Origin of the sequence: Methylobacterium sp. J-078, from assembly GCF_022829285.1 — a bacterium.
Classification (GTDB): domain Bacteria; phylum Pseudomonadota; class Alphaproteobacteria; order Rhizobiales; family Beijerinckiaceae; genus Methylobacterium.
Genome location: NZ_JAKSYI010000049.1, coordinates 1 through 113,746, shown reverse-complemented (window position 1 = coordinate 113,746; position 113,746 = coordinate 1). Strand labels below are relative to the sequence as shown.

At 69.6% G+C, this 113,746-nt stretch carries 99 protein-coding genes, 3 tRNA genes and 2 pseudogenes (1 of these 104 cut by a window edge); 42 read left to right on the top strand and 62 right to left on the bottom strand.

The window, feature by feature from the left end; genetic code table 11:
* From MKK58_RS05340 to MKK58_RS05310, 7 genes are all read right to left on the bottom strand, one after another.
* Positions 1-930: the 5' end (the start) of an efflux RND transporter permease subunit gene (locus MKK58_RS05340; protein WP_243911115.1), read on the bottom strand. It extends 2,328 nt beyond the left edge of the window; the window shows 930 of its 3,258 coding nt (coding positions 1-930); it begins with the start codon at positions 928-930; its stop codon lies beyond the left edge, outside the window.
* An 11-nt stretch (positions 931-941) separates the two neighbouring features.
* A complete protein-coding gene (locus MKK58_RS05335; RefSeq protein WP_243911114.1) occupies positions 942-2,348 on the bottom strand; it encodes an efflux RND transporter periplasmic adaptor subunit in 1,407 nt (468 codons plus the stop codon).
* Between the two features lie 143 nt (positions 2,349-2,491).
* Positions 2,492-2,854, bottom strand: a complete 363-nt coding sequence (locus MKK58_RS05330; RefSeq protein ID WP_243911113.1) for a hypothetical protein — start codon at positions 2,852-2,854, stop codon at positions 2,492-2,494.
* A gap of 70 nt (positions 2,855-2,924) precedes the next feature.
* The gene (locus MKK58_RS05325) at positions 2,925-3,161 is read right to left on the bottom strand and encodes a hypothetical protein (RefSeq protein ID WP_243911112.1); all 237 of its coding nucleotides are present in this window, start codon (positions 3,159-3,161) and stop codon (positions 2,925-2,927) included.
* 116 nt (positions 3,162-3,277) lie between these two features.
* Positions 3,278-3,964 carry a ZIP family metal transporter gene (locus tag MKK58_RS05320; protein WP_243911111.1) on the bottom strand — a complete coding sequence of 229 codons (687 nt, stop codon included), beginning with the start codon at positions 3,962-3,964 and terminating at the stop codon, positions 3,278-3,280.
* 7 nt (positions 3,965-3,971) lie between these two features.
* A complete protein-coding gene (locus MKK58_RS05315) occupies positions 3,972-4,943 on the bottom strand; it encodes a cation diffusion facilitator family transporter (RefSeq protein ID WP_243911110.1) in 972 nt (323 codons plus the stop codon).
* A gap of 6 nt (positions 4,944-4,949) precedes the next feature.
* A complete protein-coding gene (locus MKK58_RS05310; RefSeq protein WP_243911109.1) occupies positions 4,950-7,136 on the bottom strand; it encodes a heavy metal translocating P-type ATPase in 2,187 nt (728 codons plus the stop codon).
* A gap of 65 nt (positions 7,137-7,201) precedes the next feature.
* Between MKK58_RS05310 and MKK58_RS05305 the strand changes: the two genes are divergently transcribed.
* From MKK58_RS05305 to MKK58_RS05295, 3 genes are all read left to right on the top strand, one after another.
* The gene (locus MKK58_RS05305) at positions 7,202-7,621 is read left to right on the top strand and encodes a MerR family transcriptional regulator (RefSeq protein ID WP_243911108.1); all 420 of its coding nucleotides are present in this window, start codon (positions 7,202-7,204) and stop codon (positions 7,619-7,621) included.
* A 335-nt stretch (positions 7,622-7,956) separates the two neighbouring features.
* Positions 7,957-8,385: a LexA family protein gene (locus MKK58_RS05300; RefSeq protein WP_243911107.1), complete on the top strand. Its 429-nt coding sequence runs from the start codon at positions 7,957-7,959 to the stop codon at positions 8,383-8,385.
* Positions 8,382-9,671, top strand: coding sequence for a Y-family DNA polymerase (locus tag MKK58_RS05295; protein ID WP_243911106.1), 1,290 nt, complete (start codon positions 8,382-8,384; stop codon positions 9,669-9,671). The genes MKK58_RS05300 and MKK58_RS05295 overlap by 4 nt, the downstream gene beginning before the upstream one ends.
* Positions 9,672-9,823: 152 nt before the next feature.
* On the opposite strand, the pseudogene MKK58_RS05290 reads toward MKK58_RS05295, so the two are convergent.
* Positions 9,824-10,693, bottom strand: a pseudogene (locus MKK58_RS05290) (ComEC/Rec2 family competence protein); the annotation flags it as partial.
* Positions 10,694-10,838: 145 nt separating this feature from the next.
* Between MKK58_RS05290 and gltX the strand changes: the two are divergent.
* Together gltX and gltA are read left to right on the top strand one after the other, a co-directional pair.
* A complete protein-coding gene (gene gltX, locus MKK58_RS05285; protein WP_243911105.1) occupies positions 10,839-12,263 on the top strand; it encodes a glutamate--tRNA ligase in 1,425 nt (474 codons plus the stop codon).
* 273 nt (positions 12,264-12,536) lie between these two features.
* Positions 12,537-13,826, top strand: coding sequence for a citrate synthase (gene gltA / locus MKK58_RS05280; protein WP_243911104.1), 1,290 nt, complete (start codon positions 12,537-12,539; stop codon positions 13,824-13,826).
* A gap of 81 nt (positions 13,827-13,907) precedes the next feature.
* Here the strand turns inward: gltA and cmk are convergent, their stop codons facing one another.
* Positions 13,908-14,540, bottom strand: coding sequence for a (d)CMP kinase (gene cmk / locus MKK58_RS05275; protein WP_243911103.1), 633 nt, complete (start codon positions 14,538-14,540; stop codon positions 13,908-13,910).
* A 4-nt stretch (positions 14,541-14,544) separates the two neighbouring features.
* Positions 14,545-15,894, bottom strand: coding sequence for a 3-phosphoshikimate 1-carboxyvinyltransferase (gene aroA, locus MKK58_RS05270; protein WP_243911102.1), 1,350 nt, complete (start codon positions 15,892-15,894; stop codon positions 14,545-14,547).
* A 260-nt stretch (positions 15,895-16,154) separates the two neighbouring features.
* Between aroA and MKK58_RS05265 the strand changes: the two genes are divergently transcribed.
* The 5 genes from MKK58_RS05265 to MKK58_RS05245 all read left to right on the top strand — a co-directional run bounded on the left by MKK58_RS05265 (position 16,155) and on the right by MKK58_RS05245 (position 18,334).
* On the top strand, positions 16,155-16,547 hold the full coding sequence (locus MKK58_RS05265) for a TIGR02300 family protein (protein ID WP_082503635.1): 393 nt from the start codon (positions 16,155-16,157) through the stop codon (positions 16,545-16,547).
* Positions 16,548-16,714: 167 nt separating this feature from the next.
* A tRNA-Ala gene (locus MKK58_RS05260) sits at positions 16,715-16,790 on the top strand.
* Positions 16,791-17,058: 268 nt separating this feature from the next.
* Positions 17,059-17,134: transfer RNA gene (locus tag MKK58_RS05255), tRNA-Ala, on the top strand.
* Positions 17,135-17,264: 130 nt separating this feature from the next.
* Positions 17,265-17,819, top strand: a complete 555-nt coding sequence (locus MKK58_RS05250; RefSeq protein ID WP_243911101.1) for a hypothetical protein — start codon at positions 17,265-17,267, stop codon at positions 17,817-17,819.
* Positions 17,820-17,905: 86 nt separating this feature from the next.
* A complete protein-coding gene (locus tag MKK58_RS05245) occupies positions 17,906-18,334 on the top strand; it encodes a DUF2147 domain-containing protein (protein ID WP_243911100.1) in 429 nt (142 codons plus the stop codon).
* A gap of 54 nt (positions 18,335-18,388) precedes the next feature.
* Here the strand turns inward: MKK58_RS05245 and alaS are convergent, their stop codons facing one another.
* The gene (gene alaS, locus MKK58_RS05240; RefSeq protein WP_243911099.1) at positions 18,389-21,052 is read right to left on the bottom strand and encodes an alanine--tRNA ligase; all 2,664 of its coding nucleotides are present in this window, start codon (positions 21,050-21,052) and stop codon (positions 18,389-18,391) included.
* Positions 21,053-21,409: 357 nt separating this feature from the next.
* Between alaS and MKK58_RS05235 the strand changes: the two genes are divergently transcribed.
* Both MKK58_RS05235 and MKK58_RS05230 read left to right on the top strand, forming a co-directional pair.
* Entirely contained in the window at positions 21,410-22,699 is a 1,290-nt protein-coding gene (locus tag MKK58_RS05235) for a PQQ-dependent sugar dehydrogenase (protein ID WP_243911098.1), read from the top strand.
* Between the two features lies 1 nt (position 22,700).
* Positions 22,701-23,036, top strand: a complete 336-nt coding sequence (locus MKK58_RS05230; protein WP_243911097.1) for a c-type cytochrome — start codon at positions 22,701-22,703, stop codon at positions 23,034-23,036.
* A gap of 125 nt (positions 23,037-23,161) precedes the next feature.
* Here the strand turns inward: MKK58_RS05230 and recA are convergent, their stop codons facing one another.
* From recA to MKK58_RS05180, 10 genes are all read right to left on the bottom strand, one after another.
* Positions 23,162-24,253 carry a recombinase RecA gene (gene recA / locus MKK58_RS05225; RefSeq protein ID WP_243911096.1) on the bottom strand — a complete coding sequence of 364 codons (1,092 nt, stop codon included), beginning with the start codon at positions 24,251-24,253 and terminating at the stop codon, positions 23,162-23,164.
* Between the two features lie 144 nt (positions 24,254-24,397).
* Positions 24,398-27,091 (bottom strand): cell cycle histidine kinase CckA, encoded by a 2,694-nt coding sequence (gene cckA / locus MKK58_RS05220; protein ID WP_243911095.1) that lies wholly within the window; start codon positions 27,089-27,091, stop codon positions 24,398-24,400.
* A gap of 135 nt (positions 27,092-27,226) precedes the next feature.
* Positions 27,227-28,294 carry a flagellar biosynthesis protein FlhB gene (gene flhB, locus MKK58_RS05215; RefSeq protein ID WP_243911094.1) on the bottom strand — a complete coding sequence of 356 codons (1,068 nt, stop codon included), beginning with the start codon at positions 28,292-28,294 and terminating at the stop codon, positions 27,227-27,229.
* Positions 28,295-28,318: 24 nt separating this feature from the next.
* Positions 28,319-29,083, bottom strand: a complete 765-nt coding sequence (gene fliR, locus MKK58_RS05210; protein WP_243911093.1) for a flagellar biosynthetic protein FliR — start codon at positions 29,081-29,083, stop codon at positions 28,319-28,321.
* Between the two features lie 18 nt (positions 29,084-29,101).
* On the bottom strand, positions 29,102-29,368 hold the full coding sequence (fliQ, locus tag MKK58_RS05205; protein ID WP_243911092.1) for a flagellar biosynthesis protein FliQ: 267 nt from the start codon (positions 29,366-29,368) through the stop codon (positions 29,102-29,104).
* Positions 29,369-29,454: 86 nt separating this feature from the next.
* Positions 29,455-29,769, bottom strand: a complete 315-nt coding sequence (fliE, locus tag MKK58_RS05200) for a flagellar hook-basal body complex protein FliE (RefSeq protein WP_243911091.1) — start codon at positions 29,767-29,769, stop codon at positions 29,455-29,457.
* 28 nt (positions 29,770-29,797) lie between these two features.
* Positions 29,798-30,208, bottom strand: a complete 411-nt coding sequence (flgC, locus tag MKK58_RS05195) for a flagellar basal body rod protein FlgC (protein WP_243911090.1) — start codon at positions 30,206-30,208, stop codon at positions 29,798-29,800.
* A gap of 35 nt (positions 30,209-30,243) precedes the next feature.
* Complete coding sequence (gene flgB, locus MKK58_RS05190; protein WP_243911089.1) at positions 30,244-30,666, bottom strand: flagellar basal body rod protein FlgB; 423 nt, start codon at positions 30,664-30,666, stop codon at positions 30,244-30,246.
* 112 nt (positions 30,667-30,778) lie between these two features.
* Entirely contained in the window at positions 30,779-30,994 is a 216-nt protein-coding gene (locus MKK58_RS05185) for a molecular chaperone-like protein (protein WP_243911088.1), read from the bottom strand.
* Positions 30,995-30,998: 4 nt separating this feature from the next.
* Entirely contained in the window at positions 30,999-31,484 is a 486-nt protein-coding gene (locus MKK58_RS05180; RefSeq protein WP_243911087.1) for a nucleoside deaminase, read from the bottom strand.
* Between the two features lie 361 nt (positions 31,485-31,845).
* Here MKK58_RS05180 and MKK58_RS05175 point away from each other — a divergent pair, with 361 nt between their 5' ends.
* The gene (locus MKK58_RS05175) at positions 31,846-33,270 is read left to right on the top strand and encodes a hypothetical protein (protein ID WP_243911086.1); all 1,425 of its coding nucleotides are present in this window, start codon (positions 31,846-31,848) and stop codon (positions 33,268-33,270) included.
* A gap of 86 nt (positions 33,271-33,356) precedes the next feature.
* A complete protein-coding gene (gene fliP / locus MKK58_RS05170; protein ID WP_243911085.1) occupies positions 33,357-34,124 on the top strand; it encodes a flagellar type III secretion system pore protein FliP in 768 nt (255 codons plus the stop codon).
* Positions 34,125-34,217: 93 nt separating this feature from the next.
* Here fliP and MKK58_RS05165 read toward each other — a convergent pair whose 3' ends face one another.
* The 8 genes from MKK58_RS05165 to fliL form a co-directional block, all read right to left on the bottom strand.
* A complete protein-coding gene (locus MKK58_RS05165) occupies positions 34,218-34,391 on the bottom strand; it encodes a DUF3606 domain-containing protein (RefSeq protein WP_243911084.1) in 174 nt (57 codons plus the stop codon).
* A 171-nt stretch (positions 34,392-34,562) separates the two neighbouring features.
* Complete coding sequence (locus tag MKK58_RS05160; RefSeq protein ID WP_243911083.1) at positions 34,563-37,946, bottom strand: hypothetical protein; 3,384 nt, start codon at positions 37,944-37,946, stop codon at positions 34,563-34,565.
* Between the two features lie 125 nt (positions 37,947-38,071).
* The gene (locus MKK58_RS05155) at positions 38,072-38,473 is read right to left on the bottom strand and encodes a hypothetical protein (protein WP_243911082.1); all 402 of its coding nucleotides are present in this window, start codon (positions 38,471-38,473) and stop codon (positions 38,072-38,074) included.
* Positions 38,474-38,574: 101 nt separating this feature from the next.
* Positions 38,575-39,243, bottom strand: a complete 669-nt coding sequence (locus MKK58_RS05150; protein WP_409565190.1) for an invasion associated locus B family protein — start codon at positions 39,241-39,243, stop codon at positions 38,575-38,577.
* A gap of 132 nt (positions 39,244-39,375) precedes the next feature.
* The gene (locus MKK58_RS05145; RefSeq protein ID WP_243911081.1) at positions 39,376-40,158 is read right to left on the bottom strand and encodes a MotE family protein; all 783 of its coding nucleotides are present in this window, start codon (positions 40,156-40,158) and stop codon (positions 39,376-39,378) included.
* A complete protein-coding gene (locus tag MKK58_RS05140; RefSeq protein WP_243911080.1) occupies positions 40,155-40,676 on the bottom strand; it encodes a DUF6468 domain-containing protein in 522 nt (173 codons plus the stop codon). The genes MKK58_RS05145 and MKK58_RS05140 overlap by 4 nt, the downstream gene beginning before the upstream one ends.
* A gap of 9 nt (positions 40,677-40,685) precedes the next feature.
* Entirely contained in the window at positions 40,686-41,903 is a 1,218-nt protein-coding gene (gene fliM / locus MKK58_RS05135; protein WP_243911079.1) for a flagellar motor switch protein FliM, read from the bottom strand.
* A 54-nt stretch (positions 41,904-41,957) separates the two neighbouring features.
* Positions 41,958-42,464, bottom strand: a complete 507-nt coding sequence (gene fliL / locus MKK58_RS05130; protein WP_243911078.1) for a flagellar basal body-associated protein FliL — start codon at positions 42,462-42,464, stop codon at positions 41,958-41,960.
* Positions 42,465-42,734: 270 nt separating this feature from the next.
* On the opposite strand from fliL, the gene flgF reads away from it, so the two are divergent.
* Genes flgF through flgH form a run of 4 tightly spaced genes read left to right on the top strand, consistent with a single transcriptional unit; the run spans position 42,735 to position 46,168 of the window.
* On the top strand, positions 42,735-43,475 hold the full coding sequence (flgF, locus tag MKK58_RS05125; protein ID WP_243911077.1) for a flagellar basal-body rod protein FlgF: 741 nt from the start codon (positions 42,735-42,737) through the stop codon (positions 43,473-43,475).
* A 12-nt stretch (positions 43,476-43,487) separates the two neighbouring features.
* A complete protein-coding gene (flgG, locus tag MKK58_RS05120; RefSeq protein ID WP_238279421.1) occupies positions 43,488-44,279 on the top strand; it encodes a flagellar basal-body rod protein FlgG in 792 nt (263 codons plus the stop codon).
* Positions 44,280-44,293: 14 nt separating this feature from the next.
* Entirely contained in the window at positions 44,294-45,358 is a 1,065-nt protein-coding gene (gene flgA / locus MKK58_RS05115) for a flagellar basal body P-ring formation chaperone FlgA (RefSeq protein WP_243911076.1), read from the top strand.
* 48 nt (positions 45,359-45,406) lie between these two features.
* Positions 45,407-46,168 (top strand): flagellar basal body L-ring protein FlgH, encoded by a 762-nt coding sequence (gene flgH / locus MKK58_RS05110; protein ID WP_373320884.1) that lies wholly within the window; start codon positions 45,407-45,409, stop codon positions 46,166-46,168.
* A gap of 44 nt (positions 46,169-46,212) precedes the next feature.
* On the opposite strand, the gene dksA is transcribed toward flgH, so the two are convergent.
* Entirely contained in the window at positions 46,213-46,632 is a 420-nt protein-coding gene (gene dksA / locus MKK58_RS05105) for an RNA polymerase-binding protein DksA (protein WP_243911075.1), read from the bottom strand.
* Between the two features lie 491 nt (positions 46,633-47,123).
* Here dksA and MKK58_RS05100 point away from each other — a divergent pair, with 491 nt between their 5' ends.
* Entirely contained in the window at positions 47,124-47,669 is a 546-nt protein-coding gene (locus MKK58_RS05100) for a ferritin-like domain-containing protein (RefSeq protein ID WP_243911074.1), read from the top strand.
* Positions 47,670-47,723: 54 nt separating this feature from the next.
* Here the strand turns inward: MKK58_RS05100 and MKK58_RS05095 are convergent, their stop codons facing one another.
* Entirely contained in the window at positions 47,724-48,146 is a 423-nt protein-coding gene (locus MKK58_RS05095; protein WP_243911073.1) for a flagellar assembly protein FliX, read from the bottom strand.
* A 306-nt stretch (positions 48,147-48,452) separates the two neighbouring features.
* On the opposite strand from MKK58_RS05095, the gene MKK58_RS05090 reads away from it, so the two are divergent.
* From MKK58_RS05090 to MKK58_RS05080, 3 genes are read left to right on the top strand one after another with little or no spacing between them, the layout of a single operon-like run.
* Entirely contained in the window at positions 48,453-49,526 is a 1,074-nt protein-coding gene (locus tag MKK58_RS05090; RefSeq protein WP_243911162.1) for a flagellar basal body P-ring protein FlgI, read from the top strand.
* Between the two features lie 40 nt (positions 49,527-49,566).
* Positions 49,567-49,944: a rod-binding protein gene (locus tag MKK58_RS05085; protein ID WP_243911072.1), complete on the top strand. Its 378-nt coding sequence runs from the start codon at positions 49,567-49,569 to the stop codon at positions 49,942-49,944.
* Entirely contained in the window at positions 49,928-50,416 is a 489-nt protein-coding gene (locus MKK58_RS05080; RefSeq protein ID WP_243911071.1) for a hypothetical protein, read from the top strand. The genes MKK58_RS05085 and MKK58_RS05080 overlap by 17 nt, the downstream gene beginning before the upstream one ends.
* A gap of 12 nt (positions 50,417-50,428) precedes the next feature.
* Here the strand turns inward: MKK58_RS05080 and MKK58_RS05075 are convergent, their stop codons facing one another.
* The 4 genes from MKK58_RS05075 to MKK58_RS05060 all read right to left on the bottom strand — a co-directional run bounded on the left by MKK58_RS05075 (position 50,429) and on the right by MKK58_RS05060 (position 55,959).
* Complete coding sequence (locus MKK58_RS05075) at positions 50,429-50,743, bottom strand: porin (protein ID WP_243911070.1); 315 nt, start codon at positions 50,741-50,743, stop codon at positions 50,429-50,431.
* A 76-nt stretch (positions 50,744-50,819) separates the two neighbouring features.
* Positions 50,820-52,607, bottom strand: a complete 1,788-nt coding sequence (locus MKK58_RS05070; protein ID WP_243911069.1) for a hypothetical protein — start codon at positions 52,605-52,607, stop codon at positions 50,820-50,822.
* A gap of 38 nt (positions 52,608-52,645) precedes the next feature.
* Positions 52,646-54,523: a flagellar hook-associated protein FlgK gene (flgK, locus tag MKK58_RS05065; RefSeq protein WP_243911068.1), complete on the bottom strand. Its 1,878-nt coding sequence runs from the start codon at positions 54,521-54,523 to the stop codon at positions 52,646-52,648.
* 44 nt (positions 54,524-54,567) lie between these two features.
* Positions 54,568-55,959, bottom strand: coding sequence for a flagellar hook protein FlgE (locus MKK58_RS05060; protein WP_243911067.1), 1,392 nt, complete (start codon positions 55,957-55,959; stop codon positions 54,568-54,570).
* A gap of 256 nt (positions 55,960-56,215) precedes the next feature.
* Here MKK58_RS05060 and MKK58_RS26960 point away from each other — a divergent pair, with 256 nt between their 5' ends.
* Positions 56,216-56,683 (top strand): BLUF domain-containing protein, encoded by a 468-nt coding sequence (locus MKK58_RS26960; RefSeq protein ID WP_313899269.1) that lies wholly within the window; start codon positions 56,216-56,218, stop codon positions 56,681-56,683.
* 55 nt (positions 56,684-56,738) lie between these two features.
* A complete protein-coding gene (locus MKK58_RS05050) occupies positions 56,739-57,191 on the top strand; it encodes a response regulator (RefSeq protein ID WP_238279409.1) in 453 nt (150 codons plus the stop codon).
* 62 nt (positions 57,192-57,253) lie between these two features.
* On the opposite strand, the gene MKK58_RS05045 is transcribed toward MKK58_RS05050, so the two are convergent.
* From MKK58_RS05045 to MKK58_RS05035, 3 genes are all read right to left on the bottom strand, one after another.
* Complete coding sequence (locus tag MKK58_RS05045; RefSeq protein ID WP_243911065.1) at positions 57,254-58,045, bottom strand: DUF2189 domain-containing protein; 792 nt, start codon at positions 58,043-58,045, stop codon at positions 57,254-57,256.
* A 189-nt stretch (positions 58,046-58,234) separates the two neighbouring features.
* Entirely contained in the window at positions 58,235-59,869 is a 1,635-nt protein-coding gene (locus tag MKK58_RS05040) for a peptide chain release factor 3 (RefSeq protein ID WP_243911064.1), read from the bottom strand.
* A 112-nt stretch (positions 59,870-59,981) separates the two neighbouring features.
* Entirely contained in the window at positions 59,982-60,734 is a 753-nt protein-coding gene (locus MKK58_RS05035) for an SDR family oxidoreductase (RefSeq protein WP_243911063.1), read from the bottom strand.
* Positions 60,735-60,831: 97 nt separating this feature from the next.
* Here MKK58_RS05035 and MKK58_RS05030 point away from each other — a divergent pair.
* Positions 60,832-60,906: transfer RNA gene (locus MKK58_RS05030), tRNA-Gln, on the top strand.
* A gap of 162 nt (positions 60,907-61,068) precedes the next feature.
* Here MKK58_RS05030 and MKK58_RS05025 read toward each other — a convergent pair.
* The gene (locus MKK58_RS05025; protein ID WP_243911062.1) at positions 61,069-62,523 is read right to left on the bottom strand and encodes a sensor histidine kinase; all 1,455 of its coding nucleotides are present in this window, start codon (positions 62,521-62,523) and stop codon (positions 61,069-61,071) included.
* A complete protein-coding gene (locus tag MKK58_RS05020) occupies positions 62,520-63,203 on the bottom strand; it encodes a response regulator transcription factor (protein WP_243911061.1) in 684 nt (227 codons plus the stop codon). Before MKK58_RS05020 ends, MKK58_RS05025 begins: the two co-directional genes overlap by 4 nt.
* Positions 63,204-63,354: 151 nt before the next feature.
* Between MKK58_RS05020 and MKK58_RS05015 the strand changes: the two genes are divergently transcribed.
* From MKK58_RS05015 to MKK58_RS05000, 4 genes are all read left to right on the top strand, one after another.
* Entirely contained in the window at positions 63,355-64,452 is a 1,098-nt protein-coding gene (locus MKK58_RS05015; RefSeq protein WP_243911060.1) for an ABC transporter substrate-binding protein, read from the top strand.
* Positions 64,453-64,456: 4 nt separating this feature from the next.
* On the top strand, positions 64,457-66,127 hold the full coding sequence (locus MKK58_RS05010; protein ID WP_243911059.1) for an ABC transporter permease: 1,671 nt from the start codon (positions 64,457-64,459) through the stop codon (positions 66,125-66,127).
* Positions 66,120-67,178 (top strand): ABC transporter ATP-binding protein, encoded by a 1,059-nt coding sequence (locus MKK58_RS05005; RefSeq protein WP_243911058.1) that lies wholly within the window; start codon positions 66,120-66,122, stop codon positions 67,176-67,178. Before MKK58_RS05010 ends, MKK58_RS05005 begins: the two co-directional genes overlap by 8 nt.
* Before the next feature lie 396 nt (positions 67,179-67,574).
* Positions 67,575-69,170, top strand: coding sequence for a porin (locus MKK58_RS05000; protein WP_243911057.1), 1,596 nt, complete (start codon positions 67,575-67,577; stop codon positions 69,168-69,170).
* 9 nt (positions 69,171-69,179) lie between these two features.
* Here MKK58_RS05000 and MKK58_RS04995 read toward each other — a convergent pair whose 3' ends face one another.
* The 4 genes from MKK58_RS04995 to MKK58_RS04980 all read right to left on the bottom strand — a co-directional run bounded on the left by MKK58_RS04995 (position 69,180) and on the right by MKK58_RS04980 (position 76,076).
* Complete coding sequence (locus MKK58_RS04995) at positions 69,180-72,329, bottom strand: efflux RND transporter permease subunit (RefSeq protein ID WP_243911056.1); 3,150 nt, start codon at positions 72,327-72,329, stop codon at positions 69,180-69,182.
* Entirely contained in the window at positions 72,329-73,246 is a 918-nt protein-coding gene (locus tag MKK58_RS04990; RefSeq protein ID WP_243911055.1) for an efflux RND transporter periplasmic adaptor subunit, read from the bottom strand. Before MKK58_RS04990 ends, MKK58_RS04995 begins: the two co-directional genes overlap by 1 nt.
* Positions 73,247-73,434: 188 nt before the next feature.
* Positions 73,435-74,058 carry an OmpA family protein gene (locus MKK58_RS04985; protein WP_243911054.1) on the bottom strand — a complete coding sequence of 208 codons (624 nt, stop codon included), beginning with the start codon at positions 74,056-74,058 and terminating at the stop codon, positions 73,435-73,437.
* A gap of 332 nt (positions 74,059-74,390) precedes the next feature.
* Entirely contained in the window at positions 74,391-76,076 is a 1,686-nt protein-coding gene (locus tag MKK58_RS04980; RefSeq protein ID WP_243911053.1) for a caspase family protein, read from the bottom strand.
* A 436-nt stretch (positions 76,077-76,512) separates the two neighbouring features.
* Here MKK58_RS04980 and MKK58_RS04975 point away from each other — a divergent pair, with 436 nt between their 5' ends.
* The 3 genes from MKK58_RS04975 (at position 76,513) to MKK58_RS04965 (ending at position 79,071) form a co-directional block, all read left to right on the top strand.
* Entirely contained in the window at positions 76,513-78,003 is a 1,491-nt protein-coding gene (locus tag MKK58_RS04975; RefSeq protein ID WP_243911052.1) for an efflux RND transporter periplasmic adaptor subunit, read from the top strand.
* A 237-nt stretch (positions 78,004-78,240) separates the two neighbouring features.
* Positions 78,241-78,594, top strand: coding sequence for a hypothetical protein (locus tag MKK58_RS27110; RefSeq protein WP_409565189.1), 354 nt, complete (start codon positions 78,241-78,243; stop codon positions 78,592-78,594).
* A 186-nt stretch (positions 78,595-78,780) separates the two neighbouring features.
* The gene (locus tag MKK58_RS04965) at positions 78,781-79,071 is read left to right on the top strand and encodes a hypothetical protein (protein ID WP_243911051.1); all 291 of its coding nucleotides are present in this window, start codon (positions 78,781-78,783) and stop codon (positions 79,069-79,071) included.
* 256 nt (positions 79,072-79,327) lie between these two features.
* On the opposite strand, the gene MKK58_RS04960 is transcribed toward MKK58_RS04965, so the two are convergent.
* Positions 79,328-82,906 carry an autotransporter outer membrane beta-barrel domain-containing protein gene (locus tag MKK58_RS04960; protein ID WP_243911050.1) on the bottom strand — a complete coding sequence of 1,193 codons (3,579 nt, stop codon included), beginning with the start codon at positions 82,904-82,906 and terminating at the stop codon, positions 79,328-79,330.
* Positions 82,907-83,455: 549 nt separating this feature from the next.
* Positions 83,456-86,368 carry a caspase family protein gene (locus MKK58_RS04955; RefSeq protein ID WP_243911049.1) on the bottom strand — a complete coding sequence of 971 codons (2,913 nt, stop codon included), beginning with the start codon at positions 86,366-86,368 and terminating at the stop codon, positions 83,456-83,458.
* Positions 86,369-86,699: 331 nt separating this feature from the next.
* Here MKK58_RS04955 and MKK58_RS04950 point away from each other — a divergent pair, with 331 nt between their 5' ends.
* Both MKK58_RS04950 and MKK58_RS04945 read left to right on the top strand, forming a co-directional pair.
* Positions 86,700-88,448, top strand: a complete 1,749-nt coding sequence (locus MKK58_RS04950) for an AsmA-like C-terminal region-containing protein (RefSeq protein WP_243911048.1) — start codon at positions 86,700-86,702, stop codon at positions 88,446-88,448.
* Between the two features lie 13 nt (positions 88,449-88,461).
* Positions 88,462-89,400: an efflux RND transporter periplasmic adaptor subunit gene (locus tag MKK58_RS04945; protein WP_243911047.1), complete on the top strand. Its 939-nt coding sequence runs from the start codon at positions 88,462-88,464 to the stop codon at positions 89,398-89,400.
* A 32-nt stretch (positions 89,401-89,432) separates the two neighbouring features.
* Here the strand turns inward: MKK58_RS04945 and MKK58_RS04940 are convergent, their stop codons facing one another.
* From MKK58_RS04940 to MKK58_RS04900, 9 genes are all read right to left on the bottom strand, one after another.
* Positions 89,433-90,791 (bottom strand): cytosine deaminase, encoded by a 1,359-nt coding sequence (locus MKK58_RS04940; protein WP_243911046.1) that lies wholly within the window; start codon positions 90,789-90,791, stop codon positions 89,433-89,435.
* 32 nt (positions 90,792-90,823) lie between these two features.
* Positions 90,824-91,729, bottom strand: coding sequence for a LysR family transcriptional regulator (locus tag MKK58_RS04935; protein WP_243911045.1), 906 nt, complete (start codon positions 91,727-91,729; stop codon positions 90,824-90,826).
* 365 nt (positions 91,730-92,094) lie between these two features.
* A complete protein-coding gene (locus MKK58_RS04930) occupies positions 92,095-93,030 on the bottom strand; it encodes an ABC transporter permease (protein WP_243911044.1) in 936 nt (311 codons plus the stop codon).
* A complete protein-coding gene (locus tag MKK58_RS04925) occupies positions 93,023-94,147 on the bottom strand; it encodes an ABC transporter permease (RefSeq protein WP_243911043.1) in 1,125 nt (374 codons plus the stop codon). Before MKK58_RS04925 ends, MKK58_RS04930 begins: the two co-directional genes overlap by 8 nt.
* On the bottom strand, positions 94,140-95,639 hold the full coding sequence (locus MKK58_RS04920; RefSeq protein WP_243911042.1) for an ABC transporter ATP-binding protein: 1,500 nt from the start codon (positions 95,637-95,639) through the stop codon (positions 94,140-94,142). Before MKK58_RS04920 ends, MKK58_RS04925 begins: the two co-directional genes overlap by 8 nt.
* 63 nt (positions 95,640-95,702) lie before the next feature.
* On the bottom strand, positions 95,703-96,788 hold the full coding sequence (locus MKK58_RS04915; protein WP_243911041.1) for a BMP family ABC transporter substrate-binding protein: 1,086 nt from the start codon (positions 96,786-96,788) through the stop codon (positions 95,703-95,705).
* An 89-nt stretch (positions 96,789-96,877) separates the two neighbouring features.
* Complete coding sequence (locus MKK58_RS04910) at positions 96,878-97,264, bottom strand: VOC family protein (RefSeq protein ID WP_243911161.1); 387 nt, start codon at positions 97,262-97,264, stop codon at positions 96,878-96,880.
* A gap of 5 nt (positions 97,265-97,269) precedes the next feature.
* Positions 97,270-98,283, bottom strand: coding sequence for an isopenicillin N synthase family dioxygenase (locus tag MKK58_RS04905; RefSeq protein WP_243911040.1), 1,014 nt, complete (start codon positions 98,281-98,283; stop codon positions 97,270-97,272).
* A gap of 84 nt (positions 98,284-98,367) precedes the next feature.
* Complete coding sequence (locus MKK58_RS04900) at positions 98,368-99,048, bottom strand: cysteine hydrolase family protein (protein WP_243911039.1); 681 nt, start codon at positions 99,046-99,048, stop codon at positions 98,368-98,370.
* A 563-nt stretch (positions 99,049-99,611) separates the two neighbouring features.
* Between MKK58_RS04900 and MKK58_RS04895 the strand changes: the two genes are divergently transcribed.
* A complete protein-coding gene (locus MKK58_RS04895; RefSeq protein ID WP_243911038.1) occupies positions 99,612-99,851 on the top strand; it encodes a hypothetical protein in 240 nt (79 codons plus the stop codon).
* Between the two features lie 4 nt (positions 99,852-99,855).
* On the opposite strand, the gene MKK58_RS04890 is transcribed toward MKK58_RS04895, so the two are convergent.
* Positions 99,856-100,722: a S49 family peptidase gene (locus tag MKK58_RS04890; protein WP_243911037.1), complete on the bottom strand. Its 867-nt coding sequence runs from the start codon at positions 100,720-100,722 to the stop codon at positions 99,856-99,858.
* Between the two features lie 186 nt (positions 100,723-100,908).
* Between MKK58_RS04890 and MKK58_RS04885 the strand changes: the two genes are divergently transcribed.
* Complete coding sequence (locus tag MKK58_RS04885; protein WP_243911036.1) at positions 100,909-101,232, top strand: hypothetical protein; 324 nt, start codon at positions 100,909-100,911, stop codon at positions 101,230-101,232.
* Positions 101,233-101,284: 52 nt separating this feature from the next.
* Here the strand turns inward: MKK58_RS04885 and MKK58_RS04880 are convergent, their stop codons facing one another.
* Together MKK58_RS04880 and MKK58_RS04875 are read right to left on the bottom strand one after the other, a co-directional pair.
* Positions 101,285-102,079: a tRNA1(Val) (adenine(37)-N6)-methyltransferase gene (locus MKK58_RS04880; protein WP_243911035.1), complete on the bottom strand. Its 795-nt coding sequence runs from the start codon at positions 102,077-102,079 to the stop codon at positions 101,285-101,287.
* On the bottom strand, positions 102,072-102,296 hold the full coding sequence (locus MKK58_RS04875; RefSeq protein ID WP_243911034.1) for a DUF2007 domain-containing protein: 225 nt from the start codon (positions 102,294-102,296) through the stop codon (positions 102,072-102,074). The genes MKK58_RS04880 and MKK58_RS04875 overlap by 8 nt, the downstream gene beginning before the upstream one ends.
* Before the next feature lie 179 nt (positions 102,297-102,475).
* Here MKK58_RS04875 and MKK58_RS04870 point away from each other — a divergent pair, with 179 nt between their 5' ends.
* Complete coding sequence (locus MKK58_RS04870) at positions 102,476-103,495, top strand: polyprenyl synthetase family protein (RefSeq protein WP_243911033.1); 1,020 nt, start codon at positions 102,476-102,478, stop codon at positions 103,493-103,495.
* Between the two features lie 61 nt (positions 103,496-103,556).
* On the opposite strand, the gene MKK58_RS04865 is transcribed toward MKK58_RS04870, so the two are convergent.
* From MKK58_RS04865 to MKK58_RS04855, 3 genes are all read right to left on the bottom strand, one after another.
* Positions 103,557-104,432: a 4-(cytidine 5'-diphospho)-2-C-methyl-D-erythritol kinase gene (locus MKK58_RS04865; protein ID WP_243911032.1), complete on the bottom strand. Its 876-nt coding sequence runs from the start codon at positions 104,430-104,432 to the stop codon at positions 103,557-103,559.
* Positions 104,433-104,531: 99 nt separating this feature from the next.
* Positions 104,532-106,403, bottom strand: a complete 1,872-nt coding sequence (locus MKK58_RS04860) for a tetratricopeptide repeat protein (protein ID WP_243911160.1) — start codon at positions 106,401-106,403, stop codon at positions 104,532-104,534.
* A gap of 140 nt (positions 106,404-106,543) precedes the next feature.
* Positions 106,544-108,205 carry an electron transfer flavoprotein-ubiquinone oxidoreductase gene (locus MKK58_RS04855; RefSeq protein WP_243911031.1) on the bottom strand — a complete coding sequence of 554 codons (1,662 nt, stop codon included), beginning with the start codon at positions 108,203-108,205 and terminating at the stop codon, positions 106,544-106,546.
* Between the two features lie 213 nt (positions 108,206-108,418).
* Here MKK58_RS04855 and MKK58_RS04850 point away from each other — a divergent pair, with 213 nt between their 5' ends.
* From MKK58_RS04850 to moaB, 3 genes are all read left to right on the top strand, one after another.
* Positions 108,419-109,300, top strand: a complete 882-nt coding sequence (locus MKK58_RS04850; protein ID WP_243911030.1) for a uracil-DNA glycosylase family protein — start codon at positions 108,419-108,421, stop codon at positions 109,298-109,300.
* A 124-nt stretch (positions 109,301-109,424) separates the two neighbouring features.
* Positions 109,425-110,330: a neutral zinc metallopeptidase gene (locus tag MKK58_RS04845; RefSeq protein ID WP_238282672.1), complete on the top strand. Its 906-nt coding sequence runs from the start codon at positions 109,425-109,427 to the stop codon at positions 110,328-110,330.
* A gap of 82 nt (positions 110,331-110,412) precedes the next feature.
* Entirely contained in the window at positions 110,413-110,970 is a 558-nt protein-coding gene (gene moaB, locus MKK58_RS04840; RefSeq protein WP_243911029.1) for a molybdenum cofactor biosynthesis protein B, read from the top strand.
* Between the two features lie 10 nt (positions 110,971-110,980).
* On the opposite strand, the gene MKK58_RS04835 is transcribed toward moaB, so the two are convergent.
* Positions 110,981-111,856 carry a LysR family transcriptional regulator gene (locus tag MKK58_RS04835; RefSeq protein WP_243911159.1) on the bottom strand — a complete coding sequence of 292 codons (876 nt, stop codon included), beginning with the start codon at positions 111,854-111,856 and terminating at the stop codon, positions 110,981-110,983.
* A 201-nt stretch (positions 111,857-112,057) separates the two neighbouring features.
* Between MKK58_RS04835 and MKK58_RS04830 the strand changes: the two genes are divergently transcribed.
* Both MKK58_RS04830 and MKK58_RS04825 read left to right on the top strand, forming a co-directional pair.
* Entirely contained in the window at positions 112,058-113,368 is a 1,311-nt protein-coding gene (locus tag MKK58_RS04830) for a dicarboxylate/amino acid:cation symporter (protein ID WP_243911028.1), read from the top strand.
* An 86-nt stretch (positions 113,369-113,454) separates the two neighbouring features.
* A pseudogene (locus MKK58_RS04825) lies at positions 113,455-113,746 on the top strand ((S)-ureidoglycine aminohydrolase); the annotation flags it as partial.

Below are 113,746 nucleotides of genomic sequence, written 5' to 3'. Positions count from 1 at the left end.
GCGTCCGTCCTCGCTGCCCGAGCCGGTGCGCAGGTCGCGCCCGATCCGGACCTCGGCGACGTCGGAGATGCGGACCGGCACACCGCCGCGAGTGGTCACCACGACGGAGCCGATGTCCTCCATGGTCTCCAGGCGGCCGGCGGCGCGCACGACGTAGCCCTCGCCGTTGTCCTCCAGGTAGCGGGCGCCCTGGTTGGCGTTGTTGGCCTCCAGCGCCCGGCCGATGTCGGCGAACGACAGGTCGAGGGCGGTCAGCTTCATCGGGTCCGGCTGGACGTGGTACTGCTTGTCGAAGCCGCCGATGCTGTCGACGCCGGCGACCCCCGGCACGGTCTTCACCTGGGGGCGGATGATCCAATCCTGGACCGTGCGGAGATACGCGGTTCGTTCGAGCTCCGTCGCGAGCCTCTGGCCCTCGGGGGTCAGGTAGCTTCCGTCCGATTGCCAGCCGGCCTTGCCGTCCGGCGAGACCTTGCGGTCCGTCAGTTGGGCGTAGTGGATGGACCACATGTAGATCTCGCCGAGGCCGGTCGAGATCGGGCCCATGTGGGGCTCGGCCCCCGGCGGCAGTGTCGACTTGGCCTCGCCGATGCGCTCCGCCACCTGCTGGCGGGCGAAGTAGATGTCGAGCTTTTCCGAGAAGACCGCGGTGATCTGGGAGAAGCCGTTTCGCGAGAGCGAGCGGGTGTATTCCAGGCCCTTGATGCCGGCGAGCGCGGTCTCGACCGGGTAGGTCACCTGTTTCTCGATATCGACCGGTGAGAGCGACGGCGCCGTGGTGTTGATCTGCACCTGGTTGTTGGTGATGTCCGGCACCGCGTCGATGGGGAGCTTGGTCAGCGAGAACACGCCGAAGCTTGCCGCGAGCAGCGACAGGAGCACCACGAGCCAGCGCTGGTGGACCGAAAAGTCGAGGATCTTCGAGATCATGACCGGCCCCCTCAGTGGTCGTGGTCGGCTTCGGCCTTGCCGAGTTCGGCCTTCAGGACGAAGGAGTTGGCCACCGCGACCTCGTCGCCGGGCTTGAGACCGGTGAGGATCTCGAAGGCGTCGTCGTCGGCCTTGCCGATCGTCACGTCGCGACGCTCGAACCCATCCTGGGTCCGTACGAACGCGACCTTCTCGCCCTTGATGGTCTGGATGGCGGCCTTCGGCAGCCGGACCCCGACCTTGTCCTGGGCGATCTCGACCTCGGTCGTGACGAAGGTGCCGGGCCGCCAGGCCATGTCCTTGTTCGGCAGGGCGACGATGACCCGGGCCGAGCGGGTCTCGGCGTTGAGGATCGGGCTGACGAACACGACCTTGCCCTCGCCGCGGGAGGCGTCGTCGCCCCCGACGATGGTCACCTTGGCGCCCTCCCGGACCTTCGACAGCTCGGTGGTCGGGATCGCGAGCTCGATCCACACGGAGGACAGGTCCGCGACGGTGTAGACGTCGGCCGGATCGCCCTCCTTGCCGACGGCGGTCCCGACGTCGACCTTGCGCTCGACCACCCGCCCGGAGAGGGGCGAGCGCAGTTCGTAGCGGCGCAGGCTGGACAGGTTCGGGGTGGTTTCGTCCTTCTTGGCCGAGGTCGCGACCTCGGCCGCGTTCAACCCCAGCGCCGAGAGTTTTTGGCGGGCGAGGTCCACGCGCAGGGTCGCCTCCGAGTAGGCGGCCTTCGCGTTCAGGAATGCCGATTCCGCGGAGATCCGCTTGTCCCACAGGGCCTGCTGGCGGTCGAAGTTGGTCTTCTCCAGGTCCGCCTTGACCGTCGCGGTGAGGAAGTCGCTCTTGGCCTCGGCGACCTCGCGGCTGTCGAGGACGGCCACGACCTCGCCCTTGGCGACCCCCTCGCCGAGGCGCTTGCGCATCTCTGAGACCGTGCCGACGACCCGCACGGGCACCCGGGCGATCCGGTCGGCGTCCTGGGCGATGGTGCCGGGCACGAGAAGGTGTCGCGAGAGGATACCGCCCGCGACCTTAGCCAGTGTGATGTCCTGCTCCGCGGCCTGCTCGGCCGTCATCTTGATCCTGCCCTCGCCCTCCTCGTCGTGGCCGTGGGCCTCGCCCTCCGCGTGCTTGTGGCCACCGGCCTCGGGCTTGGTTTCTCCCTCGGAGTGCCTGTGCTCGCCGGAAGGCTTGGGCTCGCCCTCGGCATGCTCATGGCCATGCTCGCCGTGACCGTGCCCATCGTCGGCTGCGGGTGTCGCCGGCTTGGTCATGGCAGCGTTCGTCGGGGGCGCCGTCCGGGGGCTCGCCAGGCCGGCGGCGGCAAGGGCGCCCTGCACGACCTCGGATACGCGGGGGAAGGCACCGCCGATCGCGATGCCGATGGCCAGGAAGGCCACGGAAAGGAATGCACGCATGGGAATGGGCCGTATCCGACCGGGACGTCGCCTATCCGCTCAAGCGGCCTCGGACTGTCCCGTACAAGGTGGTTCGCGAGGGTGAGGCGACCGGGACCCGCGAGGGGCCGGCCGAGACGCGCCACGGGCGTGGCGGCGTCGCCTCAGGCGCGAGGGGGCCTTGGGAGACGGTCCGGCGAAACGGACCCGATGGCGGTGGTCACGGTCGCGTAGGACGCGCGCCCGGTCCCGCGATGCGGCAGGGCCGGCGCCGCGTCGACGCCAAGCGCCTGGTGGCAGCCACAGTTGGCGTGGCAGGCCGGGCAGGCATCGGAATGGTCTGCAGCACCCGCCTCGGATGGGGCGGACACCGACAGTTCGTGGCTGGCCGGACGATGGGCCTCGGCGGAATGGATCGCGCCGGGGACAACGAGCGCCAGGACCAGGACGAGCGACAGCACGCGGACGGTGGCCGCCCACCAGCCGCGCATCGTCTCGTAGGCCCTGATCGGACGTCCGGGTTTCATCTCGGTCCTTATGGACGATTCACGCCCATCCGTACAACGCGGATGGTCTCGGCTTTTCGACGCCCTGGGACTAATCGTCGTCGTGATGGTGGTGGTGATGGTGGTGCCGCTCGCCGTAGAAGCCGCGCCCGTCGTAGTCCCGGCGTTCGCGATGGATCACCACGTCGTCGTGATCGCCATGCCGGTAGCGGTCGACGTGGACGTCCCGGCCCCGTTCCTCGTAACCGCCGCCGTAATACTGGGCGGACGCCGCCACGGGGGCCAGGACCAGGTTCGCCGCGACGAGGCCCATCAGACGCTTTCGCATGACACTTCCCTCGAACATCCAAGCCGTAAGAGTGGTCGTGCCGACGTGAACCGCATCTGACGCCCCCGTTCAGCAAGGGCGCCGGTGCCCCCCTCGACACGCGATACCCCCCCCGCTCATGCGATGGCTTGGTCGAGCAGGAGCAGCAGCAGGAAGCCCGCGAAGAACATGGCGGTCACCCACGGTCGGTCCTCGATCTCGTGCGCCTCGACGAGGAGCTCCTCGGTGACGAGGTACAGCAGCGCGATCAGCCCGAAGGCCAGGAACCCGGCCTGGATCGGTGCCGACAGGGTGGCGACGGGTCCGCCGAGGAGGGCCCCCACCGGCAGGAGGACGACCAGGGCCGCCGTCAGGCCGACGACCTTGCCCTTTGACGCGCCGGTGTCCCCGAATTGGGTAGCGACCGTCAGGCCGAGGAACAGGACCTCGATGGTCAGCGCGACGGTGAGCAGCATGCCGGCCTTGGCACCGGCGGCGAAGGCGATGCCGAGGACGAGCCCGTCGACGAGGATGTCGATGCCGGTGACCGCCATCAGTCCGGCGGGTCCCTTCGCCCGCTTGCCGAGGCTCTTGAACAGGAGCATCGCGAAAACGCCCAGCGCGCCGCCGATGAGGGTCGCCCAGGGCGATCCGGCGTGCTTGAGGTCTGGCAGGATCTCCCCCGCCGCAGCCGCGAAGACCACGCCGGCCGCGAAATGCTGGATCGCGCTGACCAGGACGGCGCCCGGCCGCAGGTTGACCGCGACCGCCGCGCCGACGATGGCGGCCGCGGCTGGGATCAGGGTGTAGAGCCAAGCCTGCATTTCGGGCTCAGACCACGTGGTCGGGAGCGAGGACGCAAGGGGTGTCCGCGCTCGTCTCGACCTGCAAGGTGGTGTGGCCGATGCCGAACCGTTCCTTGATCCCCGCCGCGGCTCTCATAAGGAAGGCGTCGTCGGGACGGCCTCCCGGCATGAGGAGGTGCGCCGTGAGGCAGGTCTCGGTGGTGCTCATCGCCCAGACATGGAGGTCGTGCAGGCCGGTGACCCCGGGCAGCCCTTCGAGGTGGCCGCGGACGGCGGCCGGGTCGATGCCGGGCGGTACGGCGGCGAGGGACAGCGTGAGGCTGTCGCGCAGGAGCCCCCAGGTGCTCCAGACGATGACCGCGACGATGGCGAGGCTGACCACGGGGTCGAGCCAGGTCCACCCGGTGTAGAGAATCACGAGGCCGGCGATGACCACGCCCGCCGAGACGGCGGCGTCGGCGGCCATGTGCAGGAAGGCGCCCTTGATGTTGATGTCGCCCTTGGCACCCGAGGCGAACAGCCAGGCGGTGATGCCGTTGACGAGGATGCCGACCGCCGCGACGATCATCACGGTCTTGCCGGCGACGGGTGCGGGCTCGCCGAAGCGCTGGACCGCCTCCCAGGCGATGGCGCCGACCGCGACCAGCAGGAACACCGCGTTGAAAAGGGCCGCCAGGATCGACGAGCCCTTCATCCCGTAGGTGTAGCGCGCGCTCGGGGCACGCTTGGCAAGGACCATGGCGATCCACGCCACGACGAGGCCGAGCACGTCCGAGAGGTTATGGCCGGCATCGGCCAGCAGGGCCATCGAGTTCGCCAGCACCCCGTAGGTCGCCTCGATGGCGACGAAGCCGACGTTCAGCGCGATGCCGATGGCGAACGCCTTGCCGAAGCTCGCCGGGGCGTGCGTGTGTCCCAGTCCGTGCGCATGCCCGCCATGGTCCCCGTGCCCGGTGGCGTCGTGGTCGTGGTCGTGGTCGTGGTGATCCTTTGCCATCGTGGTTCAGATCCTGGTCCGGAGAAGCCGCAGCGCGTTGGCCGTGACGAGCACGGTCGCGCCGGTGTCGGCGAGGATGGCGGGCCAGAGCCCGGTGATGCCGAGGACGGTCGTGCACAGGAGCACCGCCTTCAGGTCCAGCGCGACCACGACGTTGGCCCGGATGTTCGCCATGGTCCGCCGCGACAGGAGGATCATCCTGGAAACATCGGCGACCCGTCCGTGGAGGATGGCGGCGTCCGCCGTCTCAAGCGCGACGTCCGCGGCACCGCCCATGGCGATCCCGACGTCGGCCGCGGCCAGGGCGGGCGCATCGTTGATGCCGTCCCCGACCTTCGCCACGACCTTGCCGCCCGCCTGCATCTCGCGGACGATGCCCAGCTTGTCCTCGGGAAGGAGTTGGGCCCGGGGCGTCATGCCGAGCGTTTTCGCGATGGCACCGGCGGTCCGGCTGTTGTCCCCCGTCAGCATGACCACCTCGACGCCGAGCGAGCGGAGAGCGGCGATGCCGTCCACGGCATCGGGCCTTGGCTCGTCCCGCATCGCCACGAGCCCCGCCACGGCGGTGCCGGCGATGAGGACGGACACCGTCTTGCCCTCGTCGGTCAGGGCCGTGACGCGCGAGGCCTGCTCAGGGGTGAACGCGATGCGTTCGGCTGCCGCCTGCGCCGAACCGAGGAAGATCCCGACCCCGCCGACCACCGCGAAAATTCCCTTCCCGGCGAGGGCCTCGGCTTGGGCGGCCGGCGGGATCGGGGCAGCGACTTCCGCGGCCTTGGCCAGGATCGCGCGGGCGAGCGGATGGTTCGAGCCGCTTTCCAGGGCGGCCGCGAGGGAGAGGACCTCGCGTTCCGGTCGCCCGAAGGGGACCACGTCCGTGACCCGGGGCTTTCCCAGGGTCAGGGTCCCGGTCTTGTCGAAGGCGACCATCGTGACCGTGCCGAGGGTTTCCAGGACGGCGCCGCCCTTGATCAGGAGCCCGCGGCGGGCACCCGCCGACAGGCCTGCGGCGATGGCCGCCGGAGTGGAGATGACCAGGGCGCAGGGGCAGCCGATGAGGAGGATCGCCAGGCCCTTGTAGATCCAATCGTGCCACGGGCCGCCGAGGAGGAGCGGCGGCACCGTCGCGACCAGCACCGCGACCGCGACGACGGCCGGCGTGTAGTACCGGGAGAAGCGGTCGATGAACCGCTCGGTCGGTGCCTTGGCGTCCTGGGTTTCCTCGACGAGGCGGACGACCCGGGCGATGGTGTTGTCGCGCGCTGCCGCCGTGACCCGCACGCGCAGGACGGACCCGCCGTTGATGGTCCCCGCGAAGACCGGATCGTCCACGGACTTCCGCTTCGGCACGCTCTCGCCGGTCACGGGCGCCTCGTCGACCTCGCCGGTCCCCTCCGACACCGTTCCGTCCGCCGGGATGCGGTCGCCCGGGCGCACCATCACCGTCGATCCGACCACGAGGGTCTCCGCCGGAACCTCCTCGACGCGTCCGTCCCGCTCGACGAGGGCGGTTCGCGGAACGAGGTCGGTCAGGCCGCGGATCGAGGCGCGGGCGCGGCTTGCCGCGACGCCTTCGAGCACTTCGCCGACGAGGAACAGGAACACCACGCTCGCCGCCTCCTCGACGGCGCCGATGAAGACCGCGCCCACGGCCGCCATGGTCATGAGCATCTCGATGGAGAACGGCGTGCCGAGGCGGGCGGCCACGAGGGCCCGCCAGGCGATCGGCACGAGGCCGACCGCCATGGCCGCCAGGAAGGCGTAGGGGGCCATGGCGGGATAGGCCTGGCCGGCAAGGTACGCCGCCGCGAGCGAGCCGCCGCACGCGAGGGTGAGGCGTCCCCGCGGGCCGCGCCACCACGCCGGATCGTCCCCCTTGGATGCGGGTGCGTTCGGCTGTTCACCCGTCCCGGAAGCGGCATCGGCCACAGGGTCGGCCACGCCGAAGCCGAGTGAGGTCACGGTGGCGGCCAGCGTCGCCCGCGTGACGCCGGCGCGGTGCCGGATCGTCACCGTGCCGGCGGGGACCGAGACGGCGACGTCCTCGATCCCGTCCAGTCGGCGGACGGCGTTCTCGATCTTCGCGGCGCACGAGCCGCAATCCATTCCCGAGACGACCAGTCGGAGCGGCGGGATCGTGGGTCGGGTGGCGTCGTCCGGTGGGCCGGGGATCGCGACGTCTGGTCTGGCCATCGACGGTCTTCCTTCTGGGTCGACGACGGCTTAATTCCTCTAGTGGCTGGAGGAGCAAGCGATAAATGGAAATTACCATCGGCGAGCTATCGAAACGCACGGGCGTCCTCGCAACGACGGTGCGCTACTACGAGGATGTCGGCCTGATGCCCGCCCCGCCACGCACCGCCGGGGGGCGTCGGAGCTACGGAACGGCTCACGTGGCACGGCTGGCCTTCATCCGCCATGCGAGGCAGCTCGGCTTCGAGGTCGATGCCATCCGCGAGTTGCTCGCGCTCAACGCCCGGCCGGACCTTCCCTGCGCCGAGGTCGACGTCATCGCCCGGCGTCACCTCGCCGATGTCGACGGCCGTATCGAGCGCCTCAAAGCCCTGAGGTCCGAGCTTTCGCGCATGGTCGATGAATGCGGCCACGGCCGCGTCGGCGAGTGCCGCGTCATCGAGGTCCTATCCGACCATGGCGAATGCCTCGGGCACGACCATTAGGAGCCGCCTCGACCCCTACCCTTCCGATCCGCCCCGGGATCCGGATCATCCGAACCCGTCGTTCTCAAACCCGTGGCCTCGGTTGCCTCCTCCGCGATGGGGCGCCCACCTCCTGCGAAGCCCATGCGCCGACCGCCGCAGGGCCCCCTTGCATGGATGCGGTTCATCGTTCGACTGCCGTGCGGCCACGCACCTGGGCGACGTGGGGATGACGTTAGGGACTTATCCACAGCCGTCCACAGCGACCCGAAAAGAGCAACGGTCCGAAGCTCGGCCGCTGTACGGAACCCGTCAAATATGTTCTGCTTTTGTTCCCATATTCAAGGAGGAGCATCATGCAGGTCATCGACATCGTCATCGGTTTCCCGATGCCGGTCCCGATCCTCGCCAGGGCCGTCCGCGCCGGGTTCCCCAGCCCGGCCGACGACTTCGTCGAGGAGGAAATCGACCTTCAACGCCTGCTCGTCGTCAACCGCCCGGCCACCTTCCTGGTACGTGTCGCCGGCGACAGCATGCTGCTCGCCCACCTTCACGATGGGGATCTCGCGGTGGTGGACCGGTCGCTGACCCCGCGTACCGGCGACGTCGTCGTGGTCGACGTCGACGGCGAGCGCTCCTTCAAGGTCTGGAAGCGCCAGGGTCCCCGGGTCACGCTGCACTTCGCCAACCCGCGCTTCCCGGAGTTCCGCCTGGCGCCCGACGCCCTCGTCGAGGTCTGGGGCGTCGTCTCCGGCTCCGTGTGCGCCCGGCGCCGCTGCGAATGAACGCCCGGGCCTACGCCCTGTCCGACGGCAACTCGTTCTACTGCTCATGCGAGCGGGTCTTCGACGCACGGTTGGCGCGACTGCCCGTGATCGTGCTGTCCAACAACGATGGCTGCGCCATCGCCCGGACCAACGAGGCCAAGGCCCTCGGCATCCGGATGGGCGAGCCCTGGTTCAAGATCCGGGACATGTGCAGGGCCCGGGGCGTCCGGGTCTACTCCTCGAACTACGCCCTCTACGGAGACATGTCGGCCCGGGTGAACGCGGTCTACCGGGACTTCTCCCCACGCATCGAGATCTACTCCATCGACGAGAGTTTCCTGGACATTTCCGACGTGCGCCAGCGCGACCGCGAGACCCTCGCCCGCGACATGCGGGCGACCGTGCGGGCCTGGACGGGCATCCCTACCTGCGTCGGCATCGGCCCGACCAAGACCCTGGCCAAGCTTGCGAACCACGTGGCCAAGAAGAACCCCTTGCTCGGCGGGGTCTGCGACCTAACCGACCCCGAGCAGTACGACCACTGGATCATCCGCGTACCGGTAGCCGATATCTGGGGCGTGGGGCCGGCCAACGCCCGGCGTCTTGAGGCCTTGGGATGCGACAGCGCCGCCGACGTCCGCGACCTCGACACACGCATCGCCCGCAAGGCCATGACCGTGGTCGGCGAGCGCCTCGTCCACGAACTCCGCGGCGTGGCCTGCCTCGACCTTGAAACGCTGGCCGCGACGCGGAAGGGATGCGCCGTAACCCGGTCGTTCTCGGAGCGCGTCGAGGACCGCGCGACCATGGAGCAGGCTGTCGCGACCCACGCGGCCCGGCTCGGCGAGAAACTGCGTCGGGAGGGACTGGCGACCGATCACGTCACGGTCTTCTACCACACCTCCGAGCACGACCGCGGCAAGCCCCAGCGTTCGGTCTCGACGGTCGTCACCCTGCCCGAGGCGAGCAACGACACCCGCGTCCTGGTGAAGGCGGCGCTCCATGGCGTCGGCAGGACCTGGCGCGACGGCTTTCGCTATTCCAAGGCCGGCATCGTCACCACCGACCTCGTACCCCTCGCCGCGTCACAGCGCGCGATGCCGGGCCTGGGCCAACTCGACCGGGAGATGGGCGCCGCGCTGATGGAGGCCTTGGATGCGTGCAATCGTCGCTTCGGTCGAGGTGCCGTGGTTCCAGGGGCCGCCGGGTTCGCTCCGAAACGATCATGGTCGACCAAGTTCGAGATGCGGTCGCCTCGCTACACCACGCGGCTGGATGAGTTGCCGGTGGTTGCCGCGGCGTGACGACGATCGATGGCGGGAGGACCCGGCGCATCGCGACGATGCCTGGCGCCGGCAGGCGGGCCGAGCCCACAATGGTCTCCCGGCAAACGGACGTGGGCTGAATTTCTCGGCGAAGGTCTGGTACCGGAAGAAAGCCGGTCAGCTCGCATCTATGAGACCACGTGGTAGATTCCGGCCGCGCGCAGCACGTCGTTGGTCTCGGGACCGATCAGGCCGCGCTTGCCAGTGACCAGGGCCGCCGCCACGGCGCCCGCCTGACCGCCATTGGCATCGGTGATCCGTCGGGTGAGGGCGTTGCGCGCGTCGTCGATGGCCGCCGCGAACCGGGCGCTTCGATCAGGGGCCTGGGCCGGCGGTCGGACTTCGATCTTGCCGACGAGCGAGCCGACCGCGCCGATGCCACGGAAGTAGGCGTCGCGTCCGAAATCGTAGCCCCCGGGCCGGGCCGCCTCCGGGGGCGGCAACAGCCGGGCGGTGGCGGCGATGCGGTCCCCCGGCTTGAACGCCACCGCCTTGCGGTAGGAGACCCGGACCCGCGCCGGGCGCATCTCCGAGCCGAGGGTGCCGAAGCTTTCCACCCTTACGATCAGGCGCGCCCCTTCCTCGCGCTCATCGAGGGCTTCGATGGTCCCGACGAGGCTGGCGATGGTGGTGCGGGCCAGGATCGGGCCGGCCAAGCGCTCGACCCGGACGGTCGCGGCGGCAAAGCCCAGCAGGGCGGCGATGCCCACGAGTGTGAGTCCGAGCCCGAGGGGCCGCGCGCGCAGGAACGGCGTCGTGGCGGCGAGGAGGGCGGCGGCAACGAGGGGCGCGGCGAGCGCCGGCGCTCCGCGCGTGCCGGCGAAGTAAACGAGGATGCCAAGGCCGAAGGCGACGGCGAGCCAGGGGAACAGGCGGCGCTGCTCGACCTCCCGCGTCCATCCGGCCTGAAACCAGTCGCCGACGAGGCCGAGGGCGGGGCGACGCGCCGCGCTCGGGCGAAACGCCCGCGCCGCCGCCGCTGCCCCCTGCGCCCACGACATGACTGCGCCCTCGATGAGACCGGGCCGGTCAAATCGGCACGGTGCGAGACGATTTCTTAACGCCTCGGCTCGCGCATGCTACACGCGCGTCTCCGGGCCGGTCGATCCGCCTCCCGCCCGTTCCACCAGCCAGTTCAAGTCAAGATTGATGTCGTCAGTCGTCACGCGCTTTGCCCCCTCGCCCACGGGCTATCTGCACATCGGCGGGGCCCGCACGGCCCTGTTCAACTGGCTCTATGCCCGGCGCTTCGGCGGTCGCATGCTGCTGCGCATCGAGGATACCGACCGCGAGCGCTCCACCCAGGGCGCGATCGACGCCATCCTGGACGGCATGCGCTGGCTCGGCCTCGATTGGGACGGCGACGTGATCTACCAGTACGCCCGCGCGGAGCATCACCGGGAGGCGGCAATGAGCCTGCTGGCCTCTGGCAACGCCTATCGCTGCTACGCCACGCCGGAGGAACTGACGGCGATGCGCGAGGCCGCCCGGGCCGAGGGCCGCCCCTTGCGCTACGACGGGCGCTGGCGCGACCGCGACCCCGCCGATGCGCCGGACGGCGTGAAGCCGGTGATTCGGCTGCGCGCACCCACCGAGGGCGAAACGGTGGTGGAGGACGCCGTGCAGGGGCGCGTCGTCTGGCAGAACAAGGATCTCGACGACCTCGTCCTGCTGCGGTCGGACGGGAACCCGACCTACATGCTCGCGGTGGTGGTGGACGACCACGACATGGGCGTCACACAGGTGATCCGGGGCGACGACCATCTCACCAATGCCGCCCGCCAGCGGCAGATCTACGACGCCCTCGGCTGGGCCGCGCCCGCCATGGCGCATATCCCGCTGATCCACGGGGCCGACGGGGCGAAGCTCTCGAAGCGCCATGGGGCGCTCGGTGTCGACGCCTATCGCGACCTCGGCTACCTGCCGGCGGCCCTGCGCAACTACCTCGTGCGCCTCGGCTGGAGCCATGGCGACCAGGAGGTGTTTTCCACCGAAGAGATGATCGCCGCCTTCGACCTCAAGGCGATCGGCCGCTCGCCGGCCCGTTTCGACTTCGCCAAGCTGGAAAACCTGAACGGCCTCTACATCCGGGGCGCCGCCGACTCGGACCTCGTCCAGGCCATCGGGGACGTGCTGCCGGCCCTCGGGCCCTCGCGCGGCATCCCGGTGCCGATGCCGCCGGACCTGCGCGACCGGCTTATCGCCGCGATGCCGGGCCTGAAAGAGCGTGCCAAGACCTTGGTCGAACTCCTGGACAGCGCCTACTACCTCACCGCAGCCCGCCCCCTCGTTCCCGACGAGAAGGCCAAGGGCCTGCTCGGCGACGAGGCCCGCGCGCGCCTGGCCGCCCTCCTCCCGGCCCTGGAGGCCCTGCCCGACTGGGATGCCGCCGCCACGGAGGGCGCCGTCCGCCGCTTCACCGAGGCGAACGGCTTGAAGCTCGGGCAGATCGCGCAGCCCCTCCGCGCCGCGCTGACGGGGCGCGCGACCTCGCCTCCAGTCTTCGACGTGATGGCGGTTCTGGGACGGGCGGAATGCCTCGGCCGGCTCCACGACCAGATCCCCGCGTGATGGGCGCAGCCTCGGAAGCAAGGTCGCGCCGGGGCGATTTTCATCCTGCGAAAGCGATTTTCATCCTGCGAAAGAATGACAAATCGGCCTGGATTTCGCTTGGGTCCCCGCGTGAAGCGGAGCGTCGGTTGATGACGGTCCGCCGATCCGCTACCCCCATGCTCGTGTGAGCAAGTGCAGCATAAGCCGCACTTGCGCCCCGGAGCCGGGTGGCAGATTTCATCGCCACGCGGGCCGGCGCCGCCCCGCTGCCACGAAAGGGTCCAGGTCTCCATGAGCGCCTCCAGCACGATCACCGTGGGCGACAACCACGTCGAGCTCCCGATCAAGACCGGCACGATCGGTCCGGACGTCATCGACATCGGCAAGCTCTACGCCAAAACGGGCAAGTTCACCTTCGATCCCGGCTTCACGTCGACCGCCTCCTGCGAGTCGAAGATCACCTACATCGACGGCGATGCGGGCATTCTCCTCTATCGCGGCTACCCCATCGAGCAGATCGCCGAGAACGGCGACTTTCTCGAGACCTGCTATCTGATGTTGTTCGGCGAACTGCCGACCCCGGCCCAGAAGGCCGATTTCGACTACCGGATCACGCGCCACACCATGGTGCATGACCAGATGAACCGCTTCTTCCAGGGCTTCCGCCGCGACGCGCACCCCATGGCGATCATGGTCGCCTGCGTCGGCGCGCTCTCGGCCTTCTACCACGATTCCACCGACATCTCGGACGACCAGCAGCGCATGGTCGCCTCCATGCGCATGATCGCCAAGATGCCGACGCTGGCGGCGATGGCCTACAAGTACTCGATCGGCCAGCCGTTCGTGTATCCGAAGAACGATCTCGATTACACTTCGAACTTCCTGCGGATGTGTTTCGCGGTCCCCTGCGAGGAATTCAAGGTCAACCCGATCTTCGCGCGCGCGCTGGACCGGATCTTCATCCTCCATGCCGATCACGAGCAGAACGCCTCCACCTCCACGGTGCGTCTGGCGGGCTCCTCGGGCGCCAATCCCTTCGCCTGCATCGCCGCCGGCATCGCCTGCCTGTGGGGACCCGCCCATGGCGGCGCCAACGAGGCGGCCCTGAAGATGCTCGAGGAGATCGGCCACCCCGAGAACGTCGCGAAATACGTCGCCAAGGCCAAGGACAAGAACGATCCGTTCCGCCTGATGGGCTTCGGCCACCGCGTCTACAAGAACTACGATCCGCGCGCACGGATCATGCAGAAGACCACCCACGAGGTGCTCGGCCAGCTCGGCATCAAGGACGATCCGCTCCTCGAAGTCGCCGTGCAGCTTGAGCAGATCGCCCTGAAGGACGACTACTTCATCGAGAAGAAGCTCTATCCGAACATCGATTTCTACTCGGGCATCACCCTCAAGGCGATGGGCTTCCCGACTTCGATGTTCACGGTGCTGTTCGCGCTTGCCCGCACCACGGGCTGGATCGCCCAGTGGGCCGAGATGATCGAGGACCCGTCGCAGAAGATCGGTCGTCCGCGCCAGCTCTACATCGGCCCTGAGAAGCGCGAGTACACCCCGATCGATCAGCGCGGCTGACGTTCTCGGAAACGCCTCGCTGGAAGAGATCCGGCGGGGCGTCTCGATTCGAGTCCGATGCGATGACTAATGGCTGGCGGCTCAGTGCGGCCGGGCGCGGTCGACCACGGCGCGGGCGGCCGCGAAGGCCTCTTCCGCATCGAGTTCCGTGGTATCGAGAATCACCGCGTCGGCGGCCGCCTTGAGGGGCGCGGTGGAGCGCTGGGCGTCGCGGGCGTCCCGGGCGACGATGTCGGCCAGGATGGCACCGAGCGTCGCTGATTCGCCGCGCCGCAGCAATTCGAGGTACCGGCGCCGGGCGCGCTCCTCGGGGGCGGCCGTGATGAACAGCTTCACCTGTGCGCTGGGGCAGACCACCGTGCCGATGTCGCGCCCGTCGAGGACCGCACCGCTGGCCCCGCCCGCGAAACGCTGCTGCCACGCGAGGAGCGCGGCCCGCACGGCGGGCACCGCCGAAATGCGCGAGGCCGCCTCGCCCATCGCGCGCTCGCGCAGGCGCGGATCGGCGAGCCGATCGGCGATCAGGCTGGCGGCCGCGCGCGCCGCGGCCTGATGGTCGTCGAGATTGTGGCCCGCATCGATCACCGTCAGGGCGACGGCCCGGTACAGGAGCCCGGTATCGAGGTGGGGCAGGCCGTAATGCGCCGCGAGACGCTTGGCCAGGGTGCCCTTGCCGGAGGCCGCCGGCCCGTCGATCGCGATCACCATCGGCATCGCGTCAGCCCTCGATCCGGCCGCCGAGGCCCTGCATGGTCGGCAGGAAGCTCGGGAAGCTGGTGGCGATCATCGCACCGTCATCCACCGTGACGGGCTGCTGCGTGGCCAGGCCCATCACCAGGAATGCCATGGCGATGCGGTGGTCGAGATGGGTCGCCACCGTACCGCCACCGCGCGCAGGCTCGCCGGTGCCGTGCACGACGAGGTCGTCACCATCGACGAGGTGGGCGACGCCGTTGGCGCTGAGCCCGTCGGCGACGGCCGCGAGGCGATCGGATTCCTTCACCCGCAACTCGTGCAGGCCGCGCATCCGCGTGGTGCCCTCCGCGAAGGCGGCGGCGACGGCGAGCACGGGATACTCGTCGATCATCGACGGCGCCCGCTCAGGCGGCACGTCGACCCCCTTGAGCCGGCTTGCGCGCACGCGCAGGTCCGCCACGGTCTCGCCGCCCTCCTCCCGCTCGCGCAGGCGCTCGATGTCGGCGCCCATCTCGATGAGGGTGGTGATCAGCCCGATGCGCAGCGGGTTCATCATCACGCCCTCCAGGGTCACCTCAGAGTCCGGAACGATCAGGGCGGCCACCAGGGGGAAGGCGGCCGAGGACGGGTCGGCCGGCACGACGACCTTGGTGCCGCGCAGGGTCGGTTGACCGGTCAGGCTGATTGCCCGGCCGTATCCTTCGGGGCCGTGCGGAACCACGGTCACCTCGGCGCCGAACAGGCGCATCATCCGCTCGGTGTGGTCGCGGGTCGCGGCGGCCTCGATCACCGTCGTGGTCCCGGGGGCATTGAGGGCGGCGAGCAGCACCGCCGACTTGATCTGCGCCGAGGCGACGGGCGTCTCGTAGGTGATCGGAATCGCCTCGCGGGGGCCGCGCAGGGTCAGGGGCACGCGGCCGCCCGCCTCCTCGCTCACCACCTCGGTCCCCATCCGCACCAGGGGATCGAGGATGCGGCGCATCGGGCGCTTCCGGAGCGAGGCGTCGCCGTCGAAGGTCGCGGTGACCGGCTGGCCGCCGACCACGCCCATCATCAGGCGCGAGCCGGTGCCGGCATTGCCGAAATCGAGCACGTCCTCGGGGTCGGTCAGGCCGCCGATGCCGACGCCCCGGACGCGCCAGAGCCCGTCTCCCACTCGCTCGACGTCGGCGCCCAGCGCCTTGGCGGCAGCGGCGGTCCGCAGCACGTCGTCGCCCTCGAGCAGGCCCGTCACGTTCGTCTCGCCGATGCTGAGCAGGCCGAGGATCATCGCGCGATGCGAGATCGACTTGTCGCCGGGCGGCCGCAGTCTGCCTTGCAGGGCGAGGCCCGCATGGGCGGTCAAGGGTTGCGGGGCGGAATCATGGGACACGGGCAACGACTTTTCGGCTGGGCGCGCGGGGCGCTGGCATTCAGGGCGCGGGCGCGTCTTATCCGGCGCCGGTGCGATCAGGGCGGTTAACACGAGCGCGTGCCGCCGTCATCCGAAGCCCCCACACGTCGGCCGCCCGGCGCTTCGAAGGATCGAAGAATGACACCGCCGCGCCGTGGGACACCGCGAATTTGACAGGAGCGTTCCACGCGACTAACGGGGCGCCTCTCCCAAAAGATTGCACGTATAGAGGTTCGCCCGTGGCCAGACCGGAACTCGGCTTGAAGCGTCAATGCATGAGCTGCGGCGCCAAGTTCTACGACCTCGACAATGATCCGCCGACCTGCCCCAAATGCGGGACGATCTATCAGGTCGCCGCAGCCTCCGGCCGCGCCGCTCCGGCGCTCGCCGCGCGCGCGGCCGCCGTTCCCGCCGATGACGACGAGGACACGGATGCCGAGAAGGGCGGTCCGGAGATCGTTTCCCTCGACGAGGTCGAAGCGGCCGAGGACGACGCGGACACCACCACCGAGGACGTGGACGGCGACAGCAACGACGACGCCGACGACACCTTCCTCGAGGAGGAGGACACCGGCGACGACGACGTGGCCGACCTGATCGACAGCGACATCGAGAACGACGAGGAGAGCTGAGCGCTCGGGCCCTCCTTCAGCACCGCAGGCCAAAAAAGTTTGCCGGCGGGGCACAAAGGGGGTTGAGGCGGCGGGCAAGCCCCAGTACATCACCGCCATCGACGGCGGGCAGCGCCCGCCGCCGACGAAGACCGCCCCGGACCTCCAGTCTCCGGTGCGTCGAGAGTGGGGCCTTAGCTCAGCTGGGAGAGCGCTTCCATGGCATGGAAGAGGTCATCGGTTCGATCCCGTTAGGCTCCACCAAACTCGCCCTCCTTGACATCTCACTGATCCTCTAAAGATCGAAGCCACCCGACGCAGGTTCGTCGCGTGGTTTTTTGCGTTTCGGGGCATGGCTCGGCGGGCCATCGCGTCTCACCCGTCAAATCAGCACTGGGCGCGACGAAGACCGAAAATAGGGGTTGAGGCGGCGGGCAAGCCCCAGTATATCAGCGCCACCGCCGGCCGGGCCGATGCCCACGCCGATGCGGACGACCATCGCGAGCGCTCCAGACGCCGCGATGTGACAAGTGGGGCCTTAGCTCAGCTGGGAGAGCGCTTCCATGGCATGGAAGAGGTCATCGGTTCGATCCCGTTAGGCTCCACCAAATCTTCTCGCTGCCCTCCACATCGCCGTAGATCTTTCCGCCGACGCTTCGTATTGCGGTGCGCAATGCCGCTGGCTTGCGCAGCCGCGACGCTTCGTGATGGTGTTGGATGGGACGTGGTTCGGTGTTCATGGCGACGTCCCTCCCCAGCGATGCGATCCCGGCCGACGCGGCCGCCCAGAGCCTCCACGATCTCTGCGCTCGTCTGCTGGCCGGCCCCAGCGCCACGGCCGTTTTGGAGGCGTGGTGCCGGGAGCGTGGCTTGTCGACGAGGACAGACCTCGTCGCTGAGGTATTGCCCGGGCCCGACACGCCCCTGTCCCCGGTGCAGCGCGAGCGCCTGGAGTTGCCGCGCGGGGCGGTGGTGCGCTACCGCCGTGTCCGCCTGATCTGCGGCCGGCACGTGCTCTCCGAAGCCGAGAACTGGTACGTTCCCGGACGGCTCACGCCCGCGATGAATCATCTCCTGGAGACGAGCGACACGCCCTTCGGCCGCGTGGTGCATCCCCTCGGCCCCGCGCGCCGCAACCTCGACCTGCGCATGCTCGCCGGTGCCGAGGCGCCAGCGCACCGCGCACCGAACGATCCGCTCTTCACGGTCGCGGCGCTGCTCCTGCGCGCCGACGGGCTGCCCCTCTGCGAAGTGTCCGAGACCTACACGGCGGCCGTCCTCGCGCGCGGCTGAGGCCGGGTCGCCTGGGGGCTGGCACCCTGCGGGTTCACGGGCTATGCCCCTCGCCCCAGGGACCAGACAGGGCGAGGATCGTGGTGATGGCGTTCAACGGGCGGACAACGCGGCGCTTCGGGTACGCGGGACTGATCGGTCTCGCCCTGAACGGTACGGCGCTGGCGCAGAAGGGCGACGACGCCACCGGCCTTTGGCAGACGGAGACCGCCGGCTCGAAGGTGCGCATCACCCGCTGCGGCGCCGGCTATTGCGGCACCCTGGCGAGCACGGCCGGCCCCGGTCTCGACGCAAAGAATCCCGACGCGTCCCTGCGCTCGCGCAATCTGGTCGGCGTCCAGATCATGGATGCGCGCACCCCCAGTGGCGATGCCTTCGAGGGGACGCTCTACAACCCCAACGACGGCAAGACCTATTCGGGCAGCGTGACCATCAAGAGCCCGAACGTCGTCGAGGTCTCGGGCTGCGTGATGAGCGTCTTCTGCAAGCGCCAGACCTGGAAGCGCGTGAACTGAGCCTGTCGGACCGACATAGCGGCTTCCGCGATCGCGGAAGCCTTCGGGGTGCGATCAGGCCGACAGGGCCGCCTGGATCGCCTCGATGGCGGCCTTGGCACCTGCGCCCTCGGGACCGCCGGCCTGGGCCATGTCGCGGCGGCCGCCGCCCCCTTTGCCGCCGAGATGCCCGGCGCCAGCCCGCACCAGGGCCACGGCGTCGTAGCGCTCGGTGAGGTCGGGGGTAACGCCGACCACGAGGCCGGCCTTGCCGTCGGGTGCCACGCCCACGATGGCGACGATACCGGAGCCGAGGCGCGTCTTGCCCTCGTCGGCGAGGCTCTTGAGGTCGCGCATCTCGACGCCCTCCACCACCCGCGCCATCACCTTCACGCCGCCGATCTCGGCGATGCCGTCGTCGGCGCCGGAGCCGGCGCCGCCCATGGCGATCTTCTTGCGGGCGTCGGTGAGGTCGCGCTCCAGGCGGCGGCGATCCTCGATCAGGGCCGCGAGGCGGTCCGGCACGTCAGCCGGAGACGCCTTCAGCAGCCCGGCGATCTGCGAGAGCGTGCGGCTCTCCTCGGCGCGGTGGCGGCGCGCGGCATCCGCCGTCAGGGCCTCGATGCGGCGCACGCCCGCGCCGACCGCGCTCTCGGCGACCACCGAGACCTGCCCGATCTCGCCGGTGCGGCCGGCATGGGTGCCGCCGCAGAGCTCCACGGAGAAGGCCTTGGTGCGTCCCGTTTCACCGGCCACCGGCGCCCCCATGGAGACCACGCGAACCTCGTCGCCGTACTTCTCGCCGAACAGCGCGCGGGCGCCGGAGGCCACGGCCTCGTCCTGGGCCATCAGTTTGGTGACCACGGGGGTGTTCTGCAGGAGCACCGCGTTGGCGATGTCCTCGACGGCGCGGATCTCCGCCTCGTCCATGGGCTTCGGGTGGCTGAAATCGAACCGCAGCCGGTCGGGCGAGACCAGCGATCCCTTTTGAGCGACGTGGTCGCCGAGCACCTGGCGCAGAGCCTCGTGCAGCAGGTGGGTCGCCGAATGGTTGGCGCGGATCGCGGATCGCCGCTCATGGTCGACGGCGAGTTCCACCGCCTGGTTGAGCGACAGCGTACCCTCCTCCACCGTGACGTGGTGGGCGAAGAGATCGCCGAGCTTCTTCTCGGTGGCGGTGACGCGCGCCTTCAGGCCAGAGGCAGACAACGTACCGGTATCGCCGACCTGGCCGCCGGACTCGGCGTAGAACGGGGTCTGGTTGACGAGGACGAGGCCGGTCTCGCCCGCCTTCAGGCTCTCGGTCTCGGCCCCATCCCGCAGCAGCGCGGTGACGATGCCCTCGGCGCCCTCGGTCTCGTAGCCGAGGAACTCGGTGGCGCCGACGCGCTCCTTCAGGCTGTACCAGACCGTCTCGGTGGCGGCCTCGCCGGAGCCGGTCCAGGCGGCGCGCGCCGCCTTGCGCTGGCGCTCCATCGCCTGCCCGAACGCGTCCGTGTCGACGCCGATACCGCGCGCCTTGAGGGCGTCCTGCGTCAGATCGAGGGGGAAACCGTAGGTGTCGTAGAGGGTGAAGGCCGTCTCGCCAGAGAGGTTTTGGCCGGAAGAAAGGTCGCGGGTCTCCGCGTCGAGGATCGCGAGGCCGCGTTCCAGGGTGCGGCGGAACCGGGTCTCCTCCAGGCGCAGGGTCTCGGCGATGAGCCCCTCGGCCCGGGTCAGTTCCGGATAGGCCTGGCCCATCTCGCGTAAAAGCGTCGGGACGAGGCGGTACATCATGGGTTCGCGCGAGCCGAGGAGCTCGGCGTGGCGCATGGCGCGGCGCATGATGCGGCGCAGAACGTACCCGCGGCCTTCGTTGCCCGGCAGCACGCCGTCGGCCACGAGGAAGGATGCGGCGCGCAGATGGTCGGCGATGACCCGGTAGGAGGCTTGGGTGCCCGGCTCCGGCGGCCGGCCGACCGCGTGGGCGACGGCGTCGATCAGGGCACGGAACAGGTCGGTCTCGTAGTTGCTCTTCACCCCCTGGAGGATCGCCGCCATGCGCTCCAGGCCCATGCCGGTGTCGATGGAGGGGCACGGCAGGGCGAGACGGTTGCCCGGCTCGATCTGCTCGTACTGCATGAAGACGAGGTTCCAGAATTCGAGGAAGCGGTCGCCATCCTCGTCCGGCGAGCCGGGCGGGCCGCCCTGGAGGGAGGGGCCCTGGTCGATGAAGATCTCCGAGCAGGGGCCGCAGGGGCCGGTATCGCCCATCTGCCAGAAATTGTCGGAGGTGCCGATGCGGATGATGCGGTCGTCCGAGAAGCCCGCGATTCTGCGCCAGAGGTCGGCGGCCTCGTCGTCGTCGGCATAGACCGTCACCAGCAGCCGGTCCTTCGAGAGGCCAAACTCCTTGGTGATCAGGTTCCAGGCCAGCTCGATCGCCCGCGGCTTGAAATAGTCGCCGAAGGAGAAGTTGCCGAGCATCTCGAAGAAGGTGTGGTGCCGGGCAGTGTAGCCGACATTGTCGAGGTCGTTGTGCTTGCCGCCGGCCCGGACGCATTTCTGCGCAGTGGTCGCGCGGTCGTAAGGGCGCTTCTCGACGCCGGTGAAGACGTTCTTGAACTGCACCATGCCGGCGTTGGTGAACATCAGCGTCGGGTCGTTGCGCGGCACGAGCGAGGAGGACGGCACCACTTCGTGGCCGGCCTTGGCGAAGTAGTCGAGGAAGGTCGACCGGATCTCGTTGACGCCGCTCATCGCATCACAACTCTGTCGTAGGGTGCCGCCGGAGCACGGACGCACCGGACCCGTCCGATGCGCCGCGCGCCGCGCGGGGAAGCCTTCGCTCCGGGACCGTCCGGACAACCGAGACAGTCCTGGGATCAACGGGTTCCATCGCGCAGGTGCCCTCATAAGGAGCGTTCGGACGCAAGTCACGGCCGGTTTCGCTTTTGCGCACGGCGGAGGAAGCACCCGTCCCCCGCTGTCCGTCTCGCCGACCCCGTCGATCGCGCTTCGGCCCGGCGGATGTCGGACTTGCCGCCCCGACCGGGAGGCTCATATTCACCGGATCAAACCGCCCCGACCACGCGGGCGGACCCCCGGGAGACACCCATGCGATCGGTCCTCATTGCGGCGCTGCTGACCGGCTGTGCCGCCGTTGCGTCGTCGACCACCGCCCTCGCCCAAGGCGCGGCACCCGCCGAGACCAAGGCCAAGGCCGACGCCCTCGAGAAGCTCACCGGCATGCAGAGCACGGGCACCGCCGAGGCGCCGGAGATTCCCCAGACAGGCCGGCGCGCCGACGCCCTGCGCAAGACGCTCTCGAAGATCAAGCTCCCGGACGGCTTCAAGATCGACCTCTACGCCGTGGTGCCGGATGCCCGCTCGATCGCGGTGGGACCGAACGCCGGCGTGCTGTTCGTCGGCACCCGCAAGAGCAAGGTCTACACGGTCACCGACCGCGACAAGGATCGGGTCGCCGACGAGGTCCGCGCCTTCGCACCCGGCATCGACTTCAAGATTCCCAACGGCGTCTGCTTCTCGAAGGACGGCGTCCTGACCATCGTCGAGCAGAACCGGGTTCTGTCCTTCCCGGCCGCCGAGTTCTTCTACGAGAGCCCCGACGTCGCCGCCGGCGTGCTGGTCAAGCAGGGCAACCTGATCCCGGCAGCCGAAGAGAGCTACAACCACACGGCCCGGATGTGCCGGGTCGGCCCGGACGGCAAGACTTACATCTCGCTGGGTCAGCCCTACAACGTGCCTCCGGCCGCCAAGCGCGAGCTCTACGCGCAGACCGGCATCGGCGGCATCATCCGCATGGATGCCGACGGCAAGAACCGCGAGGTCTACGCCACCGGCATCCGCAACTCGGTGGGCATGGACTTCAACCCCGCCGACAAGGCCCTCTGGTTCACCGACAATCAGGTCGACGGCATGGGCGACGACACGCCCCCCGGTGAGCTCAATCGCATCGCCAAGGCGGGCGAGAATTTCGGCTTCCCGTGGTTCGGCGGCGGGCAGGTCCGCACCGTCGAGTACAAGGACGAGACGCCGCCGAAGGACGTGGTGTTCCCCCAGGCCGCGTTGCCGCCGCACGCGGCCGATCTCGGCATGACCTTCTACAACGGACGCATGTTCCCCGATTCCTACAAGGGCGGCATCTTCACGGCCGAGCACGGCTCCTGGAACCGGACCCAGCCGATCGGGGCGCGGATCATGTTCGTGGCCATCGACAAGGACGGCAAGGCCGGCACGCCTAAGCCCTTCGCGGAGGGCTGGCTCACGACCGACGGCGAATATCTCGGCCGCCCGACCGACGTCGCCGTGCTTCTCGACGGATCGCTCCTGGTCTCCGACGACACGGCCGGCGCGATCTACCGGATCTCGTACGAGGGCAAGTAGCGTGGCGCCCGCTCGTCTCATCGCGGGCCTGCTCTGCGGACTCGCCGTCGCCGTCGTGTCGACCGAAGCCGGGGCCGGGGACGCGAAGGCCGGCCGCAAGGCCGCCATTGCCTGCCAGACCTGCCATGGCCTGGATGGAGTCTCGAAGCTTCCGGAGGCGCCGAACCTCTCCGGACAAGTCGAGCCCTACCTGGTCAAGGCGCTGACGGAGTATCGGGACAGTGTCCGCCGCAACGAGATCATGAACGTGGTGGCCAAGCCTCTCAGCGACGCCGAGATCGCCGATCTGGCGGCCTATTATGCGGCGATCCAGGTCGACGTGCTCCCGCCGGGCTAGGTCCCTGCCGCATCCCGCATGGCGTCATGGAACGCGGGATGACCGAAACGAGAAAGGCCGCCGGGTACGCCCCGGCGGCCTTTCTTGCGATGGCCCCTCCCGCCTCATAGGCGGAGGGGATGATCTCAGGCCTCGCCCTCGTCGAGGTCGTCCTCGGTCGGCTTGGCGTTCTCGAGGATCTTGTCGGCGACGAGGCCGGAATTCTGGCGGATCGACGCCTCGATCTTGCCGGCGATCTCGGGATTGTCGCGCAGGAAGCCCTTCGAGTTCTCGCGGCCCTGGCCGAGGCGCTGGCTGGCGTAGGAGAACCAGGCGCCGGATTTCTCGACGATGCCGGCCTTGACCCCGAGGTCGATGAGCTCGCCGACCTTCGAGACGCCCTCGCCGAACATGATGTCGAACTCGACCTGCTTGAAGGGCGGCGCGACCTTGTTCTTCACGACCTTGACGCGGACCTGGTTGCCGATGGCCTCGTCGCGATCCTTCAAGGTCGAGACGCGGCGGATGTCGAGGCGCACCGAGGCGTAGAACTTCAGGGCGTTGCCGCCCGTGGTCGTCTCGGGGCTGCCGTACATCACGCCGATCTTCATGCGGATCTGGTTGATGAAGATGACCATGCACTTGGAGCGCGAGATCGAGCCCGTGAGCTTGCGCAAGGCCTGGCTCATCAGGCGCGCCTGAAGACCGGGCTGGCTATCGCCCATCTCGCCCTCGATCTCGGCCCGCGGCGTCAGCGCGGCCACCGAATCGACCACCAGCACGTCGATGGCGCCCGAGCGCACCAGGGTGTCGGTGATCTCCAGGGCCTGCTCGCCGGTGTCGGGCTGCGAGATCAAGAGGTCGTCGAGCTGCACGCCGAGCTTGCGCGCATAGATCGGGTCGAGGGCATGCTCGGCATCCACGAAGGCGCAGACGCCGCCCTTCTTCTGGGCCTCCGCGATGGTGTGCAGAGCGAGCGTGGTCTTACCGGACGATTCGGGTCCGTAGATCTCGATGACGCGGCCGCGCGGCAGGCCGCCGACGCCGAGCGCGATGTCGAGGCCGATCGAGCCGGTGGAGATCACCTCGACTTCCGCGACTTGGGCGTTCTTGCCCAGGCGCATGATCGAGCCTTTGCCGAAGGCCCGCTCGATCTGCGACAGCGCGGCGTCGATCGCCTTGGCCTTGTCCTTGTCCACCATCGGGGATTCCACAACTTTCAGCGCGGGCTGGGCCATTCGTCGGCATCCTTATGCATGGGGGCGAAGCAAGGCTCAATGCGCCTCGGATGCCGATTATGTACCTGTTTTGTTCTCACGGAACAAGGGCGGCGCACGAAGATTCCGGGGTCAGTCGGAGGAATCTTCGGGCGCCGCCGATCGTCAGCGCGCGATCGTTTCCTTCACGGTCTCGACAAGCTGCTTCAGGCTGAATGGTTTGGGCAGGAAGTTGAAGTCCTCGCCGTCCGGCAGGTTCTTGCGGAAGGCGTCCTCGGCATAGCCCGAGACGAAGATGACCTTGAGATCGGGGGATTGCTTGCGCAGTTCGCGCAGCAGTGTCGGCCCGTCCATCTCGGGCATCACCACGTCGGACACGACGAGGTCGATGGTCTCCTTGGTCTCGGCGATGATGCGCAGGGCGTCGAGCCCCGAGGCCGCTTCCAGCACCGTGTAGCCGCGGGCCGAGAGGGCCCGGCTGTTGACCGCGCGCACCGGATCCTCGTCCTCCACGAGCAGGATGACGCCCTGCCCGGTATGGTCGGCCGCGACCTTGCGGGGCGCGGGCTTGTCCGTCTCGGGCCGGCTCCGTTCCGGCGTGCCCTTCAGGCGGCTCGCCGCGATGGCGGCGCTGCCCTGCGCGGTGCCGGTCTGGGCGGGCGGCGGCAGCGCGATCTCGGGCTCCGGGGCCGGCTCGGCGCTGGGTTCGTGGCGCGGGAAGTAGATCCGGAAGGCGGTGCCCTCGCCCACCGTCGAGCGTACGTCGATGGTGCCGCCGCTCTGCTTGACGATGCCGAACACCGTCGAGAGCCCGAGGCCGGTGCCCTTGCCGATCTCCTTGGTGGTGAAGAACGGCTCGAAGATCTTCTCCATCACGTCGGGCGGAATGCCTTGGCCCGTGTCGAGCACCTCGATCAGCACGTGGTCGCCGGCCGGCATGCCGAGGCGGTTCTCCACCGGCACGGCGTCGTGGGTCACGTTGGCGGTGCGGATGAGTAGGCGCCCGCCCTCCGGCATCGCGTCGCGGGCGTTGACCGCCAGGTTCACGATGACCTGCTCGAACTGGTTCACGTCGGCCTTGATCGGCCAGATGTCGCGCCCGTGCTTGAGGTCGAGGTCGACGCGCTCGCCAAGGAGGCGCTTCAGGAGCAGCGTCAGGTCGGAGAGAGCCTCGCCGACATTCATCACCTCGGGGCGAAGGGTCTGGCGGCGGGAGAACGCGAGCAGCTGGCGCACCAGGCTCGCGGCCCGGTTCGCGTTCTGCTTGATCTGCATGATGTCCTGGAACGCCGGATCGGTCGGCCGGTGGCTGGCGAGCAGCAGGTCCGAGTACCCGATGATGGCCTGGAGGACGTTGTTGAAGTCGTGCGCGATTCCGCCGGCTAGCTGGCCCACCGTGTCCATCTTCTGAGCCTGGGCCACCTGCTGTTCGAGCTGGCGCTGCGCCGTGGTGTCGAGGGCGTAGAGGATGACGCGCTCGCGATCCTTCTTGCCGCCCTCCTCGTCGTCCCGCGGGATGCCGGCCGGCTCGCCGCCGGCCGGGCTGAGCCAGACCCGAGCCGAGCGCGTGCCCGGACCCGAGAGGGCGATCTCGATCGGCGCGACCTCGACGAGACCGGCCGCCGCCTTGGCGAGGGCGGCTTCCAGGCCGGCCCGGTCGCGCTCGGCCACCGCGTCCCACATGGTAGGCTCGCTGTGCAGCTCGTTGCGTCCGTCCGGCAGGGCCTGGCGCGGCAGGCCGCCGAACAACCGGGCGAAGGAGGTGTTGGCCCGGGCGATGTGTCCGGCCTGGTCCAGGGTCGCGATCGCGATGGGGCTGTTGTTGAGGAAGCGCGCGAGGCGCACCTCGGCCACGCGCTGCGGCTCGTCGGTCTCGGCCCCGGCCGAGCGGTTGAGCACGAAGGTGCGTGAGGGGCCTGGCCGGCCGTCCTGACCGAAGGCGACGCGGTGATAGAGGCGCGTCGGCAGCGGATGCCCGTTGCGGCGGCGCAGGTCGAGGTCGAAGCGGTCGGTGCGGACCTCGCCGGGCAGGCCCTCGGAAGCGGTGAGCATGTCGGCGCCCGGCGCGATCTCGGGCAGGCGCAGGCCGCCCGAGCCGACCGTGGCGAGGTCGTAGCCGAGCCAGGCGGCCAGCGTCGCGTTCATGTAGACGATCGACCCGGCCGGATCGATCGACAGGAAGCCCGCGGGCGCGTGGTCGAGGTAATCGATGGCGTGCTGGAGTTCCTGAAAGACGTTCTCCTGGCGCTCGCGCTCGTGCGTGATGTCGCTTACCGTCCACAGGGTGGCGGGCCGGCGCGGCCGCTCGATCGGCCGGACCCCGATCCGGAACCACGCGAAGGCGCGCTCGGGACCGCCGGGCGGCGGGGCCATGCGGATCTCTTCCGAATGGCCGAGCCCGTCGCGCGCGGCCTGGGCCAGGCGATAGACCGCCTCGGAGACCTCGGGGGAGCCGACGAAGACGCGTTCCACCGGCGGCAGGCTCGCGAACGTCTCGCCGCCGGCGATGCGCAGGTAGGATTCGTTGGCGTAGATGAGGCGTCCGCCCTCCTCCACCACGATGGCGCCATCGGGCGCGGCATCGATGATGGCCTTGGTGATGTCGTCGCGCGCGGTCTGCCCCCCGAGCTGGATCGCCCCGATGGCGAGGGCGAAGAGGCAGAACACGCCCGCCATCGCCAGGAGCGCCAATAGGCCGAGGATGAGCGGCTGCGCCTGCTCGTTGGCCACGAAGGACAGGCCCACCGCCGCGCCGACGAGGAGCCCCGCCAGCACGAGGAGCAGGCCCACCCGCCCCGGCCGCTCGGAACGATCGATCGCGTTCGACGCGGGCTTACCCGGTCCGCTGAACTCGCCCATCCGCCGCCGATCCACTCCTGAAGCCATTCCGGTTAGCGCCCCGCTCGGCGTCGCGACAAGGGCAAACCGGCGCAAGGTGCCGGGAAATCTCATGAAAGAAGGTGCATAAAGCGTGGCGGGTGCAAGCGCGACTCCTCACGCCACGCGGCGGCGCAGGCGCATCACGTAGCCGATGACCTCGGCCACCGCCCGGTAGTGCTCGGCGGGGATCTCCTCGTCGATTTCCACGGTCGCGTGCAGGGCGCGGGCGAGCGGCGGGTTCTCCAGGATGGGCACGTCGTGCTCCTTGGCCACAGCGCGGATCTTGAGGGCGAGGCTGTCGACGCCCTTGGCGACGCAGATCGGCGCGGCCATGCCGGCCTCATAGCGCAGGGCCACGGCGTAATGGGTCGGGTTCGTGACGATGACGGTGGCGTCGGGCACGGCGGCCATCATGCGCTTCTTCACGCGCTGGGCGCGCAACTGTTTCATGCGACCCTTCACCTCGGGGCTCCCCTCGCTCTCCTTGTGCTCCTGTTTCATCTCCTCCTTTGACATGCGTAGGCGGCTGCGCCAGCGGTGGCGCTGGTAGAGGGCGTCGCCCAGCGCGATGGCGACGAAGACGCAGAGCATGCCGGCCATCATCTTCAGGGCGAGGCCCAGGATCGCCGCCAGGGTGGCGGCGGGATCGAGGCGCGCGAACACCTCGAGCCGGTCGCGCTCGCCCCACAGTATGGTGCCCCCGACGATCCCCACCATGGCGAGCTTGGCCAGCCCCTTCAGGAACTGGAACAGCGCCTCCATGCCGAAGATGCGCTTGACCCCGGCCATGGGCGAGACCCGGTCCCACTTCGGACCCAGGGCCTCGGTGCTGAATACGGGCGGATGCTGCGCGAAGCCCGCCGCGAGCCCGGCCACCACGACCAGCGCGACGGGCACCACCAGTGCCTGCGCGCAGATGATGAGCATCCGGATGCCCATCTCCGTATAGGCGGTCGGGTCCGAGGGGACCTGGTGCGCGTTCATCAGAAAGCCGCGCAGGCTCGCCACAAGGCCTTGCGCGATGGAGCCGGAGGCCATCAGCAGCGCCATGGTGAAGGCGGCCAGGATGAAGAAGGTGTTGATCTCGGGGCTGTTGGGAACGTTGCCCTGCTCGATCGCCTTCTCGATCCGCCGTGGGGTCGGGTCTTCGGTCTTGTCCTCCGGATCGGCCTCGTCCGACATCGGATCAGCCTCCCCGGCTGGGGCTCAGCGCCCGGTGAGATCGGCGAGATAGCGCCCGATATCGTCCAGGAAGACGCCCATCATCACGCCGAGGCTGCCCAGAAGCAGCAGCATGCCGATGAGGACCGAGGCCGGCACGGCGACGAAGAACACCTGCATCTGGGGCATCAGGCGCGCCAGCACCCCCAGGCCCACGTTGAACAGGATGCCGAAGGCGATGAAGGGCGCGGCGATCTGCACGCCCAGCGCGAAGCCCCGCGTGATCGCCTTGAGGGCAAGACTCGCCGCCTCCCCGAGGCCCGGCACGCCGTCCGGCGGCAGCAGGACGTAGCTGCGCCCGATCGCCTCCAGGGCCACGTGGTGCAGGTCGCTCGCCATGATCAGCGTGACCCCGAGGAGCGCCAGGAAGTTGCCGATCGCCGCCTGCTGTCCGCCCTGCGTCGGGTCCACCGTCATGGCGTAGGACAGGCCGAGCTGCTGCGAGATGATCATGCCCCCCGTCTGCAGGGCGGCGAGCACCATGCGCACGGTCAGCCCGAGCATGAGCCCCACCAGCAACTCGCCGATGAGGAGCGCGATCAGGCCCGGCCCCGCGATGGCGCCGCCCTGCATCGGCAGGAGCGGGCGCACCGCCGGGAACAGGATCAGCGACAGCAGCAGCGCGAAGGCGAGGCGCAGGCGCGGCGAAACCAGCTGCTCGCCGATCCCCGGCATCAGCATCACCAGGGTGCCGATCCGCGCGAAGGTGAGGAGGTAGGCCGCCGCGATGCCCGGCAGGAGGAGGTTCATGGCCTCTCATAGCAGGCTCTAGCCGCCGGAGACGATGCGGGCGGCGATGCGCGTCATGTAGCTGCCGAGCGCGTCGCCCATGAAGGGCAGCATGAGGAGCAGGGTGGCGAAGACCGCCACGATCTTGGGCACGTAAATCAGGGTCTGCTCCTGGATCTGCGTGAGCGCCTGGACCAGGGAGACGGCGAGGCCGACCACCAGGGCCACGAGCATGATCGGCCCGGCCACTTTGAGGAAGACGAAGATGCCGTCGCGGGCGACGTCGATGATGGCGAGACCGGTCATGGGGGCGATGTCATCTCGCGGCTGGGCGAACGGGGGACGAAGGAAAAGGCCTGCGGTCGGACGGGATCTGCGGGCTAGATCCGGTGCTAGATCTGCATGCGCATGATTTCCTCGTAGGCCGAGATCACGCGGTCGCGCACGGCCACCAGGGTCTGCAGGGCGGTCTCGCTCTCGGCCACGGCGGTGACCACGTCGACGACGTTGGCCTTGCCGCCCGCCACCGCAATGGCCTGGCTGTCGGCCCGGCGCCCCGCCTCGCCCACGGAATCCAGGGTCGAGGACAGGAGGGACGTGAAATTCGAGCCCGTGGCCTGCCCTGCCGGCGCGATCTTGGGCGCGCCCTTGCCGCCGATGTTCTGGATCGCAGCGTAGGCGCCGGCGGCAAAGGCGTTGGTGGTCATGGCGGCGGGCTTTCAGGTGGAGCGAGGATCAGGCCTTGAGGATCTCGAGGGTCTTGGCGACCATCCGGCGGGTCGCCGTGATCATGTTGAGGTTGGCCTCGTAGGAGCGCTGGGCCTCGCGCATGTCCATGTTCTCGATCAGCCCGTTGACGTTGGGCATCGCGACCTCGCCCTTCGCGTTGGCATTCGGGTTGCCGGGGTCGTACTTCGTGCGGAAGGGTGCCGTGTCGCGGCGGACGCGGCCCGTCTCGATGAGGGCCGCGCCGGTCTCGCGGTCGACCTGGCTGCTGAAGGTCGGGATCTTGCGCCGGTACGGCTCGGCCCCGGGGGTGGCGGGGGCCGAATCGGCGTTGGCGATGTTCTCGGCGATGATCCGCATCCGGCTCGACTGGGCCTTGAGGCCCGAGGCGGCGGTGGTCAGGGATTTCAGGAAGTCCACGGGGCGCGCTCCCTCCGGTCAGCCGACATCATCGCTCAGCGCTTCCCGATGGCGATCTTCAGGGTTTCCAGGCTCTTCTGGTAGAGCGAGGCGGCCATCTGGTAGTCCGCCTGGTTGTCGCCGGCCTTCATCATCTCTTCCTCGAGATTGACGCCGTTGCCGCTCGGCCGGATCTCGAAGCCCTTCACCCGGCGCGGGTCGGCCCCCGGGCCCTCGGGCCCGCCGGCGGGTCCGATATGAGCGGTGTTGGTCACCGCGAGGCCTGCGCCCGTGGCCGCGCCCGCCGGCTGCGCGAGGCCGCCCCCTGGGCGCCCGAGCTCGGGGCTCGCGAGGTCGCGCGGCTTGAAACCCGGCAGGTCCGCGTTGGCCACGTTCTCGGCGAGGAGCTTCTGGCGGGTCTGGTGCCACTGCATGCGCGTGCGCAGCATGCCGAGGATGGGAAGGTCGGTGACGGACATGGTGGCGGACCCTCCCCACGCCCGGAAGAATCTGCCCGGTGGGACCGGCAAAATCTGCCGCCCTCATGGTTAACACCGCGTTAAGATGACGGCGGAGATCGGCGCTCCGAGGTCAGGGCGCGCGCTGCGTCGGGGAACGGGCCTGCGGGCAGTCCGGCGGCGGCGGGACGGTCGGGTTCAAGGGGGCGCAGGCGGCCGGTGCCCCGCTGCCCCGCGCGTCGTCGCGGGACGCGCGCATCGCGCCCCGGCTCCAGAGCAAGCCGACGGTGATCGCGGCCGCGAGGATCAGAGCGATTGCCAGGAAGGGAATCCAGCGCGGCACGGTCAAGGGTTCAGCCCTCCCGCGCGGCAGATTGGCGATCGCGCCAGAGCGCGTAGGGGTGCTCCGCCTCCGCGACCGGGCGGTGCGCCACCCGCATCGGCTGCTCGGACAGGGGACGGCACAATTCGGCGTAGATGCCGGCATCGAGGAGGCCATGCTCCGCCCCCTCCTCCGCACTGAAGGCGAAGTAGGCCTCGCGGATGCCGGACAGGCGCATGGCCGCGTGGCACATCGGGCAGGGACGTCCGCTCGCGTAGACGATGCAGCCCTCGAGCTTCGGCGTGCCGAGGCGGCGGCTGACCTCGCGCAGGGCCACCATCTCGGCGTGGTCGGTGGGGTCGTTCGTCAGCGTGATCGTGTTCACCGAGCGGGCCAGCACCGTTCCGTCGCGCACGATCACCGCCCCGTAGGGACGGCTGCCCGAGCGGGCATTCTCACGGGCCAGGGCGACGGCATCGCGCAGGTGGTCGTCGTGACGGGCATCTTCCTGGGGCACGGGTCCGGTCTCCCTCGACTCTTCGGGAAGCAAACGCGGCGGCATCCACACGGGGTCCCGATTCGAGAGCCGCTCCGGGCAGTGCCTTGAGGCGCGGCTAACCCGATCCCGCGAAGATCGTCGGGATGGAGTTCGCGTGTCGGCTTCGCCGTGTGGATAGCCCATGCCCTGCCGGCCCGTGACCGGATCGGGCGCCCCTCAGCGGTCGCGCAAGCCATTGCTGCGCCGGGGCGAGGTCGATCCCCGCAAAGGACCTGTTAACGAAGTCTTAACGTTATTGCCCCGCACCGGCGGCGCCATGATACTGAGACCACTAGTGTTGCGTCGGGCCACGAGCCCCTAAAAGCGAGAGACCCCGGTCTTGTCATCGTTCTTCAGCTCGGATGGTCCCTTCTCCCTGCAGTTCGCGATCATCTTTGCGATCATCTTCCTGGTTCTGGCGGCGGGCCTCCTCGTGCTGCGGCGCTTCACCGGACGGGGCACCGCCTTCGCGGGCAAGACCGCCGCGCGCGGGCGCCAGCCGCGCCTCGGGATCGTCGACATCTACGAACTGGACCGGCAGCGTCAGCTGATCCTCCTGCGGCGCGACAACGTCGAGCACCTGCTTCTGGTTGGCGGCCCCAACGACGTCGTGGTGGAACGCAACATCACACGGGGCATCAACGCACGGCTGGCGACCGAGGAGACCGCCTACGACGAACCCTCCGAGCCCGTTCAGGACATGGTCGCGCCGGGCGCGCAGCGCCCCGGCCCGCACGTGGATTTTCCTCAGGCCTCGCCGCCGCAGGCCCTGCCGACCCAGGCGCCGGCCGCGGCCTATCGCGAGCCGAGCTTCGAGATGCCCCTCGTGGTGCCGGCCCCCGTGCCCGGATCGGAGGCGATACCCGTCGTCAAGCGACCCCTCGACCTGCCGCCGCAGCCGGAGCCCGATGACCTGTTCCGCCCCGCCCCGCCGAGCGAAGCGCCGCCGCGCAAGGAATCGCAGCTCGCGCGGGTGATCCGCCGCGCGCCACCGTCCCTCGTCAATCTCGTGCCCGCCGCCCTCGCCGAGCGGGTCCGGATGCCCCTGAGCCAGCCGGAGCCGGCGCCGGCGCCGCTCCCCGATGCGCCCGCTCCGGTGGTCGCACCGCCGGCCACCCGGGCGATCGACGCCGCGATCCTGTCCGACATGGCGCGGCAATTGGAGGAGGCCCTGCGCCGGCCCTCGGCGGCCGTGCGTCCCGCCGCGCCCATGCCGTCCGAAGCCCGGCAGCAGCTGGACGCTTCGGCCCAGCCCGAGCCGGTTTCCACGCCGGCTCCGCACGACGCCGCTCAGGACGCGTTCGCACCGCCGCCCGAGCCCGACCTCGTTCCCACGGCGGATCATCCGGAGCCTGCGGAGCCGGTCGACCCGATCGCCGCCGCGATGGCCGCCACCGCCGCACAGCCCGACCCCACGCCGGAACAGGCATTGGACGAGAGCTTGTTCCGCGAGGCGGAGCCGTCGATGCACACCGCCGAGCCGGAGCCGGTTCCGTCGGAACCGGTCTTCGTCGAGCCCCCCGCGCCGGAGGCTTCCGTCGAAGTGACGCCCCACGAGGAGCCGGTGGTCCACGCCGTGGTCGCGGACGCTCCCCAGGTCGAGGAGCCGGTTGCCCCCCCGCCCGTGGCCGAGGCCCCTGCCCCCGCACCGCCCGAGCCGCCTGCTCCCGCTCCGGCGCCCGCCAGCCCGAACCCGTTCTCGGTGGAAGAGATCGAGGCCGAGTTCGCCCGCCTGCTCGGACGCCCCCTCGACCGCAAGCATTAGGCGCGCGGCGCGGCGGGGATGCGCGCCGGAGCCCGGATGATAAGAGGAGCGCGCGGCCGAGCCGCGTCGCACCCACCGGAACCGGCATGACACGCGCCCTGTACCGACCGAATCGCTCCCTGCGCAAATCCCTCGCTCCGGCGATCCTCGCGGGGGCGGGCCTGACCCTGGCGGAGGGTGCCGCGCACGCCCAGAGCCTGTCCGTCGATCTCGGCACCGGCGGCGTCACCGAGCGCGCGCTCCAGCTCGTCGCGCTCCTCACCGTCCTGGCGCTCGCCCCCTCCGTTCTCGTGATGGCGACGTCCTTCACGCGGATCATCGTGGTGCTGTCGATCCTGCGTTCGGCGCTCGGCACGCAGAGCGCACCGCCCAACGCGGTCATCACGAGTCTCGCCCTGTTCCTCACCGCCTTCGTGATGGCTCCGGTGGGGCGGGAGGCCTACCGCACCGGCATCGAGCCGCTGATCGCCGGGCAGATCACCCAGAGCGTCGCCTTCGAGCGCGCCTCGGCTCCGTTCAAGACCTTCATGCTGCGCAACGTCCGCGAGAAGGACCTCAAGCTTTTCCTCGACATGGCCAAAGCTCCGCTGCCGGCCGGGCCCGAGGCGGTCGGCCTCGAAGTCCTCACCCCCGCCTTCATGATCTCGGAACTGCGCCGGGCCTTCGAGATCGGCTTCCTGCTGTTCATCCCGTTCCTGATCATCGACCTCGTGGTGGCCTCGATCCTGATGGCGGTGGGCATGATGATGGTGCCGCCCGCCACCGTCGCGCTGCCCTTCAAGCTGATCTTCTTCGTTCTGGTGGACGGCTGGACCCTGGTGGCCGGGTCGCTGATCCAGAGCTACGGCGTCTGAGCACCGACCTGCGTCGGGCGAAGCACCCCTCCCAACGCAGAAGGGCGCCCACTGGGGGCGCCCTCACGTATTCATCCCGTATCGCGGCGCGGATCAGCGCTCGAGGTAGCTCTTCAGGGTGGTGATGCGGGTGCCCACGAGACGCACGGCCCGCTTCAGGCGGTCCTCAGAAACGCCGAGGCGCGAGGCCATCGTGCTGCGCTGCTGGCTGTCGTAAATGTCGAGATGAGTCTTGCCGGACTTCGAATCTAAGGGTTCCGTGAGCATGGCGAAGCCTTTGATGTGCGGGGCGCGTCGGGGTCGCCGCAAAGAGGGATGCGATTGGATTGAGAACGTCGCCTCCGCGCTTTTGTTGCCGCCACACGACGCGAATTTCACGAATCGCGAGAGGCTTTTACGCCGCAGCGCCGCAGCCCGGGCGAGACCGCGTCCGGTGCTTCAGCCGGGCGGCGTCGCCGGCCCTTGCGCGTCGGCGCGGGCATCCGGGTCGCGCTTGGCCGGCGCCGGCACGGCGCTCTCGGGGTAGCGCTTGCGATACTCCGCCAGGAAGGCCTGAAGGGTCTCGGCGCTGGTCGCCTTCTGGGCGATCTCGCGGAAGCCGGCGGTGCGCACGGCGTTGGCCTGGGTGAGGAGCGAGAAGGTGCGGGCATCGACGCTCTCGGCCATGGGGCCGGCGAACTTCGCCCGCAGGCGTTCGAGGCCGAGGCTCTCGCCCGCGAGCCCGTACGCGATGGCGGTGCGCAGGATGTCGGTGCGGGCGGTGTCGTCGAGGGGCGCGCGTCGGCGCCAGGCCTCGCCCACCAGGGCCTCGTGCGCCTCGCCGGCCTCCCGCCAGCGCCGCCCGGTCCAGAGGATGTCGGCGCGCAGGCGGGCTGCGTCCGGGCCGGGCTCGCCCTCGATGGTCTCGAGGGCGAGGTCGGTGCGCGACAGGTCCGAGAGGGCCCGGGCGCGCAGAAGGGAGCGCGCCCGGCGCAGGTCCTCGGGCAGTTCCGGCAGATAGGTCGCGTCGAGACTCTGGAGCGCCTGGAGCGGCTTGTCGTCCATCAGCCGGATCGCGGCGAGGCGCGCGGCCACGCTCGCCCGGCTCGCGCCCTGCAGGCGGTGGTCGACCTGATGCTGTAGGAGTTCACCCGCCGAATCGAGCAGGTCCAGCTCCACCAGCCGGTCCGCGAGACGCCGCACGATCTCGTCGCCGCGCCGGCCGATCGGGGCGAAATCCTTGAAGTCGAAGTACAGCGCCAGGGCCTCGATGCCGGTGAGCTTCGCGCTCCGCTCGCCGAGGAAGAGGTCGTCGAACAGGGCCTGCGCCATGTCGTGCACCTCCCGCACCAGGGCCGTGTCCCGGCCCATGGCGTCGGCCCGCCGCGCGGTCAGGAAGGCTTGGCGCCAGCGGCCGCCCTCGACATAGAGCTTGGCGAGGTTCGCGATGGTCCGCGGCTCGAGGTCGCCGCCGTGCCAGGACAGGGCCAGCACCTCGAGCCGTTCGATGGCCTCCGCCACCGGGATCTTGCCGGCGGCGTGACCCAGCATCGTCGCGCGCAGCCGGGCGGCCGCGGCGATGCCGGGTTCGGTGCTCCCACTCAGGCGCTCGTAGGCGTCGAGGGCGGCCACGGTCTGTCCGGTGACCTCGTCGATGCGGGCGCGCAGGAAGGCGAGGTGCTCCTGGATCGGCCGGTCGGCGCCACGGGTCGCGGCGATGATCTGCCGATTCGCCGCATCCCAGTCGCCGGTCTCGATCGCGGCCTCGGCCGCGGCACTCCGCAGCCGGGCCTGGAGGTCGTCGGGGTAGCGGTCGAGCACACCCGCCGTCGCCCGGAAGGCGCCGTCGGCGTTCGACCAGCGCCCCTCCTCGGCATCGAGATAGCCCTGCCACAGGCGCGCTTCCGGGTCGTTCCGGAGGAGCTCGGCGGCAAGGCCGCTGCGGGCATCCCCGATCCGGCCCATCAGCGCATTGCCGATGACGGTGAGCATCGCAACGTCGCGCTGTCCGGCCAGAACCGGATCCTCGCCGGCCGCGGCCTTCAACACGCCGAGACCCTCGATCGCCAGGCGGTTGGAGAGGAGGCTGCGCGCCAGCATCATCCGAAGCGGACCGCGCGCGGCGCGGGGCGCGTCGGCGGCGGCCTGAAGCTGATCGCGGAGCAATTCCCGCACGTCCCCGCGCTGGGCCGCCTCCCAGGGGGCCCGCTCGATCGCGAGATCGTTCAGGACGCCGAGGGGGCCTTCGGCGGCGCGGGCCACACCCGAGACGGCCATGCCGGCGTCCCGGCCGATGGCGACGCCGTCGATGTCCGGGCGCACGAGGAGGTCGTCGGCCTGGGCCAGCACGGCGACCCCCTGGCGACTCGGCAGCAGCTCGAAATCGACGAAGACCTGCCGCTTCGGGATGCCGGCCGGCTTCGGACCGTAGCCCGACACCACCGCGATGCGCTCCCCATCGAGGTCGAGCCAGGAGGCCGCTCCCGGGCGCGGAAGGTGGACGGAGACCGCGATGCGACCCGCCGCGTCCGTGGTGCGGATCGCCGCGAGGGATTCGCTCGCCGCGAGGTTCTCGCTCGCCACGAGTTCCCAGCCGGTGGGGGCGTCCGTCGGCCCGGCGGGGACGAGGTCGAACAGGCGGTCGCGGGGCACGGGGAAGCGCAGCACCGTGGCGCGCCCCTGCCGCAGCGGCGGGCCCAGCGGCGTGAGGAGCGCGTCCCCGACCGGCACGACGACCGTCTCGGCGGTCTCGAAGACGAGATTGGCGATGCCGGCCCGCTCGAACAGGGCGGCGGGGGGCATGCGCTGGAACGGGAATACCATGCCAGGACCCGCCGGGCGCTGGACGACCGGATCGGCGGGCGGCCTCGCACGCGTCTCGCCGCCGGCCGCGCCACGCGGGCGCGACGCCTCGCCTGCTTTTACTCCATCGGCCGCGGCCTTCTGCGACGCGGCGATCGCCTCGGCGCCCGCCTTGTCCGGAGCCGCGCCGTCCTGAGCGGTCTTGTCCTGTCCCGACTTGGCCTTGTCCGGCGCCGGCACGCGCGCGACATCGACCGTGACGCCGTCCTCGTCGCGGAAGGTGCGGATCTCGTAGCCGGGCGCCGGCGTCACGAGGAGGCGCGGGCCGGCGGGATCGGGCTCGACCTGCAGGGACTCGATGGCGGGCTTCAGCCGGCCGCGGGTGGCGGCCTCGTCGATCCGCCACGCGCCCGGTACGGTCACGCGGGTCGCCGGCCCCACGGTGTCGAAGGGCGACGTGGCACCGGGGGGCAGGCGCAAGCTGAGCCGGGTCAGGGTCGGAAGCTGGGCGAGTTCGAGGCGCAGCAGCGTCGGCTCGACCGGCGGGCGCGCCGCCTTCAGGGCGAGTTCCGCCGCGCGGGTGCGCTGGAACAGCTCGGCCACGATTTCGGGCGGCAGGGCCGGCGGCAGCCCGGCCCAGTCCTGGGGCAAGAGATCGACGAAGACGGTCTCGCCCGCCTCCTGCACGTTGACGCGGTAGGGCCTCTGGAGGGCGAGCCGCAGGCCGGTCCCGTCGGGATCGCGCCGGACCGCGGAGACGTAATCCGGCATCTCGATGGCGATGCGCTCGGCGGCGGCACCCGAGCGCTCCGAGAAGCTTAGCACCAATACGGAACCCGAAACCCGCGCCTTGACGGAGACCGCACTGTCGAAGCTGAGCACGATGCGTCCGTAGCGCTCGGCCTGGGCGCCCTTGATGCTGGTCAGGCGCGCCGCCTCGGCGACACCGCCGCACCACAGGCTTCCTGCGACCAGCGATGCCGCGAACAGGCCGGCCCAGGGCCGACGCCGTCGTATCGCGGGACCGGCACGCAGAACCATCGCAGGATACGCCAACCCCGATCGGCGGCCGGGTCCCTCCACGGGGCCTGCCACCGGACGCTACAAGTTCGGCTACTCTCCCCCGTCGCGGCTAACGCGCGCTTAATGCGCCTGGGCGGAGCGGGTCACCGCTTGGCGAAGAGGCGCGGAATGGTACGGCCGGTCTCGCCGAAATTCTCCGCCGCACGGGTGCAGTTCGTCGGGATGTCCCGGGCATAGACCTCGGCATAGGCCAGAGCCCGCAGATGCAGGTCGCCGGCCTCGAGGTCGTCGAAGGGCACGCCGAGCCCCGTCACCACCCCGCGGAAGCGCGCGTCGTCCGTGCGCAGATCCTGGCAGTGGATGCGCACGAAGGCCACGAGGCCGGCGAGCTTGGCAGCGTTGTTCTTCTGGCGGTCGGCCGGCGTCTCCGGGGCGGCCGGACCCGAGGGCGGCTCCGGGGGAGCGGGCGGGCGTGCCTCCTGGGCGGCCGCCTGTCCGAGCAGCAGCCCGGCGATGGTCGCGGCGGCCAGCATGGGGTGGATCATGGCGCGTCTCCTGAGGTGATGACGATCACGCCGCCGGGTCGAGCCGAAAGCGCCCTTCACAGGCCCAGCTGCGGGCCGAGGTTCCGGAATTGCCCGGGCGCTCAGTTCGCCAACGCGATGGCACGCGCCAGGGCCGGGGCGAACCCGGTCAGCGGAACGCTGATCACGGTCGGGTCCTTCGCCTCGGGCTTCATCGCCGAGACGAGGAGGTTCTTGGCCGTCTTCATGGTGTCGGTCGCCAGCGTCGGCAGGGCGATCGGCACCAGGCAGCCCTCCTGGCTGCAGGACAGGAAGGGCGCGCCCTTGCCGAGGACGGCGTCGTCGAGCTTGAAGGTCAGCCCGGGCTCGATCGCGAGGCCGAGGGGCATCAGGATGAACCCCGGCGCGCGTCCGTCCGACGGCGGGCGGATCTCGATGGCGAATTCGCGCCGGCCCTTGGCGCCCTGGGCCTGCATCACCGCGCATTCGGTCTTGGCGACGGCGACGTCGGCGCGCGCGCAGGTCACCGTCCAGTCCCCGTAGACCTCGCTGAGCGACGTCGCGCCGATGGGCCAGATGGCCGCCGGGGTCGAAGCGGCAGGCGTCGTGGCCGCCGGCGTGGCGGGCTTGGGAGCGGCTGGTTTCGCAGGGGCTGGCTTGCGGGGCTTCGGCTTGGCAGGGGCTTCCGCCGCGGGCTCGGGCGCCTCGGCGTCCTGCGCGCGGATCGGGCTCGCGGCGGCGAGCGTGATCGCCAGGACGGCGAGAGGTCTGATCAGGCTGGTGAACGGCACGATGATGGCTCCCCGGACCCGGAGGGCGCGTCCTGGCCTACCGGATGGCCTGCCCCTAATGGCCGAGGGCGCGCGGCGCAATGGAGGCGGGGCGCCGCCGGGCCGTTTCCCGGGGGGCCGCATCCGCGATCCTCAGCGTCGGCCGGTGGGCTCGATCGCCGGAAGCTCGTTGGGCCCGAGCCCTGCCGCCACCGTCGGCGCGGGGGACGCGCCCTGGCCCCGGGCGCGGTTGGCGAGAGCCACGGTCAGCTTCTCGGCCGGCTCCGATTGCATCAGAGCCAGCACCTCGGCCATCTTGCGCGGGTTCATCGCGAGCACGATGGGGACGAGGACCTCCAGGTTGAGCCGGTCGAACACCCGGGCGGCATCCTTCGGCTTCATGGTCTCGTACATCGTCACGATGTTCTTCAGGGCGGCCCGTTCGGCCTCGGCGCGCTGGGAGCCACCGCCCTCGCCCTTTTCCTCGCTCTGCTTGAGGGTGTCGACGCCCTCCTCGAGCTTGCGCTCGGCGGTGCCGAGAAGCTGCTCGCGCAGGTCCAGCGCATCGCTGCGCTGCTTCAGGCTGTCCCGGCGCGCGGCGAGACGCTCCAGCAACGCCCGCTCGGAGGCCGGCATCGCTTCGGGCGGGGGCGGAGGGCGCGGCGCCGGCTTTTCCGGCTCGGGCGCGGGCTTCTCGGGCTCCTTGGGGGTCACCGACCCCGTCGTTGCGGGGTCCGACGGCTCGTAGTTGGTGCGGGCCTTGGCCAGGACGCGGGCGAAATCCGGCAGGGGCGCGCCGGGCTTCGATTCCTCGACCGCGATGGCCGAGAGCTTGAGGACGAGCAAGCCGGCCGCCGCCAGGGTCACGGCATCGATCAGCCGCAGCCGGAAGGGGCGCGGCTGCGGCAGGCGGACGAGGCGGCCCGGTTTCTTCACGCGGCCTTGCTCCGCAGGCGCCCGAGCGCCCGCTCCGACATTGCCAGCGCGGCGGCGGCGGCGACCCCGAGGCGCTCGCCGTTGGGGCTCGCCGGGGCGGGGGCGGCGCGCAAGGGGGCCACCACGATCTCGCTGGGATCGCGCCGCTCCACGGCCTCGGGAGCCGTGGGGCGTGGGGGCGCGCGGCCGGGGGCGGCCTGGGACACGATCGAGGCGATGCGGGCGATCACCGTTTCACCGGCCTCCACATGGGCGGCGAGGTCCGTGGCATAGCGCTCGGCGGTGCCGAGGCGCTCGGTCAGGGTGCGGTCGCACTCGTCCAGGGTCGCGCGCAGGCCCACGATGGCGCGCTCGGCGGTGGAACTCGCCATGACGAGGTCGCCGATCGTCTGGCGCAGGGCCGCCTCGTCGGCCTTGAGCTTGGTGATGCGCCGGCTCAGCCGCACCGAGGACACGATGCTGGCGACGAGGAGGATCGCGACGAGGACGTCGGCCGCGAGGGTGACGAGGAGGCTCATGGCGATGCGTCACCCGTCCGTGCGGTTGTTCATGGAGGCCTCGAAGGCCTGGAGGGTGGTGCGGGACCGGCGCAGGGGCCGGGTGAGCTGAACCGAGATGTTGTCGTCGATCCGGCCGATGCGCCCCTGCGTCAGCGCCCAGTCGCCGCAGCGCACGGCGATGAGGTCCGAGGGCTTGGTGTCGAACATCAGGGTGTCGCCGACCTTGAGGGAGAGCACCTTCTTCAGGGGCAGCATCATCTCGTGCAGCACCGCCTCCATGGCGGCGTCGGCCTGCCAGATCTCGGTCGCGAGGTGGCTCTCCCAGACGTGGTCGCGCCCGAGCTTCTCGCCCATGAAGCTCTGCATGAGCAGTTCACGGATGGGCTCGATGGTGGCGTAGGGGAACAGGATCTGCAGCTGACCGCCGCGCCCGTCCATGTCGAGCTTGAGGCTGATCAGGATCGCGGCGTTGGCGGGCCGGGTGATGGTGGCGAAGCGCGGGTTGGTCTCGATCCGGTCGATGGCGAAGCGCACCGGCGAGAGCGGCTGGAACGAAAGTTCGAGGTCCGTGAGGATGATCTCCACGAGGCGCCGCACGAGCTGCATCTCGATGGTGGTGAAGGGCCGCCCGTCGAGGCGGGTCGACGAGCCGCCGCGCTTGCCGCCGAGCAGCAGATCGAGGGTCGAGTAGGCGAGATTCGACTCGACGGTGACGAGGCCGGAATTCTCCCAGGCATCGGCCCGGAACACGCCGAGCAGAGTCGGCAGCGGGATCGCGTTGAGGTAGTCGCCGAACCGCACCGAGGTGATGTTGTCCAACGTCACCTCGACGTTGTCCTGGAAGAAGTTGCGCAGGCTCGTCGACAACAACCGGATCATCCGGTCGAAGACGATTTCCAGCATCGGCAGGCGTTCGTACTGGACGACGCCCGAATCGACGATGGCGCGCACGCCGCCCGCGCCCGAGGCCGAGAGCTCGCGCAGGGAGAAGCCGAGGACGCCGTCGATCTCGTCCTGGTTCAGGATGCGGTCGTTGCCGGCGAGTTCGGGGAGATTGTCGGTCTCCCCGTCCTCGATCATCGTCGCCCACTCGGCGGCGACGTCGCTGGCATGGGTCGTGGTGCCCTGCTCGGCGAGCGCGGCGCCCCACTCGTCGGCGAGCGAGGATTCCCCGCCCTCGCCGTTCTGGGCGATGAGTGCGGCCGCCCAGTCGTCCTCGTCGATCGCGTCGTCCGGTCCGGCCATCAGACTCTCGTCACTCGCATGGTTCTCGTCGTCCCGCTCCGCCGGCCGCGCCGGCTACTGGACGACCACGTCCTTGAACAGGACCGCCTCGGCGCGGGCCGGATGGATCGCGACGTTCACCCGCCGCAGCAATTCCTCGCGCAGGCGGTAGATGCCGGCCGAGCCCGACAGGTCGCTGGCGCGCAGCTCGCGCAGGTAGACCTGGAAGGCGTCCTCGATGCGCGGCATCAGGGGCTTCACCTCGCCCTCGACCTTGGCGTCCTTCAGCTCGATCGCGACCTTGATCTTGGCGAAGCGCGTCTTGTCCTGGCCGGGCTCGCTGGCGAGGTTGATCATCATCTCGCGGACATCGAGGAACACGACCGGCTTCTTGACCTCGGCCACCGTATCGCCGTGCCCGTCGCCGCCGGCCTTCTTCTTCATGAAGAAGAACCCGCCGCCCCCCGCGAGCGCCAGCACCACCGCGCCGATGACGATGAGCTTCTTCTTCCCGGATTTCGGGGCCTCGCCCTCGGCGCCCTCCTCGCCCTCGGGCGCGGCCTTCTTCGGCTTCTTGGCCATGGCGGAACCTCGGGGATGGGACGGGATCTCCGGGCCGGCGCGGCTTACGCATCGGCCCTCATCGACGATATCGGACGAACAGGGTTAACGCGTCGTTAAGGCGGCAAAAGCTGCCGGGTCGGACTTGCCGCGCGGCGCGGCGCGTCCCCCGCCGCGGGTCACGCGGCCTCGGCATAAACCTCTCAGATTGAACGGAAAATCGGATCTCGGACGATTGGCACGCACCGTGCGGACACCCTGACGTCGTCGCTCGTCGGGGCTCAGGGTTTCATGCAGAACGCATTGTTCGTGGGGGTTTCGAGCCAGGTCGCGCTTCAGCGCGAGCTGGACGTCATCGCCAACAACATGGCCAACGTCTCGACCAACGGCTTCAAGGCCCGCAACAGCCGCTTCCAGGAATACCTGATGCCGGTGGCGAGCGCCGATTCGTTCCAGAAGCCGGACCGGCGCGTCTCCTACGTCATCGACCAGGGCACCGCCCTCGACCTCGCCCAGGGGCCGATCGAGCAGACCGGCAACCCGCTCCACGTCGCCGTGCGGGGCGACGCGTTCCTGGTGGTGCGCACGCCGAACGGCGACCGCTATACCCGCAACGGCGCCTTCGAGACCAACGCGCAGGGCACCCTCGTGACCAGCGACGGCTACCCCGTGCAGGGCGAGGGCGGCCCGATCCAGATCGGTCAGCAGGAGACCGGGATCGCCATCGGCCCGGACGGCACCGTCTCCACCAACCTGGGCATCCGGGGCCGCGTCCGCCTCGTCACCTTCGCCAACCCGCAGGCCCTCACCAACGAGGGAGCCAACCTCTACGGCTCCACCGCCCAGCCGCAGGCCGCGGGCCTCGCGGGCCGGGTGGAGGCGGGCGCCCTCGAGCGCTCCAACGTCAAGCCCGTGGTCGAGATGACCCGGCTGATGGACGTGAACCGCACCTACACCATGGTCTCGGGCGTGATCTCGCGCCTCGACGACCTGCGCGGGACGGCAATCCGCCGCCTCGCCGACGTCGCGTAAGGAACACCGCAGATGCGCGCCCTCTACGCCGCCGCCACGGGCATGGCGGCCCAGGAACTCAACGTCCAGGTCATCTCGAACAACATCGCGAACCTGCGCACCACCGGCTACAAGCGCCAGCAGGCGCATTTCCAGGATCTGCTCTACCAGAACCTGCGCCGGGCCGGCTCCTCGACCTCGGACCAGAACACCCAGCTGCCCGCCGGCCTCGCCATCGGCTCGGGCGTCAAGACCACCTCGACCGCGCGGGTGATGTCCCAGGGCACGCTCACGAGCACGGAGAAGGACTACGACGTCGCGATCCGCGGCGAGGGCCTGTTCCGCGTCACCCTGCCGGACGGCCGCACCGCCTACACCCGCGACGGCTCGTTCGACCTCTCGGCGCAGGGCCAGCTCGTCACCCGCGACGGCTACCTCGTCGATCCGGGCGTCACGGTGCCCAACAACGCCACTTCGGTGACGATCAGCGCGCAGGGCGCCGTGCAGGCGACCGTGCCGGGCCAGACGGCGCCGCAGGCGCTCGGGCAGTTCCAGCTCTCGCGCTTCGTCAACAAGGTCGGCCTCGAATCGATCGGCGACAACTTGTTCATCGAGACCGCCGCCTCTGGCCCGGCCATCAACGGCCTGCCCGGCGCCGAAGGCTTCGGCAACCTCCAGCAGAGCTACCTCGAAGAGGCCAACGTCAACGCCGTCACCGAGATCTCCTCCCTGATCGCCGCGCAGCGCGCCTACGAGATGAACTCGAAGGTGGTGACGGCCGCCGACCAGATGCTCTCCACCACCTCCCAGATGTTCCGCAGCTGACCGGGCTCCTCACCATGCACGCTCTGCGACAGATCACGCCCTATCGCCCCACCCGGGTCGCCACCCTCAGCGTCGGGATCGTCGGCCGCGCCCTGCTCGCCGTCCTGGCTCTCTGCCTGCTCGTCGTCCAGGTGCTGGCGCAGGACGACCGGGGGGACGGCCCCTTGCGCCTGCGGGGCGACGTCACCGCGCGCGGCGACGTCCTCACCCTCGGTGACCTCGTGGAAGGCGCCTCCGCGGAGGCCGCCCGTCGTCCGTTGTTCCGGGCGCCGGCGCTGGGCGCCACCGGCACGATCCAGGCCCGGCGCATCGCCGACGCGGTCGCGGGCCTCGGCCTCGGCGCGGTCGAGACGGGCGGTCGGGTCCAGGTCTCGGTGCTGCGCTCGGCGCGCCGGGTCACGGCGCCGGAGATCGAGGCCGCCCTCAAGCGCGCCCTCGAGGCGGGCCACGCCCTCGATGCCCGCAACCTCGCCGTGCGCCTCGACGGCGAGGCGCCGGTGCTGCTGGCCCCCGTCGACCTCGACGGGCCGGCCTCCGCCCTCGACGTGGCCTACGATCCGCGCTCGCGCCGCATCGCCGCCCTCATCACGCTCGGCGAGCGCCAGGCCTCCCTGCGCGTCACCGGCCAGGTCGTGGAGATCCGCGAGGTCGCCGTCCTCGGCCGCGCCCTCAACCGGGGCGAGGCCGTCACCGCCGCCGACATCACCCTGGAGCGGCGCCCGCGCGAGGCGACCCCGCCGGACGCTCAAGGCGCGTCCCAGGGCGGGCTTGTGGGTCAGGTGGCCCAGCGAGGCCTCAGCGCGGGTGCGATCCTGCGGGCCGGCGACCTCGCGCCGCCCGATCTCGTCGCGCGCGGCGAGGCGGTCACCATCGTGTTCGACGCGCCCGGTCTCAACCTCTCCCTGCGGGCCCTCGCCAACGAGAGCGGCCGCCTCGGCGCCACCATCACGGTCACCAACCCGATCTCGAAGAAGATCCTGTCGGCCACCGTGATCGGCCCCGGCCGCGTCTCGGTCGGCCCCGCCCCGGCGATCCGGCAGGCCAGCGCCGCCCTCGACGCGCCCGCCCTTCAGCGCTGACCCTTCGCGGTCGGCCCGTCCATCCGGTTTTCCAAAGGTTCGGTCCCGATGCTTCCCCGCCCGATGACCCACCATGCGTCCCGCCCCCTGGCCGTCGCGCTGCTTTGCACCGCGCTCGGCGCCTGCAACACGGTCGACCGGCTCTCGCAGATCGGGGCGACCCCGGCCCTCTCGGCGATCGAGGACCCGACGGCGCAGGCCGGGTACAAGCCGGTGCGCCTGCCCATGCCGGAGGTTCAGCCCGTCTCCTACGCGCCGAATTCGCTCTGGCGGACCGGCTCGCGCGCCTTCTTCAAGGACCAGCGGGCGGCGCGCATCGGCGATCTCGTGACCGTCAAGGTGAACGTCACCGACAAGGCGAACCTGAACAACGAGACCAAGCGCTCGCGCTCCAACGCCGAGGGCTTCGGCCTGCCCAACGCCTTCGGCCTCGAGAAGAACGCCGGGGTCGCGGCGGCGGGCATCGCGGCCGACAAGCTCCTGAACGCCACCTCGACCTCGTCGAGCGACGGCGCCGGTTCGGTTCAGCGCAACGAGACGGTCACCACCAGCGTCGCCGCCATCGTCACGCAGATCCTGCCGAACGGAAACCTCGTGGTGGAGGGCAAGCAGGAGATACGCATCAACTTCGAGGTGCGCGAACTCATCGTGGCCGGCGTGGTGCGTCCCGAAGACATCGAGTCCGACAACACCATCGAGTCGACGAAGATCGCTCAGGCCCGCATCGCCTATGGCGGCCGCGGTCAGATCAGCGACGTCCAGCAGCCGCGCTACGGCCAGCAACTGGTGGATGTGATCCTGCCGTTCTGAGCGGCGGGCGAGGCGGGGGCGGCGCCCCCCCGCGCTGCCGGTCCCTAATCGTCGCGGTAGACGCGCTCTCGCCGCTCGTGGCGTTCCTGCGCTTCCAGCGACAGGGTGGCGATGGGTCGGGCATCGAGGCGCTTCAGGGAGATCGGCTCGCCCGTCTCCTCGCAATAGCCGTAGGAACCGTCCTCCAGCCGGGCCAGCGCGGCGTCGATCTTGCCGTTGAGCTTGCGCTGGCGGTCGCGCGCCCGCAATTCGATGGACCGATCGGTCTCCGACGAGGCACGATCCGCCAGGTCGGGGTGATTTTCGTTCTCGGTCTGGAGTGCCACCAGCGTATCCTGCGCTTCGCGGAGGATGTCCGATTTCCAGCTCATAAGTTTTCGGCGGAAATATTCACGCTGCCGATCATTCATGAACGGCTCGTGCTCACTCGGTACGTACCCGTCCTCAATCGTGACCTTCGCCATTCGCGCCTCTTGCAGCCGGTTCGCGGCGATCATTTCGCGTGGCTATAATGCAGGGGCCAGGCCACGACAACGCATCGTGAACGCCGCCCACCGCAATCCTCACGGATGATTTCCGCGCTGCGGCAAACACGCAACGGCTGTAAGCACTTGGAGGCGAAGGCCGACACGCGACAGCGACGCCTGTTTGTCACGGCCACGCTGTCCTGCGTTAAAATGCAGGCGTCGCGTCCGGTCGATCCACAGGCGTCTCGGCCCGGAGCCGGACCGACCCGCCGATATCGCGGAACCGCTGCGAGAGGCTCACGTTGGGCTCGGCGCCGTCGAAACGCGCTGGCATCCGAGCATAACGCAGGCTGATCCGGACTTTTCAGTTCGCCTGACGTGAACACCGGCCGATTTGTACGATTGTAAGTCTGCCCCTCACCTGAGGAAGGTCTGGGGCCGGGCCCGATAACTCGTTTCCTCATCATCTATCATTCGGAGCAAGCGTCATGGCCACCAAGACGAAGACCCTTCACGATGCGTTCTACGAGACGCTGAAGGATGTCTACTATGCCGAGAAGCAGTCCGTCCGTGCCCTCAAGAAGTCCGCCAAGGCCGCCGAGCATGCGGAGTTGCGCAACGCTTTCGAGACCCATGCGGAGGAGAGCGCCGAGCAGGTCGAGCGCCTGAACCAGGTGTTCGAGATCATCGGCAAGCCGGCCCGGGCCAAGACCTGCGAGGCCATGCAGGGCATCACCTCCGAGATGGAGGAGGATCTGGAGGATTTCGCCGACAGCCCCGCCGCCGACGCGGTGCTCGCCGCCTGCGCCCAGGCCGTGGAGCATTACGAGATCGCCCGCTACGGCACCCTGAAGACCTGGGCGCGCCAGCTCGGCTACGAGGACGCCGCAAAGCTGCTGGAGCAGACCCTGGAGGAGGAGAAGAAGACCGACGCGCTTCTCAGCCAGATCGCCGAGCAGCTCAACGCAGAGGCCAGCGAAGCGGTCGAGGAGACCGAAGCGGCGCCGCGCGCGAAGGGCAAGTCCAAGGCCTGATCTGGCCTTTGCCGAAACGTTCTCCGGGATGCCACCGATGCGGCGTCCCGGAACTCAGGCGGCGCGGGTGGCCGAGAGCTTCGCGATCTCGACGGCCGCCCGCAATTCGATCTCGGCGACGAGCCCGTCGAGGCGGGGGTCGCCGCTGACGCCGGCCCGTTCGCCGAGGCGCGAAGCGATCGCCTGGAGGTCCCGCGTCGAGACGCGGCCCATGATGAGCGAGGCCTTGAGCCGGTCGAGCCCGTCGAGGAGATCGTTGCCACGCCTGGCCGAGCGGCGGCGGCGCTCCTCCGGCGTGTCCATGTTCGTCTGGAGCGTGAGGATCGCATCGAGGCCCGCCAGGGTAGCGGCGGGCGTCGCGGCGGCGCTGCTGGGGGCGGCGCCGGGATTCGACACCGCGAAGGCGGGGGCGCCCTCGGCCCGACGCGGTGTTCCGGCGGCGGCGGCTGTGGTGACGAAGCGGGTGTCGACGCGCATGGCTTGAGACCGATCGGGGCGATGGTCCGCCCAACGGGCTCAGAATCCGGCCGGCGTGGTTAACGAATTGCAAACGGCTCGGCAGAAGCTGCCGGGTCGGCAGGAAAGGCGGTTGCGACCGCCTTACCACCCCGCCGGGGCGTTTCCGAAAAATCTTTTTTTGACAATGACTTGAGGAATATTGGAGGCGTGGCACGCTCCTGGCAGATGGTTCCGGACCCGTCCGTCTCGAAGTGCGCCATGTCCGATCGGTTTGCCCGTTCCAGCCCGCTCCGCCGCCTCGCCCTCTGCCTGCTGGCACTGGCGATGGGGTTCGGCCATGTGGCGCCAGCCCGGGCGCTGTCGCGGGTGAAGGATCTCGCCAGCGTCGAGGGGGTGCGCCAGAACCAGCTCGTGGGCTACGGCATCGTGGTTGGCCTCAACGGCACCGGCGACACCCTCAACAACATTCCCTTCACCAAGCAGTCCCTGCAGGCGATGCTGGAGCGCCTCGGCGTCAACACGCGGGGCGCCACCATGCGCACGCAGAATCTCGCGGCGGTGATGGTCACCGCGAGCCTGCCGCCCTTCGCCACGCAGGGAAACCGCATCGACATCACCGTGTCGTCGCTGGGCGACGCCAAGTCCCTCCAGGGCGGCACCCTGCTGGTGACGCCTCTGCTCGGCGCCGACGGCGAGGTCTACGCCCTGGCCCAGGGCTCCGTCGCCATCGCGGGCTTCTCGGCGGAAGGCGACGCCGCCAAGATCACGCGGGGCGTTCCCACCAACGGACGCGTGCCCAACGGCGCCATGATCGAGCGCGAGATGGCGTTCAAGATGAACGACATGCGCTCCCTGCGCCTGTCGCTCCGCAATCCCGATTTCACGACCTCGAAGCGCATCGCCGCCGCCATCAACGACTTCATGGGGGCCGACACCGCCGAGCCCACCGACCCGGCGACCGTCACCCTGCAGATCCCGGCCCGCTACACGGGCAACATGATCCGCCTCGTCACCGAGGTCGAGCAGCTCAAGGTCGAGCCCGACCAGACCGCGCGGGTCATCGTCGACGAGCGCTCCGGCATCATCGTGATGGGCCGCGATGTCCGGGTTTCCACCGTGGCGATCGCGCAGGGCAACCTCACCGTGACCATCACCGAGCAGCCGCAGGTGAGCCAGCCCGCGCCCTTCTCGAACGGCACGACGACGGTGGTGCCGCGCACCGGCGTCAAGGTCGATACCGGCGACGGCAACAAGCTCGCCCTCGTGAAGGAGGGCGTGACCCTGCGCGAACTCGTCGACGGGCTCAACGCCCTCGGCATCGGCCCCCGTGACCTCATCTCGATCCTGCAGGCCATCAAGGCGGCGGGCGCCCTCCAGGCCGATATCGAGGTGATGTGATGCCGGCCCCCTTCCGTCTCAGCCAAGCGAGGTGACACCCATGCTGTTCGCACCACTCGCCGCCAGCGCCGCCCTCGGGGTCGGCAAGGCCATCGTCGGCGATATCGCCAAATCCGTGCAGGGCGCGGTCGGCTCCGCGACGGCCTCCACGGCCAAGACGGCCGCCGAGGCCAAGGCGCGCAAGGCTTCGACCGATTTCGAGTCGATGTTCCTCGAGCAGTCGCTCGATCGCCTCGCGCAGTCCGAGGGGACCGACGGCCCCCTGGGCGAGAACGGCACCGGCGGCGGCGTCTATCGCTCGATGCTCACCAAGGAATATGCCGCGCAGATCGTGAAAAGCGGCGGCGTCGGCATCGCCGACGGCGTCTTCCGCGAGATGATGAAGATGCAGGAGGGCACCGGTGCAGCGACCAACTGAGAACCAGCTTCCCCGCGTGACCGACCGGGCCGGCGCCGCCACCCTCGTCTCCGCCGTGATGGCGAGCCTGGACGCCCTCGAGGCGCTGCTCGCCCGCGAGAGCGGCCATGTCCGCGTCGGGCGCCTGCGCGAGGGCTTGGCCGAGACCGAGCGCAAGACCAGTCTCGCCTCCACCTACCTCCAGGGCCTGGAGGCGATCAAGGCCAACGCCATCGCGCTCGCGCGCTTCGCACCCGAGGGCATCGCTGCCCTGAAGGCCGCCCATGCGCGCTTCACGCAAAGCGTCGAGACGAACCAGGCGGTGTTGGCCACGGCACGGACCGTGTCGGAGGGCCTGGTCAAGACCCTGGCCGACGAGATGAACCGGGCGCGCACGCCGACGGTTTACGGCCGGCCCTCGCAAGGGCCCTCCCCCTATGGACGCAGCGGCGTCGCCCGCAGCCAGCCCCTGGTCCTGTCCCGCAGCCTCTGAGCGTCGTCGGACCTACGGCCGGCCGTGGCCCATGCGCACGAAGGCGCGCACGGGGCCGAGATCCGATTCGCTCCGGGTGTCGATGGACAGCTGGCCCGCCGTGACCGGGCCGGAATGCTGCGTGCCGATATCGACACCGGCCACCGCGCGGCCGCTCACCCGCACGCAGGTCGCCGACCCCGGAACCCGCACGAAGCCGGGTCCCAGCCGGGGACAGGGCAGCATCGCCTCCCGTTGCGGCTGCGGCACCGGTCGCTCCGCGGCGCGGGCGGGCCCGGCGCCGAGGAGCACGGCGCAGATCAAGCCGGCACGAATCGCATCGTTCATGGTGCGGGCCCCGTGGGTGACGTTGCCCCAGGGTTAGGCCATCTCGGCCGACGCGCAAAGCCGCCCGGATGCGGGCTCAGCCGAGATAGTTCACCAGGGTCAGCTTCGAGAGCATGGAGGTGACCTGGTAGCTCGCCTGGAGCTGCGTCTGCAGTTGCAGGAGCTGCGCGGTGACGGTCTCCGCCGATGCGTTCTCCACCCCGTCGAGGGAGCCTTCGAGCGCGACGCGGCTCGACCGGTTCGACGTCTTGGTGTTGGCGAGCGTGCTCGCGGCGAGGCCGAGATCGCTGGCGATGCCGGGCACACCGTCCTTGGCCGTGTCGGAAACCAGCAGGTCGCGAGCGCGGTCGGAGAGCGCGGTGAAGCGCTGGGCCTCCGGTGTTCCGGCGGCGCCGCTGGTGCCGGAATCGCCCGCGATCACGGCAAGCCCCGAGAGGACGGCGCGGATCGGCGCCTCGTTGGCCTGCACGCCGATGTTGAGCACCCGGTTGGCGCTGATCTGCGCCGTGGCGGTCGCACGCGGATCGGCGGCCGTGTCGTCGCCGGTATACCAGATCACCGTCTTGGCGCTGGCCTGCCCGGCATAGCCGTCGCCCTCGACCCGGCGCGGGGCGAGCCCGGGCGAGGCCGAGCCCGCGAAGAAGTCCTGCGCGGCGCGGGAGGCCGAACTCGCGCTCAGGGTCGTCGTGGCCGCGCCCCTCAGGGCGTTGTTGACCGCTTTCGACAGGTTCGCGGCGATATCGCCGGTGAGGGCGAAATCGGTCGTCGAGGTCGCGTCCGCGCTCGCGCGGGCAGTGAGCGTCAGGCTCTGGGTCGTGCCGTCGCGCAGGGCGACGTTGACCGTCACGGTGTCGCCCGCCTTCGGCGTGCCGGCGATGCCGAGGGTCAGCGAGGCCGGGGTCCCGGTGCCGAAATTCGCCTGGAGGTCGAGGGCGGCCGGCCCCTGGATGCTGGCGACGGGGACGGCCTTGAAGCGGTCGTTCAGGTAGGTCTGCGCCTCGGCGGCGGTCGCGAAGACCGGCATCGCGTCGGCATCTCCCGTCGCCGCTGAGGCCCGGGCCGTCAGGTCGACGAAGCTCTGGCTGCCGTCCGGCTGGTTGACGGCGACCCGGATGCGCTCCCCTTCGGCCGGTGCCGCCGCCATGGTGAAGGTCACGTCCGGGGTGGTGGCGTTCGTCGTCGTGCTGGCCGTGATCCCGGCGGTGTTGGAGCTCGTGGCCGAAATCAGCCGGAAGCCGAAATTGGCGCGGGCCTCGGTGCCGGCCGCGCCGGCGCCCTCCTCGCTGAGGGTCACCACCGTGCCGGCGGCGCTCGCACCGACGCGCCCGTTGCCGTTCGGGCCGAGATCGGCGGCCTTTTGCTCGGCGATCAGGGTCTTCAGCCCGTCGCGGCCCGCCGCCGGCTCCCCGTTCAGGATCGCGTCCGTGGAGGCCACCGGCGGGGAATCGGTGGCGCGCCCGCCGAAGATGTACTGTCCGCCCAGGTCGACGTTCAGGGCGTCGACGGCGGCATCGAGGCTGTCGCGCGCGATTTTGGGCGTGTTGGTGGCCGTCGAGGCGTTGCTCGCGGTGAGGGAACGCTGCAGCGTGGCGCCGAGGGTGTTGACCTGCGTCACGCTGGTGTTGGCGAGAGCCACCCGGGTGGTGGCCCCCGTGATGGCGGCATCGTAGCCGTCGAGGGCGGACAGGGCCGCGTGCGCGCTGAGGCTGGTGGTCCGCCCGACGCCGAGGCCGCCATAGGTCGTGGCCGTCTTGCCGCTGGCGAGCTGATTCGTCAGCGTATCGAGGCGCCCCTTCAACCCGACCAGATTGGCGGTGTTGCGGTCGCCCACGAAGGTGCTGGCATTGAAGGGCGCGATGCTCATCGGGACCTCGCAGGGTGTGGGCGCATGGCGGGCGGCACCTAGATCCGCAGCAGGGTGTCGAGGAGGTCGCGGGCGGCGGTGAGCACCCGCGCGTTGGCGCTGTAGGCGGTCTGGAGCTGCACGAGCTTCGACATCTCCTCGTCGATGCTCACGCCGGAGGTGGAGGCGACGCGCGACTGGGCCGTCGCCAGGGCGATGCCCTGGCCCTCGTCGAGGCTCCGGGCGGTGGCGGCACCGGCACCCTGCGCGTCGATGATGCGCTGGGCGAAGCTCTGCACGCTGGAACTGTAGGGCGCGTTCACGCCCCCGATCCCGCTCGCCGCCGCGAAGGTCCGGCTGGCCCCGGTCAGTGCCGTGTAGAGGAATTGCGGCCGGGTCGGGTCGGAGGCGAGCGTCTTCCCCGAGGTGTTGACGAGGTTGGCGGTGTTTCCGACCAGCGCCTGGTTCAGCCCGATGCGCTGGGCAAAGCCCGTGAGCTGCGAGCCGGTGTCGAACGATCCGGTGTAGAGCGTTCCCTTGGCCGTGCTGTCGACGAAGAGCGGCAGCTGTCCCTGCCCGCTCTGGAAGTCCGTCGTGCTCAGCGGCTGGGTCACGCTCGCGCCGACGCCGAGCAGGGTCGGCGCCCCGGTGGTGGGATCGGTGGTGATGCGCAGACCGCCGGCACCGGCGCCGGCCTGCGTGGTGACGCTGAAGGTGGTCCCGAGGGCGGCCTGGATCGCGTCGCGCAGGCCCGTCGCCGTGCCCGAGACCTTGAAGGGGACGACCATCGCGGTCGGGTCGTTGAGATCGGCGGCGTTGACGGTCGGCGCCGTGCTGCCGCCATAGGGCATCAGCACGAGGTTGCGCTGGACGCCCGCGGCATCGCGCAGGCTCACCGTGATGGCGTTGCCGGCCTTCAGGCCGTCGAGGTCGATGTCGAACCCGGTGCTGGTGCCGGCGGTGACGGCGGTTCCCGTCGCCTGCCGGTCGGACATGGAGCGCGCGAGACCGGCCGCCAACTCGTCGAGCTGGCGCTGTGCCTGCGGCAGGACCGTGTCGCGCAGTTCGATTCCCGCCGCGAGGGAGCCGGACCGGATCGCCTTGGCGGCGACGAGGTCGATGCGTGCCCCCCCGGGGGTGGTCGCCGTGATGGTGCCGACGCCGCGCGCCGCCGGGTCCTGGGCGTAGGCCGCATCGGGCGAAAGGGTGCCGCGCCCATCGAAGCTCAGGGTCGCGGCCGCGCCGCGATCGACCAGCGTCATCCCCGAATTGGTGATGACCGAGACGGTCCCGTCATGCTGGTCGACGGTCTGTACGTCGAGATAGGCCGACAGGCCCGTGATGGCCCCGTCGCGCTGGTCGAGGAGGGCATTGCGTGCGCCGTCCTCCGAGGTGGCGGCGATCTGCGTGTTCAGGGTGGCGATCGACTTCAGGTATTCGCTGGCCTTGGCGGTGTCACTGCCGAGCTGACTCTCCGTGGCGGTCCGCAGGTTCTGGACGCCGTCCGCGATGCCGCCGATGCTGTCGGCGAGATTGGCGGCCTTGGTGAGCACGGCCGAGCGCGCGGGGACCGAGGTCGGGTCGCTCGCGAGCGTCTGCAGCGAGAGCGCGAAATCGTTCATCACCCCGTCGAGAGCGGTGGCCGTGCCCGGCGTGCCGTAGAGCTGATCGAGCTGCGTCCGCACCGCCGAGAGCGAGCCGGTATAGGCCGCTCCCGAGGTCTCCATGCGCAGCTGCTTCAGGGAGGCCGCATCGAGGGCGCGTCCGATCGTGCCGAGCGAGACGCTGGAATTGCCGACGCCCTGCGCCACCGACGTGACGGTGCGCTTGGCGTAGCCGGCCGTGCCGACATTCGCGATGTTCTGCGAGACGACGCCGATCGCGGCCTGGGTGACCTTCAGCCCGGCGGAGGCGGTATTGACGGCGTTGAAGCTCACGAACCCCTCCCCCCGAATCTACGTCCCGATCGGATCTCTCGACCTCAGCGGATGATGTTGATCAGGGCGGACATCATGTCCTGCGAGGTCGAGATGACCTTCGTGTTGGCCGAGTAGGCCTGCTGGGTGACGATCATCTTGGAAAATTCGTTGGCGATGTCGGTGTTCGACTGCTCGACATTGCTGCCGATGATCGTCGTGCCGTTCAGACCGACGAGGGGCGTTCCCGAACCGAGCGTCTGCTCGTAGGTGCCGTTCGAGTTGGCCTTGAGTCCGTCCGAATTTTTGAACTGGACCACCTTGATGTTGGCTAGCGCGATCGTGTTTCCGTTGCTGTACTTGCCCATCACCTTGCCATCGGCGGTGACGCTGAGGTTGTTGAGGGTTCCCGAGGTATAACCGTCCTGCGTCAGGGTGTTCGTGGTGACCGTACCGCCCGACGAGGTGTAGCCCGTCAGTCCACCGCTGCCGTAGTTCAGCTGGATGTTGCCCAGATTGACCCCGTCGACCGTCAGGGCCGGGATGGACACGGCCGAGGTGGCGGGCGCGGTGAGCTGGCCGCTGCTGTTGAACTGGAACGCCGTCCCGGCATTCGTCCAGGCGGTCGCGGTGCTCGTGACCGTGCTCTGATTGGCGTAGAACAGGTTCCAGACATCGCTGGTCCCGGCCGTCGCATCCGCGTTCTGGACCTTGGCCCAGCGGGTCTGGATCGCCACGGGGCCACCGCTCGCGGTATAGGCGGTCAGTGAGGGGCCATCGACGCTGCCGTTGATGAAGCTCGCCGCATCCGCCGCCGAGACCGTGGAGGTCCCGGTTCCGGACAGGATGGCCGGGTTCGCGCCCGAGGCCAGGGTGCCGAGGAGTTCGGAGCCCGGGATACTGGCATTCGCGTTCTTGGTGGCGGGCGTCTTGGGCAGGTTTGCGGAATACGTGATGGTGCTGGTGGAATGCGCCGGCAGGATGGAGTTCGTCACCTTGACGGGCCCCTCGCCGGTGGCCTGCCCCGTGACGGGGTCGAGGCTGTTGCCCTTGAGGTAGGACCCGGCGCCGTTGACCAAGTAGCCGTCCTTGTCCAGGGCGAAGTCGCCGCGTCGGGTGTAGTAGTCGCTCGTCGAGAAGGTGGACTGGCCGTTCGCGTCGCCGGACTTGGTCTGGACCACGAAGAAGCCCTCGCCGTTGAGCGCCATGTTGGTGCCGATCTCGGTGGCGTTCAGGCCGCCCTGCACCGTGGTCGTCTGCCGCGAGTTGGCGGCCACCGAGCCGGCGACCTGCCGCGTGGGTGTCTGCTGCTCGGCAACGAGATCGACGAAGTTCGTATCCACCCGCTTGAAGCCGACGGTCTGCGAGTTGGCGATGTTGCCCGAGATGTTCTCCAGCGAGAACGACTGGGCCTTGAGGCCGGAAACGGCCGTCTGCAGCGCGGTGAAGACATCCATGGCCGAGGCCCTTCTGAGACGAGACGACGCCCGATACGCAGCGCGCACCGGTTTCGAGAGCGGGTTCCGCAATCGTCATGCCAAGGCTAAGGTATTGAAAATTATAGAGATACGCAGGTCTTCGCTCGGCAAGAAACGCATGGATCGCGCCGATGCGGCAGCTTTTGCCGGGCCCATCCGATGCCGAGGCGGATGTTTACGCCGCGTTATCGTCGATCTGCCTATCGTCGCGGAAACGCAGGTGTGGATCGCGACCATGAGAGCCAAACGGACGACCCTCGTCCATCTGATCTACTTCTCGCGCCTGAACCTCTCGGCCGACGCAACCTCGCGTACCCAGCAGATCGGCGAGATCACGCGTCAGGCGCAGAAGAAGAACGAGTTCGCGGTGATCACCAGCTTCCTGATCATCGAGCAGAACTTCGCCGCGCAGATCATCGAGGGCGAGCGCGCCTCGGTGAGCGACACCTTTGCGCGGATCAGCAACGATCCGCGCCATCGCGACGTGCAGATCGTCGAGTGGCGCGAGATCGTGAAGCGCGAATTCGTGAATTCCTTCACCACCAGCATCCGCACCCCGACGAACGACGTCCTCTTCCAGAAGGCCAACCTGCTTCCGATGTTTCAGCGTGGAACCCCCAAGGGGGCGTCCATCCATGCGCTCGCCGTCAATCTCCAGGCCGAGTCGATGACGAAGCAGGGCATCGACCACCTGTTCGTCTGATACAGAGGCAGACCGGCGCGATCCCGTCGCCCCGCACCCGGATCCATGAAAGCTCATGAGCGATACGCCCGCGATCCTCATCGTCGATGACCAGGAAAAGCTCCTGAAGCTGGTCATCCTGCTGATGAATCGGCTCGGCTTCCCGGATGTGGAGGGGGTGACCGACGCCGTCACCGCCCTCGAGCGCATGCGCGAGCGCCGCTACGCGCTGGTGATCTCGGACCTCGACATGGAGCCGATGGACGGGCTCGCCTTCCTGCGCGAGATCCGGGCCGACGACGCCCTGATGAACACGCCGTTCCTGCTCACCGAAGCGTCCTTCGACTTCGAGGACATCAACCTCGCGCATCAGGCCGGCGCCGACGCCTTCATCCTCAAGCCGTTCGACATGTCCGTGCTGAAGGCGAAGCTCAAGCAGGTGATCAACCGCAAGCCGCGCCGCCGGGAGGCACCGCTGGCCGCCGAGTCGGCCCTCTCCATCGATTTCCCGATGCTGGGAAAATTCTGACGTCCGGCGTCACCGCTCCGCGCTTCCGTGCACCGATGCGGGTTCGTCCGCCGGGTCCATGATCAGGCGGGGATGATCCGCCTGTAGAGGTGCCAGGTCGCGTGGCCGAGGATCGGCATCACCACGGCGAGCCCGACGAAGAGCGGAGCCGAGCCGAGGATCAGCAAGCCGGCCACCACGAAGCCCCAGGCCGTGAGGGTGCGCGGGTTGCGCCGGAAGGCGGCGAGCGAGGTCTCGATGGCGGTGAGCATGTCGACCTCGCGGTCGACGAGCATCGGCACCGAGACCACGCTGCTGGCGAGCACCACGAGCGAGAAGGCGAATCCCACGAGGTTGCCGATGGCGATGAGGGCCCAGCCGCGCGGCGTCGTGAGCACGTCGCGGACGAAATCGAGGGTGGAGACCGGAGCGGCGTCGCCGTAGAGCGCCCAGAAGATGCCCTGGGCCGCGAGGAGCCAGGACGCCAGGATCACCGCCAGCAGCAGCCCGAAGCCCGCGAGGGCGCCCGCCGCCGGCCGTCGGAGGCTCGCGAAGGCATGGGCCCAATCGGTCGACAGACCCTGCTCCCGCCGCCGGCTCAACTCGTACAGGCCGATCGCCGCGAAGGGTCCGATCAGGGCGAAGCCCGCCGCGAGGGGGAACACCAGCGGCAGCACCTCGGTCCCGAACGCGAAGGTCGCCAGCACGACGCCCACGATGGGGTAGATCAGGCCGACGAAGAGCGCGTGGGTCGGCATCGCCAGGAAGTCGTCGACGCCCTGCCGGAGCGCCTCCGAGAGATCGCGGCCGTCGATGGCGTTCACCACCGGGCGGGCCATGCTGTGGCCGAAATCGTGGACGGGAAGGGTCGTCATTGCTCAAGCCCTCACGCAGGGAGAAAGCTCACGACGTCGACGCCCAAGCCTTGTACGCGTGCCCGTGCGTGAAGGCGCCGAGAGCGGATGCGCCCGAGGCTAAACCCATTCTCGGCGTCTGTCTTCGGCTTTCACGCCGAGCCGCGATGATTTCCCGAGCCTTGAGCACAGGCCCTTGAAAGCTTGACGCTAGGCGGCGCGCTTCTGGTAATCCTTGATGTCGCTGAAGCGGACCTCCGGCGCGCGCTCCTCTTCGTAGCGGAGCGAGAAGGCCGTGGTGGCCATGAAGACCGGAGCGCCGTCGAGGTCGCTCGCCATGGCCGAGCCGTGGCTGCCGATGAACTTGTCGAGTTCGGGCTCCTTCTCGGAGGTGATCCAGCGGCAGATCGAGAACCGGGTCGGCTCGTAGTCGATCGGCAGGCCGTACTCCGCCTGGAGGCGCTCCTTGAGCACGTCGAGCTGGAGGGCGCCGACGACGCCGACGATGGCCTGGGAGCCGTCATGGGGGCGGAAGACCTGCACGACGCCCTCCTCGCCCATCTGTTGCAGGGCCTCCTTCAGCTTCTTGGCCTTCATCGCGTCGGTGAGCTTGATCCGGCGCAGGATCTCGGGCGCGAAGCTCGGCACGCCGCGAAACACGATCTCCTCGCCCTCCGTCAGGGTGTCGCCGATGCGAAGCGTGCCGTGGTTGGGGATGCCCACCACGTCGCCCGCGAAGGCTTCGTCGGCGATGGCGCGGTCCTGGGCGAAGAAGAACTGGGGCGCCGAGAGCGACATCGGCTTGCCGGTACGCACGAGCTTCGCCTTCATGCCCCGGTTCAGGCGCCCCGAGCAGACCCGCATGAAGGCGATGCGGTCCCGGTGGTTCGGGTCCATGTTCGCCTGAATCTTGAACACAAAGCCCGTCATCTTCGCCTCGGTCGGCTCCACCAGGCGCTTGTCCGCGTCCTGGCCGCGCGGCGGCGGCGCGAAACGGGCCAGGCCGTCGATGAGGTCGCGCACGCCGAAATTGCGCAGGGCCGAGCCGAAGAACACCGGCGTGAGGTGGCCCTCCCGGAACGCTTCGAGATCGAAGCGCTTCAGGCCGGTCTCGGCGAGTTCCGCCTCCTCGCGCCAGGTCGCGGCCTCGCCGTCCTCGGTGAGGAGGGTGTCGAAGAGCGGGTCGTCCACGCCGGTGACCGGCACGGTGCCGGCATCGTCCGCAGCGTCGAGGCGGCGCACCCGGCCGTTGCCGAGGTCGTAGGTGCCGGCGAAGCTGCGGCCGCGCCCGATCGGCCAAGTCACCGGCGCCACGTCGAGGGCCAGCACCTTCTCGATCTCGTCGAGGAGCTCGAAGGGATCGCGCGCCTCGCGGTCGAGCTTGTTGATGAAGGTGACGATCGGGATGTCGCGCAGGCGGCAGACCTCGAACAGCTTGCGGGTGCGCGCCTCGATGCCCTTGGCCGCGTCGATCACCATCACGGCCGAATCGACCGCCGTCAGGGTGCGGTAGGTGTCCTCGGAGAAGTCCTCGTGGCCCGGCGTGTCGAGGAGGTTGAAGACGCAGTCGCCGTACTCGAAGGTCATCACCGAGGTGACGACCGAGATGCCGCGCTCCTTCTCGATGCCCATCCAGTCCGAGCGGGTCGAGACGCGGTTGCGCTTGGCCTTGACCTCGCCGGCAAGCTGGATCGCGCCCCCGAACAGCAGCAGCTTCTCGGTGAGCGTGGTCTTACCGGCATCCGGGTGCGAGATGATCGCGAAGGTGCGGCGGCGGGCGACGGGGTCGGCCTTCGCGTCGCTGGGCTTGGCGTCGGCGGGCTTCGAGTCAGTCTGCATCAGCATGGCGGGCAAGGCGTTCCATGTCCGCGCGCGGCGGACGGCGTTCGCGAAGGGGCGGCCGCGAAGGTACGGCGAAGTGCCGTTCTGTAGGCGCTTCGGGCGCGATGCGCAAAACTCAGCCGCGCCCGAGATAGGGCATGTTGGTGGCGACCACGGTCATGAACTGCACGTTGGCCGACAGTGGCAGCCCCGCCATGTAGACCACCGCGTCCGCCACGTGCCGCGCATCCATCACGGGCTCGGCCCGGATGCTGCCGTCCGCCTGGCGCGCGCCGGTGGCGATGCCGGCCGTCATCTCCGTCTCGGCGTTGCCGATGTCGATCTGCCCGCAGGCAATGTCGTAGGGGCGCCCGTCCAGGGAGGTCGCCTTGGTCAGGCCCGTGATGGCGTGCTTGGTGGCCGCGTAGGGCGCCGAGTGCGGGCGCGGCGACTGCGCCGCGATGGAGCCGTTGTTGATGATGCGGCCGCCGCGCGGGTCCTGGTCCTTCATCATCCGGAACGCCGCCTGGGTGCACAGGAACGCGCCCGTCAGGTTCACGTCCACCGAGCGGCGCCAATCCGCGAGGCTGACCGCGTCGATCGCCGCGCCGGGGGTGAAGACGCCCGCATTGTTGAACAGGAGGTCGAGGCGCCCGAAGCGCTTCGCCACATGGGCGAACAGGCGCGTGACCGATTCGGCGTCCGCCACGTCGGTGACCACCGCCTCGGCCGCCACCCCCACATCCCGCGCCAGGATCGCCACAAGTTCAAGAGGCTCGGCGCGGCGCGCTGCCAGCACGAGGTCGTAGCCGGCCCGGGCCAGCCCGATCGCCACGACCCGCCCGATCCCCGAACTCGCCCCGGTCACGACCGCGATCCGCCCGACCATTCCGATTCCCTTCGTTCCACGCCCCCGATCATAAAGCCCGCGCCTCCCCCGTTGCCAGGGCCGAAGAGTGCGTCTAGACAACGCCACGCCAGCGCTTTGGGGCGTCGCCAAGTGGTAAGGCAGCGGTTTTTGGTACCGCCATTCCCAGGTTCGAATCCTGGCGCCCCAGCCATCGCACCGATACATCACCCCCGCTCAGGGATCTTCGGCGGATCGCCCAAGCCCTTCCGTGACGCGCTCGGGGTCCGGAAGACGCGCTGAACCCGCATCGATGCGAAATCTCCGCCCGCACTCGGCGCCTCCGGCGGAGCCCGCGCCGTCCGCGCGGACACGATCAGGCATAGGCCTCGTCCGCGTTGCGCGTCCCGCCCTCCCGCATCGGCGGACCGCCGCCTGGCTCAGGTTCCGGCAGCAGGTCGATCTCGGCGCGCAGGCCACGTCCGCCCGGTCCGGTGGAGAGCGTCACCGTCGCACGAAGCTGTTCGGCGAAGGCGCGGACGATGGCGAGGCCGAGGCCGCTGCCCTCCCTGTCGCGGTTCGCGTCGAGGCGGTGGAAGCGTTCGAAGACCCGCTCGCGCTCCGCCTCCGGAATGCCGGGGCCGTTGTCCTCGACGGCGATCCGGACCGCGCCCCCCGCCTCCGCCGACGCGACGCTGACGGCGACCTGTCCGCCGGGCCCGGTGTAGCGCACGGCGTTGTCGATGAGGTTGCGCAGGATTTCCTCCAGGAGCAGCGGTTCCAGCCGAATGGACGGGTGGTTCAGGGCCTCGAAGGACAGGTCGATGTCCCGGCGGAGCGCCAGCCCGGCGAAGTCGGCCGTGGCGTCGCGGGCGAGCCGCGCGAGGTCGATCGTCACCGGTTCCGGGCGCCGGGCCGCGCCTTCCTCCACCGCCGCGAGGGTGAGGAGCTGCGCGATGAGGTGATCGAGGCGGTCGACGGCCGCCGCGATGTCGGCCCGTGAGGTGTTCCAGGCCGCGCTCCCGGGGGGCTGGCGGTCTAGGAGGCTGAGGTGTGTCTTCAGGATTGCCACGGGCGTGCGCAGCTGGTGCGAGGCGTCGGCCGTGAACTCGCGCATGACCGCCAGGGCATGATTGAGCTGGCGCAGGAGTTCGTTGAGGGCGCCCACCAGGGGCAGCGCTTCCCCCGGCACGCCCGCGACGGTGAAGGGCGGTACCGCCCCGCGGCCGTCGAAGCGACGCTGCTCCACCTCGCGGCGCAGACGGTCGAGGGGCGTCAGCCCCATCTGGACCGCGAACCAGACCAGCAGGACGCCGATGGCGGCGAGGGTCGAGCCCAGGATCGTCAGGGCGGTGAGCATCCGCCGCACCAGCAGGTCGCGGCCATGCGTGGTCTCGGCCACCTGGACCAGGGCGGTGTGATTCGTGACGTAGATGGGTTTCAGCATCGCGCCGATGCGCACACGCTGGCCGAGGAAGACGCCGTCGCGATAGGCCAGGGTCTCGAGGGGCGGCAACGTCGCGGGCAGGCCAAGATCCTTGTAGCCCGTCACGAACTCCCCGTCGGCCGAGACGCTGTAGAAGATGCTGTCGCGCTCGGAGTTCGAGAGCATGCCGAAGGCCGCCGCCGGCATGTCGACGGTGACGTGCCCGTCCTGGACGGAGAGCCGCTCGGCGATCGACAAGATCGAGCCGGCCAGCACCCGGTCGTAGGCCCGGGTAACGAAGGCGTCCACGAACCAGGTGCCCCCCGCCGCCAGCGCCAGGGCGAGGGCCGCCATGGGGATCAGCAGGTAGGCGGCGACCCGCAGGCGCAGGGAGCGGATGCTCACCGCCCGTCCCCGGGCGGCCCCGGCTCCATCAGGTAGCCGAGCCCCCGCATCGTGACGATGCGCGGGCCCGTCTCGCCGAGGTGCCGGCGCAGGCGCGCCACGTAGACCTCGACGGCGTTGGGGGTGATCTCCTCGTCGAAGCCGAACACCTCCGCAGTCAGGCGCTCCTTCGAGACGACGCGGCCGGCCCGCGTGATCAGGGATTCGAGGATCGCCATCTCGCGCTTGCGTAAGGGCAGGACCCGGCCGGCCAGCGTCGCGACCTGTCCCGAGCGGTCGTAGACGAGGTCGGCACAGGTCAGGATCGGATCGGGCTGGCCGCTGCCGCGCCGGACCAAGGCGCGCACCCGCGCCTCGAGCTCGGCCGGGTCGAACGGCTTGGCGAGGTAGTCGTCCGCCCCGAGGTCGAGGCCGGTGACCCGGTCGGCCACCGCCGCCCGCGCCGTCAGGATCATGACCGGCACCGTCATGCCGGCCCGACGGATTTCGCGCAGCACGTCGAAGCCGGAACGGTCGGGCAGGCCGAGGTCGAGCACGACGAGGGCGTAGGATTCCTGGCGCAGCCAGGGCAGGACCTCGGCCCCGCGCGCGGCGTGGTCGACGGCGAAGCCGCCCAGGCGCAGAGCCGAGACGATCCCGCGGGCCAGCGCGGCGTCATCCTCCACGATGAGGATCCGCATGGTGCCCCGTTCTCCCCGGCGGCCGAAGGCGTGGCGATGAACTATCTTTCCTGGCGTGGCGGGCTGCCGTGTCAGGATGATGCAAGCTCGGGTGGTTACCTTAACTCTCGACAGGTGCGCAACGAGACGCACCATCGCCAGGGAGCACACCATGAACAAGCGGCTCGCATTGTCGCTCGCGCTGTCGATCCTCGCCCTCACCGCCGAGGCCCGCGCCCAGACGCCGGTGCCCCCCGGTTACCCGGCCGCCTATTCCGAGTTGATCGAGGCCGCCAACAAGGAAGGCGCCCTGTCGATCTACTCGACGGCCGACGCCGCAGAAGTCTCCGAGCTGCTGACCCAGTTCCGGGCGCTCTACCCGAAGCTGAAGGTCGAGTACGCCGATCAGAATTCCACCGAACTCTACAGCCGCTACGTGGCGGAGGCCGCCGCCGGCGCCACCGCCGACCTGATCTGGTCCTCGGCGATGGACCTGCAGATCAAGCTCGTCAACGACGGCTACGCGATGACCTACGCCTCGCCGGAGAAGGGCGCGCTGCCCGAATGGGCCAAGTGGAAGGATCAGGCCTACGGCACCACCGCCGAGCCCATCGTCTTCGCCTACAACAAGCGCCTCGTGCCGGACGCCGACGTGCCCCGCAGCCACGCGGACTTCGCCAAGCTGCTGGCAGCCCAGCCCGACGCTTTCAAGGGCAAGGTGACCTCCTACGATCCGGAGCGCTCCGGCGTCGGCTTCCTCTACGTGACGCAGGACGTGCAGATCAGCCCCTCCGCGACCTGGGACACCGTGAAGGCGATGGGGAAGGCCGGCGCCAAGTTCTACACCTCCACCGGCGCCATGATCGAGCGCGTGGTCTCGGGCGAGCACACGCTGGCCTACAACATGATCGGTTCCTACGTCCTGCAGCGCAACCGCAAGGACCCGAACCTCAGCTTCGTCCTGCCGAAGGACTACACCCAGGTGATGTCGCGCATCGCCTTCGTCTCGGCCAAGGCCAAGCACCCGGCGAGCGCCAAGCTGTTCCTCGACTTCATCCTGTCGAAGGCCGGCCAGGTCGAGCTCGCCCGCCACGCCATGACTTCCGTGCGCGACGACCTGCAGGAGACCCATGGCATCAAGAGCTTGCCCGGTGCCACGGAAGTGACCCTCAAGCCGATTCGCGTCGGACCCGAACTCCTGACCTACCTCGACCAGATCACCCGGCTGCGCTTCCTGAAGCAGTGGCAACGCGCCCTGGCGGCGAACTAGAGCCATGCCCCGCGCCTTCCGCGTCGCGGTCGTCCTGATCACCGCGCTTCTGATCCTCGGCCCCGTGGGGCTGGTGATTTACCAGAGCTTCCTCAGCGGGCCGTTCTTCCAGCCCGACAGCACGCTGACGACCCAGGCCTACGAGTTCGTCCTCTTCGAGGAGGAGGATTTTCGCGAGGCGTTCGTGAATTCGGCGATCATCGCCGTCGGCATGACCGCGATCGCGGTTCCCCTCGGCTGCATGATGGCCTTCCTCCTGGTGCGCACCGACCTACCGGGCAAGCGCTTCATCGAGCCCCTCGTGCTGGTGCCGATGTTCGTCTCCTCCGTGGTGCTCGCCTTCGGCTTCGTGGTGGCCCTCGGCCCCGTCGGGATCGTCAGCCTCTGGGTGAAGGGCCTCACGGGAAGCATCCCCTGGTACCTCTACTCGAAGACCTCGCTGATCCTCATCGCGGGCCTCACCCACGTGCCGCACGTGTTCCTCTACGCGTCCTCGGCCCTGCGCTCGCTCGGCTCCGACGTGGAGGAGGCGGCCCGCTCCGCCGGGGCGGGCCCCTTGCGGGTGGCGCTGACGGTGAGCCTGCCGATGATCATGCCGAGCATCCTCTACGCCTCGGTGCTGGTGTTCTTCCTCGGCTTCGAGTTGTTCGGCCTGCCCCTCGTGCTGGGCGACCCCGAGCGCATCCTCGTGCTGGCGACCTACCTCTACAAGCTGACGAACAAACTCGGCACGCCGTCCTACGACCTGATGGCGGTGGTGGTGGTCTCGATCATCTTCGTGACGCTGCCCCTGGTCTACACCCAGCGCAAGCTGCTCGCCGCCGCAAGCCGCTACGTGGCGGTGAAGGGCAAGGCCAGCGCCCAGCGCCCGCTCGCCATCGGCGCCTGGCGCTGGCCGGCTCTCGGCCTGATCGTGGCCTGGCTCGGCGTCACCGTGGTGATCCCCGTGACGGCCCTCGTGCTGCGCTCCTTCCTCGCCTCCTGGGGCGAAGGCGTCGGGATCTGGGAAAACCTGACGACCGCGCATTTCCGCGAGCTGATGGAATACCCCAACCTCGTCCGGGGCATCGTCAACACCCTGCTCATCGCGACCGTCGGCGGCGCGCTCTCGGTGAGCTTCTACGCCCTGGTCAACCTCGCCCTGCACCGCTGGCGCTCGCGCTGGACGGCGGTCCTCGACTACCTCGTGCTGGTGCCGCGCGCCATGCCGGGACTGATCGCCGGCCTCGCGATGTTCTGGCTCTTCCTGTTCACGCCGATCCTGCAGCCCTTCCGCCAGACCCTGTTCAGCCTGTGGCTCGCCTACACGCTGGTCTGGCTCGCCTACGGCATGCGCCTCGTCAGCGCGTCCCTGCTGCAGATCGGCCCCGAACTGGAGGAGGCGGGCCGGGTCTCGGGCGCGCGCCCCGCCCAGGTCAGCCGCGACATCACCTTGCCGCTGATCAAGGCCGGCCTGATCGGCTCCTGGGTGCTCATCTTCGTGACCTTCGTGCGCGAGTACTCCACCGGCGTCTACCTCCTCAGCCCCGGGACCGAGGTGATCGGCTCGCTCCTGGTCTCCCTCTGGGGCACCGGTGCCGTCGACCTCGTCACCGCCCTGTCCACCGTCAATCTCGCCCTGATCCTCGTCGGCCTCGGCCTGATGTTCGCACTCGGGAACAAGCGTCATGCCTAAGCTCGTCATCGAAGACCTCCATCTCCGCTACGGCTCCGTTGAGGTCCTGAAGGGCATCGACGCCCGCTTCGAGGAGGGCTCCGTGGTCTGCCTCCTCGGGCGCTCGGGCAGCGGCAAGACCACGCTCCTGCGCTCCATCGCGGGCCTGGAGGAGCCCTCTCACGGGGCGATCCGCATCGACGGCCGCCCGGTCTTCGACGCGGCCGCCAAGGTCAACCTGCCGCCGGAGCGGCGCGACCTCGGCTTCGTCTTCCAGTCCTACGCGCTCTGGCCCCACCGCACCGTGTCCGAGAACGTCGCCTACGGCCTGCGCCTGCGGGGCGAGTCCAAGGCCGGCATCGGCACCAAGGTGCAGGCGGCGCTCGACGGCGTCGGCCTCGGGGCGCTCGGCGAGCGCTATCCCTCCCAGCTCTCCGGGGGCCAGCAGCAGCGCGTCGCCATCGCCCGCGCCCTCGTCTACGAGCCGCCGGTGATTCTGCTCGACGAGCCGCTCTCGAACCTCGACGCCAAGCTGCGCGAGGAGGCCCGGATCTGGATCCGGGCCCTGATCAAGCGCCTCGGCATCACCGCCGTCTTCGTCACCCACGACCAGAGCGAGGCGCTCGCCATCGCGGACCAGATCGTGCTCCTCGACGGGGGCCGCCTGGTCCAGTCCGGCACGCCGGAGGAGCTCTACGAGCGTCCCGCCACCCTGTTCGCCTCCGAATTCATGGGCACCAACAACACCCTGAACGTCGGCGTGGCCGAGCGCCAGGGCGGACGCGCCCGCGTGACCCTCGGCCAGCACGCGCTCTGGGGCACCGACCGGGCGCAAGGCGGCGCGGCCCAGGGGGATGCCAAGGGGGTGATCCGGATCGAGGCCGTGCGCCTCGTGGACGGGGCGGGCGAGAACCGGGTGCCGGTGGAGTACGAGACCTCCATCTACCTCGGCAACCAGTTCGAGCACCTGTTCCGCTGCGGCGACCAGAGCCTGCGCCTGCTCTCGCACCAGCGGGTCGGGCCCGGAACGCACTGGGTGGAGTGCCCGCCCGACCGACTCTGGGTGTTCTGAACGACCGGGTGCCGCGCAGGCCCCGGACGGCGCCAGCGCGCGCGGACGAACCGTCCGCGCGCCGGACAGGGAACGATCGAGCCGCCGGCCGAAGCCAGCGCGGACGCGATGACTCTCGCCTTGCCTTCGGCAAGACGAGCACAAAACAAAATGTGATATTTTTGTCCTGCTCTGAGAGTCTTTCCGCAAATACATGGACTCTGCTTGATTATTTTGATTAAAAATCGTGATCGATCGAAATAGACTGATCACTTGCCCTAACTTAACGCTTCGAAAATCAATGAACCCGGCAGTCTCCATGCGTCGATCTTCGGGTCGGAGCAAGCGATCGATACATGCCGGAAACGACGACAGATCTCGGGGGAGGCACGCGTGCACGATCTGAACAAAATCTTGATGACATCGGCGGCGGTACTTGCCGGAACATCCGCCGCAGGGGCCACGGACCTTCCCGCCAAGGTCGCGGCACCGATCGAATTCGTTCGGGTCTGCAACGCCTACGGCAACGGCTTCTTCTACATTCCCGGCACCGATACCTGCATCCGGCTCTCGGGCCGAGCGCGCTTCGAGGTCGGATACCAACCCTCCTACAGCCGGGGCTCGAGCGGAACCGCGACGCCCGGCGATCTCACCGGCTACCGGGGCCTCGCCCGCATCAACGTCGATGCGCGCACGCAGACCAGCTACGGCACCCTGCGGGCCTTCCTGCGCCTCGAGGCCGCCAGCCGAACCGGCATCCCGACGATCCGGTCGGGCACCACGGAGCGCATCGGCAACGCCTTCGGTGCCACCGGGCAGGACCAGGCCGGCCGCGTGCAGCAATTCTTCAACACCGACAAGGCGTTCATTCAGTTCGCGGGCTTCACGGCGGGGCGCGCCACCTCCTTCTACGATTTCTACGCCCACGACTTCGAGATCATCGCCTCCTCGATGAGTTCGGACGTGAACTCGACGAACCTGGCCGCCTACACGACCAAGCTCGGCGGCTCGGGCTTCTCGGCCACCCTCTCGATGGAGGATCCGAGCTTCCGCCGCACGCCGCTCTTCACGGCGGCGAACGCGCCCGGCACGACGCTGGCCGCCAGCCCGCTCTTCATCGGCTTTTCCGCCAACGGCACGCCCACGGGCGTGGGCTTCATCGACATCGTACAGCGCAACCGCATGCCCGATTTCGTCGGCGTCCTGCGCTACGACGCGACCTGGGGCTCGGCCCAGCTCTCGGCGGCGGTGCACGAGCTGAACTACGCCAATCCCATCGCGGGCGCCTTCGCGGGCACCAATCTCGGCAGCGCGGTGACGGCGGCCAACAGCGTCGCGGGTCCCGGCCTCGCCACCGCCTACGGCTGGGCCGTCCAGGGCGGCGTGAAGGTCAACCTGCCGTTCATCGCGCCCGGCGACACCCTCTACCTCCAGGCCTCCTATGGCGAGGGCGCCGGGATGTATACGGGCTTCTCGGCCTACACCGGCTCCTACATCGGCAACACGTCCTCGATCCAGGGCTCGGCCTTCAACCAGTACTTCAACGACGCGGTGCTGAACCCGTTCACGAACCGGCTCGAACTCTCGACGACCTTCACTGCGGTCGCCTCGTTCCTGCATTACTGGACGCCGGAGCTGCGCTCGGCCGTCTTCGGCTCCTACGGCGAATTGAACTTCGCCAGCGGCGCCCGCGCCCGCCAGGGCGCCTATTACGGCATCACCGGCGCCGGTCCGGGCACGCCCGGAACGCGCTTCTTCGACGTGAGCCAGGTCCTGCGGGACAATTACCGCTTCGTCGTCGGCGGAAGCCTGATCTGGTCGCCGGTCCGCGACCTCGATATCGGCTTCGAGACGATCTACACGCAGTACGGCGTCACCTCCGGCCGCGTGCTCGACCTGAGCAAGTTCCCGGCGCAGAACGCAGCCTTCGTCAACAATCTTTCCAATACGATCCGGACGAAGACCAGCGAGGACACCGTCCAGGTCCGAGCCCGCGTCCAGCGCGACTTCTGAGCGCGGCGCTTAAGGGTGATCCGATGCCGTTCCGGGCAGGGCCACGGGTGCATCGGCCGCGGGCTTGTCCGCCGCCGCCTTGCCCGGCGCCGCCTTGTCCGGACGGTTGATCTTGGCGGCGAGCCAGAGGACGACGCGCATCAGCGCGTCGGACAGCCGCGCGATGACCACGAACATCGCCGGCACGAAGATCAACGACAGCAGCGTCGAGAAGATGAGGCCGCCGATGATGGCGATCGCCATCGGCGAGCGGAACTCGCCGCCGATGCCGAAGGCCAGGGCCGAGGGCAGCATGCCGGCCACCATGGCGATGGTGGTCATCACGATCGGCCGGGCGCGCTTGCGGCCGGCATCGATGATCGCCTCCTCACGGGGCATGCCGTGCCGGATCGCCTCCACGGCGAAGTCGATGAGCATGATGGCGTTCTTGGTGACGATGCCCATCAGCATCAGAATGCCGATCCAGACCGGCGTGGTGAGCTGCTGACCGCTGATCATCAGGGCGATCACGGCCCCGCCCAGGGACAGCGGCAGCGAGAACAGGATGGTCAGGGGCTGCAGGAAGCTGCCGAACAGGAGCACCAGCACCGCGTAGACCATCATCAGGCCACCGCTGATCGCCTGTGCGAAGCCTTCCGACAATTCGTTCAGGCTCTCGGCGTCGCCCGACTGGCTCACGGTCACGCCCTTGGGCAGGGACTTCATGACCGGCAGCTGGTCGATGCTCTTCAGGGTGTCGCCCAGCGCCGCCGTGCCGACGAGGTCGGCCTCCACGCTCGCCTGGCGCTGGCGGTCATAGCGGCTGATGTTCGTCGGCCCCTGCTGGAAATCGAGGGTGGCCACCGCCGAGAGGGGGATGCTGCCGCCCCGTCCCATGGGCACGCGCAGCTGTTCGAGGACGTTGCGGTTGATGCGGGCGCGGTCGTCGAGCTGGACCCGGATGGGCACGAGCCGGTCGCCCGCGTCGAACTTGGCCAGGGCCGGGCCGACATCGCCGATGGTGGCCACCCGGATGGTCTCTGCCAGGAGTTCCGGGGTCACGCCGAGGCGCGCGGCGAGATCGAGATGCGGCAGGATCTGCAGTTCCGGGCGGTCCAGCGTCGTGCCGGAGATGACGTTGGCGACGCCCGGCAGACGCCGCATCTGGTTGGCGAGTTCGTTGGCGACGTTGGCGACCACGCGCGGCTCGAAGCCCCGGACCACGAGGCCGATGGCGCGCAGGCCGTTCTCGTCCACGAAGTAGTAGCGGATATCGGGCACCTGCCGCAGGCGCTTGCCGATCTCGCGCTCCAGCTCGCGCTGAGTGATCTTGCGATCGGCCTTGGGCTTGTAGTTGATGATCAGCGAGGCGCGGCGGAACTCGGTCGGCTCCTTCGGCACGCGTCCGCCATCCACGAAGACGCTGCGGACCTCGGGCAGCGTCCGGATCGTGGAGACGATGGCCTCCGTCGTCGTCTCGGTGTCGGAGAGTTGCGAGCCCGGCGGAAGCTCGACCGCCATCACGGAGCGCGCGCTGTCCTGCGCCGGCAGGAAGCCCTGGGACAGGAGCCCGAGGCTGGCGATGGAGGCGGCGAAGAAGCCGAAGCCGATCAGCACCGTGACGAAGGACCAGCGCACCGACAGCGTGACGAGCCGGGTATAGGCCCGCAGGATCGGGCCCGGCGGCTTCTCCTCGGCATGGTGGGGCTTCATCAGGTAGGCGGCCAGCATCGGCGTCACGAAGCGCGCGGCGAGCAGCGAGAACAGTACCTGCACCGCCACCGTGATGCCGAACTGCTTGAAGAACTGCCCGGCGATGCCGGACATGAAGCTCGCGGGCGCGAAGATCGCGATGATGGTCAGCGAGATCGCGATGACCGCCAGACCGATCTCGTCCGCCGCCTCGGAGGCCGCCTGGAGCGCCGGCTTGCCCATGCGCATGTGCCGGACGATGTTCTCGATCTCCACGATCGAATCATCCACCAGGATGCCGGTGGAGAGCGTGATCGCCAGGAAGCTGACGAGGTTCAGCGAGAAGCCGAGGGTGTCCATCGCCCAGAAGGCGGGGAAGATCGAGAGCGGCAGCGACACCGCCACGATGATCGTGGCCCGCAGGTCGCGCAGGAACAGGAACACGATGATGACGGCGAGGATCGCGCCCTCGAACAGGGTGTGGATCGCCGCGTCGTAATTGCCGAGGGTGAACTCCACCGAACTGTCGATGAGCTTCAGGTCGAAGCCCGGATTCTCGGCCCGGATCTGGTCGACGCGCTTCTGCACGGCCGCCGCCACCACGACGTCGCTGGCGCCCTTGGCCCGCTTGATGCCGACCGCCACCACCGGCTCGCCATTGAGGCGCGCGAAGGTGCGCCGGTCGGCGATCGTGTCGGTGACCTGTCCGAGATCGGTGAGGCGCACCTCGCCCCCGGTGGGCAGCGCGAGCATGACGCCGGCGAGTTCGTCGATGGTCTTGGCCGCAGCCAGGGTCCGGATCGCCTGGTCGCGTCCGCCGATCTCGGCCCGTCCGCCCGTGACGGTGACGTTGGTGCCGCGCAGGCGCCGGCTCACGTCCACGGCCGTGAGGCCGAAGGCCTGGAGCCGGTCGGGATCGAGGGAGACCAGGATCTCCCGCGAGACGCCGCCGATGATCTCGACCTGCGCCACGCCCTTCACGTCCTGGAGCGAACTCTTGACGGTGTTCTCCATGAACCACGAGATCTGCTCGGGGCTCTTGTCGGGGGCGGCCGCCGCGTAGGTCACGATGGGCAGGCCGACCACGTCGACGCGCTGGATCAGCGGTTCCTGCGCGCTCTGCGGCAGGCCCGAGCGGATGCGCGTCACCGCATCCTTGATGTCGTTGAGCGCCCGGTCGGTGTTCGTCTCCAGGCGGAAGGCGATGGTCGTCACCGAGAGCCCGTCGGTGATCGAGGAGGCGATGTGGCGCACGCCCTCCACGCCCGAGACACCGTCCTCCACGACCTTCGTCACCTGCGTCTCGATCTCGGCCGGGGCCGCCCCGAACTGGGTGACGACCACGGAGATGAGCGGAATGTCGGCCGAGGGCAGCCGGGTGATCGGCAGGCGGACGAAGCTCGTCCAGCCCAGGATCAGCAGGATGATGGAAAAGACGATAGACGGCAGGGGCCGCTTGATCGCCAGGGACGAGATGTTGAGCGACATCAGCGGTTCCTGCTTCCGTCCCGGTTCGTCAGGACGGGGGTGACGCGGTCCCCGGGGCGCACGGCCGCGCCGGCATCCGCCACCACGGCCTCGCCCTCCACGAGCCCGTCCCGGATCTGGATGTTGGTGTCGTCGGAGAGCCCGGTGCGGACCCGGCGGGTCTCGACCTTGGACCCGTTCAGCACCTGCACGCTGGTGACGCCGTTCTGGAAGAGCACCGCCGAGCGCGGCACCGACAGGCCGCAATCGCGCGCCGTCTCGATGACCGCGCTGGCGAACTGGCCGGACCGCAGGGCGGAGGCGGGCTCGACGGTGAGGCGGGCCCGGCCGAGCTGGGTCGTCGGATCGACCTCGCTGACGGCGACCCGCACCGTGCCCGTGGCCTCGCCCCCGTCGCCCCGGATGATCCGCGCCGTCGTGCCGACGCGGATCTTGGTCGCGTAGAGGCTCGGCACGTCGACGAGCAGGTCGATGCCGGTCTCGGAAGCGATCCGCAACTGGGGCTCGGGCTGCCCGCCGGGCCCGACCGGCATCGTCGCGCTGGTTGCCATGCCGATACGGGCATTGATGCGGGTGACCAGACCGGCGATGGGCGCGCGGGCGCTCACGCTGGCGGGCCGTCCCTGGCCAGCGCCGTCCTCGGCCCCGATCAGGGTCGCGCGCAGCAATTCCTGGCCGCTCGCGACCCTGTCGCCCTCCGACACCAGGATCTGGCTGATCCGGTAACCGTCCAGGGCGAGGCTGGCGCCGCTTTCCTCCCGCGCGAGGGCGAAGCCGGTGATCCGGATCTGCTCCTTCAGACAGGCCTGCCCCGCCCGCACCCCGAGCACGGTGGTGCCCTCCGGCGTGCTCTCCGCCGACGCGATTCCGGCGCAGAGCAGCGATCCGACGATCGCCAGGAGGCCAACGATCGCCACGCGTGCCGGATGCGGCTCGCCCCGCGACGGCGCGCGACCCTGATCATCGCGTCGGCGGTGACGTTGCACGATCTCCGGAAACTGCACGTCGACGGCCCGTCCTGCTGTGCGAAGAGAGGATACGACGGCGCGGCCGAACACACCCGGGGATGAACCGGGTGGTCGGACCTACGCCTGTGAGCGGAGCGTCAGCGTCCGGCGGTCTTGACCTGGAGGAGGTTCACCGCCTGGACGCGCCGGTTCTCGGCGCCCGTCGGATCGGCCTCGTTCTTGAGGCGCGACTTGCCGTAGCCGACGGCGATCAGGTTGGCGGCGGGCAGCTTGTACTGCTGCACGAGGTAGCGCTTCACGGCCTCGGCCCGACGCTCGGAGAGCTTCTGGTTGGCCGCATCCGTGCCCTTGGCGTCGGTGTGCCCGGCGATCACGAAGGTCTGGTTAGCCAGTGCCGGATTGGACAGGGCGCGGCCGAGCTTGTCGGCGTTCTGGAGGGCGCTGCCCTTCAGAACGTCGGAGCGGAAGTCGAACTCCATGCTGAGATCGAAGGCCGGCTTGTCGGCGGCGACCAGCTTCAGCTTCTCGCGGGTGTCCGCGCTCAGCGCCGCGCTGCTCTTGTTGCGCAGGGTATCGACGAAGGCCACGTCCGCCGGAGCGGCGGCGGGCGCCGGGGCGGGCGCGCCGATGGAGAGGCTGCGCGTCTTCTGCGGCAGGAGGGCCTTCAGGATCTGGTCTTCCGTCACCTCCTGCGCGGCGGCGGGCACCACCGTGAGGAGAACGGCAACGAGACCGAACACGCGATGTGAAACTCGGGACATGTGAGCCTCCGGCAAATATCGTTGAGAAGGAGCTTGTATCGGGAGCAGCGGCGGGGAGTGCTTAAACTTCACTGATCCGTTCTTCCCACGCCTCAGGTCTCCGATCAACAGGTTCCATCGCGTAGGAGTGCCTTTTGTCACGACGAAGCCGCCGAATTCGCAGTGTATCCCAAGTCCCGCGCCGCGCACGATTCAAGTCCCGTGCGGAGCGCGATTCATGCGAATTGTCGAGACGGGTCTCCGCCGGAGGCGTCGGCCCGGCCCCTGACGGCACCGGCCGGATTCGCGATTCACCGGAGGGCGCCCGCCCCGCCGGGCCAAGCTCGCGCCGGTCAGCGCAGGCCGTACTGCGCGAAATCCTTGTCGATCATCGGGTTCAGCGCCAGCGCCCCCGTGAGGTCCTCCGTCGCCTGACTGCGCTGGCCGAGGCGGGACCGGGCGATGCCGCGCCCGTAGAGGGCGGAACTGTGGGTCGGCGACTGAGCCAGGGCGGCGTCATAATCGGAGATGGCGGCCTGGAGCGCACCGGATTTCAGGTTGACGAAGCCGCGGCTGTCGAGGGCATCCACGAAGTTCGGCCGCAGCGTGAGGGCCTGGTTGCAATCGGCCAGCGCCCGCGACAGGTCGTTCGTGATCGCCCGCACCCAGCAGCGATTGTTGAGGGCCTCGGGATTCTTCGGGTCGAGGCGGATCGCCTGATCGAAATCGGCCAGCGCCGCGGAGTAATCGTCCCGCTGAGCGTGGAACTGACCCCGCTCGTAATAGGCGGCCGGATCCTTCGCGCTCCGCGCGATTCGCGCGTCCAGGCTGGTCTTGCGCTGCAATTCGGCCGGCGAATAGGGTTTCGGCGGCGTGTGCCACGCGGTATCCTTCGTCGTCGGCGGCGCTGCCGGGGGAACGGCGGGTGTGGTGGACTTCGGCGCCTTGTCCCGCGCCTCGTCCAGCCGGGCGATCTCCGCGCGCGCGACGCTCGCGAGGGTGCCCGCCGGATGCTGGGACAGGAACTCCTCGTAGGCCTTGCGCGTGCCGGCGGCGTTCGCCCGGTTGAAGGCGCGCGCCGTCGCCTCCTCGGCGGCCACGAGGTCGTCGATCTCCTTGGCGGCCGCCGCGTCGGCCGTACTCTGCGACGGGAGCTTGCCCGCGTCCGGGCGGGGCGGAGCCGGCTTGTCCTCGACCCGAGCGCTCTTCTGTGTCGGCTCGGGTTTCGGCTCCGGCCTCACCTCGGCCTTCGCTTCGCTCTTCGCGCGCGCGGGATCGAAGGCGAAGGATTCGCCCGCCTCGGCGGACAGGGCCGGCACCTGCTGTCCGCGACTGTCGCGGGACAGGGCCTCGCGGGTGGCGGTGAAGGCCTGGACGGCGCTGTTCTCGGAGACGCCGATCTGCCGGACGAGTTCCGTGACGAAGGGGCTCTGCGCCGTGCTCACCTCGTTGACGACGCTGCCGGGGGCCGCCGAGTACAGGCCGAGCAGGCCCGGGCCCGTCTTCATCTCGGCGAGCCCGGTAGAAAAGCTGCGGAAGCGCCGCTCGAAGGGATTGCGGCGGGAGGCATCGAGGACGACCACCCGTGTGCCGGCTCCCTTGCGGTCGAGTTCGGCCATGAGCGCGTCGACGCCGATGCCGTCGCGCAGCACGTCCGCCTCGCTCCAGATCCGCGCATCGACGGGGACCATGTAGTTCTTCCGCGCCACCTGGATGCCGTACCCGCTGAAGAAGACCAGCGCGACGGAGCCGGGCTCGACCTTGCGCACGAAGCCGTCGATGGCCGCCTGCATCCGCTCACGGGGGAGGTTTTCCCCCGTCACCACCGTGAACCCCTTGGCGCGCAGGGCGTCGCCGAGGGCCTTCACGTCACCCAAGGGGGTCGCGAGCGCCGCGTCGCTGTCCGGGTAGGTAGCGTTGCCGATAAGGAGCGCGTTGCGGGCGTTGGAGAAGGAACCCGCCTCGGCGCCGTCCCGTCCCGACACCAGAAACACGGTCAGGATCAGGAGGATCGTCGCAATGGAATGACGGGCACGCATGCGGCGCTCTGCACAATTCGGACGGTCGGTGATACGCATCGAAGCGCGCGCGGCGCAATAGCGCGTCCCGCGACAAACAGCGGACGGTTTCCCGGCCCCGTGCAAAAGTCGGCCGCTGTCACCGGAAACACGCATCGGCGTCGCGTTAGTCTGTCCTTCGCCGCCTCACCGGTCGCTTGCCGCCTCAGGTTCACTGAATTTCGAGCATCCCGCCCCCGAACGACCGGGTTTGCATTGAAAAATTCTCCGGCGACGCCCGCTTCATGCCACCGCTGTGTCGCCCGGCACTGTCGGTCCCCGGCCTCGGCGCGGGCAAGGTCTTGACAAGACCTGACCCCTTCCCGCTGATCCGCCTCGACGGTCGCGTACCGCCGCCGTCGAGGGCTCGCCCCGGGCGCGGCTGGCGCCCCGTTGCCGGACATGGGTGGGCAGAGTGATGAAGCGGACGATCGCGGCAATCCTGGCCGCCGACGTCGTGGGGTTCTCGCGCCTGATCGCGCAGGACGAGGAGGACACCCTTCGGCGGCTGGCCGAGCACGCGGCGATCTTCCGGGGCTACGTGGCGGATTTCCGCGGCCGCGTCTTCAACACCGCGGGCGACGCCATCCTCGCCGAGTTCCCGAGCGCGGTCGAAGCCCTGCGCGCGGCCATCGCGATCCAGGAGACGCTGCGCGCGCGCGATCGCGACGTCCCGCCGGATCGCCGGATCGCCTTCCGGATGGGCCTGAACATCGGAGACGTGGTCGTGCGCGAGGATGGCGACCTCCTCGGCGACGGGGTCAACATCGCCGCGCGGCTCGAGGGCCTCGCCGAGGCCGGCGGCATCTGCATCGCCCGCTCGGTCCACGAGGCCGTCCACAACAAGGTCGCGGTCGGGTTCCGCGACATCGGCTCGCAGCGCCTCAAGAACATCCCGCGTCCGGTTCACGCCTACCGGGTGGTTTGGCCCGCGCAGGCATCCGAGGCCGCCACCTGGAGCGGCCGCCTGCGCCGCCACGCTGCACCGCGCTGGTGGTGGCTGCCCACGGCCGGAATCCCGATCCTCGCGCTGGGCGCCTGGGTGGCGTGGGACGGAGGGCCGTTCGCCCGCAAGGACGCCGCCGGGATCGCACCGATCGAGGCCGAATCGGGCGCGCTCGCCGTGGCGGTCGCTCCACCCCATCGCGGCTGCTTCAAGGACGAGGCCCTGATCGGCGGCGTGGTGGTGCCGCGCCGGGAGGTCGACGTGCGACCGGACCTCGACACCTACCGCGTGCTCAGCATCGCCACCGCCCCCCTCGCCTCGGTCTCGGCGGGCGACGTCCTGGCGCGCATCGTCCGGGTCGGCGCACCGGAGAGCGCGGCTCTGGCCACCCGCGCGCCGATTTCGGGCCTCGTCGGCCGGATCGGCGCGAGCCCGGGGGAGACGATGAGTCCGGCCTCCCCGCCCCTGTTCCAGATCATCGCGCAGGGCGAGTACGACCTCGCCGCCGAGGTGCCCCTCGCCACCCTGGCTCGACTGGCGCCGGGGCAGAGCGCGGTCCTGACTCCGCTCGGCGGCTCGGATCTGCCGGGTCAGGTCCGCACGGTGGCGAAGCCGGCCGATCCGGCCACCCAGTCCGGCCGGGTGCGCGTGCAGATCAAGGAGGCGGGGGACCTGCGCCAGGGCACCTTCGCCCGGGCGGTGGTGCGGATCGACGGGCGCTGCGGCCTGGCCGTGCCGAGCGCCGCGGTGATGATCGGGCCGGAAGGCCGGTTCGTCTACGTCGCCGACGGCGACCGCATCGAGGCGCGTCCCGTTGCGACCGGCCTGACCGAGGGCGACACCATCGAGGTCAAGAGCGGCGTGAAGGCCGATGATCTGGTCGTCCTGCGGGCCGGACCGTTCCTGCGCGAGGGGGCGACCATCACCCCGGTTCGCGAGGCCGGCTACCATCGGGTCCCCTGAGCGCCGGCGCACATCGCGCGCCACCGACCGATCCGCGCGGGAATACTGAGTTTCGGTTCCGTGCCGCCGCGCACTGTGCAGGACATTCAAGACGATCGACGCGGATTCGACTGTTGACCCCCGGTCGGCGCGACCGCATGCATTGAATCAGATGCGTGTCTCGCCGAACAGATCGCTCGCGGATCTGATTTCCACCGGCCGCAACCTGTATCGACATCAGCGGAGAGGAACAGGACGATGAAGATCACCAGTGCGGCGGGCCTCGTCCTGCTGTCCGCCCTGTCGACGGCGCCGGCGCTCGGTCAGGGCACGAGCGTGCAGCGCGCGGCCTGTACGCCCGACGTCTTTCGCCTGTGCAGCGGTGAGATTCCCAACGTCGACCGGATCACCGCCTGCCTGCGGCGTGACAGGACGAAACTGAGCAGCGGCTGTCAGGCGGTCTTCGCGATGCTCGAGGACAAGAAGGTCGCCACCCGCTCGGTCGATGTCGAAGCAGGACGTGACACGGGCTGGTGCGTGCTCGGCGAGAACCCGGTCCCGGGCCAGGAACTCTGGATCGCCTGGTGCAGTCAGCAGTCTCGCCAACCCTGAACGTGAAACGGATGCTGCGGCTCAGCTTGTGTTCACCATCGATTCATTGATAGTTCGGCTCACATCTGTCGCATTGAGCCGGATTGATCGATGATCCCGGTGATCTGATCGCAGGCCGGCACGCCGGGCGGGTTCCAGGATTTTGCCACACGCCACCGGCACCAAGACGACGAACGAAACGACGAAGTGGATTTCACGACGATGCGCACGCTGAAACTCGCCCTGCTCCCGGTCGCGCTGTCGGCCCTCGCCCTCGCCGCGGCGGCACCCGCCCAGGCAAGGCCCGCAGCGGCCTGCGTCCCCGGTTGCGACGGTTACGGACCCCGCAGCTGCACCTGGGACGCGATCTGCATTCCCCGGCGGCTGGATGCGCGCTTCGTCCCCGTGGCGTGGCCGCTGCGCGTACCGTACGCCGTCCAGCGCACGGTCACCCGTTTCGATGTCGAGGCCGTTCGCCTCTTCCAGCGCATGCCCTGATCCGCACGCGCCTCACACCTGTTCCGGCGCCCCGTCCGGGCTCCGGCAAAACCAAACGGCCCTCCCGTGACGCCATGATCACGGGGGGCCGTTTCGGTCTCATCCCAAATCCGTCTGATCCCTTCCGGCGATCCCTGTGGGATCGCGGATCGGGGCTTGCTCAGGCGCCCCGCGGGCTTGCCGATCCGTCACCCGCTTCGATCGAGCGAATGGCGGATCAGGCCGAACCCGGAACGCCGGTTCTGTCAGGCGAGCCTCACCACTGGTAGCGCAGGCCAGCCTTGCCGCCGCCGCCGACGAGGTCGTCCCCGATGCGGTAATCCGCGCGCAGGAAGCCGGAGAGACCGGTCGAGAGGTTCAGGAAGTTGATGGAGGCCTGGATCTCGCCCCGCACCTTGCCGACATTGGTGAGGCCGGTGATTCGGGTGCCGCCGCCGAAGGTCGCCGTCGTCCCGGATTCGGTGAAGGTGTCGTAGATCAGACCCGTGATGCTCGGCTCGACGCGGATATTGTTCTCGATGAACTCGGTGCCGAGGCGTGTGCCGATCCGGCCGCGCAGGGCGTCACCGTCCTGCAGCGGGACGGTGCCGGGGGCGAGGGTGGGCGTCCGGTCGAACACCGTGGCCACGTATTCGAGGCCGGCCGTCGGCTCGATGTAGAGGGCGTGGGGTAGGTCGAACCGGTAGCCGATATTGCCGAGGACGTTGTAGTTCACGAGGCCCGTCGCCTGGCGGATGCCCGGCGCGGTGATGTCGAGGCCCAGGATGTCGCTCTTGAACAGCAGGTCCGAGAAGAAGCCACCCTTGAGGTAGGTGGCATAGGCGCCGACCGTGCCGCCGTCGTAATCCTGGCGGCCGGCGCCCTGGTTCAGGCGCACGGAGGCCAGGGTGTAGCCGCCCATCACGCCGAGGATCAGACCGTCGTCCGGGGCCGTGAGACCGCTGATGACCACGTCGGTGCCGGCGAGCACGCCGCCCGTCGCCTGGCTGTAGCCGAGGTCGCGGCTGATGTTCAGGCCGCCGAAGCTGATGTTGCTGAAGCCGGAGCGCCGCTCCAGGTCACCGAAGGCGCGCGCCCAGACCGCCGGCTTCACGTTGCTGGCCGGGGCCGGCGCGGGCGCCACGAGGTTGGGTGCGATCGGGTCCTTGCTCACGAGGGCGGCGTATTGGGTGTCGCCCGCATAGGACAGGGCCGGGGCGGCCGAACCGCCGTTGGCGGCGGCGCGCTGCGCGTCGCCGCGCAGCTGGGTCACGCGGTCGAGGACGGCGGTGCTGCCCTGGGTGGCGATGGAGCGGGCCGCCACCACGGCGGTCGTGCCCGAGAGGCCCACCGCGGTCGGGACCGCTCCGAGGCTGACCGTGCTGCCCTGCTGGCCCCCTTCCGTGAGGAGGACCGCCTCGAGGGTTCCGAAGTTCTGGGCGCTCGCCAGGGTGAACGCGTTGGGGGCCACGGTGCCGGCGACCTGGATCAGGGTCGGAGAGCGGGCGAAGGCGACGCCGGGCGTCAGGTTCGTCACCCCGACGGCGGTCGTTCCGCTGGCGTTGCCCGTGATGACGAGGCGGTCGCTCGTGTTGGCCTGCGTGGAGGCATTCAACAGCACCGTGCCCTGGTTGCCGACGTAGTTGCCGGCGATCGTCAGGCTGCTGGCCGCCGACTGGCTGCGCACGTCGATCACCCCCGCATTGGTGAAGGTCGAGACGTTGCCGAAGGTCGCGGCGATTGCATCCGTGCGGGTGGCCGCCCCGGCGAGGTTGACGACGCCGGTATTGGTGAAGGTGCCACCGCCGAACCCACTCGTCCCGGTCGCCGTGAACAGGCCGCTGTTGTTGAGGCTCGACCCGGCGGAGAGGGCGACGGCACCGCCGATGAAGCCGCGGTTGTCGATCTGCGACGCCACGGTGCTCGCCGTGCTGTCGATGGCGTAGCCGCCGAGGCCGGTGATGCTGCCCGTCGCGGCATTGGACACCGTGAGCGCGCCCGATCCAGCCATCGTCATGATGCCGGTCAGCCCGGAGATCGAACCCGAATTCGCGATCGAGAGCGGACCGCCGAAGGTGCGCGCCAGGAGGGCGACGCCCTGTGCGGCGGTGACCTGGCCGGAATTGACCAGCGTGATCTGACCGGCGCGCGCCGGAACCTCTCCGCTGGCTGCCGCCCCTGCCTGCAGGGCGAGGCCGGTCGTTCCGCCCGTGACCGTGCCGGAATTCGTGAGCGCGATCGCGCCGGAAGCGGCGGCGGCGATGCCGATGCCGGTCGGCGCGGTCGTCACCGTCCCGGAATTGTTGAGGGTGAGCGTGCCCTGGGTGAGCGCGGCCACCGCGATGGCCGGCAACGGAGCCCCGGAGGCGCCGAAGCTGGTCCTGAGCGTCTGGTCCAGCGCGGCGACCGAGGGAGGAAGGAGCGCGAGGTTCTCGGGCGTCAGGGCCGCGGGAATCGTCGCGTCGTAGCGGATCGTTCCGGAATTGGTCAGGGTGATGCCGGTGGCGGTGGTGGCCGCGAGGCCCACCTGCCCGAACGTGACCGTACCGGTGTTGGTGAGCGACGCGGCTGCGGCGGACACGGCCGCGCCGACGCCGCCGCGCAGGCTGCCCGCGTTGTTGATCGTCGTGAGGCGCGTGTTCTCTGTGACGATGCCGAAGGCGCCGGTGATGCTGCCCTGGTTGGCGATGTTAAGCGCACCGGTGCCGCTGCGTGCGTAGACGCCGGACGAAGCGCCCGCGATGGTGCCGGCATTGTTGACCGTCACGGCGCCCGATCCCGCCGATCCGTCGATCTCGACGCCGGAACGCGTCGCCGAGCGGATCGTGGCGCTGGAGGCCACGTTCAGGGTCACCGTGTTCGACGGAGCGGCCCCCGTCGCAGAGGTCGGCATCAGCAGGACGGCGCTTTCGCCGTTCGCGGTGGTCGCGATCGTCGTGTCGTTCAGGACGTTGAGCGTGAAGTTGCCGGTGGGTTGATAGAAGATGCGCTGGTCGTAGGTCCGGCTCGGACCGCAATTGGCCACGTTCGTGCTGGCGGCGTTGTCGCCGGCGGAGCAGACGTTGGCGATGACCACGCTACCGTTTCGGACGGGGAACAGAAACTGTCCGGGCACGCCGTTGTTCGAGCTGGTCGCCAGGGCATTCGCGCCGCCGTCGAGGAAGGCGCCCGGAACCAGGGACCCGGGAAGCTCATAATAGGTTCCGGCGACGCCGGTTCCGGCCGAGAAGCCGGCCGAGGGCGGCGAAGAGCCGGGCGTGCATAGGCCGTTCGTTCCACCCTGGCCGCCGCTCCCGCTGCACTCCCACTTGATGCTGCCGTAGTTGAAGTAGATGTCGAAGTTGCCCGCGCCAGTATCGGCGCGGCTCGCCAGGATCGCCTGGAACGTGTTCAACTTGTCGGCCTGAGAGGCGAAGTAACCGACGGAAGGCCAGGTCGCGCCGAAGGCGGTGCGACCCTGGTAGGTTCCGTTGCCGAAGCCCAGTACGCCGCTGGCAGGATTGCGCGTGTCGGTATCGGCATAGAACGGGGCGATGATCGGCTGGCCCTGGTAACTGGCCCCGACCCCCACCGGGATGAAATTCGCAGACGCGCTCTCGAACGTCAGATTGCCGTGGTTGTTGACGAAGATCTGTGAGTAGGACTTGCCGAAGTAATTGACCTCGAACGGCAGCGTCACGGGACCGCCGATGCCGTCCAGCGTACGACCGTCGGCCGTGATGCTGGTGCCGAGGCCGACGCTCGCAGTCTGCGGCAGTCGGTTGCTCTCGAAGCCCGATGCGATCGTCTGCGCTGTCGCCGAAGCGATTCCCCCGAGAAGGGTGAGTCCCGGCAGGGACGCGAACGACACGCCCATCAGGAGCGTCCGTTTCAGCCAAGCCGAACCTGTGGGAGTGGCCAACTGAAGAAATGCTCGGGGGGAGTTGGTCAACGATATCATTCTAGGCAATCCCGTCGTCTTGGGACGACCATAAAGCAGCCTCAGCCGGACTGGAGTGATTTTTTGGGGCGAATGGAGGGAGGCGGCATCTTTTCCAACCCGCGTGACCGACAAGTCACTGTACTGGATAAGAGGAACTGATCGGCCGGTGTTGAGGGAGAATGATTGCGACGGCTACAAATTCTGCGGCAGCCGACCTCGCTTCGGATCACGATGAACTTGATTGACGATCCGTTACGATTGGCGCATCGGAATCCTTCGCCGTAGGCGAGATCGAGCGGCACCTCGCGCCGTTCCGGAGGGAGGCCGACGTCATATCCGGCGCTCTCAGAAAGGGCTTCGCGCGTCAGTGATCGCGGAGACCGACCGGGGGGTGCCCGGCAAATCCGGCGCCATCGATCACGCCACTGGCGCGACCTCTTCCGGTAGCGGTCCCCGAGATCGAAGAGGCCGGACCGTTGTGACTCAGGGCATCCGGCTCATGGCCCGCACCGCACCGATCTCGGCGGGGCTGTAGCCGGAAGAGGCCGCCGTCGCCCGGGCGGGCGCGGCCGGGGCGGCGTGGGACAGGGCTGGGACGCGCGGGCTCGCGCGCAGGGGTTGCACGACCCGGACGGTGGGCTTCGGCGGCGCCTGATGCACCACACGCGGGGCGCGGACCGGCTCCGGAACACGGGCCGCCTTCGGAACGGCATGCGGCTCCGGTGCCCGCGCGGCCTTCCGCGCCGGACGCGGCTCCGGGGCCTCGACCGTCTCGGCCGGACGGGCGGCCTTCGGCTTCCGCGTCGGGCTCGCCGCTTCCACCGGCAGGGTCTCGGTCCGGCAGACGCCGTTCCGCAGGGTCATGCCCGAGGGGCAGGTGACGATCACGCAGGCGTCGCCCTTCACCTCGGATCCGGCGGGACAGGCGATCGGGCAGATGCGGCCGCTGTAGCTGTTCAGATCATCCAGCGTGAGCTGGTCGGGCAACGTCGAGACGATCCGGATCGAGCGGTTCAGGCCGTTCTTCGCCGGGTCGCCCTTCGACCGGTCGATGCGCTGGGCGGAGGTGTAGAAGTTCTCCAGGGCCGCGCTGGAGGGACGACCCCAGGTCGATTCCATCGGTTCGGTGTAGCAGCCGAGATCGTACAGGCGCCGCTGCACAGCGCGCGTCACGTCGGATTGGGCGGAAGATCCGGAGGCCTTCGCCTCCGCCTGCTTGGGCTCGCCGGCACTCTTCAGGTCCAGGCTGGCATAGGTCGTCTGCGGGAAGGGCGTGGCGCCTGAATCCGGAGCGGCCTTTTCGGAGGACGCATTCGCCTTCTCGTTGGCGATGACCGCCTTGGCCAATTCGGGGGAGAGGGCGAAGCCGCCGGAATTCGCGGGCGCCGCCCTGTCCTTGACGATGGCTTCGGCCTGGACCCGTGCGGTTTCGATGGCGGCCGTCTCGACGCGCGCCGCCTCGTCGCGCCGGGCTTGATCGGCGGCCGCGACCTGCGCGGCCTTCTCGGCCTCGGCGCGGGCCTGCTCCTGGCGCGCCGCCTCGTCACGCCGCTTCTGCTCGGCGGCGGCAAGACGGGCCCGCGTCTCGGTCTCGGCCCGCTCCGCCTCCAGGCGCGCCGCTTCCTGCCGGATCGCCTCGGCCCGGGCGACCTCCTGACGGGCGATCTCCGCCAGGCGTGCCTGCTCGATACGCGCCGCCTCGTCACGGGCCTTCTTCTCGGCCGCCGCCGCCAGGGCGGCCTTCACGGCCTCGGCTCGGACCGCCTCCTGACGGGCAATCTCAGCCAGGCGCACCTGCTCCAGGCGTGCCGCCTCGTCGCGCCGCTTCTGCTCGGCAGCAGCGAGGCGGACGGCCTTCTCGGCTTCGAGGCGAGCCGTCTCGGCCTTCGCGGCCTCCTGGCGGGCGATCTCAGCCAGGCGCGCCTGCTCCAGGCGATCCGCCTCCTCGCGCCGCTTCTGCTCGCGGGCGGCCAAGCGGGCGGCCTTCTCGGCTTCCTGGCGAGCCGCCTCGACCTTCGCGGCTTCCTGACGGGAAATCTCCGCCAAGCGCGCCTGCTCCAGGCGGGCGGCCTCCTCGCGCCGCTTCTGCTCGACGGCGGCCAGGCGAGCGGCCTTCTCGGCTTCCGCCTGAGCGGCCGCGAGGCGTGCGGCTTCCTGACGGGCGGACTCTTCCAGGCGGGCCTGCTCCAGGCGGGCGGCTTCCTCGCGGCGCAGGATCTCGGCCGCCGCCTGGCGGGCCGCCTTCTCGGCGGCGAGGCGCGCCTGTTCCTGCCGTGCAGCCTCCTCACGACGCAGCGCCTGCCGCTTGGCCTCTTCGGCCTCCTTCTGGGCGACGAGACGAGCCTGCTCGGCCTGATTCTGCTCCTCCTCACGGCGCGCCAGATCGCGGCGGCGCTGCTCCTCCTCGCGGCGCTGCTGCTCGTCCTCGCGGCGAGCCCAGAGCAGTCGCTCCTGGGCGCGGCGCTCCTCCTGCCGCTTGTTCTCGATCTCCTGCTCCGCGAAGCGGGCCTGATTTTCGAGGAGTTGAATGCGGATCCGGGCGGCATCCGCCAGGAAGCTCGCCGGGAACTTCTCGATGAACGCACCGAGGTCGGCGGCGGCGTTGCTGTTGCGCAGCCGCGTCCAGGCCTGGACGTCGGTCTCGGCCCGGTTCAGGAACACCTCGTCGGCGTAGGAGCGCGAGAACTCGGGCAATTGCTTGCCCTGCGTCGCGTTCTTCACCGACAGCGCCACTTTCTGGAAGACCTGACCCACTTCGAGGCCCGATTCGGACAAGGCCTTCGCCAGCGCTTCCGCGTAGGGGCTGTTGCGGCCGGCACCGTCATAGGCCACCTGATTCGACTGCGTCGCATAGGCGATGATCAGGCCCTGGCGGCCGGAGAGCCGCGCGAGACCGGGTCCGCTGGAGCGCTTCACGCCCTCCGTGAGGGGGAGATTGCGGCATGCGTCGAGGATCATGATCCGCGCACCGCGCGCGTTGTCGAGGGCGCCGATGACGCTGTCGACCGAGATCGTCTCGAACGGGATGTCGAAGCCGTCCTTCAACTGCGCGTCGGTGGGGACGAGAAAGTTCTGGTTCTGGTACTGCAGACCGTGGCCGGCATAGTAGACGAGGGCGGTGTCCGCATCGCTCGCCGTCCGCGAGAACTGAGCGAGGCGCCGGTCCATGTCGCGCTTCGACAGGTCCCGTCCCTCGATGACCGTGAAGCCGATCTGGCGCAGGACCGTCGCGATGTCTTCCGCGTCGTTGCTCGGATTGTCGAGCTTGCCGAAGCTCGCATAGGACGCGTTGCCGACGATCAGCGCGACGCGCTTGGCCCCCTGGGGCTCAGCCATAGCGATCGTGACCCACATCGTGAGCACGATCGCCGTCAGCGCTGGCAGCACCTTCTTCATGCTCTCGACCGTACACGCCAGCCCGGGACCCAATCAAGTGAGCGGACGCACCCGCATGCGGATCTTCGGTCGATTCGGTCCACTTCGATCGCCGACGACTTGAGATCGACGGACTGTCGAAATTTTCAGACGCTGTTGCAGAAATCAGACTCTTTGTTCGATTGTTCTTCGCCGCCCCGAAGGCGCCGGAGACTGCTTTCGGTGGCCTGCGCCGTGATTCGTATTTGAGGACCGTTGACGCCCGCAGATTTCATCTGAAAGAACGTCTGGATTCGCGAGGAGCACGGGGTTTGGCCTTGATGATCGCCCGGCCATCCTCGGTCTGCCAGGCATGAGACTCCGCGTCGCCGTCCTCATGGCCGTCGTGCCGGTCGCGGCCGCAATCCTTGGCTGGTCGATTGCCTCCGACCGCCTCGCGCAAACCTTCGTGGATCGCCTGAAGCACGAGACCGGGCGGGATTGGCGCGTCGGCGCCGTTCGCGTCGCGTGGCCTCCGGCTCTGTTGGTGACGGACTTGGCGACGGGCGATGCCCGCGCCGGCCTCGACATCGGGCGGCTCACGGTGCCGGTCTCGCGCGCGCTGATCCTGGGCGGAGCCGGAACCGTGCCGCTGCACGCCGAGGCCGTAAGTCTGCGCATCCCCGTGGACGGCTCGCCGCCCGGGTCGACGCGCGTCGTGGCCGGTCCTGCCCACACCGAAGCGTACCTCGACGCAATCCGCGTGCTGTCCCGGGACGTGGCTTGCGATGTCTCCCGCGACGGCCGTCGCATCGATGTCACGGCCGGCCAGGTCGAGATCGTCCTCGAGCGAAACCCGAATGCCACTTCGCCGTCCATCGACCTCGACGTCGAGAATGTCGGTCAGCGCCTGCACATCGCGCTCGATCGTCCGGGAGCCGACGCCGCCCGGCCCTTGCGTGTCGACGTCACTCCGAGCGCCGGGCGATCCGACCTTCCGGTCGTTCGGGTGCGTGCGAGCCTCGAGGCCGGGGCGGACCATGTCTCGATCGAGCGCATCGCCGGAACGCTGAGTGAATCGCCGGTCTCGGGCCGTCTTCGGCTCGATCTGAAGGACACGACCAGTCTCAGGGGCGATCTCCGCCTGGACGACCTGATCCTGAAGGCAGGGGTCGACGAGGGGCAGCCCGTTGCGCGCGGCCCCCGGGTGTCCGTGCCGACGGACGCCCTCCCCCGGCCCGGCTGGTTCGCGGCGTTCGACGCGGACCTGCGCCTTGCCATCGGCCGCATCACCCTCGGTCCTGCCCGATTCGAGGATCTCGCGGTGGTGACGTCGATCCGGGGGGGCATGCTCGAGACGGCGGTCACCGCCGCTCGTGCCTATGCGGGTGCGATGAAGCTGCGCTACTCTCTTTCCCCCGCCGACGGAGCATCGACCCAGGACAAGGCGCGGAGCGATAGCGAGACCGGCCGCCATCGCCTCAGCATGACCCTGGCCGGCGCACGATTGCGCCCGCTCCTGACGGACCTCGTCGGCGCGGGCGGACTGGACGCGCAAACGGTGGCGCGGATCGACATCCAGGCCACGGCCGGGCGCCCGGCCGATCTTGCCCGCGCCGCGACGGGTTTTGCCGACGTCACCCTGACGGACGGTCGTGTCGACGCGGCGGATCTGATCGGCCTGGGCGGCGAGGGACCGTTCTCGCGCTTCCAGAGCCTCGGCGGCAGCTTCAGCATCGCCGAGGGGCGGGCCGTGACGAACGATCTCCAGCTCAGGTCTCCGCTGATCCAGTCCACGGGGGCCGGGTCCATCGATCTCGTCGCCCGAACCCTCGATCTGCACTTTCAACCCGCGGTCACGTCCCAGCGCGGCCGTTCCGGGTCCGGGCGCGCCCTCAACGTCCCCGTTCACGTCTCGGGCCCCTGGGACGGGCCGGCGGTGTCGGCCGATATGGGCGGCCTCCTTCAGAATCCCGCAGGAGCCATCGAGGCCCTGCAGGATCTCGGCACCGGCCTCATGGGTCCTCAGGGGGGCGGACGCGGCGCGGGCGGCTTCGAGGGCCTTCTGGATGCCATCCTGCCACGGGGCGGCCGTGAGCCTGCCCCGGTTCGCCGCCGCTGACGATCGAGGTTCCATGAACTCCAGTTTCGCGATCAAGATTCCTTCGCGGGAACCCGGCACCCGACGGGCGGCCCTTGCCGTCCTCGCGCTGCTCCTCGCATCTCCGTCGCAGGCAGCCGACGTGACGCCGGATGGGCTGTCGGTCAGTGTCAGATCGGCCCGGCGCCTGTGCTTCAGCGACCGGGTGGAGGTCACCGGCGTGCTGCTCCCACGCCAGGAGGTCGACGTTGCGGCGGAGCGCGAGGGATTCAAGGTCGCCCAGATTCTGGTCGCCCCCCTCGAGATGGTCGCGGCGGGGCAAGTGCTGGCCACCCTCGCCCCGATCGAGGGGATTGCATCTCCCGGAGCGTCGCCCGTCCTGCGTGCCAGCGTGGCCGGCATGGTCCTGCGCAGCAATGCCCAGGTCGGCGTGCCGGTCTCCCCGCGCCAGGGTGCGCTCTTTCAGATCGCCGCGAGGCGGGAGACCGACCTTCAGGCCGCCGTTCCCCTCGGCGATTTAGCCAAGCTCCGCCCGGGCCAGAAGGTGTCGGTGAAGCCCCTTGGCCTGACGGAGAGCGTCGGCACCGTGAGCCGCGTCGATCAGACCCTCGACCCGGCGAGCCAACTCGGCCGGGTCCGGATCGGCCTGGAGCCAAGCCTCGACATGCGCTTCGGCACCTTCGCGCGCGGGATTATCACCCTCAACGAGCGCTGCGGCCTCGGCGTGCCCTACGCCGCCATCCTGTACGAGCCGGAAGGCACCGTGGTCCACACCATCGCGGGGGACCGCGTGGTGACGCGTCAGGTGGAGACGGGCCTCCTTGCGGGGTCGGATGTGGAAATCCGCTCCGGCCTCACGGAGGCGGACACCGTCGTGGTCCGCGCAGGTGCCTTCCTGCGCGAGGGCGACCGGGTCTACCCGGTGCCGGTGCGCGAGGGGCCGGACATCCGGGAGATCGGGCAGGCCCGTTGATCGGGTGACGGACGGGCCGGGGTGCGCGCCCGTCACCAGGGTGCGGATTCGCCCGTCAACGCCTCGTAGGGCGGCATCGGGAGAGCCGCGAGGCGCCCCCGCGCGATCAGGCGGCGATCGGCCTGTGGGCGGGCCACCACCTCGTTGAGGGAGCGGGCCGCGAGCAGGATCAGGTTGGCCGGCGCGCCGGAGACGATCCGGCCCGCCTCGGGCAGGCGCATCAGCCGGGCGGGCACCGGCCCCGCGAGGGCGACCGCATCGCCGAACGGGTGGTCGAGGTGGAGGATGCGGACCGCCTGCCGGAGGGTATCCAGCATGTCGTGGTCGCCGTAGGCGTAGAACGCGTCCCGGCAATTGTCTCCCGCCACCGCCACGGGCACGCCGGCCGCGCGCAGTTCCTGCACCGGAGCGACCCCCCGCCAGCGCGGGGTCCGTCCGCGTCGGCGATCCTGCAGGTACATGTTGACGGTGGGCAGGGTGACGATCCCGATCCCCGCCTTCGCCACGCGCGCGATGGTGGCCTCGGCAATCTCGGGCGGCTGCAGCGCCAGACTGCAGCAATGCCCGCAGGTGACCCGGCCCTCGTAGCCGTGGCGTAGTGTGGCCCGGGCCACCGCGTCGAGGGAGGTGGCAGCCGGGTCGTCGGTCTCGTCCACGTGCAGATCGATATCGAGGTCGCGCTCGGCGGCGAGCGTGAACAAGTGGTCGAGGAGGGCATCAATGGCCGCGAGGCCCGCCCCGTGCAGGCCGCCGGTGGGACGGGTGACGCCCCCGAGGAGGCCCTCCGAATCGGCGATCAGGTCGGCCAGGCGGCGGCCGTAATCGAGTCCATAGGCGTCGATGGGCGTCAGACCCACCGCCTGCAGGGTGACGCGCCCGGCCCAGGCCTCGCGCATCTCCCGGAACACGCGCCAGCTCACCTCGGCCTGGTCGCGCAGGGTGCCACCGTCCTGCGAATCGAGGTGGGTGCGGATCGCCGCGACGCCGTGTGCCTCGGCGCAGGCGAGCCCGAACGCCATGCGCCGGCGCAGGTCCTCCGCGTCCCAGTGGGCCGTGCGGTCAGCCGTCGTTGCGTCCCGGGCGCCGGGGAAATCCCCGTCCAGGTTGGGCGTGCGCGCGACGGTGTGCCCCTTGTCGAGATGGGTATGCATGTCGACGAGCCACGGCCAGGCCTGCCGCCCGGCGAGGTCGAAGGACGGTTCTGGGCCGTCCAGCGCACCGGCCGGCGCGATCCGGCCGAAGCGGCCGGACACGATCTCGATGTCGAGAAGGGGGGCTCCGTCCCCGTCGCAGGTGGCACCCCCGGGGGGCCCGGCGACGAGGAAGGCCGCCGGAACCCGCGCGTTGCGAAGGCGATAGGTGTTGCCCTCGGGGAAGGAGAAGGGAGGCATGGGCTCTCGGATCCTGTGAAGGGGAGGGTCGCTCAATCGACGGCGCTGTACTTCTCGAAGGCCGCCTCGATCCGAGCCGCGACGAGGTGGGCCGGTCCGCCGAGGGGCGAGCGGGCGCGCTGCATGAGGCTCACCTTCTGGGTGATGGCGCGGGCGTCGCTGAGCGGCGTGAAGGCCAGCACGCCGCGCCGGATCTCCTCGCCGACATCCGACAGGTTCACGAAGGTGATGTGCGGCGGGGTCTGGGCGAGCCGCTTCATCAACTCGATCGAATTCGTCTCCACCACTGGCGTGAAGCTGGCCCCGTCCGGCACCAGCACCTCGAGCACCTCGCGCAGGGTCATGGAGCGGTCGGCGACGACCAGGGGATATTCGAGGCAGTCGGCCATCCGCACCCGGAAACGGCCGTTCAGGGGATGGTCCGGCGCCATGACGGCGCCGAGATGGTGCTCGAACTCGGCCAGGCAGCGCAGGCGCGGATTGGGCGGCATCTTGTAGGCCAGCGCCAGGTCCGCCTCCCCGGAGAGCAGGGCCGCCACGATGTCGTCGACCGAGACCACCTGCACCTTGATGACGATGCCGGGGCTGGTCTCACGGAATTCCCGGATCACCCCGGCGAGAACACCGGCTGCGAGGCTCGCCATGGTGACGATCGTGACCTCGCCGCGGGTGAGGCCCTTCAACGAAGCCGCCTGGGCGAGAACGCGCTCGTGGGCCTGGAGGGTGTCGCGAACATGACGGAGCAGGATCTCGCCGGTGGCGGTCAGGCGCAGACCCCGCGGCAGGCGCTCGAACAGCGGCGTGCCCATCTCCGCCTCCAGGGCGAGAATCTGCCGGTTGATCGCGCTGGAAGCGACGTTGAGGCGCGTCGCCGCCTGGCGGATGGAGCCGCTGCGCGCGACCTCGTCGAGGTAGCCGAGCAGGCGATGGTGCAGCATCGGTCGGTCTCAGAACAGGAGAAAGCGGAACGACGATCCAGGGACTTGTGCAGGGAGCTTGCCAGCCGGCCTCTACGAACGGCGGGGCTCGACGTGGAGATCCGCATGGGCAGCCCGCCGTCACCGTGGCGGCCTCCTTCCAGTTCGACGTCCGGGGCATGATGACCCATGACGACGTGCAGAACCTCGCCGGGGTCTAGGACGAGACCATCCTGGTCTCCTCGGCCGGCGACACCGCGTGGTGGCCCTGGGTGGATAAGAAGTACGGCCTGATGGAGGCGCGGATCGTCACCCTGAGGATCCGCGACGGAGCGAATCATCCCTCGCGCCTCCTGATGCCCTTCGTCGATCGACCGGCTCGTGCCTCAGCGCCGCTCCTCGCGCATATGGGCGATGCCGAGGGCTCGCGGCTCCAGGCTGGTGCCGTCGTGGCGCAGGCAGATCCAGATCATCACGGCGAGCGTGGCGAGGTAGGGCGTCATCAGAACGAGGTATTGCGGCAGGGCGACGCCGATGGCGGCGATCCGGGGAATCAAGGCCTCGATGCCCCCGAACAGGAGCGCTCCGGCGAGCGCCCGCCAGGGCTGCCAGCGCGCGAAGATGACCAGCGCCACGGCGATCCAGCCGCGCCCGCCGCTCATGCCCTCGACCCAGATCTTGGCCACGCCGACCGACAGGTAGCCTCCCGCCAACCCGACCAGGGCGGCGCCGAGCGCGATGGCGCCGTAGCGGGTCGCCGCGACGCCGATGCCGGCGGCGTCGGCCGCGTCCGGGCCGTCGCCCACGGCCCGCAGGCGCAGGCCGAACATCGTGCGCCCGAGGACATGTGCGACGAGCGCGACCAGGGGCACGGCGGCGAAGACGAGGATGTCGTGCTGGAACAGGATGGGCCCGAGGACCGGAACCTCGCCGAGGCCTCCGAGGGGGACTGGCTGGAGCCCGTCCACCGGCCGATTGGTCCAGCCCGCGCGGGTGGCGATGACGCCCGTCATGCCCTGGGCGAGGAAGACGAGGGCGAGGCCACCGATGACCTGGTTCACCCGCAGCGTCACCACGAGGAGCGCGTAGACCAGCGAGAGAAGGGCCGCCGAGAAAGCGGCCACCACCAGCGCGAGGGCCGGGTGATCGCCGATCCCCAGGAGGACGCCGATCCCGCTCATGGCGCCGACGAGCAGGAACCCCTCCGCGCCCAGCGAGAGCACGCCCGCCTTCTCGGTGATGATCAGGCCGAGGGCGGCCAGCGCGTAGGGCAAGGCGAAGGCCGGCACGTTTGCGAGCCAGTTGACGATGAAGTCAGACATCGGAACGCCTTCCCGACACCCAGCGCACCCGGTGCCGGACAAAGAAATCGGAGGCGGCGACGCTGATCACGATCACCGCCTGGATGAGCTGCACCATGGCGCCGGGGATTCCGTAGAAGACCTGGAGGCTCTGCCCGGCCACGAACAACACCCCCACCAGGATGGCGGTGACGAAGGCGCCGAGCGGATTGTTTCGGGCCAGGAACGCGATGAGGATGCCGGAGAAGCCGTAGCCGCTGAAGAACGACTGCGTCATCCGGTACTCGACGCCCGCGCAGATACTAAAGCCGGCGATCCCCGCGAGCCCCCCCGACAGCAGCGCGGCGGCGAGCATCACCCGCGTCATCGGCAAACCCTGACCCTCGCCGAGGCGCGGATTGGCTTCGGCCACGCGCGACAGGAAGCCGAAGCGGCTGACGTTCAGGAGCCACCAGCACAGCACGGTGAGGAGCCCGGCGAGGGGCAGCGCCCAGGTCAGGTTCTCCCAGCCGAGTTCGCCGAGGCGCTCGGCGGCCTCGTACTGCTCCGAATTCGGGAAGCTGCTCGCCGGGTCCCGCCAGGCCCCATAGAGCAGGTGCAGCAGCCCGTTGAAGGCGACGTAATTCAGGAGCAGCGTCGAGATCACCTCGTTGAGGCCGAGGCGGATCTTCAGGAGGGCCGGCGCCAGCACCCAGGCCATGCCGGCGAGCGCGGCCACCAGCATCATCAGGACGAGGCGCAAGGGAGCCGGCCCGACATCGTGTATCGCCACCGCGGTCGCCGCGACGGCACCCAGGATCATCTGGCCCTCGATGCCGATGTTCCAGAACCGCACGCGGAAAGCGACGGCCGCCGCGAGCCCGACGATGGCGAGGGGTGCGGCCTGGATGAGAACCGCCGACAGGCTCGCCGGACTGCTCACCACCGAGACGACGAATTCCTGGATCAAGTCGGACAGGCCGACACCGCAGGCGAGCAGGATCGCGGTGGCGAGTGCCATCCCCAGGGCGAGGCCACCCGCGAGGACGAGGCCCTGATGCCAGCCCGTGGCGTGCTGCCGGATCTCGACGGTGAGCCGGCCCCGCCGCGGGGGCTCGGGCGCGGCGGACAGGAGGGGAACGGGCAGCGCCTCAGGCATGGTGCACCATCGCGGCCCCGATGGCCTGGCGGTCGGCGGGCGTCTCGAATTCGCCCACGATCGTGCCCCGGCTCATCACGCCGATGCGGTCGGACATGAACATGACCTCATCGAGATCCTCGCTGATCAGCAGCACGCCCGCGCCCGCGTCGCGGGCCTCGCGCAGGCGGCGGTGGATGTCGGCGGTGGCCCGCACGTCGAGGCCGCGCGCCGGGCTGTGGGCGAGGACGAGGCGCGGGCTGTCGGCGAACTCGCGGGCGATGACGAGCTTCTGCGCGTTGCCGCCCGACAGCAGGCTCGCCTTCTGGCGCGTGCTGCGCGCGCCCCGGATGTCGAAGGCCGCGATGGCGGCCTCGGTCCGGGCGCGGATCGCGGCGCGGTCCACCCGCAACCAGCCGCCGAAGCGCCCGGAGGCGAGACCGCCCACGGCATAGTTTTCGGCGAGCGAGAGGTCGCCGGCGAGCGCATAGGCCTGGCGGTCGGCAGGAATCGCGGCCAGCCCCCGCGCCCGGCGCGGCTTCGGGCCGGTTTCGGTGACGTCGTCGCCCGCGAGCACGATGCGCCCGTCCTGCGCGCGCCGCACCCCCATGAGGATCTCGGCGAGTTCGGTCTGGCCGTTCCCGCCGACCCCGGCGATGCCGTAGATCTCGCCGGAGCGGATCGTCAGGGTCAGGCCGTTCAAGGTGCGCAGGCCGTCGGAGCGGGCGCCGACGAGCCCCTGCAGACTCAGCACCGCGCCGCCGATGCGGATGGCCGGCTGGCGCTCCTGCGGCGTGGTGGCACCCACCACCAGGGTGGTGAGTTCGGCCGCCGACAGGCTCGCAGGATCGGCGCTCGCCACGATGCGGCCGCCGCGCATCACGGTGACGCGGTCGGCGTGACGCTGGACCTCGCCGAGCTTGTGCGTGACGAGGACGATCGCCGCGCCCTGGCGCGCCAGGGCCCGCATCGTCACGAGGAGCGCCTCCGCCTCGCGGTCGGTCAGGACGGCGGTGGGCTCGTCGAGGATCAGGATGCCGGCCCCCGCCACCAGGACCTTCAGGATCTCCACGCGCTGCTGCTCGGCCACCGACAGGCTGCCCACGGGCCGTTTCAGGTCGACCGCGAAGCCCACCGCCTCGCCCTGCGCACGGATCGCGGCCTCGACCTCGGCCAGACCCGTGCCGTAGCGGGCCGCCCCCTGTGCCAGCAGGATGTTCTCGACGGCGTTGAAGGCCTTCACGAGCTTGTAGTGCTGGTGGACCATGCCGATGCCGAGGCTCCTCGCCTCGACCGGGCCGGTGATGTCGACCTCGCGTCCGCGCACGCGGATGCGGCCCTGATCGGGCCTGTAGAGCCCCGCCGCGACGTTCATGAGGGTCGACTTGCCGGCCCCGTTCTCGCCCAGCAGCGCGTGCACCTCGCCGGCCTCCACCGCGAAATTCGCCTTGGCGAGCGCCTGGAAGCCGTCGAAGGCCTTCGAGACGCCGAGGAGTTCGAGGGCCATGGCCATCGCTGCACCGCTCGCTGGATCGGGGATGAGGGCGACCGGATCGCGGACCCGGCCGGGCCGACGCTATTTCTGTGTGGTCACGCCCTTCACGTACCAATCCATCTTCCAGAGGTCGGCATCGCTGAGGGTCTGCCCGGCCGGCACGCGCAGCTTGCCCTCGCGGTCCTCGAGGGGACCGGCAAAGACGTGCTTGCCCGCGATGATCGCCGCGCGCTCGGCCATGATCGCCTCGGCCGCGGCCTTGGGCACCGCGGTGCCGCAGCAGGCGATGTCGGTGCCGCCGTCGGCGATGGTGATGAAGGCACCGTAGGGCGCAGGCTCCCAGGTGCCGGCGATGACCTTCTTGATCTCCGGCACGAAGAACTTGTCCCAGGTCCAGACCGAGGAGCAGATCGTGGCCTTCGGCGCGAATTCGCGCATGTCCCGGTGGTGGCCGGTGCCAAGGATGCCGCGCTCCTGGGCGATGATCTGAGTGGCGGGCGTGTCCACGTGCTGGCCCAGGACGTCGACCCCCTGCTCGGCGAGCGCCTGGGCCGCCGCGCGCTCCTTGACCGGGTCGTTCCAGGCGCCCGTGTAGACCACGTTGAGCGTGGCGTTCGGGTTCGTCTTGCGGGCGCCGAGCTCGTAGGCGCTGATCGTCCAGTTCACCACGCCGAACGGGTTGGCCGCCACGAACCCGAGCTTGCCGGTCTTCGAGGCGGCCCCGGCGGCCATGCCGCAGAGATACTGGCTCTCGTAGGTCCGGCCATAGACCGATTCGAGGTTCGGGCCATTGGTGGTGCCCGACAGGTTGAAGAACGCGACGTCCGGATACTTCTCCGACAGCTCCTTGAACGTGTCGGAATAGCCGAAGGCGGTGCCGATGATGATGTTGTGGCCGCGCTTGATGAAGAGTTCGACCACCGGCCGGATCGCGGTGGCGTTCTCCTTCACGCCGTCCACCGCCGGGATCTTCATGCCCAGACCCGCCTCCATCTTCACGCGGGCCTCATCGGCGGCCTGTGACCAGCCACCGTCGTTCTTCTGTCCGAAGATCACCATGGCGACCTTGGGCTCGCCCTTCAGCTTGAAGGGCGCCGCCAGCACCGGCAGGGCCGGCGACAGGGCGAGCGCGGCGGCGAGGCACGTGGTCAGGAACGGTCGGAACATGCGTCGAAACCCCCGGGAGGTGCGGGCCCGGCCCTGGCGGCCGGGCGATGGATGGATGCAGGGGCGCGGGGCGAGGTCCCGCACCCCCGTCACAGGACGGTGTTGATCCGGAAGACGTTGCCTTCGGGGTCCTTGAGGACGGCCTGATACCAGTCGTAGTAGGTGCGGTAGGGCGGCTTGATCAGGCTCGCACCGACGGCCTGCGCCCTCGGCACCAGGGCATCGACCTCCGCCTGGCTCGCCACGTCGATATTCAGCAGGAACTTGACGCCCCGCGTCTCGGCCTCGTCGGCGAGGCCGAGCAACCCGTAGGCCACCCCGGCATTGAAGCCGATGCAGGTGCCGCCGGCATCGAGGCCGCGGAAGATCGGCGAGCGGATCGCCTCCACCTCGGCGAAGCCGAACACGGCCTTGTAGAAATCCGGCAAGGCATCGAGGTCGCGCGTGAAGACGTTGACGTAGGAGAGCCGGGCCATTCCGCTCACGCCGCCTTTTCGCCTTTACCGAACGTCGTCTGCTTGACGAATTTCGAGCGCAGGTGATCGCCGGAGGAGACGGGAGCGTACTTGGCCGGGTGCTCGGCATCCTGGCAGGTCGGCAGGCAAGCGACCTCGGCATCGTAGTTCGGCTGATGGAAAAACACGATCGAGAGGCGATCGACGTTGTCCTCCGACCCGAATTCGGGATTGACGACCCGGTGGACCGTCGAGGACCAGGTGTCGTTGGTCCATTGCTGCATCAGGTCACCGATATTGACGATGAAGGTGCCGGGAATGACCGGCACGTCGACCCATTCGCCGAGCTTGTTCTTCACCTGCAGGCTCTTGTCGCCAAGTTCCTTGCGCAGGATCGTCATGCTGCCGTAGTCGGAATGGGCGCCGGCGCGGAGCTGGCCGGGCAGCGGTGCGCTGGTCTGGGCCGGATAGCGCAGCACGCGCATCATCGAGATGTTCTTGTCGATGGTCGGATCGAAATAGGTCTCGTCGAGCTTCAGCCCGAGGGCGAAGATCCGCATGAGATCGCGGGCCAGGGTATCGACCGCGCGGAAGTAGTCGCTCCAGACCGTCTTCAGGGCCGCCGGCTCGCCGGGCCAGACGTTCGGTGCGAAATGCGGGCCGGCGGCCTCGCTGGTGTAGTACGAATCGTCCGCCGGCACGTCGACCGGACCGATGGACAGGGACTCCTTGATGTCCGGCGGCGTCGGCTCGTCGAGGCTGAAGGAGAGGCCTTCCCCGCCGACAGCGCTGTAGCCCCTCACCTGATCCGGCGCCGGCCGGTCGACGGCGAGCTTCTCGGCGTGGGGCCGGTCGAAGAATTCCTGCGAGACCGCGTGCGTGCGGGCGATCAGATCCTCGGGGATGCCGTGGCCGGAGACCACGAGGAAGCCGATGTCGCGGCAGGCCTGATCGACCTGCGCCGCCACCGCGGCTTTGCCCTCGGGCGTTCCCGCACGATAGGGACTGAGGTCGATGACGGGGACTTGGAGCAGAGGCATGGAGCGATCCAAAGTTTGACCATCTGGTCCAGAGCGCTCAGCAACGAGCGTGCCAAGCTTGGACGCACGCGGCCATCGACCCCGTTACGCCGCTCGGTCGCGCCAGCCCGCGATGATCTCGGACGCATCGGTCACGAGCCCGAGATGGGTGGCCACGATGCGCAGGGCCGCCTCCTCGAGGGGCGCGCTGGTACCGGCGACGAGGTCTGCGGCGACCACCACGTGGTATCCGAGGTTCGAGGCGTCGAAAGCCGAGTTCAGGACGCAGCAATCTATCAGGCAGCCATCGAACACGACGGTGCGGATACCAAGGTTCCGCAGGAGAAAGTCGAGGTCCGTCGGATAGAAAGCCGAGAGCCTCTTCTTCGTCTCGACGATGAGATCGTCCTCCAAGACTTCGGTGACGAACTCGTTCCAATGGGTGCCCTCGATCGCATGCGCGTCGGAATTCGGTATCTCGCCGACATGAAGCGGGAAGACGAGGCGCCACGCGGCCTTCAGGCCGTTGACGTCATCGACACCGCCCCGGCGCAGCTTGCTGCGGACGTGGATGATCCGGATGCCGGCCGCCCGCGCGCTGCGGTGGAAGGCGTCGACCGCCGGCACGACGGCGCGGGCGCGCGGCGCCGGGCACGGACAGGCGGGATCGTCGTCGAGATGGCCGCGATGCAGGTCGATGGAGACGATCGCGGTCGCGCGCGGGTCGAAGAAGGGCGCAAAGGCCGCGCCGAGTTCCTGCATCCTGCCGTCGACGTAGCTTCGCATGGGGCTGCTCCGCGCTTCGGGCGCCGAGACCGCACCCGTTCCTCGGCAATTCTGTACCGGCGTTGCGCGGCGGCTTGAACGGACCAGCTGCGCCAACCTTCGGCAAAGGCGCACGATCTTGCGTCAGACCGACGGCGTTTCAGGCAGCAGGCCATTCCTGGCATCGGTCTGGAGCGGCGCGTTGTTCGCTCGCAGTCGCGAGCGGGGACGCGTTCAGTTCCGGCTGGCGGCTACTTCCCGCGGCATGGCTCGCAGGTGCTTCGCGGCCGTGACCGGCACTGGCCAATCTGCGCGATCCCCGACAAGGCATGCCGTCCCTGGCAGGCCGTCCCTGGAAAAACTGCTGCAGGGGATGGCGACGATCCCTTCTCACCCGTCCCCCCAGCCGAACCCGCAACCTTCAAGCGCTTGCCCTGGCGTGCGCCGTACGCGTGCGGCGCCACACACAATTTTGCCGCGATTCCGTTAAGCGATGGAACGGTCTCGCTTGCAGCCAAGTTTATCCGGCAATCAAGGGGTTTTCGTCGTCCTGCGGGACGGTCGACAATTTGGAAAAACGGGCCATGCGCTCCACGTTCACAGTCTTCGCCGCGCTCGTTGCAGCATCGCTCGTCGCGACGCCACTCGTCATCAGCGCGTCCAACGCGCTCGCGACTCCCGATCACTCGGATGCCGTGGCCATGCCCGCCGCCGTGACTCCGATCGAGGTCGTGGCCATGCCGGCTCCCGTCCCGGCCGAGACATGCACCCGCAAGGTCCGAGTGGTCTACGCCGGCTACGGCACGGAAGCCTGTTCACGCTGAGCCCTCACAGGCCATAGCGGGCGAAGGCGGCGCGCGCCTCGATCGCCCCGAGCACTTCGCCCGCGACGCCGCCGGCATCGAGTCCGCCGGGCGTCGCCCTGCGCAGCAGGCGCGCCACGAGCGAGCCCTTCTTCTCCGCCACCAGCACCAACTCGACTTTGTCGCCGTAGCGCGCCCGCAGGGTGGAACGGGCGTCGCCGAGCGCATCGACGAGGCCGAGGGGCACGCCCTGCTGCCCGGTCCAGACCGCGCCGGTAAACAGGTTCTCGCCGTTCGGCGCCATCTTCGGGCGCCGCTCGCTGACGAGGGCCGTAAACAGGGCCTGCACGTCGGCCTGGATCACCTTCAGGCGGGCCACGTCCGCCGGGTCCTCCGGGCGGAAGGGGTCGAGCATCCCCTTGGCCTCGCCCTGGGTGTGGACCCGGCGCTCCACGCCGATGCGCTCGATCAACCGATCGAAGCCGAAGCCGGCCGAGACGACACCGATGGAGCCGACGAGCGACATCGGGTCGGCGATGATCTCGTCGGCCGCGCAGGCGATCATGTAGCCGCCCGAAGCCGCCACATCTTCCACGAAGGCCAGCACGGGCAGGTCCTTCTCCGCCGCGAGCGCCCGGATGCGGCGGTGGATGAGGTGCGACTGGGCCGGCGAGCCGCCCGGCGAATTGATGATCAGCGCCACCGCGGCGATGCCCGGCATGCCGAAGGCCCGCTCCAGACTGCCTGCCAATCCGCCGATGGAAAGCCCCGCCCGCAGAGGCGAGACCGCCCCGATGGCACCGCTGAGGCGCAGCACGGCGACGCGCGGGCGCTTGGTTCGCCAGCGTCGCGGCAGCAGGTTGCGCAGGCGTGCGGGCAGGGAAAGGGGCATGGGGTCTCGTTCACGGAGCGGGCCGACGCGAGACACGGCGTGCCGTGGCGTCGGGGGAGATCGTGAGCGTGATCTGGGACCGGGCGAACCATTTTGCCAGCATCGCCGTTCCAGCACACGCGGTCGCATCGGTGCGACGCGCGGGGCCCATGCGGGCCGTAGCAACGAAAGGGAGGCTCAGGAACCATGCGCGTCTTGCGTTGGATGATCATCGCCCTCGGCGTCGTGAGCGGCGCGATCGGACTGGGAGCGGCGACCCAGGCGGCCCCGCTGCCGGTGGCGACCGTCGAATCCGCCGGATCGACGAACCTCGTCGAGCAGGCTCGGTGGCACCATCACCGTCGGCACTGGCACCGCCGCCACTGGCACCGCCACCGGCACTGGCACCACCGGCGCCACTGGCATCGCCGTCATCACTGGCACCACCGCCACCATTGGCGGCGCCATCACGGCTGGGGACACCGGCATTACGGCTGGCACCGCCCGCACCGCGCGCGCATCTTCTACTGAGCGCGAGACGGCGGGAGGGCGGCTCCGGCGCGCCCTCCCCCACCACCACCCGTCAGGGCGATGGATCGATCCAGCCGCGTCCGGCGTGCAGCGCCTCGGCGGCGGGCGTGAACCGGCCGGAGGCCTCGTGCAGGATCAGGGCCGGACGCAGGACGAAGGGCGCGCGGCTGCCCTTGCGGGCGGTGACGAGGATGCGGATCGCCGGCTCATCGGCCCTGGCATGGACCGGCCGCACCGCGACTGCCCCGAAGCGCCCGCGCAGGGCGTCGAGGCAGGCGGGCAAGGCATCCGCCCGATGGATCAGGCCGAGGCGCCCCTTCGGCCGCAGAATGTCGACGCAGGTGCGCAGCCAGGATGTGAGGCCCCCCTCGGCGAAACCGTGCGCATCCGCCTTTCCGGCCACCGGTGAGGCCCGGTAGGTCCCGCGCTCGAAAAACGGCGGGTTCGTCAGGACGATGTCCGCGAGGTCGGGAACGAGCCCCGCCGCGCGCCGCGCCGCCCCCGGAGCGAGGACATCGGCCACGAGGATCGTGGTCCGCTCGGCGAGGTCGTTCAGCGCGGCGTTTCGCCGGGCACGGGCAGCGAGGTCCGGGTCGCGCTCCACGAGGACCAGCCGGGCCCCGGGCGCCCGCCGGGCCGCCGCGAGGCCGACCGCACCGGTCCCGGCGCCGACATCGCAGATCACCGCGTCCGGGGGCGGGGCGAACAGGCCGGCGAGGAGCACCGCGTCGGTCCCGGCCCGGTGCGCACCGCGCGGAGGCTGGTATAGCCGCAGGCTCCCGCCGAGCCAGAGATCCGCTCTCTCGCCGTTTTCGCTCTCGGGCGGCTCGCCTTCGGCCTCAGGCATCGCGCAGTTCCGCGGCGAGGCCTGCATCCCGCAGGAGCCGGCGCGCCTGGGGCGCGTGATCGCGCGGCACCAGGATGCGCCGGGCGAAGGCGCCGATGGAGCCTTCGAGGAGGCTCATGTGCTGGTCCGCCACCAGGACAGGGATGTCGGCCCCCTCCAGGAGCGACTGCGCGAAGCCGATCAGGACGAGGTCGTTGCTGCGGATCAACTCGTTCATGAATCCTCGTCCTCGGGTGCGCGCGCCGGCCTTAAGCGCGTCGCGGCGGGGTGGCCGCGCGTATACCTTGCGGCATGGTGTGTGTTGCAGCGCCCCCGGGCGCATGCGATGGGGTGCCGCAGAGTTTGTAGGGTCGTGAGGCGCCCGGTGGCGCCGTGGGATGTGGAGGCCGCGCGGTTTTGGGCGTCGTAGTTCCGATCGATGAGAGCAGCCCCGACCCGGAGGCGAGCCTGGCAGACCTCGTCGCCCTGGTGGCCGGCGGCATGGAGCGGGTCAACGCCACGATCCTGTCCCGGACCGGCTCCGAGGTCCAGATGATCCCGGAGGTGGCCAACCACCTCATCTCGTCGGGCGGCAAGCGCCTGCGGCCGATCCTGACGCTCGCAACCGCCGACCTCTGTGATTATGCGGGCGACGGAGCCGTCAAGCTCGCCGCCAGCGTCGAGTTCATGCACACCGCCACGCTCCTGCACGATGACGTCGTGGACGAAAGCGACATGCGCCGTGGCAAGGTCGCGGCCCGCATCAAGTGGGGCAACGAGGCCAGCGTGCTGGTCGGCGATTTCCTCCTCGGCCAGGCCTTCCGCATGATGGTCGAGGTCGGCTCCCTGAAGGCCCTCGATATCCTTTCGGCCGCCGCCACCATCATCGCCGAGGGCGAGGTGATGCAGCTCACTGCGGCGAAGAACACCGGGACCAGCGAGGACGAGTACCTCGCGGTGATCAGCGCCAAGACGGCAGAACTCTTCGCTGCCGCCTGCGAGGTCGGACCGGTCCTCGCGGCCCGGCCGGAGGCCGAGCAGGCCGCCTGTCGCGCCTACGGCATGAATCTCGGCATCGCCTTTCAGCTCATCGACGACGTGCTCGATTACGGCGGCACCAGCGACAGCCTCGGCAAGAATGTCGGCGACGATTTCCGCGAGGGCAAGATCACGCTGCCGATCGTGCTCGCGGTCCGGCGCGCCAGCGAGACCGAGCGCGGATTCTGGAAGCGCACCCTTGAAGCCGGAGAGGTCAATCCGGAGGACCTCGACACCGCCCGAGCGATCCTGCGCCGACACGGCGCCCTCGAAGAGACGATGGCACGCGCCCGCCACTACGGCGACCGGGCCCGTGCGGCCCTCGCGCCATTCCCCACGAGCCCGATGAAGCAGGCCCTGCTCCAGGTCGTGGATTTCTGCATCGCGCGAGCGCACTGAATGAGGGCCAGCGCGCCGATCGCGCGGCGGCCTCCTCATCACGTTCCGCGCAGGCGCGGAATCAGCGCAGGATGGCGGAGGCGACCCACCAGCGCGGATGCGCGGCCCTGAGGCTGCGGGCGGCGCGTGCCGCCTCCGAGCGACTTCCGAACAGCCCGAACACCGTGGCGCCGGACCCCGACATGCGAGCCAGGCGGCAGCCGGGCCGGTCGCGCAGCGCCCCGAGGGCGTCGGCGATCACGGGGGCGACGGTGAGGGCCGGCGCCTCGAGGTCGTTGCGGGTGGGCAGCAGGGTGCGGAGCAGCGTCGCGGCGTCCGTACTAGCCGCGATCTCCGGGTGAGAGGCGCCCGGATGGCGCGCGCCGACGGTGAGCCCCAGGGCGCGGAAGACCGGCGCCGTCTCGACCGGGACCCCCGGATTGATCAGGATCGCCGGGAGCGGTGCCAGCCCCAGGGCCGGGCCGATGCTCTCGCCGGCACCCAGCATCATGCGGGCCCGGGGATCGAGGCAGACCGGAACGTCGGCGCCGGTGGCGCGGGCAGCGGTGAGCAGGTCCGGGGCGTCCGGGGCGATGCCGTTGAGGCGGCCGAGAAGCCGCAGTGCGGCGGCGGCATCCGACGAACCCCCGCCGATGCCGGCCGCGACGGGCAGGCGCTTGACGAGGTGGAAGGCGCCGTGCGCGAGGCCGGGACGCAGCCGCGCAAGGTGACGCGCGGCGCGGATCACGAGGTTGTCGTCGAGGGGTCCGGCCGGGCCGGCGGTGGGGCCCGAGACCGTGAGGGTCAGGCCGGGCCCGGGCACCAGGGTCAGGGTATCCCCCGCGCCGGTGAAGACCACGAGGCTTTCCAACTCGTGGTAGCCGTCGCCCGCCCGTCGCCCGAGCACGTGGAGGGTCAGGTTGATCTTGGCCGGCGCGCGGGTGACGAGGAGGGACACGGTTTCTCGGGGCTCGACGGACGGAATGCGGGGCCGGTCTGGCCCCGCACCGCGCGGCACGTCAAGCCTCGAACGAACTCGCCGAGTTTCTTGGCGGGCTTAGCCGCCGCTCTTCTTGTCTGCGGCGCCCGGCGGCTCGTTCGGGGCTGGCGCGCCCTTCGGCAGTTCCGGGTTGACCGTGGCCTCGGGCGGGTTCTCGGCGGTGGCCGCCGGCTTCTCGAGTTCGGGTAGGCCGTCCTTGAGTTTGGCGTTGATCTTCTCGAGATCCTCGGGCTCGGGGTTCAGGTCCTTGGCGTGCTGCCACTGGAACTTGCCCTCCAGGCGCCGCCCGGCCCGCCAGTAGGCGTCGCCGAGGTGGTCGTTGATGGTCGGGTCGCCGGGCTTCAGCTCGATCGCCTTCTCCAGCTCGCGCACGGCATCGTCCCAGCGGCCGAGGCGGAAATAGGCCCAGCCCAAGCTGTCGATGATCATGCCGTCGCGCGGGGCCGCATCGACGGCCTGCTTCAACATGGTGAAGGCCTCGTCGATGTTCATGTTCTGGTCGACCCAGGAATAGGCCAGGTAGTTCAGCACCTGGGCCCGGGCGCCGGGCTGGCTCGCGGGCACGAGCTCGAGGGCCTTCTTCAGGTCGGCCTCGGCCTTGGGCCATTGCTTGGCCCGCTCGTAGGCGGTGCCACGGAAGTAGAACGTGGTCCAGTAATTCGAGGCCGGGCGGTCGCCGATTAGCGCGATGGCGCGGCTGTAGGTCTCGGCCGCTTCCTCGTACTTCTTGCGCGAGCGCTGCACGTTGCCGAGCGCCGAGATGATGTCGATGTCGTCCGGATGCGCCTTCATGGCGGCGTCGAGATGCGCGATGGCCTCGTCGCCCTTGCCCATCTGCTCGAGGTTCAGGCCGATCTGGACGTCGGCGTTGAGGCGCAAGGGCGAGGCGGTCGGGATCTGCGCGTAAGCCTCGTTGGCCCGGTCCGTCTGCTTCATCCGGTCCAGGATGTCGGCGAGCGTCAGGCGAGCCAGCGCATGCTCGGGGGCGAGGTAGAGGGCCAGACGCAGGTAGACGATGGCCGGCAGTTCGTCGCCTTGCGTCGAGCCCGCCGCGCCGAGGCCGTACAGCACCTCGCCGGCACCCTCCTGGGCGGAGTTGACGAGGCGCGCGAGCGGCTTGCCCTCCTTCAGTTTGGTCAGGGCGTCGCGCACGATGGGGTGGCGCGGCAGCAGCTTGTCGAACTCGGTATAGGCCTGGATCGCGAGGTCGGTGCGCCCGGCCTGGGCCTCGAAACGCGCGTAGGCGTCGACGATGCGCAGGGTATTGCGGTCGGCGTCGTAGGCGGCCTTGAGGCGGCGCTCGGCCTCGGCCTGGTCGCCCACGAGGCTGGCGATCAGCCCGGCATGGAAGTCCCGGAAGGTGTTGTAGTAGCGCTCGCCTTTGAGCTTGTTGACCGTGTCGAGGGCGCGCTTGCCGTCATTGGCGCCGGCGAAGGCCCAGGCGGTCAGGAGCGTCCCGGTGAGGTCGGCGGCCGCCCCCCGGCCGCTACGGGCGAAGTTCTGGCGGGCCTGGGCGAACTGCCCCGCCTTGATCTGGCGCACGCCGAGGGCGAGTTGGGCGAGTCCGTTCGAGCCGTCGCGGCTCGTCAGGCGCTCGGCGGCCCGGAAGGCGTCCGGCAGGGAGCCGTCCGCGAGCAGCGACACGAAGGCGCGCTCCAGCAGTTCGGCGTTGCGCGGGTCGGCCTTGACGGCCTCGCGGTAGAAGCTCGCCGCCGCCGCCGTGTCCTTGGAGGCACCGGCGATGTAAGCGGCCAGGAAGTTGCCCTCCAGGGATTCCGCCGGCTCGTACTCGTTGACCGGCGCCGATTCCCGGTTCTGGGCCGCCTGCACGGGCAGGGCCGCGGCGAGAAGGAGGGCGAGGGCCGGGAAGGCCCGGCGTCCGGCCCGAGAAGTCCTGGAAATCTCGGAGGTCTTGGCGTTTCCGTTCATGGGCACCGATCACGGCTCCTGCGCGCCGCCCCCGCGGGGGCCAGGCTCGATTGGGGCGGGACACTGGACTCTTACCGCCATCCTCGCAAGGCATAAGGATGGCAGGCCGCGCCCGCCATCCGGGACCGTGGAATCCGTGCTCACATGTTGGGGTAGTTCGGTCCGCCCGGCCCCTCCGGGGTCTCCCAGTTGATGTTCTGGTTCGGGTCCTTGATGTCGCACGTCTTGCAGTGGACGCAGTTCTGGGCGTTGATCTGGTAACGCACGCCGTCGCTGGCGCCCGTATCGGCCACCCACTCGTAGACGCCGGCCGGGCAGTAACGGGCCGAGGGCCCGCCGAAGACGTCGTGCTCGGAGGCCTTCTGCAGGTCCGGGTTCTTGACCTTGAGGTGGGCCGGCTGGTCCTCCTCGTGGTTGGTGTTCGAGAGATAGACTGAGGAGAGCCGGTCGAAGGTCAGCTTGCCGTCGGGCTTCGGGTAGACGATCGGCTTCACCTCCGCGAGGGGCTTGAGCGTCGCGTGATCGGGCTTACCGTGCTTGAGCGTGCCGAAGGGCGAGGCCTCCAGGATCGTGTTCGACCACATGTCGAGGCCGCCCAGCCCGACGCCGATCAGGGTGCCGTAGCGCGACCAGAGCGGCTTGACGTTGCGGACCCGCTTGAGATCCTGGCCAATTGCGCTGTCGCGCCAGCCGTTCTCGTAGACGGTCAGTTCGTCGCCCTGGCGCCCCGATTCGAGGGCCTGCGCGAGGGCCTGGGCCGCCTGCATGCCGGAGAGCACCGCGTTGTGCGAGCCCTTGATGCGCGGCACGTTCACGAAGCCGGCGGAATCGCCCACGAGGCAGCCGCCCGGGAAGACAAGCTTCGGCACCGATTGCCAGCCACCCTCCATGATGGCCCGCGCCCCGTAGCCGATGCGCTTGGCCCCCTCGAAGGTCTCGCGGATCATCGGGTGCGTCTTGAAGCGCTGGAACTCCTCGAACGGCGACAGGGTCGGGTTCTCGTAGTTCAGGTGCGTGACGAAGCCGACCGAGAGCAGGCCGTCGTCGAAATGGTAGAGCCAGGAGCCGCCGCCGGCCTTGTTGGGCAGGGGCCAGCCCATGGTGTGCTGAACAAGGCCGGCCTGGAACCGGTCGGGCGCAAGCTGCCAAAGCTCCTTGACGCCGAGCCCATACTTCTGGTGATCGCTGTGGGCGTTGAGCTTGAAGCGGTCGATCAGCGTCTTGGTCAGCGATCCCCGCGCGCCCTCACCGAAGACCGTGTACTTGGCGCGCAGCTCCATGCCGCGGGTGTAGTCGTCGCGCGGCTCACCGGACTTGCCGATGCCGAGGTCGCCGGTCGCGACGCCGACCACGGCGCCGGCCGCGTCGTAGAGCACTTCCGAGGCCGGGAAGCCCGGATAGATCTCGACGCCGAGCTCCTCGGCCTTGGCGCCGAGGTACTTCGTCACGTTCGAGAGCGAGCCGACGAAATTGCCGTGGTTCGACATCAGCTTGGGAAAGAACAGGTTCGGCATGGTCACGCCGCTGTTCTTGGTCAGGAACATGAACTCGTCGCGCTCGACGGCGGTCTTGAGCGGGCGGCTCGCGTCCTCGCGCCAGCCCGGCAGCAGGCCGTCGAGGCCCGACGGATCGATGACCGCTCCGGAGAGAATGTGGGCGCCGACCTCGGAGCCTTTCTCGACCACCACGATGCTGACCTCCGGCGCCAGCTGCTTGAGGCGGATGGCGGTCGCGAGCCCGGCCGGACCGGCGCCCACGATCACCACGTCGAATTCCATCGCCTCACGTTCGGGCAGCGCCATCCGTCATCCTCCTGTCGGGTCCGCGCTTGCGCGCGGGTTGTTTCGTCGTGCGATCACATGTCTGGCGTTCACTCTCAACCCATTCCAACCTGGGAAGGCAAGCGACACACCGCCCGTGCCGCCCGAGGGTGACGCTATCGCGCGGGGCAAAAGGTGGTGCGTGGTGCCGCAGGCCCTGTTGTCCACAGGCGCACGACGCGCCACATCTCCCTCATGGGCCAGGGCGACGACCAGCAGCGGGATCTCATCGCGAACCTCGACTTCCACGTCGAGGCCGGCTTCGACCTGTTCCTCGACGAGGCACCGCACGACCGCTTCGCCGAAGCCGATGCGCCCGAGCCGTCCCGGCCGGCCGCGCCGCCCCGCGAGCGAACGGCGCCGGCCGTCCGCGACGAATCCTTTCGGACGGAGCTGCCCCAGCGCGGCGCACCCCCGCCGCCCGCCCCGGCCGCGGCGCGAACCTTCGGTCAGTCGGCCTCGGCCAAGCCCGGCGAGGCGGCGGGCGACGCACGGGCGCGGGCCAAGGACGTGCAGAGCCTGGAGGAACTCGAGGCGTTGCTCGCCGGGTTCGACGGCTGCCCGCTCAAATTCACCGCCAAGAACCTCGTCTTCGCCGACGGAAATCCGGCGGCTAAGCTGATGTTCATCGGCGAAGCGCCCGGTGCCGACGAGGACCGCGTCGGCAAGCCCTTCATGGGCCGCTCGGGCAAGCTCCTCGACCGGATGATGGCGGCGGTCGGCCTCGACCGTACGAACGCCTACGTCACCAACATCGTGCCGTGGCGCCCCCCGGGCAACCGCAACCCGACACCCCAGGAGGTCTCGATCTGCAAGCCGTTCATCGAGCGGCAGATCGAACTCGCCGATCCCGACCTCATCGTCTGCCTCGGCAGCCCGGCGACCCAGGCGATCACCGGCACCAAGGACGGCATCCTCAAGGCGCGCGGGCGCTTCTTCCCCTACCGGGTGGGGGACCGCGAGATCCGGGCGCTGGCGACCCTGCATCCGGCCTACCTCCTGCGCCAGCCCCTGCAGAAGCGCCTCGCCTGGCGGGACTTCCGCACCCTGCGCGCGGCCCTCGACGGGAAGGCCTGAGGCGTTTAGGGCCACGTCCGACGCGGCTCGAGAGCGAGCCCAAGCGGAACCGTATCCCGCGCCTGCGACTTACTTCACGCGCCCGTGTGGAGCGGCGCGCGTCCGAACAGGGTGTATCGAGATCATGCGCTGGGAAGATTTCCGCTCTTCGGACAATGTCGAGGATCGGCGCGGCGAAGGCGGCGGTGGCGGCGGTTTCCCGGGCGGCGGCGCCGGGGGCCTCGGCATCGGTGCCATCGTCATCCTGTGCATCATCGGCTGGGTGACGGGCATCAACCCCGCGATCCTGATCGGCGGGGCCGAGCAGATGACCGGGGGCGGGCGCCAGCGCCAGGAGCAGGTCGATCCGCAGACGCAGAGCCAGCGCAAGACCAAGCCCACCGACGAGAGCGGGCGCTTCGCCGCCGCGATCCTCGGAAACACCGAGGACGTCTGGAAGGAGGTCCTGCCGAACCAGACCGGGCGCCAGTACCGGCCGACCACGATGGTGCTCTACCAGGGCGGCACGCGCAGCGGCTGCGGATCGGCCCAGGCGGCGATGGGGCCGTTCTACTGCCCCCTCGACAAGAAGGTCTATCTCGACACCTCCTTCTTCAAGGAGATGGAGCAGAAGTTCGGCGTGAAGGGCGACTTCGCCTACGCCTACGTCATCGCGCACGAGGTCGGCCACCACGTGCAGGACGAGCTCGGCATCCTCGGCAAGGTCCAGGGCCGGCAGCAGGCCGCGTCCAGCAAGACCGAGTCGAACCAGCTCTCCGTGCGCGTCGAGCTGATGGCCGATTGCCTCGCGGGCGTCTGGGCCAAGAACTCTAACGACAAGTACAACGCCCTGGAGCCCGGCGACATCGAGGAGGCCATGCAGGCGGCGAGCGCCATCGGTGACGACAAGCTCCAGAAGCAGTCCCAGGGCTATGCGGTGCCGGATTCCTTCACCCACGGCTCCTCCGAGCAGCGCATGCGCTGGTTCATGACCGGCTACCGCAGCGGCCAGACGAAGTCCTGCGACACGTTCCGCGCGGCGCGCAACTGACGACGCGCCTCCCGCTGGCGGGGCGCGATCGATGCAACCGCATCGGTCGCACCCGCTGGCCCTCCGCTGAAGGCACGCCCCCATGGTCGCATTCGACAAGACCCGCGCGTTCATCCCCCTCGCCATCGCAGTGCTGACGGTCTCGGACACCCGCAGCGCGGAGGACGACCGCTCCGGCGACACGCTGGTGACGCGCCTCCAGGAGGCGGGCCACGCGCTCGCCGCCCGCGCCATCGTGCCCGACGAGGTCGCGGCGATCCGTGGGCAGGTCGAGGCCTGGAGCCGGGACCCGGCGGTGGACGTGGTCATCACCACCGGCGGCACCGGTTTCACCGGGCGCGACGTGACGCCGGAGGCGATCGAGCCCCTGTTCGAGAAGCGCATGGACGGCTTCTCGGCGGTGTTCCATCGAATCTCCTACGACAAGATCGGCACCTCGACCCTGCAGTCGCGCGCCACCGCCGGGGTCGCCAACGCCACCTACATCTTCGTGCTGCCGGGCTCGCCCGGCGCCTGCCGCGATGCCTGGGACGGCATCCTCGCAGCACAACTCGACTACCGCCACCGTCCGTGCAACTTCGTCGAGATCATGCCCCGCCTGGACGAGCACCTGCGCCGCGGTGCCTCGATCCCGGTCTAGCGATACGACCTCAGGCCTCGGCGCGAATCAGCGCCAGAAAGTTGCCGATCAGCGGCCCGGCCCTCTCCCTCACCCAGAGTGCATGAACGTCGGCGCTGATGGTCTTGCCGGCGACCGGTCGGTAGACCACGTCCGCATGCGCCAGCCGGGCGACGAATTCCGGGATGATGGCGATGCCGAGGCCCGCCGCGACGAGGCTGGTCAACGAGGCGGCTTCGACGACCTCGTGCGTGATGTTCGGAATGAACCCAGCCTCGACGCAGCACGCCCAGAGATATTTCGCGAACAGCGAGTCCGAGAGGCGCAGGAACACGAACCGCTCCTGGCTCAAATCGGCGAGATCGATGACGGCTGTGGACGCCAGGCTGTGGCCTGTGGGCAGCACGAGGGTCACGGTCTCGCGCCAGGCGCGCACGCTGACGAGGTCGGCATCCGGGGGTGGGCTGCGCAGGAAGCTGATGTCGGTCTGTCCGGCCTTCAGCATCGCGATCTGCCGATCCGGCGACATTTCGTGAATGCGCAGATCGACGTCGGGATAGGCGATGTCGAAGTCGCGTATGGCGCGACCGAGAGGACCGGCGAGCATCGACCCCGTCAGGCCGACGTTGACGATGCCGGCAGCACCGGCGCCGATGGCCCGCGCCCGCGCCATCGCCTCGCCGGACTTCTCCAAGATGGCGAGCGCCTGGGCGTGGAAGTCGATGCCCGCCCGGGTCAGCGCCACGCGACGCGTCGTCCGCTCGAACAGCGCCGTGCCGACCTCCGCCTCGAGATCCCGGATCTGCTGGCTCAATGGCGGCTGGGCGACACCGAGGCTCTCGGCGGCCGCCGTGAAGCTGAGGTGCCGCGCGACGGCAACGAAGTAGCGCAGATGCCGAAGCTCCATCATCCCACCCATACTCAAAAGATATCAATTGGAATATATGAAATATTTGACGTCTGAGTTGCCTGGCAACATGGTGCCGCCGAGACCTGCCGGGTTTCGTCGCCATGCACGATAAATCTGGCGGGCGGTGGGTCCGCTGATTGCATGTCGGCAAATCTGCCGGTCGGGCATGGAACGGCGCGCAGACGTACGGGGGGTGTGATGCAGCGGTTCTTCGCGTCGTTGTTCGGGCAGGTCGTCGCCGCCCTCGTCCTCGGCATCGTCCTGGGCATGGTCTGGCCGAACTTCGCGGTGACGCTGAAGCCGCTCGGCGACGGCTTCATCAAGCTGATCAAGATGGCGATCGCGCCCCTCGTCTTCGGCGTCGTCGTCCACGGCATCGTCGGAGCCGGCGACCTGAAAAAGGTCGGCCGCGTCGGCCTCAAGTCGCTGATCTACTTCGAGGCGGTGACGACGCTCGCGCTCATCCTTGGCCTCGTCCTGGCCTACGCCTTCGCACCGGGGCACGGGATGAACGTCGACGTGGCGAGCCTGGATGCGAAGTCGATCGCCGGTTACACCGAGCGTGTCGGCCAGGTCACCGGAACCGTCGACTTCCTGATGAAGATCATTCCGACCACCTTCGTCGACGCCTTCGCCAAGGGCGACATCCTCCAGGTCCTGATCCTCGCGATCCTGTTCGGCGCCGGCCTCTCGCTCCTGGGCGAACAGGGCAAGCCCCTGGCCAACAGCCTGGAGCGCATCACCGAGGTCCTGTTCAAGATCATCGGCTTCATCGTCCGGCTCGCGCCGCTCGGCGTGCTCGGTGCGGTCGCCTTCACGGTGGGCAAGTATGGCGTCGGCTCGCTCAAGCAGCTCGGCATGCTGGTGGTGCTGTTCTACGCGGGCGTCGCGTTCTTCGTCTTCGTGGTGCTCGGCACCATCCTGCGGCTGGCGGGCTTCAGCATCCTCAAGCTTCTCGCCTACCTGCGCGAGGAACTGACGGTCGTGGCCGGCACCGCCTCCTCGGACTGCGTGCTGCCGCAGGTCATGCGCAAGCTGGAGCGACTCGGCATCAAGGACTCGACCGTCGGCCTCGTGATCCCGACCGGGTATTCGTTCAACCTCGATGCCTTCTCGCTCTACCTGACCCTCGCCACGGTCTTCATCGCCCAGGCCACCAACACGGACCTCTCCTTCGGCCACCTGATGCTGATCCTCGGCATCGCGCTTCTCACCTCGAAAGGCGCCCACGGCGTCCCCGGCTCGGCCATCGTGGTGCTGGCCGCAACCCTGTCGGCGGTCCCGGAGATTCCCGTCATCGGACTGGTGCTCGTGCTGTCGATCGACTGGTTCGTCGGCATCGCCCGGGCGCTGGGCAACCTGATCGGCAATTGCGTGGCCACGGTGGTGATCGCCGCCTGGGAGGGCGACATCGACCGGGCGCAGGCTCACCGCGTCCTCGACGGCCACGGCACGACCGACACCGCCGCGATCCTCGACGCGCCGAGCGTCGAACCGCATTCGGCCTGACGGCGGGACCACGACGCCCGACCCCGCGCGGTTCAGCGGCCGCACGCCGGCATTCCGCACCGCCCGCCCGACACGGAGCCCCTCGGATGACCGCCTCGCCCTACAACCCGCCCTGCGGCGGCCTGCCGCCCCAGACCGCGCTGATGACTGGCCGGGCCGTGTTCACGGAGGCCTACGCGGTCATCCCGAAGGGCGTGATGCGCGACATCGTCACCTCGGTGCTGCCCTTCTGGGAGAGCACCCGCGCCTGGATGCTGTCGCGCCCGCTCTCGGGCTTCTCCGAGACCTTCGCGCAGTACCTGATGGAGGTCGGGCAAGGCGGCGGCAGCGAGGCGCCGGAGCCCGACCCGGAGGCCGAGGGCGTGCTGTTCGTGGTCG

Excerpts from the sequence above, each read along its gene's own strand:
- MKK58_RS05335 (WP_243911114.1), bottom strand. The coding sequence starts at position 2,348 with ATGCGTGCATTCCTTTCCGTGGCCTTCCTGGCCATCGGCATCGCGATC.
- MKK58_RS05330 (WP_243911113.1), bottom strand. The coding sequence starts at position 2,854 with ATGAAACCCGGACGTCCGATCAGGGCCTACGAGACGATGCGCGGCTGG.
- MKK58_RS05325 (WP_243911112.1), bottom strand. The coding sequence starts at position 3,161 with ATGCGAAAGCGTCTGATGGGCCTCGTCGCGGCGAACCTGGTCCTGGCC.
- MKK58_RS05320 (WP_243911111.1), bottom strand. The coding sequence starts at position 3,964 with ATGCAGGCTTGGCTCTACACCCTGATCCCAGCCGCGGCCGCCATCGTC.
- MKK58_RS05315 (WP_243911110.1), bottom strand. The coding sequence starts at position 4,943 with ATGGCAAAGGATCACCACGACCACGACCACGACCACGACGCCACCGGG.
- MKK58_RS05310 (WP_243911109.1), bottom strand. The coding sequence starts at position 7,136 with ATGGCCAGACCAGACGTCGCGATCCCCGGCCCACCGGACGACGCCACC.
- MKK58_RS05305 (WP_243911108.1), top strand. The coding sequence starts at position 7,202 with ATGGAAATTACCATCGGCGAGCTATCGAAACGCACGGGCGTCCTCGCA.
- MKK58_RS05300 (WP_243911107.1), top strand. The coding sequence starts at position 7,957 with ATGCAGGTCATCGACATCGTCATCGGTTTCCCGATGCCGGTCCCGATC.
- MKK58_RS05295 (WP_243911106.1), top strand. The coding sequence starts at position 8,382 with ATGAACGCCCGGGCCTACGCCCTGTCCGACGGCAACTCGTTCTACTGC.
- gltA (WP_243911104.1), top strand. The coding sequence starts at position 12,537 with ATGAGCGCCTCCAGCACGATCACCGTGGGCGACAACCACGTCGAGCTC.
- cmk (WP_243911103.1), bottom strand. The coding sequence starts at position 14,540 with ATGCCGATGGTGATCGCGATCGACGGGCCGGCGGCCTCCGGCAAGGGC.
- MKK58_RS05250 (WP_243911101.1), top strand. The coding sequence starts at position 17,265 with ATGGCGACGTCCCTCCCCAGCGATGCGATCCCGGCCGACGCGGCCGCC.
- MKK58_RS05245 (WP_243911100.1), top strand. The coding sequence starts at position 17,906 with ATGGCGTTCAACGGGCGGACAACGCGGCGCTTCGGGTACGCGGGACTG.
- alaS (WP_243911099.1), bottom strand. The coding sequence starts at position 21,052 with ATGAGCGGCGTCAACGAGATCCGGTCGACCTTCCTCGACTACTTCGCC.
- MKK58_RS05235 (WP_243911098.1), top strand. The coding sequence starts at position 21,410 with ATGCGATCGGTCCTCATTGCGGCGCTGCTGACCGGCTGTGCCGCCGTT.
- recA (WP_243911096.1), bottom strand. The coding sequence starts at position 24,253 with ATGGCCCAGCCCGCGCTGAAAGTTGTGGAATCCCCGATGGTGGACAAG.
- cckA (WP_243911095.1), bottom strand. The coding sequence starts at position 27,091 with ATGGGCGAGTTCAGCGGACCGGGTAAGCCCGCGTCGAACGCGATCGAT.
- flhB (WP_243911094.1), bottom strand. The coding sequence starts at position 28,294 with ATGTCGGACGAGGCCGATCCGGAGGACAAGACCGAAGACCCGACCCCA.
- fliR (WP_243911093.1), bottom strand. The coding sequence starts at position 29,083 with ATGAACCTCCTCCTGCCGGGCATCGCGGCGGCCTACCTCCTCACCTTC.
- fliQ (WP_243911092.1), bottom strand. The coding sequence starts at position 29,368 with ATGACCGGTCTCGCCATCATCGACGTCGCCCGCGACGGCATCTTCGTC.
- fliE (WP_243911091.1), bottom strand. The coding sequence starts at position 29,769 with ATGACCACCAACGCCTTTGCCGCCGGCGCCTACGCTGCGATCCAGAAC.
- flgB (WP_243911089.1), bottom strand. The coding sequence starts at position 30,666 with ATGTCCGTCACCGACCTTCCCATCCTCGGCATGCTGCGCACGCGCATG.
- fliP (WP_243911085.1), top strand. The coding sequence starts at position 33,357 with ATGACACGCGCCCTGTACCGACCGAATCGCTCCCTGCGCAAATCCCTC.
- MKK58_RS05165 (WP_243911084.1), bottom strand. The coding sequence starts at position 34,391 with ATGCTCACGGAACCCTTAGATTCGAAGTCCGGCAAGACTCATCTCGAC.
- MKK58_RS05160 (WP_243911083.1), bottom strand. The coding sequence starts at position 37,946 with ATGGTTCTGCGTGCCGGTCCCGCGATACGACGGCGTCGGCCCTGGGCC.
- MKK58_RS05155 (WP_243911082.1), bottom strand. The coding sequence starts at position 38,473 with ATGATCCACCCCATGCTGGCCGCCGCGACCATCGCCGGGCTGCTGCTC.
- MKK58_RS05140 (WP_243911080.1), bottom strand. The coding sequence starts at position 40,676 with ATGAGCCTCCTCGTCACCCTCGCGGCCGACGTCCTCGTCGCGATCCTC.
- fliM (WP_243911079.1), bottom strand. The coding sequence starts at position 41,903 with ATGGCCGGACCGGACGACGCGATCGACGAGGACGACTGGGCGGCCGCA.
- fliL (WP_243911078.1), bottom strand. The coding sequence starts at position 42,464 with ATGGCCAAGAAGCCGAAGAAGGCCGCGCCCGAGGGCGAGGAGGGCGCC.
- flgF (WP_243911077.1), top strand. The coding sequence starts at position 42,735 with ATGCAGAACGCATTGTTCGTGGGGGTTTCGAGCCAGGTCGCGCTTCAG.
- flgG (WP_238279421.1), top strand. The coding sequence starts at position 43,488 with ATGCGCGCCCTCTACGCCGCCGCCACGGGCATGGCGGCCCAGGAACTC.
- flgA (WP_243911076.1), top strand. The coding sequence starts at position 44,294 with ATGCACGCTCTGCGACAGATCACGCCCTATCGCCCCACCCGGGTCGCC.
- flgH (WP_373320884.1), top strand. The coding sequence starts at position 45,407 with ATGCTTCCCCGCCCGATGACCCACCATGCGTCCCGCCCCCTGGCCGTC.
- dksA (WP_243911075.1), bottom strand. The coding sequence starts at position 46,632 with ATGGCGAAGGTCACGATTGAGGACGGGTACGTACCGAGTGAGCACGAG.
- MKK58_RS05100 (WP_243911074.1), top strand. The coding sequence starts at position 47,124 with ATGGCCACCAAGACGAAGACCCTTCACGATGCGTTCTACGAGACGCTG.
- MKK58_RS05095 (WP_243911073.1), bottom strand. The coding sequence starts at position 48,146 with ATGCGCGTCGACACCCGCTTCGTCACCACAGCCGCCGCCGCCGGAACA.
- MKK58_RS05090 (WP_243911162.1), top strand. The coding sequence starts at position 48,453 with ATGGGGTTCGGCCATGTGGCGCCAGCCCGGGCGCTGTCGCGGGTGAAG.
- MKK58_RS05085 (WP_243911072.1), top strand. The coding sequence starts at position 49,567 with ATGCTGTTCGCACCACTCGCCGCCAGCGCCGCCCTCGGGGTCGGCAAG.
- MKK58_RS05075 (WP_243911070.1), bottom strand. The coding sequence starts at position 50,743 with ATGAACGATGCGATTCGTGCCGGCTTGATCTGCGCCGTGCTCCTCGGC.
- MKK58_RS05070 (WP_243911069.1), bottom strand. The coding sequence starts at position 52,607 with ATGAGCATCGCGCCCTTCAATGCCAGCACCTTCGTGGGCGACCGCAAC.
- MKK58_RS05060 (WP_243911067.1), bottom strand. The coding sequence starts at position 55,959 with ATGGATGTCTTCACCGCGCTGCAGACGGCCGTTTCCGGCCTCAAGGCC.
- MKK58_RS26960 (WP_313899269.1), top strand. The coding sequence starts at position 56,216 with ATGAGAGCCAAACGGACGACCCTCGTCCATCTGATCTACTTCTCGCGC.
- MKK58_RS05050 (WP_238279409.1), top strand. The coding sequence starts at position 56,739 with ATGAGCGATACGCCCGCGATCCTCATCGTCGATGACCAGGAAAAGCTC.
- MKK58_RS05045 (WP_243911065.1), bottom strand. The coding sequence starts at position 58,045 with ATGACGACCCTTCCCGTCCACGATTTCGGCCACAGCATGGCCCGCCCG.
- MKK58_RS05040 (WP_243911064.1), bottom strand. The coding sequence starts at position 59,869 with ATGCTGATGCAGACTGACTCGAAGCCCGCCGACGCCAAGCCCAGCGAC.
- MKK58_RS05035 (WP_243911063.1), bottom strand. The coding sequence starts at position 60,734 with ATGGTCGGGCGGATCGCGGTCGTGACCGGGGCGAGTTCGGGGATCGGG.
- MKK58_RS05020 (WP_243911061.1), bottom strand. The coding sequence starts at position 63,203 with ATGCGGATCCTCATCGTGGAGGATGACGCCGCGCTGGCCCGCGGGATC.
- MKK58_RS05015 (WP_243911060.1), top strand. The coding sequence starts at position 63,355 with ATGAACAAGCGGCTCGCATTGTCGCTCGCGCTGTCGATCCTCGCCCTC.
- MKK58_RS05010 (WP_243911059.1), top strand. The coding sequence starts at position 64,457 with ATGCCCCGCGCCTTCCGCGTCGCGGTCGTCCTGATCACCGCGCTTCTG.
- MKK58_RS05005 (WP_243911058.1), top strand. The coding sequence starts at position 66,120 with ATGCCTAAGCTCGTCATCGAAGACCTCCATCTCCGCTACGGCTCCGTT.
- MKK58_RS05000 (WP_243911057.1), top strand. The coding sequence starts at position 67,575 with ATGACATCGGCGGCGGTACTTGCCGGAACATCCGCCGCAGGGGCCACG.
- MKK58_RS04995 (WP_243911056.1), bottom strand. The coding sequence starts at position 72,329 with ATGTCGCTCAACATCTCGTCCCTGGCGATCAAGCGGCCCCTGCCGTCT.
- MKK58_RS04985 (WP_243911054.1), bottom strand. The coding sequence starts at position 74,058 with ATGTCCCGAGTTTCACATCGCGTGTTCGGTCTCGTTGCCGTTCTCCTC.
- MKK58_RS04980 (WP_243911053.1), bottom strand. The coding sequence starts at position 76,076 with ATGCGTGCCCGTCATTCCATTGCGACGATCCTCCTGATCCTGACCGTG.
- MKK58_RS04975 (WP_243911052.1), top strand. The coding sequence starts at position 76,513 with ATGAAGCGGACGATCGCGGCAATCCTGGCCGCCGACGTCGTGGGGTTC.
- MKK58_RS27110 (WP_409565189.1), top strand. The coding sequence starts at position 78,241 with ATGAAGATCACCAGTGCGGCGGGCCTCGTCCTGCTGTCCGCCCTGTCG.
- MKK58_RS04960 (WP_243911050.1), bottom strand. The coding sequence starts at position 82,906 with ATGGGCGTGTCGTTCGCGTCCCTGCCGGGACTCACCCTTCTCGGGGGA.
- MKK58_RS04955 (WP_243911049.1), bottom strand. The coding sequence starts at position 86,368 with ATGAAGAAGGTGCTGCCAGCGCTGACGGCGATCGTGCTCACGATGTGG.
- MKK58_RS04950 (WP_243911048.1), top strand. The coding sequence starts at position 86,700 with ATGAGACTCCGCGTCGCCGTCCTCATGGCCGTCGTGCCGGTCGCGGCC.
- MKK58_RS04945 (WP_243911047.1), top strand. The coding sequence starts at position 88,462 with ATGAACTCCAGTTTCGCGATCAAGATTCCTTCGCGGGAACCCGGCACC.
- MKK58_RS04940 (WP_243911046.1), bottom strand. The coding sequence starts at position 90,791 with ATGCCTCCCTTCTCCTTCCCCGAGGGCAACACCTATCGCCTTCGCAAC.
- MKK58_RS04935 (WP_243911045.1), bottom strand. The coding sequence starts at position 91,729 with ATGCTGCACCATCGCCTGCTCGGCTACCTCGACGAGGTCGCGCGCAGC.
- MKK58_RS04930 (WP_243911044.1), bottom strand. The coding sequence starts at position 93,030 with ATGTCTGACTTCATCGTCAACTGGCTCGCAAACGTGCCGGCCTTCGCC.
- MKK58_RS04925 (WP_243911043.1), bottom strand. The coding sequence starts at position 94,147 with ATGCCTGAGGCGCTGCCCGTTCCCCTCCTGTCCGCCGCGCCCGAGCCC.
- MKK58_RS04920 (WP_243911042.1), bottom strand. The coding sequence starts at position 95,639 with ATGGCCATGGCCCTCGAACTCCTCGGCGTCTCGAAGGCCTTCGACGGC.
- MKK58_RS04915 (WP_243911041.1), bottom strand. The coding sequence starts at position 96,788 with ATGTTCCGACCGTTCCTGACCACGTGCCTCGCCGCCGCGCTCGCCCTG.
- MKK58_RS04910 (WP_243911161.1), bottom strand. The coding sequence starts at position 97,264 with ATGGCCCGGCTCTCCTACGTCAACGTCTTCACGCGCGACCTCGATGCC.
- MKK58_RS04905 (WP_243911040.1), bottom strand. The coding sequence starts at position 98,283 with ATGCCTCTGCTCCAAGTCCCCGTCATCGACCTCAGTCCCTATCGTGCG.
- MKK58_RS04900 (WP_243911039.1), bottom strand. The coding sequence starts at position 99,048 with ATGCGAAGCTACGTCGACGGCAGGATGCAGGAACTCGGCGCGGCCTTT.
- MKK58_RS04895 (WP_243911038.1), top strand. The coding sequence starts at position 99,612 with ATGCGCTCCACGTTCACAGTCTTCGCCGCGCTCGTTGCAGCATCGCTC.
- MKK58_RS04890 (WP_243911037.1), bottom strand. The coding sequence starts at position 100,722 with ATGCCCCTTTCCCTGCCCGCACGCCTGCGCAACCTGCTGCCGCGACGC.
- MKK58_RS04885 (WP_243911036.1), top strand. The coding sequence starts at position 100,909 with ATGCGCGTCTTGCGTTGGATGATCATCGCCCTCGGCGTCGTGAGCGGC.
- MKK58_RS04880 (WP_243911035.1), bottom strand. The coding sequence starts at position 102,079 with ATGCCTGAGGCCGAAGGCGAGCCGCCCGAGAGCGAAAACGGCGAGAGA.
- MKK58_RS04875 (WP_243911034.1), bottom strand. The coding sequence starts at position 102,296 with ATGAACGAGTTGATCCGCAGCAACGACCTCGTCCTGATCGGCTTCGCG.
- MKK58_RS04860 (WP_243911160.1), bottom strand. The coding sequence starts at position 106,403 with ATGAACGGAAACGCCAAGACCTCCGAGATTTCCAGGACTTCTCGGGCC.
- MKK58_RS04855 (WP_243911031.1), bottom strand. The coding sequence starts at position 108,205 with ATGGCGCTGCCCGAACGTGAGGCGATGGAATTCGACGTGGTGATCGTG.
- MKK58_RS04850 (WP_243911030.1), top strand. The coding sequence starts at position 108,419 with ATGGGCCAGGGCGACGACCAGCAGCGGGATCTCATCGCGAACCTCGAC.
- MKK58_RS04845 (WP_238282672.1), top strand. The coding sequence starts at position 109,425 with ATGCGCTGGGAAGATTTCCGCTCTTCGGACAATGTCGAGGATCGGCGC.
- moaB (WP_243911029.1), top strand. The coding sequence starts at position 110,413 with ATGGTCGCATTCGACAAGACCCGCGCGTTCATCCCCCTCGCCATCGCA.
- MKK58_RS04835 (WP_243911159.1), bottom strand. The coding sequence starts at position 111,856 with ATGGAGCTTCGGCATCTGCGCTACTTCGTTGCCGTCGCGCGGCACCTC.
- MKK58_RS04830 (WP_243911028.1), top strand. The coding sequence starts at position 112,058 with ATGCAGCGGTTCTTCGCGTCGTTGTTCGGGCAGGTCGTCGCCGCCCTC.